Here is a 115,343-nt window from a genome sequence, read left to right as displayed (position 1 = left end):
GGCTTGTTGCCGACGCGCACCCGGCCAGTGACTATGCAGCCCGGGCGCTGTTTGAGATGGCCACCCTCGACTTTTTTGGCCAGAAGGTAGCGTCGGCCAGGGAGCAATATCAGCGCATCGTCACCTCGTTTCCTGGCTCTCCTGTGGCGGCGGACGCATGGTACATGGTGGGCGAGTGCTATCTTGGCGAGGGCCAATCAGCTCGGGCGCTTCAGGCCTACCAGGAGGCCGTTGCCTTTTCCGCCAGCCCCATGCTCAAGGCGCGAGCGCGCCTGAAAATCGGATGGGTGCAACATCATCTGGGCCGCCATCTGGAAGCTGCGGCCTCTTTGGATTCAGTTCTCGCCGCCCCTGGGGATTCCGAACTGGCCCAGGAGGCGCTGTTTTGGAAGGCCGAGGCGGTGTACGCAGCCGGGGACTATGTGCAGGCGGGGTCCCTGTATCGCAGGCTGCTTGCCGAGTATCCCAACGGAAAGCACACAGCCGAAGCGTTGTACGGTAGCGCTTGGGCGACCCTCAAGTTGGGACAGTACGCCGAAGCGGCCCGGCAGTTCGAACGTGCCTTTGCGGCTGCGCCGCCAGGTGCGATGCGCTGCGATGCCAAACTGCGTCAGGGCGACGCTCATTTCAACCTCAAGGACTATGCTGCGGCAATCCGTACCTATTCCTGGGTGGCTGACCAATGTCCCCAGGCCCAGGTGGCGGCCGAGGCACAGCTGCAAGTGGGGCACTGCTACTATCGCAGCGAGGATTTGCCTGCAGCCGTGGCTGCCTTCGACCGCGTGGTGAGGCAGTGGCCAGAGAGCACAGCGGCCCCAGAGGCGCAGTTCATGATTGGCAAGGCCCAATTCCGTGCCGGCGACTACCAGCAGGCCATCGCCTCGTTTCAACTGCTGGCAACGCGCTTCCCGAAGAGCCAGTGGGTCGAGGAGGCGGCGTACGCCGTGGGCGACTGCTACTACAATGAGGGCCGTTACGACGAGGCGATAGGCCAGTACCAGAGCCTCATCGAGTGTTTCCCCCAGAGCCGCTTTGTGGACGATGCCGTGAGCGGCATCCAGTGGGCGCTGGTGCAGCAGGGCAAATCCGAGGAAGCAATAGCGGTGGCCGACACTTACCTGCGGAAGGTCAAAGACCCTGCTGCCGCAGCCGCCATCCAGTTTCGCAAAGCGGAGCTGTACTACAACATGAAGAACTATGCCGCAGCCGCAGCGGAGTTCGCCGCGCTGCGCGCGCGATTCCCGGCGTCGGAACAGGCACAAGAAAGCTGGTATTGGGTGGGGTTGAGCCACCACCAGCGTGGTGACGAAACGGCGGCTATGCAAGCAATGCAGCAGCAGTGGACGGAGTTCCCCCAGAGCGCTCGCGCGCCCGAGGCACTGTATCGCGTCGCCGAGTGGCAGCTGGCCAAGGGAAACTCCGCCGCGGCCATGGAGAACCTCGAGAAGTTGATCGAGGCCTTTCCCAACAGCCCTTTCGCGGCGCAGGCGGCGACCCAGATTGGGTACTGCCACCTTCAGGCTGGCGACTATCAGGCTGCGCAGACCCAGCTGGAGGAAGCGAAGAAACGGTTTGCAGGTGGTGACGGCGAGGCGCGCGCCACAGTGGGATTGGCCAACGTCTACATAGCGCTCAAGCGCTATCCTAATGCGTTGCGAGAACTGGAAAGGGTACCAGGCCTGGCCGCCACGGCCACCGTCGCCGCGGAGGCGCAGTACCTGACCGGGGAGTGCTACCTGCGCATGGGGAGCCCAACACAGGCGGCCACCGAATTCTTGAAGGTCAAGTACCTCTACCCAGGCGAGCGGGAATGGGTGGCAAAGGCGATTTTCGGCGCCGCCGAAGCATACGAACGCCTGGGCCGTTACCAGGATGCAAGAAAGCTCTACCAGGAGCTCATCACCGCCCATGCTGATCACCCCTTGGTCCCAAAGGCAAACGAGCGGCTGGAGGCACTGCTGAAGAGATGAGGCATAGGAGAACCCCCTCAAGGGTGACGGCCCCAGGCGGCGTGTTGACATGGATCATTGCCTGGGCGCTCCTGGGCACGGGTCCAGACACCGCCTTGCGGGCACAGAGCCAAAAAGAGGTGCCGCCCGTGCTTCCCTTTGTCCCGCCTGACTCCGCGCGCACAGCGGGAGAACGCCCCCAGTGGGAACTCCCGGAGGTGCTGGTCTACGGGAGGGACACAAGTCTGCGGCTGCCCGGCCAGAAGTTGGCGATAGGGGGAAAGCCTGCGATTGCCTATCGACCCCAGGAACAGCGCGAAACTATTCCGTCCACCATGGTTTCGGCGGCGCCCCAGGAGCTTCTCGCCGAAAGCGGGCCACAGGCCAGGTCGCTGCTCCTGCGGGCCGAGGGCGGGAGCTACTGGACGGCAAATGTTGCGGCCCTGTATCGCGGCGCGCGACGCCGGATGAACTATGGCGCCGATATCTCGTTCCGCCGCAGCGACGGCGCGGTAGAGAATGGCCAGTATGCCATCTTGGACCTGGGGGGAAGGGTCACCTACCCCTTCTCTCCGCGCGGAGCTGTGCACGCTCACGTGGACATCAATCAGGCCGGCTATGGGCTTGCAGGAGCCACCCCACCCGACACGGCCAGGGCACTGAAGGCAGAACGCCATGCCTCGGCTGTTAGCCTGGGCACCGGCCTTGAGCTTGGCCTTGGAGACCGCGGCCAGCTCACCGTGGCCTATGAATATGCGACGTTACGGAGCAGCGACGACACACTGGGCGTACGACTGAGCCGTGTCAGCGATGGTCTGCATCGCCTGGACACCCGGGTGGTCTTTCCGTTTGGGAGCATCGAGCTGCTGGCGAACATCAGTTACCTGAGCGAAGGGTATCGACCGCAGGGGGCAAGGGGCACGCAGCAGAGCTCGTTGGTTCAAGCCGAGTGGGGGGTGGCTGGCGAGGTGTTGGCGCGTGGGCACGCCTACTTGGGGCTTGGCTTTCACGGCGTCTCCTCTGCAGCAGGAGGACAGTCATCGGCGCTGAGCATCGCGGGGCGCTTTTGGATAGCGCCCTCTCCACGGCTGGGTCTCACAGTCGAGTTTCGCCGTGGCTATGACTGTTCTACCCTCATGGAGCGCCGCGCTGAGAACCCTTACCATGCCCCCCATCTGCTCTTGCAGCCGGTGCTCACCAAATTCGCGCTGGCCGTCGGGGCCGAATGGCGGGTGGCCTCCCAGCTGGTGCTGGAGGCACGCGTGGGTCGTTCCTGGATGAAGGACCAATGGTACTGGCAACGCGATCCTGCCAGCGGCTTGTTCACCGTGGGCGTTGTTCCAGATGTGAAGATGAACCACGCCGCCCTGGTCGTGCGGGGAGAACCAGCGGCCAATTTGAGCATCGAGGCTCGTTATGCGCTGTACAGCGATTCATTCCGCTTGGCGCAAGTGCCTGGAGCAGCGGATCTCCCCTACCTTGCTCATCGCCGCGTGCCCCTCAGCGCGGCTTACCGTTTGGGCGAGCGCACGCGCCTCCAGCTGCGCAGTGACCTGATGAGCAGCCGAACGGCGGATTTGGTGCGCCAGGCCAAACTCAAACCCTATGCTCTGCTGAGCTGCGCGGTGACTCACCAGCTCAACAGGCGCGTTTCCCTCTTTGTGCAGGGAGAAAACCTTACTAACCGCAGCTACGAGCGATGGCAAGGCTACCCCGAGATGGGGCTGACCATTCAGGCAGGGGGATTTGCGACATGGTAATGGGACAAGAGAAGTAGGGTAGACCGGCGGAGGTGACATGACGCTCTTCGACATCGTGCTCAAGGGTGGGGTGCTGATGATCCCCATCGTGCTCTGCTCCATCATCGCTGTGGCTATTCTCATCGAGCGGCTGGTGACGCTGCGCAAGATTCGCATCAAGAGCGGCACTTTTGTGCTGCAGATCAAATACCTGCTCCTGCGCAAGGACATCGACGGGGCCATGGCCTTGTGCAAGAAGACGCCTGGGCCCATTGCCGGCATCACCAAAGCTGGTCTGGAAAAGATCAGCCGGCCACGGCAGGAGATCAAGGAGGCAATCGAGAGTGCTGGCCGGCGGGAAATATACTTCCTGGAAAAGTATCTAGGCGTGTTGGGCACCATCGCTGCCATCGCGCCGCTGCTTGGGTTTTTGGGCACGGTGACCGGCATGATTCGCGCCTTTATGCAGGTGCAGGTGCACGGCGGCAATGTGGACGCCAGCGTCTTGGCGGGAGGCATCTGGGAGGCGCTCATCACCACCGCCGCAGGCCTGAGCGTGGGCATACCGGCGCTCATCTTCTACAATTGGCTGCAGGGCAAAGTAGAACGTTTCGTGTTCGAGATGTCCGAAACTTCTACAGAGCTGATGGACCTTCTGCTTGAGCCAAAGGAGGCAGCAGATGGACTTCCGGACAACGCGTAAGCCCATGGTGGTCTTTTCCGCCATCTCGTTCACGGACATCGTGCTGCTTCTGCTCATCTTCTTCCTGCTTTCCTCCTCCTACGTGGTGCAGCCGGGGATCAAGGTGCGCTTGCCCAAGGCCGTGAGCGGGCAGGTAGACCAATCCAATCGCATCTTTCTGACGGTGACGCGCGACGAGCGCATCTTCCTGAACACCCGCCAGGTATCGCTGGCGCAACTCGGCGGGGAGCTCAGGAAGTTGCTCGACCAAGGTGCCAGCAAAGTCGTGGTCATCCGTGCCGACAAGGACTTGAGCCTGGAGCGCGCCATCCAGATTGTGGACATTGCCAAGTTAGCAGGTGGCGAGCAGTTCTTGATCGCCACGCAACCGGGGATGTGAGATGAACCCGGCTGTACGCATCGGCCATTTTGCCCGTGCCGACATCGGCCGTGGGGCTATTGTTTCAGTGGCCGTGCACGCGCTGCTTTGCTTGCTCCTGGCGCTGTGCGCAGTAAGGCTGGAGCACTATCCCCCGGACTTTGCCGAGGTCACCTTCCTTTCTGGGGAAAGGGCCAGCGGCCAGGTTGGGGAAAAGGTGGCTATCCAGCAGGTGCCACCGGAGTCGGTCCCCAAGGGGGAAAAGGTCGTGCAGCCCTCTGCGGCGGCTGAGGAGGTGGTGAGCCTGCCAAAGAGGCGCATGCTGGAGCAAGAGCCCCCAGAACTGAGCGCCAGGGCCGCAGAAAAGATGCCCGTGGCACAGCCGGCGCCAGAGGTGCCGGCGCCAGCGGCCGGCGCTACTGCCTCGAAGGAAGCTCCGCCGCGTGAGCCCGAAGCTATCGGGGGGAAACCTACCGCCCCTACGGCCGTAACGGGCGATGTGGGGCAAAGCACGCCTCAGACCGCAGGGCCGGCTGGTGGCGGCCAAGAAAGCTTCGGGATCGAAGGGGAGGCTGCCAACCGGCAGATTTTGTACAAAGTCATCCCGGAGTACCCGCATGGGCTGCAGCGGGAGGCAGTGGTGAAGGTCCGTTTCGTCGTCTTGCCGGACGGCAGTGTGGGCGAGATGGTACCCGTGCTCAAGGGCGACGCCACTTTGGAGAGCATCACCCTCCAGGCACTGCGCCAATGGCGATTCAACCCGCTGCCGCCGGGCGCAGCACAGAAGGAAGTCACCGGCATCATCACCTTCAGATATCTGCTCCGTTGAGCCAAGCGGCTCTTCTCGCAAGACATATTGCTCAAAAAGGAGAACCCCCGGCGCATGGTCGGGGGTTCTTTGGAGGGAGGAAAAGCACGGTTACTGCATGAAGCGGTAGCCAGTGCCGTGAACGGTCTGTATGTAGCGCGAGGGGTACTTGCGCTCGCCCAGTTTCTCCCGCAGGCGCTTCACATGCACATCCACCGTACGCGAGGTGACGCAGACATTCCCCCCCCAGACGCGATCAAGAATCTCCTCGCGGGAGAAGGTCTTGTCCCGACGTGACGCTAACAGGTACAGGAGCTTGAACTGGATGTAGGTCAGGTCTAGTGGTTTTCCCGACTTGCGCACCTGTTGTTGGCCCAGGTCGATCTCGATGTCCTTGACCTTTATCTTGGCCGGGTCACACTCGGAAATGCGGCGGATCACCGCCCCTGCGCGGGCCACGAGCTCCCGTGGACCCTTGAGGCTGCTCACATAGTCATCGGCGCCGGCCTCGTAGCCCCGGATGATGTCCTCTTCGCTGCACTGCGATGAAACTATGATGAGCGCCATGCGCCGCAAGTTGAGCTGCTGCTTGACCAAACGGCAGAAGGAGTAGCCATCCTCGCCGCACCGATCGATAAAGACCACCACGGCATCGGGTCTCTGACTCTCGACAATCTGCAGCGCCTCAGTGCGTGTGGTCGCATGGCGGCAATGGTACCCTGCTGCGTGGAACTCGCTGCTAATGGCGTTCGGCTTTCCGTTCGCGGGGTCATAGAACAGCACACTCCGCGTTCTCATGACAGCCTTCCTCCTTATCGCTTGCTTCACATTCCTTCGTGGCCCCGGTTGAAAAGCGCCCGCTGCGCGCTTTCGCATGGCATTTTGCAACTCCTGTGCCAGTGGAAGCCTCTCCCGGCTGGGCGTAGGCGGGAAAGGGGGGTGCCTTCCCAGGGAGGGCGAGATATCCGCCTTTTTTCTGACATGTTAGGGGGGGAGTGACGCGCGGGGACGGGGCTCAACAAAGGAAGATGCGCGGCGCAGGCCACAATTGTGACAATGTTGCCAGATTTTGTGTCCAGAAAGCGACCACTGTGCGCAGAATTCCGCCATTGGCATTGCCACCGGGGCAGGTGCCGCCGGGCGTGTGCCCGCTTGGCGGAGGGCGAGTGGTGCAAGGAATCACCGTTCGTCGCCGAAGGATGTAGCCGCCAAAGGCGAACTCGCAAACAGCACCGTGCTACTGGTGAAGGCTGGCGGAGGTGGGCATGAACGTCATGGCAGATGATAAGGCGGAAGCCGACAGACACCGACCGCCGCGTCGCCAAGTCGGCGGCCGGCAAGTACCAGCGTTCCTTGCGGCACCGGCAGGGGTGGCAAGCAATTTGGTGCCTCTAAGGCGGGAACTACGTGGTGTGGACACAGGAGGTCCTCCTGGGACGTGCAGCCGGGGTTCGGGATGGGGCAAAGGTTGCTCCCTCAAGCCTGCATTTTCTCGCCAGAGCATGAATTTTGTTGTTGACAAATAGGGGAAATTTGCTTAATATCTTGACCGAGTCAATCTACAACGAGTCCGAATCAAGCGACCTGAAGGAGGTGATGTTAGCCGCAAGAGAACTACCGAAGCCCCCGGGATGCTGTTCTAAACCATGTAGCGAGGAGGTGACACCATGAACAAAGCGATTGGCATCTTGGCAACGGTGGGGTGCTTTGCGCTGCTGGTAGCGGGCGGGGCAAGCGCGCAGCAGTATGTGGCGCAGGGTTTCCACAAGGAGTTTGGGGTGCATCAGTTTGACCCCGACCACCTCACCTGCCTCGACGAGGTGCACGCCGCCTACGACTTTGACCACGACGGCAAGCTCGAGTTCTTCGTCCTCACGGACGAGTCGCAGCCCAATGGGCCCTATGATGAGTTGGACGACGGGGCCTGCGTCTACCTCTACGAGTGCACGGGCAAGGACACGTACGAGCTCATCTGGGCCTTCAGGGATACCTCCCTTGCCACTGGAGGAGCCAGCTTCCCCACCTGTTGTGTGACCGACATGGACGGCGACGGCTGGCACGAGCTGCTCATTGGCATTCCCTACGGAGGAGGCTATCCGACTCCGGATGGCAACCCTGTCCGCTTGTACGTGTTTGAAGGATCTCCTTCCGGTCTGCCGTCCTGGGATTCGCCAACCGCCACCTGGAACTTTGAGGCCAAGCCTGGCACGAACACCCGTCCCGCAGGCATGGCTGCCGCTGACATCGACGGCGACGGGGTGGCGGAAGTGGCCTGCGCTTTTCGCAACTTCAGCAGCGCCACCAAGAACGACGCCCTGATGATCTTCTCCCTTCTGGGCGAATTTGCCGGCCCCTTCACCCAGTTCAAGATCGAGGTGATGGATACCACCACCGATGTCAACTCCATCTACGACGCTGCCATCACCGACATCGACAACGACGGCAAGTTGGAGGCGCTCTTCCCGTCCTACTCCAAGGACCTGTTTGTGTTCTATGAAGGCGTCGGGCCCGATACCTACAGTTACCACACAGTGGCCGGGGGGGACATGCTGTGGGCGGCGATCCACGGCACGGTCAACGTCGACCTGGACGGCGACGGGAAGAACGAGGTGGTGAGCGGCGACAACCGCGGCTACTTTGGCTTCATCGGCGACGTCACCGACTTGGCCACCATCGGTGTGGACAACCTTTACCAGGTGGGTATGGCTTCGCCCAATGGCACCCGAGGCCTGACCGCTGGTGACTATGACGGCGACGGCAAGGCCGACATCTTTGTCGGCGGCAACTGGTCGGGCAAGGTCTTCCGCATCGAGTATGTGGGCGGCGACAAGGCCGACTCCACCAGCTACACCTGGGAGATGATCTATCAGTACCCGCCCGACACCGCCGAGGCGCGCGTGTACGACGTCTGCTTCCCGGGCGACAACAAGAACTACTGGCAGACCGGCAACAACCTCGTCCACGACATGGACGGTGACGGCGAGCCGGAGCTGCTGATCGCCCACGAGACCGGCGATGCCAACACGCAGGACTGGCTGATGATCATCGAGGGTAGGGGCGTGACGGCAGTGGAGATTATTCCGGGCGCCCCGGTGCTGAAGAGCTTCAAGCTCCACCAGAACTATCCGAACCCGTTCAACCCGACAACGGCCATTGTGTACGAGATGCCGCGGGCGGAGTACGTCACGGTGAGAATCTACGACAGCACCGGAAGGCTGGTGCGCACCCTGCAGGAGAACAAACTGCAGCCTGCCGGCTCCCATGAGCTCATCTGGGATGCCACCGATGACATGGGGCGTAGCCTGCCCAGTGGCGTGTACCTGTGCCACGTGAAGATGGGGTCCTTGAGCCTGACCCGCAACATGATTCTGGCAAGGTAATCGGGACGCTCCTAACAAAGGCGGAGCCCTCGGCGTATAGGGGGCTCCGCTTTTTCTTTAGGCCGGCACGAACAGCCGCGTCGGCAAAACTGAGCGACGTGTTGCCCCGGGCGGCTGGTACCGGGACTTGCGCACGTGGCACATTCGGCAAACCTCAGCCAAGACGCGTGGGCAGCAGCCTCTGCGCGCGGATATGCCTCTCCTGGGCCTGATTCTCGCTGGAAGGTGGCAGTCATGGCCAGTGTTTTCCGCAATGTGCGACCGGTCGGCAGAGGGAGTTGGCTGCGGACCGGGCGAGAGTTGCGGTGGGGGCCCGTACTTTTGTCTTGACAAAGACGATGCTATTCCTTATATTGCCAGCGTACGATCACCGTGGTCAGGGGTGCCTCCCTTGTAGTCAGGAGGCAGCACGGACAGGTGATCTCTGCCAATGATTGAGAGAGGTGGCGCACTGCCATCTCGAGCCATTAGCGAGAGGAGATCTGGTCATGAGAACGGTCCGAGCTCTCGTGGTAGCCTTCCTGCTTCTCGCTATCCTCCCCGGCGCCTGGAGTGGGACCACGGGCAAGATCGCCGGTCTGGTGCGCGACAGCCAGACAGGGGACCCCCTGCCTGGTGCGAACGTGGTCGTGCCAGGGACGATGATGGGGGCAGCAACCGACGCCGAAGGGCGCTACTTCATCCTCAATGTGCCACCGGGAACCTACCAGCTTCGTGCCACCATGATGGGCTATACCACCTCGGTGGTGGAGAATGTGCGCGTCAAGACCGACCTCACCACTGAGGTGAACTTCCAGCTATCGCCGACGGTGTTGGACCTGGGGCAGACCGTGACGGTGGTGGCCGAGCGGCCGCTGATCCAGCGAGACGCCACGGCCAGCGCCGCAGTCGTCACCTCCGACGAAATCGCCGCGGCGCCCATCGAGACCTTCCAGCAGATGGTGGAGACCAAGGCGGGCGTGTCGGTCGGCCGCGACGGCGCCATCCACATCCGTGGCGGGCGTGCCGATGAGATCGCCTATCTTGTTGACGGAGTGGCCAACGTCAATCCCTTTAGCAACACCCTCGGTCTGCAGGTGGCCACCAACGCCATCGAGGAGCTGTCCATCATCAGCGGCTCTTTCAACGCCGAGTACGGACAGGCGCTCTCTGGCGTCATCAACATCCAGACCAAGGAAGGGCGGCAGTCGTACACCGGGGCTCTCTCCCTGCAGACAGGGGATATTCTCACCGACTATGCCATCGAGTACAACAAGCAGATTGGCGACCACTATGCCTTCCGCCCCCTGAACACCAAGGAGCTGGAGCTCAGCGTCGGCGGTCCTGTTCCCGGTCTGGGCAAGAAGTTGGCGCTCTTCCTGTCCGGCCGCTATCTTGACGACAGTGGCTACCTCTACGGCATACGGCTGCACAGTCCCACGGACTTTGCCGATTCGACTCGCACCGGTGACGGGAAGATCGTGGCCATGAATCCGGCGCTGCGCAGGAACATGCAGGCGAAGCTCTCTTTCTTCCTCTCCCCCGGGATGAAACTGGAATACACCGGCCTCTACCAGAATGACCGCTGGCGCAACTACGACCATGCTCGCAAGTTTATCGTCGAGGGACAGTTGCAGCACTTTGAGCGCGGCGAACGGCACAGCCTCAAGCTCACCCACCAGCTCTCCAGCAGGGCCTTCTATACCGTGGTCGGATCTTACTACTGGGATCAGTACCGCTACTACGCCTATGAGGACCCCAGGGACCCCCGCTATGTGTGGAGCGGCTACTACAAAGAGGACTCCAACTATGAGTTCTACACCGGCGGTACGGTGAATAGCCGCTTGGTGCAGAATGCCATCACCTGGTCGGGCAAGTTCGATATCACGGCGCAGGTGGGCAGCGCCCACGAGATGAAGGCGGGTGTGGAAGTGAAACGCCACGACCTGTACCGGCACGACTACGACGTGCTGGTGGACCAGCGGGCGGAGCCGTTTGTCGACGAAAATGGCGACGGTGCCTATTCCCCTGGCGAGCCCTTCACCGACATCAATCTGGATGGGGCGTGGACAGATGCCGGGGATGACAACGGCAACGGCATCCGAGGCGACATTATCGATGCAGCCGGCCGATTCAACAACAAGTACCACCATTTTCCGGTGGAGCTTGCCGCCTACGTGCAGGACAAAATCGAACTGGCCGACGTGGTGGTCAACATCGGGCTGCGCTTCGACTACTTCGACCCTGCCGCCGACTACCTGACTGGCTGGGTGGTCCAGGGGCAGCCCATCTTGAAGCCGGCCGCGGTGAAGACGCAACTGAGCCCCCGTTTCTCCTTGGCCCATCCGATTACCGACAAGGGGAAGCTCTTCTTCTCTTATGGCCACTTCTTCCAGATCCCGCCCTATTCGCGTCTCTACCACAACCCGGACTTTGAGGTCAAGCCTGGGGTCATCGAAACGGACATTGGCAACGCAGACCTGAAGCCCCAGAAGACCATCAGCTACGAGCTGGGCTTCGAGCAGCAGCTCGCGGAAGATGTGGCGGTGTACGTCAAAGCCTATTTCCGCGACATTCGCAACCTTTTGGGGCAGCGCATCTACCGCTTTGCCAGCGGCGACGCCTATGCTTTCTACATCAATCGCGACTTTGGTCATGTAAAGGGCGTCACCCTCACGCTGGACAAGCGCTTCTCCAATTTCTTCTCGGCCTCGGTGGACTACACCTACCAGGTAGCCGAGGGCAACGAGTCCGATCCGACGCGTACCCGCCGCGACTACCGGCTGTCCATCGAGCCGCTGAAACAGGTCGTATACCTGGATTGGGACCAGCCCCACACCTTCCGCATCAACGCCAACGTGGCGCGGCCACGGAATTGGGGCGTGAACGTCATCGGGCGATTTGAGAGTGGCTACCCGTACACGCCGATGGGGGCGAACGAGATCGTGCGCGTCGCCACCGAGAATAGTGGCCGCAAGATCCCCATCGTCAAGTTCGATCTCCATGCCTACAAGACATTCCCCTGGCGCATGGGTGCGGACAAGCTGTACCTGACCCTTTACTTGAAATGCTACAACCTGCTGGACCGCAAGAATGAGAACATCGTGTGGGACAGCACCGGACGTACCGGTTATGGGTTAGCCCGCTATGGCGGCGTGATGACCGACGCGTGGGAGAACCGTCCGCACTGGTATTCCAAGCCGCGCGAGCTGTTCATGGGTCTCTCCCTGGAGTTTTGATCGAGGCCCGTGGCAAAGGCGGCCATTCTGAAACACGGCAAACCGTGGGAGCAATTATGAGCAAAGAATGGATGAAAGCGGCGGGGGTCATTGTCGTGCTGGTGATGCTTGTGGCGGGGGCTGCTGCCCAGCAGGGCGCTGTAGGGCAGCGGGGCAAGCCCATGAAATACTGGAGCAAGGAGGAGTTCCGCCGGTGGCAGGAGGAGCGGGCGCGGGCCGCCGCATTGGCAAAGCCCACCTCTCACCACGAGCGAATGTTCGGTTTGCATGATGGGAACAAGGTGCGCACCCTGTTCTACAACTACGGCTCGGTAGGCGCGCCCAACACCGAGCCTTCCGTGGAGTGGCCCATCTACAGCGGCCGTGGCTACGGCTACGAGTTCGGGTTGCTGGTGGGGGCCGAGGTGGTGGACGCCAAGGGGGCGACGGTGCAAATCTTTAGCGACGGCATGCTGGACGGCGGCGACGAGGACATCACCGGCGGCATCAATGCCTGGGGGTGGGAGCCGCTGCCCGGCTATGGCGTTTCCCCGGAGGTGTACGCCACCTGGCCCAAGGCCCAGCGCGACAAGGGCGGTATTGCCATGAGCAACCGGCCCGAAACCTGGGGCGAGCTCTTTCCGCGCGACGCCAATGGCAAACTCCTGTGGCCCGGTCAATACGGCAACAACATCATCATTGCCGACTTGGAGAGCTACTATGTGATGGATGACCGGTGGAACGCCGAGTTTGAGTACTATCCGTTTGTCAACGACCCGAGCCGCCGCGGGCTCGGCATTCAGGTCACTGCGCGAGGCTATCAGTACGCCGCCTCGGTAGCGGAAGACATCATCTTCTTCCAGTTTGAAATCACCAACGTCAGCGACAAGACGCTGGACAAGGTGGTGGTGGGGATGATTGGCGACCCGCACATCGGCGGGGCAGGCGACTTTTCCGATGACTGGGCCGGCTTTATCGACACGCAGGGCAAGGACAGCTTCACCGGCGAGACGCACCGCGTGCGCAACATGGTCTACTCATGGGACAACCCGGGATCGAGCAACGACTTTGGTATTCCCTGGTCGGAGCTGGGCATGCTCGGGTTCAAGTTCTTAGAGAGTCCCGGAGTGGCAAATGACGGCATCGACAACGACGGTGACGGCCTGGTGGATGAGTCGCAGCGCAACGGCATTGACGACGACGGGGACTGGCAGGCTACCGATGAGCTCGCCAAAGCGGACACACCGGAGCAGAACTGGTGGAACGGCATCGACGATGACGGCGATGGCCGCATCGATGACCTTGGCGACTTGGACGGCAGGTCCGACGACGTGGGCTCCGATGGCTTGGGGTGGTGGCACCCGGCTTACCCTGGGCCCGACCCTGATGGCACCGAGGGCAACGGCCGGCCCGACCCCGGCGAACCCGATTTTGAGCATCTGGATCCTGACGAGAGTGACCAACTGGGCTTGACCAGCTTCGCCGCCCCGGTCTATGCTACCGAGGTGGCGGCGATGGACGACAAGATGTGGCAGCGCATGACCCCAGGCACCTTCAACCCCACCGGCATCCAGCAGAATCAGGACAACATCTTCATTTTCGGCTCTGGCTACTTCTCCCTCAAGCCGGGCGAGACGGAGCGCATGTCCATTGCCATCCTCTTGGGGCAGAACAAAGAAGACCTGCTGGCCAACGCGGCTGTGGCCGATTGGATCTACAAGCTCAATTTCCAGTTCACCAAGCCGCCCGATCCACCGAATGTTTGGGTGGTTCCCGGCGACCGGCGCGTGACCATCTACTGGGACGATGCGGCGGAAAAGTCGGTTGACCCGGTGTTCGGCGCTGACTTTGAAGGCTACAAGATTTACCGGAGCAACGACAAGATCAAATGGGGAGATCCCATTACCAACAACCGCGGGGTGCAGGTGGCCTACGTACCGCTGGCGCAATTTGATGCCATCAATGACATAGAAGGCACGCATCCGGTAGAGTTCGAGAGCGGATTGCACTTCTATTTGGGCAAGAACACAGGCCTGGTGCACTCTTACACAGATACTGGCCTTGTCAATGGGCTGACCTACTACTACGCGGTGACCGCCTATGACCGGGGCAGCGTGGAGGGGAACGTGCCGCCTCTGGAGTGCCCGCGCATCGTCGACGGCCCGAACGTCAAGGCAGCAGTACCTTCTGCCCCTGCCGCTGGCCTGGTGGACGCCACTTGCGCCACGACGCACGCGGCAGGCTACAGTACCGGCACCTTGAACGTGCGCGTGCTTGACCGCACGCTCCTAGACACGACGACCTACGTAATCGGGTTTACCACGGCTACTAATCAGCCCACCAGGGTGAGCGTGACCACAGCGGCAGGACGGCAGGTGGTGGGGCCCCTCAAGGTGGGCGACATCGAAACGCTCTGGAATGGCACCTTCCGCTTTGGGCCGTATGAGGCACAGATCAAAGACGTAGGCTCTATCGCGGTGGACTCGGCGAAGTGGACCGCAGGCCCGGCGGTCTTTGCGCTACGAGCTTTGGCATTCGCCGGCGGCAAGAAGCTGCCCAGAGACATCGAGATACGCTTCTTCGACCAGATTCGGGATACCTCGATGTTCGTCAATCCGCAGCCGGTGACCTTTGAGGTGTGGAACGCCAGCGAGGGGAAGAAGCTGGATATGGTGTTCTACGATACCGACAACAGCCACAGTCCCACGGTGGGCGACAGGGTGGTCGCCTTGGTGGGAGAGGGCACCACGCTCAAGGGCACGTGGGAAGTGACCTTCCTGCCGCCGACTGAGCCGACGGAATATGACACCCCCAGGCCCAACTCGGTGATTCGCGTCTTCATTGCCAAGCCCTTTGAGAGCATCGATCGCTACGTGGTCCAGGGGCAGCCGGCCCGTATCGAGGTCCCCAAGGAGGGGGACGCCAAGAAGCGGTTGCTGGACATGATTGCGGTGGTGCCTAATCCGTACGTGTCCGCCTCCGGTTTGGAGACGCCGCCGCCTGAGGTCTTTTCGGTGGGGCGCGGCGAGCGGCGCGTGGACTTTATCCACCTGCCGCAAGATTGCACCATTCGCATCTACACCATCGTTGGCGAGCACGTGGCGACCATCGAGCATCACAGCACGGTGTTCGATGGCTCCCAGAGCTGGAACCTGCTGTCCAAGGATGGCTTGGAGATTGCTTCCGGTGTCTACATCTATCACGTGGACGCCCCTGGATTCGGACAGAAGATTGGCCGCCTGGCCGTGATCAAGTAACTGGGCGGGCAATTGAGCGAACACCGGTCCTTGCCATGTGGAGGGCTGAGATGAAGAAGGCGGGTTATGCAGTGCTGATCGCCATGTTCGTGGGTGCCTGGTACGGGGTGGCCACTGCCCAGGTGACCAAATCCGGCACCACGTGCGCCCAGTTTCTCAAAATAGGCGTGGGTGCCCGGGCCACGGCCATGGGCGAGGCCTTTGTGGCTACGGCTAACGACGTCAACGCCATCTATTGGAACCCCGCCGGCCTCACGCAGCTGGCGGGCAACCAGGCCACCTTCATGCACGTGGAGTGGCTTGCCGACATCAGCTACGATTTTGCCGCCCTGGCGGTTCCCTTGGGCAACGCCGGCACCGTGGGGATGTTCGTGACCTCCCTTGCCGTACCGGACGACAAGGTGCGCACCGTCTTCGAGCCGGAAGGCACCGGGGAACTCTTTGGTGCCAACGACCTGGCGCTGGGTCTCTCTTATGCCCGCTCCCTCACTGACCGTTTCTCCCTCGGCTTCAACGGCAAGTTCATCCGACAGAACATCTGGAGCATGTCCTCCAGCGCCCTGGCTTTGGACATCGGCACCTTTTTCCGCAGCAAGTACCGGGATCTCAAGATTGGGGTGTGCATGTCCAATTTCGGCACCAAATCGCGCATGGAAGGGCGAGCTAATTTGCTCTACGTGGACCCGGATCGCACCATCGAAGGGAATAACGACCAGATCAGGGCGGCGCTGGAGGTCAACCGCTGGGACCTGCCGCTGAGCCTGAAGATCGGCATCAGCTTCGATGTTCTTCGCACCGGCTTCAATCGACTTACCATCGCCGCAGACGCAGTGCACCCTAGCGACAACTACGAGTACCTGAATGCTGGCTTCGAATACGCAGTGAGGGACTTGGTGTTCCTGCGCGGCGGCTATCGGGGTATGGGGATGGATGAGCTGGAAGGGGGGCTCACCGTGGGCGGCGGCGTGCGCTGGTCCTTGGGCGGGGCTGCCAGCCTTGCCCTGGACTACTCGTATGCCGATTTTGGTCGCCTGACCGGTGTGCACCGCTACTCCCTTGTGGTCGGTTTTTGAGCTGAGAAATGGCCGTGCGCTCTTGCTCATGAGAGCGCTTCTCAGTTGGTGAACGAGGAGGAAGAGGAAAGCGATGAAGAGGCTACTCTTGGTGCTCGCTGTGTGCGCCATCGCGGTGGGCACGGCGCTGGGCGGCACGACCGGCAAAATCGCCGGACGCGTGACGGACGCCCAGACGAACGAACCACTTCCGAGCGTGAACGTGCTGTTGGAAGGGACCAACATGGGCGCGGCCACCGACGCCCAGGGGCGGTATGTGATCCTCAACGTGCCGCCAGGCACGTACGTGCTGCGCATGACGATGATCGGCTACAAGAGCGTGCGCACGGTGGATGTCCGGGTCAGCGTCGACCACACTACCGAGGTCAACGCCCAGCTTGAGGCCGCCGTGCTGCTGGGCGAAACGGTGACCGTCACCGCGGAGCGCCCCCTCATTCAGGTCGACGCCACCTCCAGCAGGGCAGTGGTGGCGGCCGAGCAGATCCAGCAGATGCCGGTGGACAACTTTTTCCAGGTGCTGGAGCTGCAGGCCGGTGTGGTGCGTGGCACCGGGGGGGAGATCCACGTGCGAGGCGGTCGCGCCGGAGAGATCGCATATCTGGTAGACGGTATCTCGGTGACCGACGGCTTTAACGCGAGCATGGCCGTCTCGGTGGAGAACAACGCCATCCAGGAGCTGGAGCTGGTAAGCGGCACGTTCAATGCAGAGTACGGCCAGGCCATGTCCGGTGTGGTGAACATCGTCACTAAGGAGGGCGCCGCCCACTACAGCGGCGAGGCTGCGGTTTATGTGGGGGACTATGTGAGCCGCGACACCTCCCTTTTCTACAACATCGACGACGTCAATCCGCTGGCCACCGTCGATGCGCGAGCGAGCCTCAGCGGCCCCATTCCGGGCCTGAAGGGCAAGGCCACTTTCTTCCTCAGTGGCCGCTATTACGACAGCGATGGCTATCTGTACGGCATTCGCCGCTACATGCCTGCCGACTCCAATGACTTTAGCAATCCTGACCCGAGCAAGTGGCACATCGAGCAGACGGGCGATAACAAGCCCGTGCCGATGAATCCCTACGAGAAGCTTTCCGGGCAGATCAAGCTGGCCTACACCCTCCGGCCGTCGATGAAGTTGACCTACAACCTCATCGCCGACGACATTACTTACCAGACGTACAGCCATGCCTACAAGCTGAATCCCGATGGCAGGCCGATGAACTACACCTGGAGCTACAGCCAGATCCTGACCTGGACGCACACGGTATCGCCCAAGACTTTCTACAGCCTGAAGTACTCGAACTTTTTCAACGACTACAAGAGCTACGTGTACAAGAACCCCTTGCAGAAGTACCAGGACCCTGAGCACCCTGGCTATGTGCATCCGAACCGGTTCCGGGCGTCCAGCGGGTACATGTTCTACTCCGGCGGCACGAACATGAACCACTACTACCGCAACACTACCACGCACGTGTACAAAGGCGAAATCGTCAGCCAGGTGCACCGGGCGCACCAGCTGAAGGGTGGTTTCGAGTACCGCTGGAACAAGATTTTCCTGGACACCTTTACCATCCTCCTGGACCAAAGCACGGACTATGTGCCGCAGATACCGGACATCACCTCTCCGGCGCATGACCGCTACCAGAACTATCCCAAGGAGTTTTCGGCTTACCTGCAAGACAAGATCGAACTCAAAGAGATGATTGTCAACGTTGGGGTGCGTTTTGAGCTCTTTGAGCCGGATGGGCGCGTGCTGACTGACCCGCAGGACCCCAACCTGTGGCTGCCCAACAAGTACGCCCTGTTGGATGCGGTCACCGAATCGGGGACCCTCCGCGTGAAAGTGCCGGTGCGCATCGATCCGACCACCCGCGCGGTCACCTACATCAACCCGAACACGGGCGAGCCACTGGAGCCCACCGCGCGTGACATTCGTCTGGTGGACGAGGTTACCAAGAACCCGCGCCTCATCTCCGGGCCGGTGACCTTTGTGGATCCGGCCACAGGGGCTCCCATTCGGAAGGGGAACCTCGCCTGGTTCAAGAAGGCCAGCAAGAAGTACCAGATCAGCCCGCGCGTCGGCATTGCTTATCCCATTACCGATCGCGGTGTTATCCACTTCTCCTATGGGCACTTTTTGCAGATTCCTGCCTATTCGTACCTCTACACCAACCCAGAGTTCGAGGTTACCAGCGGGTTCAGCACCTACATTGGCAATGCCAACTTGGAGCCGCAGCGTACCACCAGCTACGAGATGGGCCTGCAGCAGCAGCTCTCTGACGATATCGCCATCAGCGTGACCGGCTTCTACAAGGACGTGCGCAACTTGCTCGGCACCAAGATCATCGAGACCTACAGCAGCGGCGACATGTACGGACTGTACATCAACCGCGACTATGGCAACGTACGTGGCATTACCTTTTCGCTGACCAAGCGGCCGAGCAACTATGTGGCCGCGACCTTGGACTACACCTATTCCGTGGCGGAGGGGAATGCTTCTGACCCCGAGGCGGCCTTCCTTGACGCTGCCAGCAACCGCGAGCCGGAAAAGCAGATGGTCTACCTCGATTGGGACCAGCCGCACACGCTCAACGCGAGCGTGACCGTTGGCGATGGCAGGCGCTGGGCGGTCAGCCTCATCGGCCAGTATGGCAGTGGCTTGCCGTACACGCCCATGTTCCGCGGTATTCGCACGGCCATCGAGAATAGCGAGCGGAAGCCGGCCCAGTACAACGTGGACCTGCGGGCCAACTATGACTTTTATCTGCGCGGTCTGCGCTTCTCGGTGTTCTGCAATGTCTACAATCTGCTCGATCGGCGCAATGAGGACTATGTCTACAGCGACACTGGCCGCGCCACCTATACCCTTATTCCCACCTACACCGGCGAGGTGCATGGGCCGAATACGCTGGAAGAGTACCTGGTACGTCCCGATTTCTATTCGGCGCCGCGCGAAGTGAAGGTTGGCGTTGGCATCGGCTTCTGAGCGGGGAGCATAGCCATGATCACCAGGTCAACTGTGAGGAGGTCGAAAAACGTGCGAGCCATCACGCCTGTTGTAGCCGTTTTTCTCCTGGGGGGCATGCTGCCGTTGAGCACCGATGCGGCAATCGCCGCCTCTGGGGGGCCGCTGCAGTCGGCTCCTCAGCGGTTGCCGAAGCCGTTGGGCCATGAGGACCGCAAGAGCGGCATCCACGACGGCAACAAAATCATGACTATTTTCTACAATTACGGCTCCATTGGCAACTGGTATGGCGGCTATCGCTACCTGTCCGGGGTGTATCCAAAGGGCTCCGGGCACTCGTACATTGCCGAATTCACCCCGATCATTGGTGCCGAGGTGGTCGATGCGGAGGGCAACATCCGCCACATCTTCAGCGATGGGTATGCCGATGCCAGTCGCAACGATAGGTCGCCTCTTGGTTACCAATGGGGATTTGAGCCGCTGCCCGGCTATGCCGATCCGAACCAGAGCAACGTGGCGATGAGTGATGCCTTGGACAACGACGGCGATGGCAAACCAGACAGCTGGCCCTGGGTGTGGCCGGATCGGCCGGAGTGGGTGAACCCTGTGACCCGCGTGCCTCTGTGGAACGGCCAATATGGTGCCTATGCCCGCGCCGACCAGGAGTCGTATTTCGTGATGAACGACTATGTGAACGACGAGTTCAAGTTCTATCCTGACCCCTTCGACTCCACCAAGCGCGGTTTGGCCATCGAGGTCCAGGTGCGCGGTTACCAGTGGGCCCACCCTGCGGCAGAGGACATTCTCATTTGGACCTACTGGGTGAAAAACACCGGATTGACCGAGTACCGGAAGATGGTCTTTGGCATGTACGGCGACGCGGACGTGGGCGACGATGGTGACCAGCGCGATGATGATAGCTGGTTCGATCGCCAGGACGATATCGTCTACCAGTATGACCACGACAACGTGGGCGCCTGGGGCGGGCCGGTGGCCTATTTCGGCTTCAAGTACTTAGAGTCGCCCGGCGACCCCTTTGACGGGATCGACAACGACGGCGACGGGATGGTGGACGAAAGCCAGGACGACGGCATCGACAACGACGGCGATTGGGACCCGGAGACCGACGATATTGGCAGCGATGGCGTGGGACCGTTGATGCCGGAGTACATGGGACCCGATGCCGATGGCACGGAAGGCAATGGCAAGCCTGACCCTGGAGAGCCAAACTTTGAGTACACGGACAAGGACGAGACTGACCAGATCGGCTTGACCAGCTTCGATGCCAAGGACTGGCGCAAGGGCCTCAACCTGGCCAACGACGAGGAGATGTGGCAGCTCACCACTCCTGGCCACTTCATCGATAACCCGGAGCAGACCACCGACATCACCTTCCTCTACGGCTCCGGCTACTTCCCCCTCAAGCCGGGTCGCATGCGCAAGTTCGCCATTGCCATGCTCTTCGGCGAGGATCAGGAAGACATTTTCCGCAATGCGCGCATCATGCAGATTATTTACGACCGCGATTACAACTTCACAAAGCCGCCGCTCAAACCAAAGGTGACGGCAGTGCCTGGCGACCGCAAGGTGACACTCTACTGGGACAGGTCTGCAGAGAAGTCCTGGGACCCGATCTACGGCTTTGACTTCGAGGGCTACCGCATCTATCGCAGCACCGACCCGGGCTTCTTGGAGTCCTACACAATCACCGACGCTTACGGCAACCCGACCTTCAACAAGCCGGTGGCCATCTTCGACCTCAAGGATGGGCTGAAAGGGCCACACCCTGTGGCCTTCAACGGCGTGCAGATGAACATGGGCAATGACAGTGGGCTCTTGCACTTCTGGACGGACACGAACGTGGAGAACGGCCAGACCTACTACTATGCCGTTTGCTCGTTCGACAAGGGCTACTATTCGGACTTTTACGAGCGCGGCATAAGCCCCATTCCCCATCTGCCGGATATGGCTCCGGCCGAGTGCTCCAAGCGCATCCGCACCGACGCAGCCGGGAGAGTGCTGAGCACCGACCTCAACACCGTGGTGGTGAGGCCGAATGCCCCGGCGGCCGGCTACAAGGAGGCGCCGCGGCTCTCCACCACTGCCGGCTCGCTGCAGCACGTCAACGGTTTTGCCACAGGTACTATCGAGATCGTGCCGGTGGACCCCATGCGCGTTCCGGACGGGCGACGCTACGCGGTGAGCTTCAAGGACGACTATCCCAAGGGTTCCGACACAACTAAGACCTTCTCCGTGATGGACCTGACGCGACGCAGCGCCCGCTTCGTGGCAGACACCGGCTGGGTGGCCTTGGCCGCAGCACCCCTGGTGGCCGACTCCTTTGTGGTCACGGCAGCAGGCGGCGGCCGCCTCTTGGTGCCCGGCGTGGACTACCTGCTGGACGCCAGGAATGGAATGATCGCCATGATCACCGGCGGCGGGATGGCCAAGGGGCAGGAGTACGAGTACTCCTACCTCTACTACCCGGTGTTCAGGAGTCCCTACGTGCAGGGGCAGCTGGACAATCCCATCTTTGACGGGCTGCGAATGGTGGTGCAAGACCAAGCGCTGGCCATTGACCATGAGAATAGCGGCTGGATCAAAGGAGACTGCAACTATACCCACACCATTCGCCTTTACACCGGCGGGAAGCTGTATGAGGGCGACTTTGAATTCCGGTTCGAGGGCCGCATCGGTGAGCGCGTACGCGATGGCCAAATCTTTCCTGGCACACATGCGCCGTTTGTCATTTGGAACGTCTGCGAGCAGCGTGAGTGCCGCTTTGTGCTGATGGATAAGGACGGTAACAAGTATTGGAACCCAGGCGAATCCGTCGTCCTGATGCCCGCGCCCACTGGCAGTGCCGTGACCTATGAGGTCATCCTCAGCAAACCGGACTCGATGCTCGTGGACTCGACGCTGTTGCGGGTTGACGTGCGGTACATTCACACCACCATCGGGGGTATCGATACGGTGATTGCCCTCAGGGATAGCGTCTGGGCTTACGACACGACCTTTGTGCAAATTAACCACCCGGAGCCCGGCGATGTGTGGCTCTTGCATACCACCAAGCCCTTCCGCTCGCGGGACACCTACCAGTTCACCGCCGAGGGGAGCAAGCTGCAACTTCCTAAGGCGAAGGCAAAGGTCGACAGTCTTCTTAGCCGCATCGCGGTGGTGCCGAACCCATACGTGGTGACTGCCTCGTGGGAGCCGCAGCATTTCTACCAGTCAGGGCGAGGCGAGCGAAAGATCGACTTCATCCATCTTCCTCCCAAGTGTACCATAAAGATCTTCACCACGCGGGGTCACCTGGTGAAAGAGATCCATCACGACACCACCGTCGACAATGGCGCCGAGTCGTGGAACATGCTCTCCAAAGACGGCATGGAAATCGCCTATGGGATCTACGTCTACCACATCGAGGCACCTGGCTTGGGGAGCACCATTGGCAAGTTCGCGGTTATCAAGTAAGTAGGGAGACTATGCAGCTATGCGACGGGTAAACGTTCTTTGGGTAGTGCTCGCGCTGGCAGCGTGCGGCACTGCTGAAGGCCAGTTTGTGGAAAACGTTTCCAAAGTCGGCACGACCAGTGCCTGCTTCTTGGACATAGAGGTGGGAGCGCGAGCGCTGGCCATGGGCGGGGCGTTTGTGGCCACGGCCAACGATGCCAGTGCCCTCTACTGGAACCCCGCGGGCCTGGCGCGCCTGTCGCGCAACGAGGTGCACTTAGGCCACACGGAATGGCTGGCAGACATGAACTATGACTTTGCCGGCATTGCCTTGCCCTTGGGCGCCTTCGGCACTCTGGGCGCGAGCTTCTGCGCCTTAGGCATGGACGAGATGGAAGTACGAACCGTGTTCTACCCTGAAGGCACTGGCGAGCGCTTTGGCGCGAGTGACGCGGCATTGGGGGTGTCCTACGCACGAGCGCTCACCGACCGCTTTTCCATCGGCTTTACCGGCAAATACATCCAGCAAAAGATATGGCACATGAGCGCCTCCAGCTTTGCCATCGACGTGGGCACGCTGTTCGTCACGCAGCTGAAAGGGATGCGCATCGGTGCCAGCATCTCCAACTTTGGCGGCAAAATGCGCCTGGAAGGGAAGGACACGCAGGTGAACCACGACATCGATCCGTCCAAATATGGCAACAACGACAAGATCATCGCCCATTTGGCTACCGACAAGTGGTCGTTGCCGCTGATCTTCCGGGCGGGGGTGGCCATGGAGCTCCTCAACACCGCCCACAATCGCCTGACCGTGGCCATCGATGCGGTTCACCCCAACAACAACACCGAGTACTTGAATGTGGGCACCGAGTATGCGTTCAATGAGAACGTCTTCTTGCGGGCCGGTTACAAGTCCCTCTTCCTGCGGGATGGCGAGGAAGGGCTGTCCCTGGGGGGTGGTCTTGCTTATGAGCTGCTGGGGCGCGTGCGCCTGAAGTTGGACTATGCCTATTTGGACTTTGGTGTTCTGGACAACGTGCAGCGGTTCAGCATAGGCCTGGAATTTTAGCTTGTCTGTGTCGAGCTCCCCGTTAGGGGGGTAAGTAGCCCGGCAGCAACTGTGCCTTGAGCATTAGTCGACGGCGAGCCGGTTGTGCGCAGAAAACAAAAGCCCTGCCTGTACAGGCAGGGCTTGCCTTTTCGTAGCTTGCAATAATCAGGGTTCGGGCGGCGGCTCGGTCTTCTTCGTCTCAGGCAGCTCCTCGCGGAGTTTCTGAAGCTCCTCCCGCCGCTTGGCTTGATCTTCCAGGATCTTCCGCAAACGCTCCAGTTCCCGTTCTGCCTTGCGTCGCTCCTCTTTGATGCGCTCCAGCTCTTGCTCGGCGGTCTCTGTCTGCCGTCGCTCGCGAATGATCTGCTCAAAGAGCTCGCGGCGGGTGTCTGCCTTCTGCAACAGGAGGTCCCGCTCGGTCATGCGGTACACCGAGGTGGGCAGCAACACCAACTTCACGCCCACGTTGACGCGCCAGGTGGGATAGTTGGGGATCTTCTCATCCCTGAACGGGCCGATGGGGGCGTAACCGACCCCGTAGGTGGTCTCGTCTCTATCGGCGGTGAGGCGATAGTCGAGGGCGAACAGGAACGACACCCAGCGCGCCGGCTTGTAAGCGACGGACGGGCAGATGTAAAGGTAATTCTCTCGCGCATAGGCGCTGGCTGGCGGCTTCTGGATGAAGGAGTTGCCGTAGAACTCGAGACCATAGTCGAACTCTCTGGTCGGAAGCTTGAGCCCCAGGCCGTACAAGAATTCCTGCGTCGGGCTTTTCACCTTGAGGTTGCCGATTCTCTTCGGCCACTCGGTCAACTCCTCGCCAACGTCATTGTAGTTAAGGTAGCCCAGATTGAGGTGCAAGCTGACGTCGTCCTCTGGGTAAAGCGGGTCCAACGCATAGCTCATCATGCCGGTGAAGCCCCAAGTGAATTTCCCCGCCGAATAGGGCTCGAAGGCGAGGTTGTGGTACTTTGCCGTTGGAAAACGGCCATTTGCGGCCAGGCCAAAGGAGAGCGCGCTGGTCTTGGAGCCCAATCCACCAAGTTTGACTGTGGCAAAGAGGTCGTCGAGCAGGTTGTAGCCAGGGCTGACCTTATGGTTGTCCTGATAGACGACCTGAGTGATGCCCAGCTCAAAGCGGCGGTTCAATCCATAGGAGAGATTCACCAGACCGACGGCGTCCCAGTAGGCCACCGAGGTCAGTTGGTCAACCTCACCCACCTTGCCGAAAAAGTCAGAGTGGGCGTAGAGCGTCAAGTGGCGCGGTTCCATAGACCAGGCGGGCCGCACGTGCAGCAGGCCTCTGCCCCCGTTCAACCAGCCGTGCGCCCAGCTCGTCGAGGTAGCGGCCACCATTGCCACCGTCAGAACCAGCAACATGAGCTTTTTCATGATCTGGCCTCCGAAGTGTGCGTCTATAGACCATGTGGTGAAGTTAATATACACCTTTTTCGCTAATTGTCAAGCAGAATTCTTGCAGCAGACGACATTTTGCCGCTCATGGCCCGGCGGTGAAGCGGCTCCAGGCCGACTCGGACCCCGAATTGCGCTCCACGCCCACCACATCCACCCGCCAGCGATACTGCCGCCCGGAAACCAGCGCAGAAGCTGCCGCCGTGCCGTCCCAGTTGTAGGGCACTACCTCCTCTTGGCCTGTATAGCTGGACTGCACCAGGCTAAACCACACCTTGCTGCCGTCGCTTAGATCGAAGAGCTTGAGCACGTATTGCCCAGGATAGTCCTGCACGTGCCACCGGAAGACCGGGGTGAGCGAGGCAGTGCAGTGGAGATTGAAGGCCTTGGGCACGAGCTGGTAGTCGACCGTGTCGGAAGGCGCACTTTCGCGACCGAAGTGGTCAACTGCCGTCATGAGGTAGAAGTAGCGCGTGCCGACCTCGATCCCGGCCGCGTCCACATGGGTGCTGTCCTGCGCCTTGAACGATTTGAGCAAAAGGAAGGCGCCGGAGCGTCCGGTGCGACGATACAGGCGGAAGCCGGCGAGGTCCTCGCCATCCGGCGCGAGCCAGTCCAGCTGGATGGCGTCCGCTTCGGGTACGGCGTCGATGCCTTTCTCAACGACGGCCAAGTCGTCTGGCGGTTTCAAAAGGATCGGCGCCGGCGGCCCATGTTCCTCTGGGATATCCTTGCTGCAGAGAAGGAAGAGGCTGGCGATGGCCAGAATAGCAGTCCTGGTCTTCATCGTTGCCCCCTTCTGCCGATGACCAGCGAGCCACTGACGCGATGCACATTGCCAAGGTCGCCGCTGACGAAACCATAGTCGACGGTGAGCCGCCAGAAGTCAAATCCGGCTCCGGCGGTGAGCTTGCCGTTGTCTATGCCCAGGCGCAGGGCGAGCCACGGCAGCCGATACTCGAGGCCCCAATGGTGGCTGGCTGCGGGGCGCTCCTTCTTGCTCCAGCACACCAGCAGGGTGCTCTTCCGCCATGGCATTGGCTGGGAGTAGGCTAAACCCAGGCGCAGGTCCTGAGCAATGCGGTCCTGATGGCGGGTGTTCCAGGTCATCGCCGTGCCTGCGACGTCGACCAGGGCGAGTCCGCTGGAAAAGGTGCCCACCCACGGGGTGTCGAACAGGGCGCCCACATCGAGACGTATCATGCTGCCCAGGTCGACGCCGAAGCCGGTGGCGCGAAAGCCATAGAGCCGCTGGCGCACCATTCTGAACGAGATGCCGATTGGTATCTCCAGGGAGAGGTCTGTGTACAGCCACCCTAAGCTCGTTGTCAGGGTGTTCATTTTCGCAAAGGAGAGCACAAAGGCCTCTTCGCGGTCGCTGAAATAGCCTAGGGGTTGCCCGTCTGGGCGCAGGGTAGGGTCGAGAAGCCGTTGGCCAAAGCTCTCCCCACGCAATTCGGGGAAGATGGGGATATCGTCCACCGCCAGGCGGACGTAGTTGGCCGCTATCGTGGCACCGCCGTGCAGCGGCACAGAGACCCCCAGATGGTTGTAGGTCGCCAGAGGGTTGACGATGCTGCCGAAGGCAGAGGCGTACATGAAAGCCAGTTGTGGGGCCGATACTCCCGTCAGGCCAGAAGGATTCCAATAGAAGGCGGAGCCATCATCGGCCGGGGCCACAAAGGCCCCGCCCATGGCCAAAGCGCGCGCGCCAACGCCAAAGTCCAGGAAGGCCGCCCCGTACTTGCCGGACTGAGCCTCCAGCCCCTTGGGCAGCAAGCAGAGCCCGAGAAGAGCGCAGAGTGCGGTTTTCAGGACTGCCCTGCTCATCACTCAGCGCACCCGCGCAATGGTGCCGGTCTGTTCCAACACTTCCTCGCCATCCACGCACCGCAGCTTGTAGAAGTACACTCCATTAGCCACCTGCTCGCCGTGCTCATCGGTGCCATCCCACGGGATCTCATGGTAGCCGGGTGCCAGGGGATTCTGGGCTTCGCTTGCGTCTGCCACGGTGAAGCGGCGCAGGAGGTGCCCAGAGGTTGTGTAGATCGACAGCGACAGGTCGTTTGCCCACCGGGTGAGTTCGTAGACAAAGACCGTTCGACGGGCGAAGGGGTTGGGATACGTGCCGAGCACCCGCAGGCGGAACGCGGCAGCAACGGTGAGCACTATGTCCACAGGGCCGGCGATGTTGCCACTGCAGTCACAGACCTGCACCTGGCAAGTGTGGGTCCCCGGCCCAAGCTGCGGGCGGAAGGAGATGGGTACATAGTTGCCGTTGGGGACGGAATCCGGTAGTAGCAGACTACTGCTTGCCAGCGGCTGTCCATCGAGCACAATGCGCAGGCTGTGGGAACTCAGCGCCACGCCGTTGGCGTCCTGCACGAGGAACGTGATGAGCGGCTGTTGCGCAGCATAAGCCCCGTGCACGTGAGCCTGGCCGTCCACGAGGGTCTCAATGGTGGGTGGGAGCACGTCGTTTGACTCCATCAGGGCAAGGCGCGCAGGGAGGCTCACCAGGGCCCAAAGCCAGTTGCCCTTCCGGGAGGGGGGCATACGCTCCCACTTGCGAGTCAGGCCCCGGTAGGCGAAAACAGCTGCCGAGGGAGAGAGCGAGTCGGCGGCAAAGCGAATCCCGGCTGCCGCCGGTATCGTCGCGCCGTCGGTCATGGTGAGGAGCTCATAAGCCACCGCCTTGCCCGCGATGCGCAGCGGGCGAAGGTCGGGCTGGTCGAACACCTGCAGGGAGTCGATGCGCCGTCCCTGCACCACCGTGGAGACGGATGAGCTGCCAGGCGCGACCACAAGGGCAAGGTCGGCGCCAAAGCAAAGGGTGTCGGTTGCGGTGCCCCAGACCGTGCTTCCCAACTGCGGGCTGATGGTAAAACGATCGGCCTGGAGAGTGAGGTCCACGGCGTTGTTCAGCTCGTTGGCCTCCTCGAAACGCTGGTCCGCGTCCACCAGCACTCGCACGTGCACCGCACCGTTGCCGAAAAAACCGGGGATGGCAGCCAGAGCCTTCTGCTGCGGAGCCACGTCCACAACGGTGCTGCCAATGTGGCGCCACTGGCCGCTCGGCGAGTCGAGCAGAAAGGCCTCCACAAGGACGCCTTTGCACTCTACGTCACCGGAATTCCAAATGGTTGCTTCCAGTTGTGTCGTACCGCTGCCGCCCAGGCGCGTCGCGCTTGGGTCGACAAAAAGCTCCGGCCCCCAGCACACGGTGTAAGAGTAGGGACAGCGCTGCTCGTTCTGCGCCTGGTCGCGGGCCACAACGCTGAGGCGCACCAGGGTACCACGCGCAAAGGGCGGGATTTGCCGTTGCGCGACGTACTCACTGCCGCCCGGCGCCAGGAGGATCATGCCGATGGTGTCGGCCCGGGGTGATTCCAGCAGACAGGTCACGGAGGCAAGTTCGCCCGAGGCGAAGACCCTGGCGCACACCAACACGCTGTCGGTGGCACGGGGCCTGTGCGGCGCAGTCCACACCGAGTCGATGTACACCTCCGCGACTGCAAAGGAGATGGCGCCATGCGCAGTCTGCCGCTGCGCCTCGTCGTAAAGAAAGGCCCGCACATGGCCTGCGCCGGTGAAGGCGCTGGGCACAACAAAGTTGCAGCCAAAGGTGCCGTTGCGGACGAAGCTCAGGCGGGTGTCCACGGTCTTCCGCCGCGCATCGACAAGATTCAGCACCGCCACGCCGGAACTTTGCCATGCACCCTGCACCCGCAAAGAGTCCCCTCCCCTTGCCACTCGGGTTGCAAGCTGCAAAGAGCAAGTCCGGCGGGGCAAGACGGTGCGTAGTGCTGGGTCACCGAGCAAGTTGTACTGGCTGACCATGGAGTAGTTCAAGTATCCGGGATATGCGCTCAGATACCGCACCTTGGCCTGGGCAACTACCTCGCCCAAGGTGGTGGCCTCATCGGCCTGCACCAGGGCGTCGATGAATTCCCGCACCAGGTAGTAGTCATTGTAGAGCCATCCGAGGCCAGCTGAACCGAAGAAGGCCACAGCGCCTGCGCCCGGCGCTACCAGAAGCTCCTCGCCTAAGGAGCGGCGCGTCGGCTCCTCAAATGCCCCGGTGAAGCAGGTCATGCTGGAGACGATGGGGTAGCGTCCGTTGCGGGGAAGGAGCGCGACGTCCTCCAGGCGAAACAGAGAGTTGTCGGACCACACGGCACCGCCGCCGTGGCCAAGAAAGTTCGCATAGGCCACGCCTTGGGCCAGGTGCTCGATGAGTTGGGCGGTGCCACCGGCGAAGGGATCATTTGCGGCGCTGGCGCCAGTGTACAGACGTTCCACCGCAAAAAACGGCGGGATGACTTCCGCCAACAGAGTTTCGCTCTGCTGGCGAAAGACGCTGCCGTTGCCGCCAATGAGGAGGAGGCGATTCCGCCAAGCATCCATTGGGCTGGTGCGCTCATAGCTGAGGATTTTGTCCACCAGCGCCGCGAGCTCCTGGCTGTGGCGAACGGGCAGTCGGCCGACAAACAGGTCCGGCACCTCGTCCCCGCCGTCCACCAGGGCGTACCAGTGGTCGCTGGCCGCCGCCCCCCACTTGATGGTCTGCCGAAGGAACACGGGCAACAGATTTCCCCCGCGGCGGGGCCTGTCCTTGTAGTCCCATGATCCGTCCCCCACAAGCAGCACATAGCTGAGCGCAGGTGGTTGCCAATAGTGCCAAGCGTAGCTGAGGAATTCCTTCAGGGCATACGGGGAGGGTATGCCGTAGTTGAATTCGTCGTACACGGCCTGCAAGGGCACGATCATTGTGCGCAACCCCTGGGACTGGCGATGCGCGATGAGCTGCTGCAACGCCGGGTCCAGGGCAAGGCTATCCGGGGCAATGGCGACATAGTCCGCACCATTGGCAACAGAGCGCAGCCAGGTGGGCTCGGCGGGCTCGAGCCGCAGAGGTGGCTTCTTCGCCCGGCCTGCTACGGCCACGTAGCGGGTGCCGGAGGAGAAAACCTGGTCCTGAAAGCGCACTTGGTACGACCAACCTTCCTGTTCGTCCTGCACGCGCTCCACCGCCGCGCCGATAATCTTGCTGACGCCGAGCTTGTAGATTTCCACATTCGGCACGGTGAAGCCGTCCACGCGGAATTCGTACACTCCTGGTGGAGCGTCCTTGGGGAGGGCGAACTCGATCATGTCCTCCTCGGCCCGGTAGCGCCGCGCGTAGGAGAGCTCGAACCAGTTCAGAGCGACCAGGTCAACAACCTCCGGTGCCAAGTTGTTGATGAGGGTGAGCACGTTATCCCCGTGCTGCAAGCGTTCGGGCGGCACCCCGGCACCAGGCGCGCTCCCCACGGCCATGCGCTCCTGACCGATCCACTGGGCCTCGGCGGCGCGGAAGCCGTTTAAGAACAGAGAGACGTTGTGTGCGACCCCAGGGACCGAACTGAGCCCGTGCAGCAGGGCGCGCAGCTCCGCCTGGTCGGCAGCCTCCTGGTCAGGCCAGGGCAGATGGAAACGATACTCCCGCAAGGTACCCGCTTGCAGGCCGCTGTCGAAGAACCAGTGATCGCGGAGGGAATCGGCTGGCAGCTGGCTGAGGCGATTGTAACTGTCGTCCCTTTCCACGTGCACGGTGTACCAGTAGGAACGCGGCACGGTGACCGCCCATGGGTCGGTGGTGTGCGAGACTGCTTGCTCTTCGGTCATGCGCATCCCCGGTGGACCTTCCCATGAGAGCCAGTAGGTGTTCTCGTCCGAAAAAGGGTCCAGATACATGTCCGGGGCGACCGCCTGGAAGGTCTGGCGGTTGGACTCCCCCCAGAATTCCACATAGTCGGTAGGGTCGAAGCGACCATCGCGCTCGCCGAAGACATATACCGCCACCTGTCTGCCTCGACGCGTGAGGCGGAAGTTCCTGGGGTCAATGGTGGCCGGATCGATGCCCGCCTTGGCCATCTGCGCGGCGGTGACGCGATAGATGCCATCCTCCTTGACGACCAGGCGCAGGCCGGGGTGAGGTACCGTAGAACCTGAGGCAGCCTGCAGCGGACGGGCCAACTGCTGCGGTAGCTTTGCCCCACCGGGGAGGAAGCGACTGGGCCCCATGGCCTCCACACCGGTCAGGCGCGCTACCATCTTGCGATGGATAATCAGCTTGCCTTGTGCGTCGCAGCGGAATGGAAACAGACGCAGCGCGATAAGCTCTCTGCCGCGCAAGCTGCCCACAGGCAACAGCTCAAGAGGTTCAGGCGGGTAGAGCCCGGTAGGCGGCGCCATTTGCTCTTCGACATGCGTTCCCTCCTCAGAGAACGAAACCTCAATGGGCTCGGTGCCGGAGTCAAGAGTGATGGCCACGGTGTCTGTGGCCAATTGCACAAGCTGCGCTGAGGGCAAAGTCCCCACGCGCATGAGGGTGAGGCAGACAAAGGGCAAGCGCGGCAGACCAGGCCTTTCCAGCACCGGAAAGCCGGAGGCCGCGATTCCGACGGCGCGGCGCGCCCCGTCTACGCTCTGTTCCTCCTGGGCATCGGCGGTGGCTTCAACCAGCAGTGTTCCAGGTGCGGGCGCGCTCACCTGCAGCCTTACGCCCGGCCCCGGCTCTCCAGGGGCGCCTATACCCGGCGAGACGCCAAGCGAGAGAAGGAGGAGCTGGCAGAACATACGCCGCAGGGTCATGTCACTGCCTTCCTCGTTCCACGCGGCTCACCAGCCTCTGAGGCCCATTCCGCCTTGCCGAGCGCGAGGGCGCAAGGCAATGCGGATTCTGCTCCGCCGCGCGATGAGATTGTTCTGGCGCCGCTTCTCATTCCCAGCGAAAGGTCTTGGCCGAGACTGCCACACCGGTAAGGAAAATGATAGCAAGGATGCCTACCTCATTGAAATGCCTTGCCCAGGGCTCGCCAATCCACAAACCGCGCAACAGCGAAACCACGTGCGTGAGTGGCAACACCTGAGCTACCCGGCGAACGCTCTCCGGCAGAATCTCGCGCGGTAGCGTCGCTCCTGACAGAAAAATCATCGGGTAGAAGAGGACCATGGCTACCACTTGCGCGGTGCGGGTGGTCGGCAGAAGGCCAGCCACCACAAAGCCGAGGGCAAAAAAGCTGGCGCAGCTGAGCAGGTACGCTCCGGCCACGCTCACGGCATTGCCGGCAAAACGGAGCCCGTACACACTCTTTGCCGCGACCAGCAAGAGAATCATGCCCAAGGTTGTCATGAGGAAAACGACTACCACCTCGGCGCCCAGAATGGCCTGTGGTCGCAGGGGCGTGGCCTGAAGGGGACGCAGGATGCCGTACTCACAGTAGGCCGCCAGAAAGATGGTGAGGCTGAGCAAGCCGCTGGTGGCGATAATCATCGCCGCATAGCCGGGAACTGAGACGTCGACCGAGCCATACCCGCCAAAGAAGGGAGTGGATTTGTTTCCATAGATGCTGCCGAAGAGGAAGAGCATCAACACCGGAAAGGCAAGGGTGAAGAAAGCAGCCGTGGGCTCGCGCAGAAAGAGCTTCAACTCTGTCCAGGTCAGTTTCCAGAAGCCGCGCATTTGTCCTTCCTCAGTCGCGCATCTCCCGGCCGGTGAGCGCCAAGAAGACATCCTCAAGGTTCGGCTGCTCGGTGTGGAAATCGCGAAAGACAGAGCCACTGGAAGCAAGAAAGTTCACCAGCTGGCCGACGAACTGCTCTCCTGTCCCATAAACGACGACGCGTTCGTCGCTCCTGTCTACGCGCGTCACGCCAGGAATAGGGCGGAGCGGTTCGAGCGCAAACTCACCCCGGATGGTGAAGACTACCCGGCGCTCGGCACCGAGCTTTTCCACCAGTTTGTGAGGGGAATCCAGGGTTACAATGCGGCCGTGGTCGATGATTGCCACCCGGTCGCACAACCTCTCCGCTTCTTCCATGAAATGAGTGGTGAGAAAAATGGTTTTCCCCCTGCCGCGGACATCCCTCACTTAGGTCCCACATGGCCCGCCGAGCCTGGGGATCGAGCCCGGTGGTGAGCTCGTCCAGGAACACGATCTCCGGATCGTTGACCAAGGCCAGGGCGATGAACAGGCGGTGCTTCTGACCGCCGGAAAGCTTAGCCACAGGTGCGTTCGCCTTCTCGGCGAGTCCGAGCTGATCCAAGAGCGCCCGCCAGTCCAGAGAGCGCGGATACAGGCTGGCAAAGAGGTCCATGGCTTCCCACACCTTGAGCCGGTGCGGCAGCGCCGCGTGTTGGAGTTGGATGCCAATCCGCTCGCGGAGTGCATAGCCATCTTGCTGCGGATCGAGCCCCAGCACCCGCACCGTGCCACCATCCGGGCGGCGCAAGCCTTCCAGACACTCGATAGTAGTGGTCTTGCCGGCGCCATTGGGGCCGACCATGCCGAAAATTTCGCCCACATGCACCGCGAAGGAGACGTCTTCCACGGCGACGGTCGCGCCGTAGACTTTGCGCAGGTGCTCCACTTGCACCGCCGCTTTGTCCATCACCGCTCCGTTGTCTTGGCGCTGTCCCCTGCGCCCACCTGGTCCCGGATAACCTTATGGCGAGCCTGGCAGGCGAGGCTGGCGAACTCACCGCTGAATTTTACGCATATTTCGCCAACTTGTCAAGAAAAATCTCCTGGCACGGGTGGCTCACCATCGCTCTGGACGCGATGCGTCGGCAGGGCAGCCTCTTTGCCAAGGGGGAGGTGGCTGACTTGAGGGGCGGGCGACCTTTGTTGCCCCAGGCGGCGCTGCGCGAACCTATTGCAGGAGAGTAGCGCGCGCTGCGGTCTTTCACCTTGACGACCCGCCAGCCAGCAAGGGTCTATGCGTTGCCCGTGGCAGCGAAGCTTATCCACTCCTCAATTTGCAGCCTGCGCGCAACGCGAAGGCCGGACTGCTGCAGGGCTTGCACCAAGCTACTCTCCTCGCGGTCTATGATGCCCGAAAGGAGGAGGACGCCGGCGGGCGCTAACACGCGGCGCAGGGCAGGGAGAAGCGGCGTAAGGGCCTGGGCCGTGATGTTCGCCATGAGGAGGTCGCAATCCTGTCCGCGGCAGGCGTCGATGCTGCCGGCCCAGAGGCGCACGCGCCCTGCCACCCCGTTGGCGCGCAGGTTGTCCCGAGCCACGAGCACGGCCTGGGGGTCGATGTCGCAGGCCCAGACCTGCGACGCCCCGAGCTTGGCGGCAGCGATGGCCAGAATGCCGCTGCCGGTGCCAAGGTCCAGCACGCGCCGCCGCTCGGGAATAAATTCCTCGAGAAGCAGGAGCACACCGCGCGTAGTGGCATGGTGGCCGCTGCCGAATGCCATGCCTGGGTCCAGCACGAGCACAATGCCCTCCGCAGGCGCGGGAACCGCCTGCCACGAGGGGCAGATCAGAATGCGCGGCGACACTTGCACAGGGGAGAGCGACGCCTGCCAGGTCTTCACCCAATCCGTTGCGCGCACACGACGAATACGCAGCGCGCCGGGAGGCAGCAGGTGCCCGAGGCGCGCCAGCTCGCGGCGCAACAGGCGCGCCACTGCTCGCGGTGGCAAATCCGTGCGGAAATAGGCGACAATCTCCTCGTCAAGCTCCTGGCAGCCTGAGGTGCCGGCCGTCGCCAAATGGGCGAGTACAATATCTCGCAGCGGCTCCGGCACCGGCACGTGCAGCTCGTACCAAGGGGGTTCTTGAACCTGGCGGGCCATGCGTTTAGCGGTAGAGCACACTCAGAACGACGCGCCCCACCTTGCCCAGGCTCTCGGCGCTGCACTTGTCCGGGGTGTCCGCCAGAGTGTGCCAATACGGATAGTCGTAGTCGATGATGTCGATGCAGCGGATGCCGGCACGCAGGAGGGGAACATGATCATCGACGAGCGCGTACTTCGGCCGACGGATGAATTCCGTGACCCCGAGCTCGGCAGCACGCGCCCAGACAAGGCTAACGACGTCCGGTGCGCTCTCTTGGGAGTGCTGCTCAATGTAAATCTCCAGGTCAGCATCGCCCACCATGTCCAGGAGGATACCAAACAGTGGACGGTAACGCGGGTCCTTGCTCTCCGCAAAGTGTCGTGAGCCGATCGCCCAGGTACGGTCGTCTCCTTCCTGGCCGCAGTCCTCGCCGTCAAAAAGCACGATATCCACCCCAAAGCGCGGCTCATGCGCCTTGAGCAGTCGCGCGATCTCCAGCAAAACTGCGACGCCGGAGGCACCGTCGTTTGCCCCCGGAATCGAGGTGGCGCGATTGGCAGGATCGGGGTCGTGGTCTGCCCAGGGCCTGGTGTCCCAGTGGGCGCACAGCAGCACGCGCTTGGTCTTTTCGCTCCAAAAGTTGGCGATTATGTTGCTCATCACCACCGTACGCCGCTCTGGGCCGAAGGTGTGTTGGAACTTCTGTTGGGTGACCTTGTCCGCGTACTTTTCCAACTCCATGGTCAGGTACTCGAGGCAGGCGCGGTGACCAGGTGTGCCGGGCGCGCGCGGCCCGAACGCCACCTGGCGCAAGAGGTGTTCGTATGCCTTCCTCTCGTCAAATTGCGGGAGCTGCGCACTGCACGAAATGGGCATGAGGAGGGGAGTTGCTACGAGCGCCAACAGGAGGATGAATGCGGCAGGCCTAAGTCTTGCACCGCGCATTGCTCTTCTGCCCACCATGGTTCAGTTGCCGCGGATGGAGATGTTCACATCCAGAGCCAGCTCCTGGATGGAGCTGTCGCCAATGAGCTTGTTCTTGGTCTTGCCCACCTCGAAGGAGACGCCGCCCCGCACGCGATTGCTGAACGCGTAGGTGAGCTTGGGCATGAAGCTCCACTTCTCGGTGCGGGCCGTCTCCTCGAAAATGCCCGCAGCCTTGCTCTTCTCGGTGACGTTGCGGTTCATGTTGAACGTCACTGACAAGTCGACGTTGTTTTTGAGCACCGCATTCTTGAACGGCCAGACCGGCAGGGGGATGCGGAAGTTGCTGCGTTTGGAATAGTTGGTGGTAAAGGTGATGTCCATCGTCTGCGTGCGCGTTTGGCCTTTGCTCACCCCCATGCTCTCGCTCAGGTTCTGCCCCTTGTTGAAGCGGAGCGTGCTGGTCATGCCGTTCTTCCAGGTGATGTTCATGCCAATCAGCGGACGGAAGTTTGCGTCATAGTCCTTGCGCGTCTCTTCGCGGATGCCGCGCTCCAAACCCCAAGTGCTGCGCTTCTGACCGGTGAAGCCGTGGTCAAGGCTCACCGACTGCGCCATCTTCTTGAAGAAGAGGTACCGCTCGAAGCCCCTCCAACGCACCGTCCACTCCGGCAGAGGAAGATCGGTGTTCCCCGACCGAAACCAGTTCTGCGATTCGTTGCCGGTGACGGTCGTGGTGCGATTCACCGTGGAAGACTCCGAGTACTTGACCGTGATGGTTATTTGCCGGCTCGGCTTCAGCCCGCTGCTGAAGTTGAGGCTTTCGGTCTCGGAACGGGAGCCCCTGTTTGACCCGACATTCTGCGCGGCCACCGGCAGGCCACAACTATCCGAGAGGCCGAACTGGAACTGCCAACGCGGCGTGCCCGGCGCTAAGCCATAGAGATTGGTGCTGGTGCGCTTGCTGTAACTGACGCTTATCGGATCGACCATGCCAAATACCTTGTGCATGGTGTCGAAGAGGTTGAAGCTGCCGCCACTCTTCTTTGGCTGCTCTGGCTGCGGCTGTTTGGAGCCGGGGGGCTGCCGCGAGGGTGGCGTCCTTCCAGGGACCGGGCGGGTGGGCGGAGCCGACGGCCGGCGGATCGACGTCAGTAACTGGCTGAGATTCACCGAACCGGAGGCCGTCACCGAAGCGTTGGTCGAAGCGCTGCGACCCAGATCCCTCTGCTGCTGGTTGTAGTTGTAGCGATAGTCGGAGTTATAGTTGAGGCTGTTGCTGAGCCAGGTAAAGATCTTGGGGTTGTACTGCACCTTGAAGTTCTGGCTCACAGCAGTGAGAACACCCAACTTGCCGCGCGACCATTCCTCCCGCGGCACATTGCGCAGATCGCTGGTGTGGGAGCGGCCATAGTCCAAACTCAGGTTGTCGAAGATGCGCATGCTCGCGTTGGCATCGCGCGTGACGTTGAAGACGTTGTTGTAGGACTCGACACCACTCCGCGTGCGCGAGTACATGGTAGAGCGGGTGCCCGAGACCTTTAGACCGATGACTGCTGGGGTGTAGTACATCTTGGTCACGCTGAGCTTCTTGAGGACCGGCACGCCGGCAAGCCAGGAGAAGGGCTGGAAGAAGTTGTCGCGGCCAAAGGTCAAGTTGTACCTCATCCCGCCGGTCTGGTTACGATTGCGGGAGATGGCCGTCTGCGAATTGCTCCCTTCATCTGAGCTCTCGCTGTAGTTGGCCGTGATGTTGTCGATGGTATGCTTGACGAAAAAGTTCCGCGACTTTTCCACGCGCCGAAAGGACACGCCGAAGCCTCGTCTGGTGGACAGAGTCTTGATGGCCGAGAGGGTGGAGTCGGGCGTGCGGTCGGTGACCTCGATGTCGGTGCCCGGTACGTATTTGGGGATGGCAGCACTCTCCGAGTAGTTCACGTTCACAGGGATGCTGATCCCCAGCGACTGCGGCAGGAGTTTATCCAGCGCCAGGCTCCCGGTGAAGTTCATGCCTGTGCGGTTGTCACCGGAGCCGAAGCGGGTGTTCACATTGTGAAAGTCGGCGTCCTGCCGGTTCACTTGCGCCGTCACCCGTGCCAAGTCCGCCAAGGCGAAATCCACGCTGGCCCTATAGGCCACGCCGCGGTCCTTCTTGACGTTGGACAAGCGAAGCTCGTTGATCCAGATCTCGCCGGTGAACGGTGTGACGTTGGGTACTTTCGTCCCCTGTTGCTCTGCAAACGCGAGGTTCTCCACCCCTGCCACCAGGATGCGCACGTTGGTCAGCGAAGGGCGGCCTACAATGCGCAAGCGCTTGCCGTCTGGCAAGTACTTTTCGAACACCGGCGACCCTTGCGTGCTCAGCGAGTCAACTCGGTTCGACGGGTCGAGCTTGATGGCGCTGAGCTCAAGCAGGTCCACCTCAATCTCATTGCGCCGGTCCCAGCCCGGGTAGACCGGCTCTCTGATCTCGTAGTAGTTCTTGGCGTCGGAGCCGAAGCGCAGGAAAAAGTGGATGAGGCTCTGGTCAGAGCGGATGTGAATGCCGTAGGGGTCCTTGCCGTAGACGAACATCTTCATCGTCTTGTAGTGGATATAGTCCTCGGGCTGGTAGAGGCTCTTCTGGATGATGCCATTGTACCCCGGCTGCAGCTCGGTCACCTTCAGCACCAGCGACTGCTCGCGGGCAATGGCCTGGGTGATGCGGTCGCGCACTCCTTCCACACCAGGGGGCAAGTTCTCCTTGTACTCCGGATTGTCGTGGGTGTTGACCACCGTCACCACCACGGTGCTGTCGTTGCGGGCGTCGTATTGCCCGGGAGCAGAAGGTCCGGCCACGCCCTGCTCTTTCCAGTCGCTACCCACCAGCTTGAGCTCCGCGATGCTGATGTACACCGGCTGGTGATTGGGCACGCCGTCCACCCACACCCGCATGTATTCCACAAGGGAAATGTCGGGGTTGCCCACCACGCGGCTGGGCTGATCGAGAGGGATGCGGTACTGGCGCCAGCCATGATCCTCGTCAGGGGGAAGCCCTTTGCCGCCCACCATGTACACGGTGTCCGGGCTGGACTTGTCTAAGGAGAAGGAATACTCGAAGTAGTCGTTCCTGAGGTCGACGTCGCCGTTGCGGTTGATGTCCTCGGTGTCCGGGTAGCGACCGCCGGTGTCGTTTTCGTTCCCCTCGTAGCCGTTGATTTGATCATAGTCGGGAATACCCGGCTGGTAGTGAAAGTCGTCGTTGCTCCATGGTTCCCCGTAGTCTCGCACCCCGTTGCCGTTGATGTCCCAAAAGTCGCCCCCTGCAGCGCGCGCACGAGGGTCGTTGTTGGCCATGCCGTCCAGGCCAACGTCCTCCCCAGGATCGAGCACGCCGTTGCGAATGCCACCCACGGCGCGGTCTTCGGTGTCCAGGCGACCGTTAGGGATAACGTCCTCCGACACCTGGCCAAGGTCGACGTGCAGCACCCCGACGTCGCCCTGCACCCAGATTTCCAGAAACTTGCTCTCGGTCTGGTCGGCGTAGCCGGAGGAGAGGGCGCGCTGAATGCCGGCCCACGACTCGGCACTGGGCACGCTATCTGCCGGCGAGAAGCGCAGGGTGAGCACATTGACGCGCTGTGGCACGTTGGGATTGACGTCCTTAGTCGGCCAGATGTACTTGATAGGCACCTGATTGTAGGGATTGTACCAGATCAGGCTGCCCATCTTCGCCAGACTCACCTCGCCATGCGGCGCGTACTCCTTCTTCTGCAACGGCACCGAAGCAGGTGTCCACCCACGCCGATCGATGCCGATGATCGTCTCCCGCTTCGACCCCTCGAAGTCGTCGATGTAGGCAACCCCGTCGTTGTCCCCAGTTTTTTCGTTGTTGACCGTATTGGGGTTGGGGAAAACCTGCGCCATTTCGGCTTCGATGTTCAGGGTCGACGGAGCCTGGGTGTTGACGAAGGGCAAGGCATTGGCCAGGGTCGTCAGGAAGTTAGGCTTGAAGCGCAACTGCGTGTTCAGGTCCCAGACGAAATTCTGCATGGGGCCACGGCCCACGCGAATCTTCTGCTCCAAGGTGCGCTCGCCGAGATAGAGGGCCGTGCCGCCGATGAAGCTATCCTGCCAGAGGTCGTATTGCGCGCGCGCGCCCAGGATGGTCTTGCGCTCGATTTGGAACATCTGGTTGCTCTCGTAGGTGATCTCCACGTCCGCCGAGGGCTGCGTCGCCGCCTCGTTGAGAATCAGCAACTTGCCTGACCAGTAATCGATGGTGTAATCGCGGTCCTTGACCAACTTGACCCCGTTCAGGCGCACCTCCTCGGAGCCCTCGATGACGTTCATGCCCAGGTCATAGTCCGGCCTGCGGATCTTTGAGGAGACCTCGATGTAGAACTTGCTCTCCTGCGCGATGTAGGACTGCACCGTGGTGTCGTAGATGGCACGCGTGCGCTTGTCATTGGGCAGCTCGGTGGGACCAAGGGGATCGAATGGACGCAGGTCCGGGAAGATGAGCTCGCCGCGCGCCAAGTTGATGATGTTGGCGTTCATGTCGATGCGGTTGTCGGGATTGGGCGAGCCGGTTTGGTCCACCCTGTCCAGGCCGAAAATCTGCAGGTACGACTTGACCTGGCCGCTCTTGGTGGGCCCGGCCTCTTGCGGATCGCCGGAGGGCGGCTTGTAGTAAATCTTCAGCTCAAAGCCATCTTCTGCAATGTTGCGCGAGCCGAGGTAGTAGACATTCCTCCATTCCAGAATCCACGTGGGGTGCGCAGGCCGAGAAACGCGCGGCTTGAGCAGGCGCAGAATGATCGGCTTTCCCGCCTCCGGCTGGTAGTTGATGTCGCCCACGATGCGCCCGGAGGAGTCCTCGTAAGCCACCGCCAGCACCTCGCCCTGGCCCAGGGGCACCATCATCTGGACGTAGCCAAGGTCGCGCTCCAAGAAGTAGTCGGTGTTCTTCTCCAGGCGTCGGAAGTAGCCGGTCTCGATGAGCTGTGTGTTGGTGGTGTCGATCTCGAAGGTGAAATTGGTGGTGTCGATATCCATGCCGGCAAAGCCGCGGATGGAGTCGGAGTAGCGGGTCTCATACCCGGGCTCGGATTTGTACAGCTCCAGCCGTTTAATGGAGCGCGGCGGGTAGAAGCGGTGCCGCCCCTGCTCGTCCACGTCGGGGAACTGGCGATAGTAGTATTCGTCCAGGAAGAAGTAGGTGCCGCGGCGGTACTGATAGTCCTCGATGCGCTGCTTCTCGCCCTTGGCACCGCCGCTCAGCGAGATTTTGTTGCCCTGCCCCTTTTCCTGGCTGGCGATGGTGGTCAACTTCAGGCGTCCGACCTCCATGTCCGCCCGCACGCCAAAGAGGCCGGTGTTCTTGCCGCTGAAAGTGACAAACTGCGTGGCAGGCAGAGACAGGCTGATATTCCCGGCATCAATGCTCTTGACGATCTCGTCATCGACGCCCTGGTAGCGGAGAGAGATGGCGTTGTCGAAATCAAAGGCGCGCTCGCTGTCCTGGTCCACCAGGACCTTTACCTTTTCGCCGATGTGGCCGCTCACATTGAAGCGCTGCGTCTGTTCCATTTTGAAGTTATAGTCGGAGCCGCGGTTGAGGGCGGTCTTCACCTCGCTGCGCTTCTCATGGCGAAAGCCACCCTTGATGGAGATATCGCCGGTGACGTCCAGGCCGACCCGCCCACCGCCGAAGATGCGCTGGAATGCCTGGCTCTTGATTTCCACCGGGATGTCGATAACGATTGCCCCGGCCCCGGTGCGGCCTCCTGGCCCTTGGATGGCGGGCCCCTGCACCACCCGCTCCTGCCAGAGCCTGTCCCGCTCATTGCGCGCGCGGACTTGCACGTACTCGCTCAGGGTGAGGTAGGCGGGCAGGGCAAACGGGTAACCCGACAGCTCTTCGGAAATGGCGATGTTCGTACCGGTGGAGTCGATGCGCACTTGGCGCTTCAAGGAGGGCAGGTTGACCTTGAGCAGACCGGAGGGGACGGTGTCCAAGGAAAGGCCTACCGGCTTGTTGCTCTCCCTGAGTAGGGCGACGCGCGGGTCAATTTGCGAATAGAAGTGGAGCCCAATGGTGGAGGGGTCGTTACCGGCGCGGGCGGTGCTGCGTAGGCAGACCACGGCGCTGCACGCTACAAGGAGCGCACTCCACACCCCCATGCGGCCGTTTTGCTGTTGGGAGCAGAGGCTCATGTGCAACGAACCAAGAACCGGAAACCTGGCAAGCCACTCGTGGCAGCGGTTCAGAGAAGCCTGCATGCCTGCGTTTTAGAACCACGTAACAAATGGCTCGGCGACGCCTCCCAACTCTTGGTCCATTGCGGAGAATGGTGCCTTAAGCTTCTTTGCGGTTGTAAAGTTAGCGAAAATGAGGGAAAGAATCAAGGGGAAAGTGGGGAGAGATCAGGGGTCTGGCCCGCAGGTTGCTCATGGCGAGTCGCCCTTCACCGACGGTGGAATGTGGCTATTGTGAGTTGGCATGTGCACCTTTTCCTCGGGTGAGGTGGTACGACAACTCCTCCACAGGGTCACAGTCCTCGCTTGTCCCAACCTCCCAATTGAGTGGCTGCTGCGCTGTCAAAAAAGCGACGACGCAAAAAAAAACCTTGATGTTGCGCTGGAGTTTGTGTATATTTGCACCCAACTGACCGGTCAGTCGGTAACCGGATAGTCAGTCAATATGACCGCCCTTTCGAGCCGGTTCAGCAAGCGGAGGAAAGCCAAGACGTGGGTACAGAAGACCGAAAGGAGCGCGAACGGCAGGCGCGCCGCGCAGAGATCCTGCGCGCCGCCGAAGCGCTCTTCTCAGAACGAGGCTTCCACGAAGTGAGCATGGACGCCATAGCCGAACGCGCCGAGCTGTCCAAGGGTGCCGTCTACCTCTACTTCTGCAGCAAAGAGGAGCTCTTCTTCACCCTCATCCGCGAGACAGCCCAGAACTTTCTCGCCGCGCTCGAGAGCGCTATCGAGGAGGCCGGCTCCTTCGTGGACCGGCTGACCAACGTAGTGCGGCGCTACTTCGCATTCTTCGAAGAGCACCGCGCGTTCTTCAAGCTCATCCATTCGGAAAAGTCACGCATGGACGCGCTGGTGGCCGATGAGTTCCGCCGCGAAATGGCCAACCTGTTTGGCAGCTTCATCGCCTTCTACGAGCGCGTCATGGAAACGGGAAAGCGGGAAGGGGTGCTGCGCGATGTCCCGGCGCTCCACTTGGTGCACTGCCTGAACGGAATGTTGGACTCCTTTGTGTTTCACTGGGTCTACGCCGGCCCTGAGACGGGCCTGGTGGAAATGAGCGAGGCGGTGCTTGATCTATTTCTCCACGGGGGCGGGAAACAAAAGAGATGACCGGGCGTATGATAGACCTACACTCTTTGCGGAGGTCACGATGAACAAAAAGCTGTTCTGGTATGGAGTCTTGAGTGTTGCATTGCTCGCCGAGGCACAGTCCACGGTTGCTGGCGGGCTCGGGGTACGCGGCGGGATGTTGACGCCGGTGGCTGGGTCCTACAATGCCACCCTTAGCACCGCCGAGCTTCTCGACCGCGGCAGTAGCTACGGCCTCTTCCTGCGGCAGCAGGTGGGGAAGCACTACGGGATAGAAGCCGCAGTCGACCTGGGCTGGGCGGCGTTTGCGCCGGAACACCGGCAGGAGCAGGGCATGACGCCCCACTTTGTGCTGCCCGCGGTGACGTTCAGCAACGTTTTGCGTCTTCCGCTGGGGCCCGTGGCCCCCTACGGCGTGGCTGGGGTGGGCATCTTCCCCTGGCGATTCACCCGCGACGGGCTAAACGGCGATCCGGTGAGCGTGGAAGGGGAGGCGTTGCAGAAAATGAGCGCCGGGATTACGGGCGGAGCGGGCATAGAGCTGAGGCTCACCAGGTGGCTTTCCCTCTTCGGCGAGGCGAGGGTTGCCTCCCTGCTCTCCCGGGACCGGTTCTTGTTCGGTGAGCACTTTAGCGAGCAGACTATGCTCACTGTGAATACCGGAGTCGTCTTCTCCCCCTGGGGGCAGCGAAGGTGACCAAGGCGAAGGCAACGAATAACCTAGCGAGTGTGAGGTGCTCATGAGGAACGGTTGGTGGCTTGTGGTTGCAAGCGTGGGGCTGGTGTTCTTGGCCGCCTCTGGCACGTTGGCGCAGGAGCGCATGGCCTTGGACATGCAGGAGAGCATCGAGCTGGCCTTGAGCCAGAACGAACGCTTGACCGTGGCGCGCGAGCGTGTGGGCGAAGCCGCAGCCAAACTGGGCGAGACCAGAACCGGCTTCTTCCCCCAGCTTCGTGGCTCTGCCAATTACAGTCGCCTCGACGTCGCCCCCTTCATGCCGGGAAGGATCTTTGAGGGCATCTCCAAGAGCTTCCCGCAGATACCGGGCATGCCGGCGCAGCAGTTCCCCAAGCGCATCCCGGTGGGGCGCGACGAGATCGTGGGGATCGGCGTCTCCCTGCAGCAACCCCTGTTCACCGGCGGCCGACTGTACAACGGCTACCAGATGGCAGAGGAGGGGCTGAAGATGGCCGAGGCGAGCCTCAAGAAGGAGCAAGGTGACCTGATTTTCGAGGTCAAGCAAGCCTACTGGGGAGCCGTCAAGGCGGGCAAGATGGTCGAAGTTGCCCACCAGGGCGTGCAGCGCATGGAAGCCTACGTGCAGGACCTGCAGAACATGTACGAGGTCGGCATGCTCACCAAGAACGACCTGCTGAAGGCGAAGGTGCAGCTATCCAACGTGCGCCTCATGGAGATTCAGGCGCAGCATGGGCGCCGCCTGGCCATGGGGGCGCTGTGCCTGCTGTTGGGCCTGCCGGTGGACACCGAGCTCGAGTTGACGGAGCAATTGGAACGCATGCCCCCGGCGGAGGTCGACCTCGAGCAGGCGCGCCAGTTAGCGCTCCGCCAGCGGCCGGAAGTGCAGCTCATGGAACACAATCGCCGCCTGAGCGAAAAGGCGGTGCAGGTGGCCTCTGCAGGATGGCTGCCATCGGTGGCGCTGGTGCTGGACTATGGGTACAAGCGCCCGGACCGCGAATACAACCCAGACTTTTATGCCACCTGGACCGCTACCGTGGCGGCACAGATCAATCTGTTTGACTGGGGCGCCACCCGGTACAAGAAAGAGCAGGCAGAACGCCAGCTGCGCCAGGTGCAGGCAAACACGAGCGCCCTCAAGGACGGCATCGCCTTGGAGGTGACGCAGGCCGCATTGGCCATCAACGAGGCCAAGCAGAGCCTGGCCTTGGCCGAGGAGAACGTGCTCCAGGCGGAGGAAAACTACAAGGTCACCTTGGACAAGTTCCACGAGGGGATGGTGACGAACACCGAGGTGCTGGATGCCAATTCGCTGCTGGTGAAGGCAAAGACTGACCATGTGTCTGCCTTGGCAGACTATCAGATTGCCTTAGCGCGTCTTGATCGCGGCTTGGGGCGCTTTGCTAATGAACAGAAGGAAGATTAGCTGCTGGAGAGCATGGAGGAACCTATGAGAGGAGTCTGTCTCACGGCAATGGCCGCGGCCCTCGCTTTGGTGGTGGCCGCAGGTTGTGCCTCGAAAGGAGATTCGCGAGCGACCGAAACCGCCATCGTCCGGGTGAGGGTGAGCCCGGTGACCAAGGGGTCGATCAGAGAAGTGCTCACCTACATTGGCAGCATCGAACCCTATCGCGAGATGCGCGTGGTGCCCAGCGTGGGGGGCAAGATTGCCAGGATCTATGTGGACATCGGCGACCGCGTGGCGGCGGGACAGACGCTCGCCGAACTCGACAACGAAACCTTCTCCCTGCAACTGCAGCAGGCGCAGGCAGGACTGGCCGTTGCCCAGGCCAACTTTGACGACGCCGAGCGCAACTGGAACCGCATGCAGGAGCTGAAGCAGAAGGGCTCGGTGAGCGAGCAGCAGTACGAGAAGGTGCAGCTCGCCTATCAGGCCGCGCAGGCGCAGTTGCAGCAGGCACAGGCCGCCTTAGCCCTGGCCCAATGGCAACTTCGCCACTCGGTGATGAAGGCTCCCTTTGCCGGAGTGGTTACCGCCAAGTACATGAACGAAGGCGACATGATCAACCCGCAGATGCCCGGCGCGCAGGGAGTGGTCACCCTGGTGGACCTGTCGCGTGTCAAGATCCGCATCAACGCCTCGGAAAGGGAGGTGACCAAGCTGCGCGAGGGGCTGCCGGTGGAGGTGCGGGTGGATGTTTTCCCCGACCAGGTCTTTGCCGGCGAGGTGTCGGCGGTGAATGCGGCGGCCAACACAGCGACGCGCACCTTTGAAGTGCAGGTGGTGGTGCCAAACCCACGCCTGGAGCTGAAGGCTGGCATGTTCGCCCGCGTTGCCGTGGTCGTAGCCTCCAGGGAGGAAGCGCTCGTGGTGCCGACCGACGCGTTGCTCGGCACAGAGGTCGAGCGTTACGTCTACGTGGTCGAGGATGGCATTGCCATGCGCAAGGGGGTACGCGTCGGCATCATGCAGAATGGGCTGGCCGAGGTGGTGAGCGGGCTCCAGGAGGGTGACCAGCTGGTGGTGGTTGGCCAACAGATGCTCCAGCAGGGCTCGCGCGTGACCGTGGAAGGAGGGGAGTAGCATGAACCTTCCAGAACTGGGTGTACGCAGGCCTGTTACGACTATTGTCGTCTTTGTGGTCATTCTCATCCTGGGACTGGTGAGCCTCTCCCAGTTGGGGATCGACCTGCTCCCGGACATTACGCTGCCGGCCGTCTCGATCACGACGACCTATCCGGGCGCCGGTCCGGAGGACGTGGAGACCCGCGTCACCCGGCTGATCGAAGACGCGGTGAGCACAGTGCCGAACGTGGACAAGGTCACTTCCACCAGCCAGGAGAACATCTCCGCCACGGTGGTCTACTTCAAGTGGGGCACGAACATCGATGCGGCAGCCATGGACGTGCGCGACAAGTTGGGCTTCTACGCGCCATTCTTGCCGGAAGATGCCTCTGACCCACTCATCTTCAAGTTCGATGCCTCGCTGATGCCCATCCTGTTCTTGGGCATAAGCGCCGACGAGAGTTTTCCGGAGTTGCAGAAGTTGGTGGACGACAAGCTCTGCGACCCCATCCGGCGCGTGGCAGGAGTCGGCTCGGCTACCGTGTTCGGAGGCCTGGAGCGCCAGATTAACGTAAGGGTGGATGCGGCCGCCTTGCAGGCCAGAGGCCTGTCCATCGACATGGTGACACGCATGCTGCAGGCGGCCAACATCAACCTGCCTGCGGGTTCTTTGAAGGCAGGCAGCAAAGAGTACATCGTCCGCCTGCCTGGTGAGTTCCGCACCGTGCAGGAAATTGGCGACGTAGCCATCGGCACCGTGCGCGGCGTGCCCATCTACCTGCGCGACGTAGCGACCATCGAGGATGGTTACGCGGAGGTCACGCGCGTGAGCCGCATGGACGGTAAGCCCAGCGTCATGGTCATGGTGCAGAAGCAGTCCGGCGTCAACACCGTTGCCGTCACCAGGGAGGTGTGGAAGACGATCGAAGAGATTCGCCCTTCCTTGCCCAAAGATGTGGAGGTGAAAAGCGTCTACGATGGCTCCACCTTCATCAAGCAGTCCATCGCCGGGCTGGCGACGACGCTCATCTGGGCGTCGATCCTGGTAGTGCTGGTCGTATTGCTCTTCCTCCGCAACTTGCGGGCGAGCTTGGTCATCGCTTTTGTTATCCCCTTCTCGCTGGTGACTGCCTTCATCTTGCTGCGGGTGGCCAACTACACCATCAACATCATGTCGTTGTCCAGTGTGGCCATCGCCATCGGCATGGTGGTGGACAACGCCATCGTGATTTTCGAGAACATCTACCGCCACCGCACCGAACTGGAAGAAACGCCAGAGGAAGGCGCGGTGTTTGGCGCACGCGAAGTAGCCATGGCGGTGAGCGCTTCGACTTTGACGACGGTGGTCATCTTCGTGCCGTTGCTGTTCGTGCAAGGCATCGCCGGCATTCTCTTCCGGCAGCTCGGCTACGTGCTCATGTTTGTGCTGGGGGCGTCGTTGTTCACTTCTTTGTACCTGGTACCCATGCTTTCGGCCAAGTTGCTGCGCGTGCGCACCAGCAATGGCGGCAACAGCGAGGGCTTTTCCGGCAAGCTCTATGCGCGCAGTGAGCAGGCGTTCCGGCGCGTGGAGGAAGGCTACCGGAGGCTGTTGGGCTGGGCATTGCGCCACAAGCTGGTGGTGATACTGGCCGGTCTGGGGATCTTCATCCTCAGCCTCGGCATGCTGCGCTTCGTCAACACCGAGTTCTTTCCCCAGACCGACGAATCTCAGTTGCGGGGATACATTGAGCTGCCGGTGGGGACCAACTTGGAGACCACCGATGCGGTGATGCGGCAGGTGGAGGAGATCATTGCCAAGGAGGTGCCCGAACGCCAGGTCATCATCGCCCGCTGCGGCACCAGCCGCTCCGGCATGGGTGCCAGCATGGCACAGAAGGAGGGGAACAATGTCCTTTCTGTGCAGGGCACTTTGGTACCGCGAGCACAGCGGTCGGCCAGAGATCGCGAAATCGGCCAACGCCTGAGCAAGGCCTTGCAAAGGATCCCGGGCATCAAGACCGTGGACTTTAGCCCCACTGACCCTTTCACGGCGATGCTCGGGGGCGGCAAGCCCATCGAAGTCGAAGTGTACGGCTATGACCTGGCGACGACCGAGAGCGTCGCCAGACAGATCCAGCGGATAATGAGCGAAATCAAGGGTACCACGGACGTGGTGATTTCGCGCGAGGAAGGAAAGCCGGAGTACTGGGTGGTGGTGGACCGCGCCAAGGCTGCAGCCCTCGGGCTTTCCGTAGCCCAAGTGGGCATGGCCTTGCGCACCAGCTTCTACGGCAGCGACGTGGTGAAATATCGCGAGGCAGGAGAGGAGTACTCCGTCTTTGTCCAGTTGCGGGAGGAGGACCGCAGGGCCGTGGAGGACATTGGCGACGTGTCCATCATGGGGCCCACTGGCACGCTCATCCCCCTGAAGAGCCTGGCCACCGTCGAGAAGCATGTGGCGCCGGTGAAGATCGACCGCAAGAACCAGCAGCGGCTGGTGACCGTCAGCTGTGGCATAGTCGGCCGCTCGAGTGGCGCAGTCGGCAGGGATCTGACGAAGGCTCTGGCGAAGTTGCCCCTGCCGCCCGAGGTGGAGGTCAAAGTGACCGGCGCCGTGGAACAGCAAGCCAGCTCGTTCAAGCAATTGCTCTTTGCCATGGCGTTGGGCATTCTGCTGGTCTACTTGGTGATGGCCGCCCAGTTCGAATCCCTCATCGACCCGTTTGTCATCATGTTCTCGGTGCCATTTGCGGTGGTGGGGGTAATTTGGGCACTGCTCATCACCGGTACCACGCTCAGCGTCAATGCCTTCATCGGCATGATTATGCTGGTGGGCATCGTGGTGAACAACGCCATCGTGTTGGTGGATTACACAAACCTGTTGCGCGCCCGCGGGATGGCCGTGGCCGAGGCGGTGCAGACTGCTGGCCAGCGGCGGCTGCGGCCGGTGTTGATGACTGCCACCACCACCATCTTCGGCCTGCTGCCCATGGCGCTCAGTCGTGCCGAGGGCTCGGAGACCTGGGTGCCGCTGGCCGTCGCCGTGATCGGCGGCTTGGTTGTGTCGACGGTCATTACCCTGGTGTTTGTGCCCACGTTGTATTCCATAGCCGAGGCACGTCTGAAGCGGGCGCAGGCCCTGCACCGTTAAGGGAGAGCCGAAATGGACAAGATGCTGATTGTGATCTACAACGACGCCTTGGAACGGGCGGTTTTGGATTGCATTGAAGAGTGCGAAGTCTGTTGCTTCACGTTGATCCCGAAGGTCTTCGGCCGGGGCCGCACTGGCGGGGCGCGGCTCGGTACCGCAGTGTGGCCCGGCGAGAACGCCATGTTGCTCGTGGTCGATCGGCAGGAGCGCATAGAGGCCCTTCTGGAGCGAGCCAAGCAGCTGAAGACACGTCACCACGGTAAGGGCGTGAAGGCATTCGTCTTAGGGGTGGAGGAGAAGGTGTGAGCCTTTGCCCGCCCCGCGCGGTGGGATTTTCCGCTTGCATTCGTATCATGCTTTTGCTATATTTACGCCGCGCAACAGAGCCGCGGAGAGGAGGTTGAGACGTTGAAGAAGGATATCCATCCGGAGTACAAGGTCAGCACGGTGAGGTGCGCCTGCGGCAACTCGTGGCAGGTGCGCTCCACCTTGGGCGACATGAAGCTGGAAATCTGCTCGAACTGTCATCCGTTCTTCACCGGCAAGCAGAAATTGGTGGACTCGGCCGGTCGCGTGGAAAAGTTCTTGAAGAAGTACGGGCGCGGCAAAGAGGCTGAGCAGCACGATTCTTAGCACGTTGGCGGAGAAAGAGACGGAATGCGCCGGGGGCGTATTCCGTTTTTTGCTTAAATGAAGATGAACTCTGAGCAGACGCAAGTCCCCTCCGTGGGGGGTCAGGCAGTCATCGAGGGGGTGATGATGCGGGCACCGGGTGCTGTGGCCGTGGCGGTGCGCCGCCCGGATGGCAGCATCGTCTATCGTCTGCGCCCCTTCCGCTCGTTGACCGAACGGAGTAAACTCTGGGGCGCTGCCCTGCTGCGCGGGGGAGTGGTGCTGGTGGAGTCGCTGCTGCTCGGGGTGGAAGCGCTTACCTTCTCCAGCCGCGTGGCAATGGGCGAGGATGGTCAGGCGGAGTTCGGGAAGCAAACCCTTTGGAATCGTTTGCTCACGGTGCTTACCTTCGGAGTGGCGGTAGCTATCGGCTTGGGGCTGTTCTTCTACCTGCCCCTGCTCGTTGCCCACTTGACCGGCGTGCGCTCAGGTCTGCTCTTCAACCTCATCGATGGGGTCGTGCGCCTGGGCCTCTTTGTGGCCTATTTGCTGGCCATCTCGCAGTGGAAGGAGATCCGCCGTGTGTTCGAATATCACGGCGCTGAGCACATGAGCATCCATGCCTACCAGCAGGGGGGAGAATTGTCGGTGGAGGAGGCCAGCCGCCACGGGCAGGCCCATGCACGATGTGGCACCAGCTTCCTGCTGGTGGTCGTCATGGTCAGTGTGCTGGTCTTTGTGATGTTGCCGCGACCACGCAGTCCCTTGGACCCGCTGGTAGTGGTGCGTCTGCTGTTGGTGCCGCTCATCGCCGGCTTGTCGTACGAATTGCTGCGGCTCGGTGCCAAGTGGCCGCGCAACTTTTTGCTGCGGCCGCTGGTGGCGGTGGGCATGTGGCTGCAGGGCTTGACCACCCGGGTGCCCGATCGGGGGCAGCTGGAGGTCGCGCTGGTGGCCCTGAGGAGCGCACTGGGACAGGACGTGTCGGCGGTGGCTACCGCGTATGCCGACGGAGGGGAAGAGCCGGCCCGGAGTGCTGCCTGAACATGGCTGGTTCATGAGGAGTGGCGCGTCATGCTCGATAGATTGCGGCGATTGGAAGAACGATATCAAAAGGTCATGGAGCTGCTGGCCGACCCGGCAACGCTCAACGACCGGGAGCGGTACCGGCAGTTGGCCAAGGAGGAGCGCTACCTTGGCCCGCTTGTGAAAAAGGCTGCTAAGTATCGTGCGGTGTTCCAGCGGCTGGAAGAAGACCGCCGCGTGCTTGCCGAGAGCGAAGATGAGGAGCTCCGTGCCGTGGCCAAGTCGGAGCTGGACGAGCTCAGCGAACTGGCGGAGCGCCTGGAGGAGCAAATCAAGATGCTGCTCATTCCTCCAGACGAGCAGGATTCGCGCAACGCCATCGTGGAGATCCGCGCCGGCACTGGCGGCGAAGAGGCCGGCCTCTTCGTAGGCGACCTGTACCGCATGTATAGCCGCTACATCGAAGACAAGGGGTGGAAGAAGGAGGTGCTGAGCTCGCACCCGCAGGGCATCGGTGGGTTCAAAGAGATAATCTTCCTGGTCACAGGGCCCGACGCCTATGGTACCCTCAAGTACGAGTCGGGCGTGCACCGCGTGCAGCGCGTGCCGGTGACCGAGGCCAGCGGTCGCATCCATACCTCGGCTGCGTCGGTTGCTGTGCTGCCGGAGGCGGAGGAGATCGACATCCAGATCGATGCCAATGACCTGCGCATCGATGTGTTTCGCTCCTCCGGACCCGGCGGGCAGAGCGTCAACACCACCGACTCGGCGGTGCGCGTCACCCACTTGCCCACGGGTTTGGTGGTCACCTGCCAGGACGAAAAGTCCCAGCACAAGAACAAGGCCAAGGCTTTGAAAGTGCTCCGCGCTCGCCTGTACGGGTGCAAGCTGGAGGAGGAGCGGGAGAAGATCGCCGCTAGCAGGCGTTCCATGGTGGGCTCCGGTGACCGCAGCGCTAAGATCCGCACGTTCAACTTTCCCCAGAACCGCGTCACCGACCACCGCATCGGCCTCACTTTGTACCGGCTGAACGAGATCCTGCAGGGCGACCTGGATGAGCTTATCGAGCAGCTGCGCATTGCCGACCGAACCGAGAAGCTCAAGGCCGAGTTCCCGGTCGGGAAGTGACGGGACCAGCGTTGCTGCCCTCCTCCGCCAGGCGCGCGACTTGCTCCGCAGAGCCGGCCTGGACAGCCCGGAGGGTGACGCCGAGCGCCTGTTGCTGCACGTGCTCCGTTGCCAGAGAGCCGACCTTTATGCCACACCTGAGCGCTGCCTGGATCGGCGACAGCGCCAACAGTTTGCCCGTGTGCTGGCGCGGCGACTGGCGCGCGAGCCGCTGCAGCACATCCTCGGCGAAGTGGACTTTATGGGGCTGACTTTGTCTGTCTCGCCGGCAGTGCTTGTTCCCAGGCCGGAGACCGAGACGCTGGTGGAGAGAGCGGTGGAGTTCTGCCGCCAGACCTTCCCAGCAGGCAGTCTGCTGCGTTGCTTAGACGTTGGCACGGGGTGTGGGAATATCGCCGCGGCCCTGGCTACCTTCCTGCCGGACAGCGAGGTTGTGGCAGTCGACTGCAGCAGGGCAGCGCTGGCGGTGGCGCAGGCCAACCTCCGCCGGTTGCGCCTCGGCCAGCGAGTGCGCCTTGTTCACGCCGATCTCCGCCAGCCTGATTTTATCCGGAAAGCGGGACGTGCCTTTTCCCTGGTAATTGCCAATTTGCCCTACGTGCCTACGGCCTCCCTTCAGGCCTTGGCTCCGGAGGTCAAGGACCATGAGCCGCTCCTGGCCTTGGACGGCGGCCCAGACGGCCTCGACCTCTACCGCCGCCTCATTCCTCTTTTGGCGCACCTCCTGAGCGCGGGCGGGGCCTTCTTTGCCGAGATCGGCGAGGGCCAGGGACGAGAGATGATGAGACTGCTGGCACAGGCAGGCCTGGTGGACATCGCCCTCTTGCCGGACCTGGCGGGAAAGGAACGAGTGGTCATTGCACGAAAAGGAAGAGAGGAAGCCCAATGATCAATCCGGCCATCTTTCGCGAGTACGACATCCGTGGTGTGGTGGAGAAGGACTTTGACGATGCGACGGTGGAAGCGGTTGGCAGGGCCATTGGCACGGCCATGCGGCGAAAGGGGGTGGCACGGGCCTCGGTGGGAAGGGACGTGCGCCTCAGCTCCCCTCACCTGCAGGAGGTGTTAGTTGCGGGCCTGGCCGCGACAGGCTTGGAGGTGGTCGACATCGGCATGGTGCCCACACCCGTGCAATACTTCAGCATCCTGCACCTGGAGCTGGGCGGTGGCGTCATGGTCACCGGGAGCCACAACCCCATCGAGTACAACGGCTTCAAAATTTCCTTGCACGACCCCAAGCTGGGTCTGGTCTCCATGTACGGCGCCGACATTGCGGCCTTGGCTAGGCTCATCGCCGACGAGGATTTCGAGAAAGGAAAGGGAAGAGTTGTCTCCGAAGATGTGCTGCCCGCCTACATCGCCACGCTCAAGGAGAAGCTCCACTTCGCGCGGCGGCTGAAGGTAGTGGTGGACGCCGGCAACGGTACCGCTGGGCCCCTCGCCCCTCAGCTGTGGCAAGATCTGGGCATGGAGGTTATCCCCCTGTACTGCGAGCCGGATGGACGCTTTCCCAATCACCTGCCTGACCCCACGGTGCCGAAGTACGTGGTGGACCTGCAGAAGACGGTGGTGGCCCACAAGGCCGATCTGGGAATTGGCTATGACGGCGACGCTGACCGCATCGGCGCCATTGACGACAAGGGCCAAATAGTCTTCGCCGACCGGCTCCTGGCGCTCTTCAGCAAACAGGTGTTGGCCAAGAACCCTGGCGCACCCATCGTGTTCGACGTCAAGTGCTCCCAGGCCCTAGTGGAGTTTATCACGCGCTACGGTGGCAAACCGGAGATGTGGAAGACTGGCCACTCGCTGCTCAAGGCCCGTATGAAAGAGTTGCACGCGCCCTTGGCAGGCGAGATGTCTGGCCACATGTTCTTTGCCGACGACTACTTCGGCTACGATGACGCACTCTATGCCTCCGGGCGCTTGCTGCAGATTGTGGCGGAAGAGGGGCGACCGCTGTCAGAGGTTGCTGCGGAGATTCCTCATTTCTTCGCCACGCCGGAGATCCGCGTCGCCTGCGCCGACGAGGCCAAGTTCCGGGTGGTCGGGCAGTTGGTGCAGCGCTTCAAGGCCAGCTACCAGGTGATCGACATTGACGGGGCACGCGTGTTTTTCGGCGACGGCTGGGGGCTGGTGCGCGCCTCCAACACACAGCCCGTTCTGGTGTTGCGCTTCGAGGCGCGGAGCCAGCAGCGCCTCGAGCAGATCATCGAGCTGTTCAAGAAGGAGTTGCGCGCATACCGACAAGTGGAGTTTCGCGACGAGGATTTTGCGTTCTGAACTGGGCACTTTTTGACTTGACTTTCAGGATTATTTGTCTATCTTAGCGTATAGCCAGCCGCGCAGAGGTGCCTAAGCTGACGCGCGAGCCGTACTACTGTTGGAGGAGCGATGCTCAAGTATGTGAAACAGCGAGACCCCTTCACCGGAGAGGAGTACATCGAGGTACCGTTCAAGGGGCACCGCCTCGTGGAGCACCCCATGTACAACAAAGGCACGGCCTTTACCCAGGAGGAGCGTGAGGCGCTCGATCTGGTAGGGCTCTTCCCGGAGTTAGTTGCAACCTTGGAACTGCAGTGCACCAGGGCGTACGAGAGCTTTTGTGCCAAACCGAACAACCTCGAGAAGTACATCTACCTCATTTCTCTGCAGGATCGCAACGAGACCTTGTTCTACCGCCTGCTCCTGGACCACTTGGAGGAGATGCTCCCCATCGTCTACACTCCCACCGTGGGCGAAGCCTGCCTGGTGTTCAGCCACATCTTTCGCCGGCCACGGGGACTGTACGTGTCGGCGAACAACGTGCACAAGATCGACAAGGTGCTGGCCAATGTCCCTTTCTCGAACGTGTCGCTCATCGTCGTCACCGACGGCGAGCGCATCCTGGGCCTTGGTGACCAGGGCGCAGGAGGGATGGGTATCCCCATCGGCAAGAGTAGCTTGTACGTGGCAGCCGCAGGCCTGCACCCCGCCTTCTGCTTGCCGGTGCTCATCGACGTGGGCACTAACAACGAAGATGCACTGCGCGATCCGCTGTACATTGGCCTCAAGCAACGCCGCTTGACCGGCGACAAGTACGACCATGTGATCGAGCAATTCGTGATGGGGGTGCGCCGCACCTTTCCCAACGCGTTGCTGCAGTGGGAGGACTTTGGCAAGCACAACGCCTTCCGGCTCCTCGAACGCTACCGCGAGCGGATCTGCTCCTTCGATGACGACATCCAGGGCACGGGCGCGGTGACGGTGGCAGCCCTGCTGGCGGCCATGCGGATCAAGGGCGAAAGGCTGCGCGACCAGCGGTTCGTCATCCTCGGCCAGGGGCAGGCGGGGATCGGCATTGCTCGCCAGATTCACACCGGCCTGATGGAGGAGGGGCTGAGCGATGCCGAGGCCAAGGCCCTGATCTTCGGCCTGGACAAGGACGGCCTGCTGGTGGAAGGAATGCAGGTATCAGAAGAACAACGCCCCTGGCTGAAGCCTCGGGCGGCCATTGCCGATTGGCAATTGAGCGACCCCAACCACATCGGCCTGTTGGACACGGTGCGCAACGCGAAGGCAACGGTGCTGATCGGCGTCACCGGCCAGGGCGGCGCATTCGACGAGGCTGTGCTGCGGCAGATGGCGGAAAACTCTCCGCTGCCGGTGATTATGCCCCTTTCTAATCCCACATCAAAGTCGGAATGTACCCCTCAGGTTGCCTTCGAAGTGACCGGCGGTAGATGCCTGTGCGCCACTGGAAGCCCCTTCCCGCCGCTTCAAGTGGATGGGAAGAGGCGCGTGGTTTCCCAGTGCAACAATCTGTATGTGTTCCCAGGGATGGGACTGGGGGCCCTGGTCTCTGGGACGCCGAAGGTGACGGACCAGATGTTCATGGCCGCCTCGCGCGCCTTGGCCGACATGCTCACCCCGGAAGAGCTGGCCAACGGACAAACCCTGCCCCGGATTTCCGACATCAGGCGGGTATCTGCCTTAGTGGCCCTGGCGGTGGCTAAGGTGGCGCGTGACTCCGGGCTAGGCATGCGCCTGGACGACGAAGGGCTGCTGCGGGTCATCACCAACGCCATGTGGGAGCCGAAGTATTTGCCTTACCGCTACGTGCGGCCTGAGCCCGTGGTCTACTGAGAAAGAGGTCTGCCTCCGGGAGCCACGGACTTGGGGCTAACGAAATAAGCCAAGAGGAGGTGACAATGCGCGTCCGCACTCCGCTGCTGATGGGGTTGGTCATGGGTGGCGCCATCGTGCTGTCCTGTGCGACCACCTACCAGGGCCTGGTTGAGCCGACCTCGGAGAACTCGGTGCTGGTGGTTGGTGCTGCCTTCGTGGTGAACAACTATTACAACGAGCGCTTCGAGATCTACCGTCCAAGCATCGAAGTGGCAATCATGGGCAAGGTGACCCAGAATGGCAAGGAGCAGATCAAGGGCTACTGGACGCAGACCGACGAGAACGGCTACTTCGCCTTGGCCAATGTACCGCCCGGACAGTATGCCCTCAAAGGAATAAGGTTCACCCTTTCCACCGGCGACCTGCTGACGATCAGCAACCCGTTGCGCTTCTCCGGCAGCACGTACATGCTGCAACCTTCGTCCAAGACCATCATCCTGTTCGACGGCGACTACTTTGCCTTTGAGCCGAAGGGGCGCGTGGTGAACATGCTCACCAACCGCTTCATCATCGACCGGGCCACTGACCGCACCCGGCACGTGGAACATGAGGCGGCCTCGGAGGTGCGGGAACTGAAGAGCCCCACGGGTCAAGTGTGGACCTTCCCCAAACCGCCGGAGTACTTTATCCAGAAGTATCCGCAGAGCGCCTGGGTTCCGGCCCTCAAGGCGCTGCTCTAAGGTGTCGGCTCGGCAAGCACGCCGTGCTCCCGGCTGAACACAGAGCTGTCCATCGCCAAGAGCGCCCATGCGACGCCTGAACGCCATACTCTTGTGCATCGCGCTTGGGCTCAGTTGCCACAAGTCGTCGCCACAGAGAGTCGTAAAACTTGCCCACATCTACGACCCGGTAGGGGGAGGTTCGGCCAAGGCCAACTGGGAGTGGCTCAGCAAAGCCATCGCCGACTTTGAGCGGGACCATCCGGGGGTGAAGGTCGAACACGAGCAGATGAAGTGGGATCAGATCGACAGCAAGTGCATGGCCGACTTTCGCGCAAGGATCCCCCACGACGTGGTGTGGAGCTCGCCCCAGCTTCTGGCCAAACACGCGGCAGTGGGCGACCTGCTTGACCTTTCTCCCTACTTGCACTGGTCAGCGGAGGAGATCGCCGACTTTGCCTGGAATCCGGTGTGGAATGTGGGTGAGCGGGATGGCAAGCGCAGTGCGGTGTCGCTGGGTGCGCACACGCGCGTGGTGGCCTACCGCCGTGACCTGTTCCAGCAGGCGGGGCTGGACCCCGACAGGCCGCCGGAGAACTTGGACGAATTGGTTGAGTACGCGCGCCGCCTGACCAGGGATACCGATGGGGACGGCAGGATCGACCAATGGGGTTTGGGCATGTACGTGGGTCCGTCCAGGGCCACCATCGAAATCTATTTCGCCCCCCTGGTCTGGCATTTCGGCGGCACCCTTTGGGATGAGCAGACCAAGAAGGCCGTCTTTGCCGATAGCGCCGGCGTGCGTGCAGCCCAGTTCTTGTTCGACTTGGTGCACCGCTACAAGGTCACCCCGACTTTTGTCACCAGCGGCACGTACGACGACGTCATTCTCAAAGGCTTCTTTGACGGCAAGTTTGCCATGGCCTGGGGATGGGGCAGCTACTGGATTCAAGTCTTGGAGGAGAAGGGGTGGATTGTCGGCACCTTTCCACCAACGGCTGAGGTAAAGACGCCGGTCGCTGGCGTGTTTGAGACACCCACGCGCACCAGGGCCATGTTTACCAACGCGTGGACTGTGTCCCTGCACGCGCTGTGCAAGGAACCCGCGTTGGGTGTGGCTTTGATCGAAACGTTGCTCCGACCAGAAACCTTGCTCTCGTTCCCCGATGCGGGCCTGCCCACGCGCCTCTCGGCCTGGCAGCGACCGGAGTTCCAGACGCCGTTCTACCAGGTGTGGTTCCGCGCGGCGGTGCATGGGGAATCGATGCCGTACACGGCCTACTACGACGAGCTGGCGAACACCGTTGCTGCTGCGTTGCAAGAGGTTTTGGTGAAGAAGGCCCCAGTGCAACAGACGCTACAGCGTTTCCAGAATGAGTACAATGCCCGATACGCCGGTGAGTGACAAGTCGCGCCCAGGGCGTCGGGAGCCGCGGCGGAGGGAGTGGCTACCGTATGCCCTCCTGGCGCCGAGCGTGCTCCTGCTTCTGTTTTTCATGATCTCCCCCGTCTTTTCTGGGGCAGTCTTGAGCCTATTCAAGACGGCGCTCAATGGGACGACGAGCTTTGTCGGCGGCGCGAACTATCGGCTGCTCCTGAGCGAGACGCGTTGTCGCACCAACCTCACCCTTTCCTTGCTCTACGTGCTTGGGAACCTCTCGTTGTCGCTTCCCTTTTCTTATGCGGCGGCGCTCTTGATTACCAAACCGTTCAGAGCAGCGCGCGCCCTGCGCGGCATCTACCTCTTGCCCTGGATTGTGGCGCCGGTGGTGAGCGCCCTGCTCTTCCGCTCCTTGGTGGATCCCACCTTTGGGCCACTCAGTTGGGTGGTCGAGAAGGTCACCGGCCAGCAGCACGTGATTCTCACGGAGCCAACCTTAGCCATGGGGACCATCATCCTGCACAGCTTCTGGCGCTCGTTCCCGTTCATGATGCTCTTTCTGGCCGCCGGCATCGCCAGTATCCCGCCGGAGGTGTACGAGGCGGCAAGAGTGGACGGCGGCAGCAGGTGGACGCAATTCCGCTACTTGACTCTGCCGCTGACCAAGGTGCATCTCGGCGTGGTGCTCGTGGTGATCACCATGTGGACCCTCCAGGACGCAGAGACCGTCTACGCCATGACCGAGGGTGGGCCGGGCTACAGCACGGAGGTGGCGGCGGTCCGTCTTTTCAAGATGTCCTTCATCAACTTCGACCTGAACGGCGGGGCGACCATCGGGATTGTTTTGGTCATCGTCGGGGTCCTGTTCATGCTCGCCTATCTGCGTTTGACCGGAGGACTGCGGGAGCCACAATGAGAGCGCGGCGCGACCTTCTGTTTTGGTGTGGCGCAGTCATCGTGCTGGCGGTGACGCTTTTCCCCTTCTTGTGGGGACTGCGCACCTCCTTTGTGGGGCAGTTCGAGTACCGTCTCCTGCCGCGCACCTGGACGCTCGAGCATTACCGGATGTTGCTCGGCCGCCCGGCTTTCCTGCTCTACTTGCGCAATAGCCTGGTGGTCTCGGTGGGAGCGATTGCCATCACTTTGATTACCTCGCTCCTGGGCGGTTATGCCCTGGCCCGCTTCCGCTTTCGGGGACAGAGCCTTGGGGTAGTGCTCATGGTGCTACCCTTGCTGCCGCCCGTGGCAGTGTTGGTGCCGCTCAGTGCCTATTTCAACAAACTTGGACTGTACAACACCCTTTGGGCGGTCATCATTGCCAATGTGGTCTTTAACCTGCCGTTCACGGTGTGGATGCTGCGCAACTTCATCGCGGCGACTCCGGTGGAGACGGAGGAGGCGGCGATGCTTGACGGCTGCTCGCGCTTAGGAGTGCTCTTCCGCGTGGCCGTTCCCATGGCCGCGCCCGGCATGGTGGCTGTGGCCGTGTTCGTGTTTATCAACTCGTGGAACAACTACCTGTACTCGTTCGCCTTGACTTCGTCGCAACACCTGCGCGTGTTGCCGCAGGGGATTCTTTCGTTTCTCGGCAGTTGGGGAACCTACTGGGGAGGACTGACCGCAGCGGGGATGGTGGCGTTGCTGCCGCCCATCACGCTCTTTTTCCTTTTCCAGAAGTGGTTCGTGGCCGGCGTTGTCGGCCAACAGTTGAAGTAAGCTTTGCCAACTGCGGCTGTGTACAGGAGGGAGGGCCATGAAATACGGAACGGTGAAAAAGTGGGACCCAGTGCGGGGCTTTGGCTTCATCCTGTCCGATGACGATGAGGACCTGTTTGTGCACGTCAATGACCTGGACCCGCGCGTGCGCTCCGGTGGGCTGGAGGAAGGGCAGCGCGTGGCATTCGATGTGCGGCGCGAGGCGAAGGGCGATCGCGCCATCAATGTCCGGGTCATCGGCAAGGGACGGGAAGAGTGACCAGGCAGGAGCTCCTCAGCATTGTGCCGGAGGCGGGTGCCGCTCCCACGCTTCCGCGGCCGGCGCATGCCGCGCTTCTGGTGATCGACATGCAGGAGGAGTTTCGTGCGGTGGCCATGCCGATTCTTGCGCCCTTGCGCGGCGTGATTGATGCATGTCGCGCGACCTCGGTGCCGGTGGTGTTCACGCAGCATGGCCACACCGATCCTGCCCGCGACGGGGGGATGCTCAGCCAGTGGTGGGGGGAGCTCATCATGAGAGGAAGCCCCGGCTGGCAATTCCTCCCCGAGGTGGCGCCGCTTCCCGAGGAGTTGGTCGTAGCCAAGACCCGCTACAGCGCCTTCTTTCGCACGTCCCTGGGCCGGGCTTTGCGCTCCTTGCGGGTCAAGGACCCCATCATCGGCGGAGTGATGAGTAACCTCTGCTGCGAGACGACCGCCCGCGACGCCTTTGTGCGCGACTTTCGGGTCTTCTTTCTGGTCGATGGCACTGCCACGGCAGACGCTGCGTATCATCACGCCACTCTGCGCAACTTGGCCTACGGCTTCGCCTACCTTGTCACCTGCGAGGAGATTGTGCGGGCCTTGCGCCAGGCGACTGGCCCGGTACACACGTCGACACCTGAGTCGAGCTGAGGTGGGATAGACCTATGCGCATCCGCAGGTTCGTTGCCGAGTTGTGTGCATTTGCTCACCGGGGTAGCTGCAGCGCCTACGAGCGCCGTGCTGCTGAGCACCTCCTGGCCACGATGCGTGCGTTGGGCCTGGCGCCATGGCTGGAGTCGTTCCGCTCCCAGAGGCGCATGACGTGGGAGCTCGTCGTGATTGTTGGCGCCATTGCCGTGGCCATGGTGGCTGCCCATTATTGGCCCCTGGGCGGGCTGTTGGTCTGCACTTTGGGCTTGCTTCTGTTTTGGGGGCACTTTTCAGTTCGCTTTAAGCCGCTGGCCCGACTTTTTAGCCGGGCGCCCTCTCAGAATGTGGTCGCCAAGCTGGGGAGTACGCAGGCGAAATGTCGCGTCGTGGTCAGTGCCCACTATGACACGGCTCGCTCCGGACTGATGTGGCACCCCAAGCAGGTGAGAAACTTTCGAGCGAACTTTCTGCTTGGCGCAGGAGTGCTGGTGGCCATCGAGTTCTCCCTCTTGCTGCGCGCGCTGGGAGTGCGCGGATGGTTGCTCGAGGTGCTGCTCGTGGCCGGGTTGGTGTACGTTTTCGCCTACCTCATTATCCTGCTGCATGCGGGGCTGGCCGCTCCGTTGGTGCAAGGTGCAGCCGACAACGCCAGCGGCGTAGCGGTGCTGTTGGACGTGGCAGCAGCGCTCAAAGAGGAGCCTCTCCGCAACTGCCAGGTATGGTTTGTGGCCACCGGCAGCGAAGAGACCGGGGCCCTGGGCATGGCCGACTTCGTGCGCCGCCACGCTGCCGAGTTACCGAGGGCCCAGACGCATTTCTTAGTCTTCGACTCTCTGGGCAGCGGTCAGCTTCACTTTTGCGTGGGCGAAGGGATGCTCGACTTGTGCCGCTTCCGCGGGCCGCTGGTGGAGATGGCGCGTGAAGTTGCCTCGCGGGGGGCATTTCGCGAAGTCACCCCCTGGGTGTACCGACTTGCCTGCACCGATGCCATTGTGCCAGCGCGGAAGGGCTATTCTACGCTGCTTCTGCTCGCCACCGACGCTGCGGGTGGTTTGCCTCACTGGCACTGGCCCACCGATACGCAGGAGAACGTGGACTTTCGCGTGTCGGAGCTGGCCTCGCGCTTCGCCTTGGCGCTGCTGCGTCGGCTGGATGTTGCCTCAGGGGGCGCATCCGCCAGTTGAAGCGCCGAGCCTGACCAGGCATGCGCAGTCCCCAGGCCTATCCCCCCGGAATTTCCTCGGTTAAGTCCGTGTGCGGGCAACCAAGACGATGCCCACGGCAAGGAACACTATGTTCCCCAGCCATGCGGCCAAGAGCGGGGGCAAGGTGCCAGTGTGGCCCAAGGATTGTCCGGTCTTGAGCAGGCCAAAGTAGAGGAAGCAGATCACCAAACTGAAGCCGAAGCTCACCGCCACGCCGCTGCGGCGCTTGCTGGAGGCAAGCGAGGCCCCGATGAGGAGAATGATGAGGTTGCTGAACGGGAAGGAAATCTTCAGGTAGAGGTCCACCAGCCAACGGTGTGATTTGCCCCCATTGCGGCGCACCTCCTCGATGAACTCGCGCAGCTCGCCATAGGACATCTCTTCTGGCTCCAATTGCACCCGCGCCAACTCCCGATGCGTGACGCCGAGGTCCGGAACATCAAGGCCGGCAAAGGCTGCTGCCTGCTCTTGCCCGTCGGAGAAGAGCCGCTCGTAGCCATTTTCCATGCGCCAGTTGCTTCCGGTCCAGCGCATGACGGGTGCATCCAGGCGCCGCCTCATCCTGGAGCCCTCGTACTCCTGGATGCTGACCCGGTAGGCTGTCTGCTGCTTGGAGTCGTAGTAGCGGATGAGCACACGTCGGTCGGCACGATCGCGCACGATGAGGTTAGTCATGCGGCGCCGAATGTTAAAGTCGTGCTTCTCGATGTAGTCCAGCTTGATCTCCCGCTTGCGGCGGTTGGCCGCTGGCGAGACCACCTCGCCCACGAAAATGTCGGCCACACTGACCAGCACTCCCAGGATGATCATCGGCGAGAGAATGCGATAGAGCGATGTGCCGGTAGCCTTCATCGCCACCAGCTCGTTGTGCTTAGCCAACGTTCCCATGCAGAACAAGCTGGCAAGCAGCACAGCCACCGGCAAACTCATGACCACGATGTGGGGCAGGTAGAACAGATAGTACTTGGCCACGATGGTCCACGACACGTGGCGATCGAGAAAGGCGTCGAGGTTCTCCACCATGTCGACCACGATGAAGATGAGGGCGAATGCCACCAGGGCAAAGGTGAGGTTGCTCAGGAAACGGCGGGCAATGTAGCGGTCAAGGATGCGCATGGGTGTCAACCTCTTCGGTGGCTCCGGCTCACCTCACTTGAGAAGAGTCGCGGCGGAGAAGCCATTGCGCTGCAACAGGTCAAGATTGGCCCGCAAGAAATTGCGCACCGTGTTGCTGCTGACCACAAAAGTGATGCCGTAGTTGATCAGCTTCAGCTCCTCCACATAGATGTCGCCCGTGTAAGGAATGTCGGGCTCTGGAGTGGGTGGTGTAGTATCCGCAGGCGGGGCCAGCAGGTAGTGCGAGTCGTAGGCAGCCGAGGTGGCCATCCCCACGTATTCCATGCGTCCCTCGCGCTCGTTGGGATGCACGACTACCCCGCCAGAGTAGCCGCGGTTGAAGGCGATGTCCAGCATGAACCTTCCGCGCCCTCGCGAGGGGCTCACCAGTCCCCTGGTGACCGCGAAGAACCCCTTGGGGAAGCCGAGCACGTAGACCTCCTGGCCAAGCTTCAGGTCTCCGGCGTCGCCGAAGCGGAAAGGCAAGGGGCTCTCTGCCATCTGCTGGCCAGCGCGAGACGTTTTGAGCAGGGCGATGTCATTTTCTCGGTCAGCGGCGACCAGTTCGCCGGCCGTCCACTCGCCGCTGCGGTGGAACACGAAGATGTCCTGTCGGTATTTGATGGACAGTTGCCGCAAGTGATTTGTGGGGCGCTTGGCATCGTCAAGAAAGTAGTGGCGGATGGTATCGGCGAAATCGACCACGTGGTTGCAGGTGAGCACGAGCATTTCGCGGCTGTTTTGCAGCAGCACCAGGCCACTGCCCGCTACCGAGCTGCTGGTGAGCTTCTGCTCGACCGGAAGGTCCACAACTCCCGGGCGCGCGTACGTGTAGTTGCGGTAGTAGGCTGAACAGGTAATTTTCACCAGCGAAGGTTCGAGAAGCGCCAGCTGGCGCACGCGCTCCTCCTGGGGCTGCGGTGCCAGTCCAGCGCGAGAGTTCATGCGGGCGCACGAGCAAACGAGGGTCACCCCCACCAGGATGGCGAGGCAAAAAGCCAACGGCAGCTTCATGGAGAACTCCCCTTTCGTAACAGCATGCGCAATCTGCCCAAATCGATTGGGGCGGTTTCGCGAGCAGTGCGGATGAGAAGGTAGACGCCGGCGGCTCCCACCAGAATGTCTGCCGACCACATGGCCCAAAACGGGCTGATGATGCGCCGGTCGGCCAGCTCCTCACCGCCGATAAGGAGCGTCCAATACAGAAGAAAGAAAAAGAGGCTGATGCCACCTCCAACTGCCCACCCGCCGCGATGCGCCATGATCCCCAGCGGCGTGCCGATGAGCACAAAGACCAGACAGGCCACTGGGATGGAGTACTTCTTGTGCACCTCTACCATGAGCTTGCTGATGCTCCTTTTCAGCGACTCGATGTTCAGCAAGGCATCGCGCACGCTGCTCCAGGTGCGGATCTGCATCTGGGTGAGCTCCAGCTTCTCGGCCCCCTGCGTCTTGGCCGAATCCCACTGGCGGAGGAGCCTGTCCACATCTTGGAGGCGCAGCTTGGACAAGGCCTTGCGTGGCAACAACGCCTGGAGGTCCCGGGCTTGAGGCTGCGTGAGCAGCTGCTTGGTTCTTGCCTCCTGGGTAGCCAGCAGCTCGCGCTTCTGGCGCACCTCGCGCAGCATGGTGCGAGCGCTCTTCTCCCGGTCGCCGCGGTATTCCGATTCGCTGCGGCTGAGGACCAGCCCGGGAACCTCAGGGGTAATGCGCATGTGCGGGAACCAGATGTGCACGTATTCGCCCAACTTACGGTAGTCGATCTTCTCAATGGCCCCGTGGTAAAGGTCCAAAGTCAGGATGCCGTGGGTCTTGTCCACGCGGATCTCGCCGCTATCGGCGAAGACCGTCTGGGTCACATCTGGCTCGCTGTAGTCGTCCACGATGACGCCCCAGAGCTTGGAATAGCCTTCTGCCTCTTTGATGATCCGCGCCGTCAGGTGGAGCGAAGGGCTCACCTCGAACACGACGCCCGGCTCGAGGGTGAGCGTAGGACGCTTGCGGGCGATATCGGCGGTGAGCAGGCGGGCGCGATGGTTCATGTCGGGCAGGATGCTGTTGCCGAACCAGATGCAGAAGGCGCAGAGGCCAGCGGCCGCCACCAGCACCGGCGCGATGATGCGGTACAAGCTGATGCCACTGGCCTTGATGGCGACAATCTCGTTGTCGGAGGAGAGGCGGCCAAATGCCATCAACACCGCCGGCAGAACGGCCATCGGCAAGGTGAGCGCCACGATCCACCCCATGTGGAGCGACAGGTACTCCACGATGAGCGCAAACTCCAGACCGCGACTCAGCAGCCGGCCCAGTTCCCGAAACAGGATGTTGAGAAGGAAAAAGAGCGTGATGACAAAAAAGGCAAAGAGAAAAGGACCGACATGTTCGCGGATAATGTACCGGGGCAATATCAGCATGAGCCACCTTGCTCCTTCCGTATGCGCTGGGAATATACCAAATTGCCTCTGGCTTTGCAAACGATTTTTCGACAGCTTGCCGCACGTCCCTGGGCAAAGTTTTCGCTTGACAAAGTGCTGGCATTTTGGCAAATTGCCCTGGTGCAAAGGGGTTCTTGCACCGTTGGCAGAATCGTGGAACTTGGCATGGATACCTTGCGCGGAACTCTACCACCGGCAAGCGCGGACAGCGGGGCGGTGGTGACCTACGACTTGGCGCTCGCGCTCGACTGGGAGTACGATTGGGACTTTGTCCGGGTCGTGGCGCAACGAGCGGAGGCCTTGGGGCTGCGTACGCTCATCGTCGGGAAGAACAATCTCGCCGGCACGCTTGAACTGCTCAACGTGGGAAGGGTGCGCATCCGCTTCCTGTTCGACCGCGCCACCGATGCTGCCCACGAGTTCTACGCCCTGCAGCGCCTCGTGGCCGAGCAGGGTGGGGAAGTGCTGGAACCTCTGGAGAAGCTGCGTTGGGCGTCGGACAAGGCGACCATGCACTTAGAGTTCATCGCCAATGGGCTGCATACCCCCTTCACTATCATCCTGCCGCCCTTTCATTCAACGGAAGAGGTGCGGTTGTCCGTGGCCGACCTGGCTCATCTGGGGCGGCCGTTCGTCATCAAGCCGGCCAATACCACGGGCGGCGGCATCGGCGTCGTCGAGGGGGCCGAAACATTGCAGGACGTCTTGGAGGCCCGCCAGGAGCACCGGCACGACAAGTACCTCCTTCAGCAAAAGGTCGTCCCCCTGGAGCGTGACGGCAAGCAATTCTGGTTCCGCGGCTACTACGTCTGCGGGCTCACGCAATGCGCCTGGTGGAACGACCGCACGCACGTGTACCAGCTGCTCAGCGCCGAAGAGATCGCACGCTACGAGCTGAGCCCGCTCTTCTCCATCGTGGAAAAGATTGCCACTATTTGCCGGCTGCGCTTCTTTTCCACAGAGATCGCCCTGAACCAGCAAGGGACATTCGTGGTCATCGACTATGTGAACGAACTCTGTGACATGCGCATGCAGTCGTGCTACGCCGATGGCGTACCAGATGAGCTCGTTGACCTCATCGCCACGCGGCTGGCTTCCTACGTGCGCGAGTTTCTCGACCGGGGCGGTGCTCCGCCCGAGGCGGGGTAGCCCTGACTGGGCTTGAACCGGGGATGTGAGGGGGTCGAACGGCGACCTGCCGCGCCTGCCGTCGGCAGGCAGGGACGCCGAATGAGAGGGGAGCTTAGAAGCGAAATGCCAATAGGGCGTGACGGGGGAGCGCGCGATAGACGGCTTTGGCATCCGCGCGCGATAGCTCTATGCGCGCTATGAGCGGCGGTACAGGTTGGCGAAGCCGGCGGAAATCCGCAAAGCCCTCCACCAGACTTGCCAGGCGATGCTGGGCCAGCACCGCGAACTTCTGAAGGCGGCCTTTTCCGGAAAACCCCTCCGCCTGGCTGACTTTGATGGTCAAATGGCGGGTGAATTCGAGGACGAACGCTACATCGCCGCTGTCAGGCGGGGGAGTCATATTGGCCAGCCTTTCCGCTTCCACGGTGTCTTTGGGCGCGTCCACCTTCTTGATGGGTGCCTTGGCGATGGTCCCCCACTCTTTGCGCAAGACAAATGGCCTGTTCAACCACTCGCCGAGCCGAGGCGAGCGCCGGGCGCGGTGCAGCGCGCCACTGGCTGAATAGCGCTGGATCTTGCACTCGCGCACCGGAACCCCTCTGATGTCCAAAGTTACCAGGCTGTCGACCAAGTCGATGCTCAGGGCAATGGAATCGGTCTTGGCGATGGTCAGGCGATTCTTGAAAAACGCCCCCTCCACCAGAAGCGGTACCAACGAAGGGTCGGGCCTTGGCTGGTTCTTGCCGCCAGATGCTTGCGCGGCGGACTCCGGCGGCAGGGGATCGAGAAGGAACGGCCAGAGGACGGCACCGACAAGAACCAGAAGGCTTGGCAACAAGAACACCAGCAGGCGGCCCCAGAAGCGAGGGCTCGGCCCTTCCGGCACAGCGTCGTCGTGCCTGGGAGTTGCTGCGAGCGATTTCCGAACGTGGCGGCGCATATCAATACACGAAAATCCTTGAGCCTTCCTGCAGCTTGTGGTAGACGATGCGCAGATCTTCGTCGCCGAGGCGGACGCAGCCGTGGGTGACCGGCATTCCCAGTAGACGCTTGTACAAGGTGCCGTGCACAAGGTAGCCGTCCCCGAACGCGAGGGCATATTCACCGAGCACGCCGAACTCGAATCTGTCCGGATGGGTGGGCGGCGGTGGTTCTCTGCCTTCTTCGATGAACGCCCAGTCGGGCTTGCGCCACACCGGTGCTTCCAGCTTGGCGTGCACCCTGAACATCCCTCTGGGCGTCTTGAATACCCAGGTGCGCTTGTCCCCGGCGCGGAGCATCACATAGCTGCCGGTGGAGCAGATCCCCTCATGCACCAGGTGGTCGCCGGACTTGACAAAGATGCGATTGTTGGCCGTGTCCACGATGAGGTAGTGCCCTGCCGGCGTAAGCCGCTTGAAGCGGCGGCGCAGTTCCGCCACGCGGCGCCGAAGCTGCCGTTCCTGCGCCGTGCGCACGCCAGAGGTTGTTGAGGGCGGCGCAGTTGCCCGCGCCGACTCGACCACCTTTTCGATGCTGCTCTCCAGTGCCGGCGCCGCGAGGAGTAACAGTAAGCCGGCTGCAATGCCCGCCGCAGCAGTGGCGAACCAATGCGGCTTGGACGCGGGCGGCAAGGCATCCGTTGCGGTTGCCTGATCCGGGGCTGAGCTGCTCATGTCAAGGTCGCTGCACATTGTAGGGCTCAGATGCTGTGGACAGCCCATTTGGCTGGCTCATTGTGTGCCGAGGGTTGCATAGTTGGTGCCGCGAAAGCATGACTCCCAGCTGCGCAGGGAGCCGACGATAGTCACCCTGGTGCCTACGTCCACCATGTCGTACAGCCGGTCCATGTCGGCGTTGCTCAGAGCCACGCAGCCATTGGTCCAGTCAAAGCCCTTTCCCCCTTCGCCGTGAATTTCGATGAGCCCGCCGATCTGTGCTCCCGGCGGCAATTGGCCGCTTCGTTTGTTAACCTCAAATTGACGGCGGTCTGCTTCGTTGGGGTAATTGATGACCAGGGCCTTGTAGTAAGTGGTGGAGCGCTTTGCCTTTTTCTGGGTGACCACGTACTGCCCCTCGGGGGTGGCGTTGTCCCCTCTGTGCCGCTTGTGCCCCATCCAATTTGGGCCGAGCTCAACCGAGAATTCTGCCACGGGCTTGCCTGCCCGGTAGACGCGGCACGTGTGCGCGAACTTGTCGACGATGACCACCGTGCAGTCGTGTTCCTTAGAATAGGCAATTGTTTCCTCCGCCCACTCTTGCCACGTGGGAACCTTGGCGAAGTAGGCGCGCACTGTGTTCGCGGAGCCATTGCCCGCCAAGCCGATGGCTTCCTTAGCCTCGCGGAGGCGCTCCGCCGCGCGCAGCACGTCTCCCCGCCGCGCGGCCGCTTGCGCCTCTAACAGAAGGAGCTCACTGCGCGTTGCCCGCTCCCGATAGGTGCTGCTTCCGGGCAAGTCTCGGAAATGCGCGCGATAGTCGTCGATCTCGCGCTGCGCTGCACTGGCTGCGGTACGAGCGTGTTCCGCAAGCGAATCCCTGGCGGCAACTGCCCGGACCTGCGCCTGAACCGCAAGGGTATAGGTGCGCTGGGCTAACTGGGCCGCGCCGCTAAAGTCCCGCTTTACGAACCAGCGCCGCCGCTGCTCCTGAAAAGCGCGCAAGGTGTGCTCCCACGAATCCTCTGCTTGCTGCCAGAGCTTGGGGGCATAGGTCGGTGCCTCTGCGTGGCGAGCAGCGCTTAACGCCATACGCGCCTGGTTAAGGAGCAGCAAAGGTGGCTTGGGCCTGGCGAACCACAAGCCAAAGTACACTGCCGCAGTACAGGCACAGGAGATGAGGGCTGCTGCCACCCAGCGCCTGTTCGGGTGGGGCGCGGCCCGCCTCGCCGTGCGAAAACGGTCCTGATTAGGGTGCATCATGCGTCGACGACATTCTGAGTTGAGTGGGCGCAAAAAGGCCTCGTTCCGCAAAGCGAGGGTCCCCTGGGTTAACGGAACGAGGCCTGAGACTACAGAGCCAAAAGCTACCTCTTCTTGGTGAGCGCAGCCTTCTTGCTGATGACTTCCTGCAGCTCATTGATCAGGGCGTTTGCCTTGTCTAGCGCGGCCTTGGCCTTGTCGCGCGCCGTCAGGTAGTCACCCTTCTCCATCGCTGCATTCGCCTCGGCAACCGTGTTGTCGACCACGCCGATATCGCTCTTAATCAGTTCCAGCGCCTGGCGACCTTCTTTGCCACGGGGGGCCTTCGCAAACAGCTTCTTGACCTGCGCGGTGGCGTCAGTCACCTGCTGAATCAGGGCGGTCGCCTCGTTCTTCACCTCTTCCCTTTTCACTGCGGCTGCCTGCGCGGCCTCCTTGGCCTTCTCCTCGGCCACCTGCAGCAAGTGCTCGGCAACGCCATACTTGCGGAAGGGGGCAAACTTGCCATTCTGCTTCTCGATCTCGGCCAGAGCGGCGTTCAAAGAGTCATTGGCGGCAGCGTACTGCTGCGGTACATAGCGATCCGCCTCTGCTGCCTTGGCGGCCTGCAACGCAGCCTTCACCGCGTCGATGCGCTCGGGATCAGGAGCCTTCGCGCAGCCGGCGACGAGCGCCAGCACGGCAACAACCGCAACCAGGGGCAAAACCATTCTGCTTCTCATGTCTCAACACTCCTTTCGTCTGATTCCACATCACAGCACTGATGACCACTCACTCCCCCATCCTCCGTGTATGCCGGAAAAAGGCCCTCGCTTTCCCTCCCAGGATGCATTTTCCCCTTTACATTGAGCTGATTTTTTCGTACCTTTGCCACCGCTGCAAGAGGTACACAAGCTGGCAAAACAGTCTCAAAGAGCGTGCCAGCTGTTCAGGCCTCTGGCTTAACCATTTTGCGGTACAAGTGGTTAACCAGGGGCATCGCATGCCGTCGCGGCTGCCTTTTTCTGAGTATCCTTATCAGAATGAAAACGACCGCCGCGAGAACGCCAAAAGAGACTTTCAAACTGATAAACGCGGATAGGCCCCCTTGGTTCCCGCGTGGCGGCACAAAATGTTCTGCAGGGTGACGCGGGCACCGATTGGGGCGGCAATGCGGAGCGCAATAGGCAGGAGGATGAGATTTCCGCTCGAGCCGGGCGGCAGAGCGGAAGGCTATGGCTACATTGAGTGAGATCATCCACGGGCACGTGGAAACACTGGTGGAGAGTGCCACCGAAACGCTGCTGACTTCCCGCTGGGGCGTCGACCTGGACTTGCCCAGCGACTTGTACACCAAGATCTTGGGGGGTATCTTCGCCCACCTCGAGCGGGACCTTCGCGGAGAGAACCGACAGGTAGCTGGTTACCAGCTCACCAGATACTACCTGCGCGAGTTTCAGTGCAACCCGCGCCTCAAACACAACTTTCACGCTCAACTTGCCATCCTCGGGGCGGCGCGCATCGTGCTCAATCACTTCCTGGTCAACACCACTTTGGAAATGAGCGACGATTTTGAGGAGCAATTTGCGCTCCTGCAGCGTGCATTCGACACGACGCTCATCTTCCTGAGCGAGTGGTGGGGCAAGGTCTACCAGGAACTGCGCGCTAAGGACCACCAGCTGATCAATGAGCTCAAGATTGTTAAAAACGACTTGCAGCGGCAGCTGGATGTCATCTATCAGATCATCAAGGAGTACCCGCTGGGAGTGGCTGACTGCGATGCGGACCTGCACGTGTTGCACTGGAATCCTATGGCAGCTCGGCTCACGGGCTTTGCCCCTGGTGACATCTTGAAGAAGAACATCCTCGAGCTCTTTCATGGGCAGTCGCGGGAGGTCTTCTTGCGGGAGATCCGCTGCGAGCGGCGCCGCCGCCACAACCTGCAGCTGCGCATCTACCGCAAGGGCGGCGACTACTTTCCGGCGATGGTCTCCATCGCCCGCCTCCGACAACCGTCCATTGGCAACGTCTACTACATCATCAGCTTCCAAGAGCTGGGCGAGCAGGTGCGTTTTGCCTCGCGGATCAGGCAGATCGACCGGCTGATGGCCATCTCCCGGCTGACCAGCGCCATGATGCATGACATCCGCAACCCGCTGAACAACATCGGCCTGCACGTCGAGCTCTTGGAGCGCCTCCTGGAAAGTGGGTCCAATGGCGTGAATCCCGAGGTGAGCGAACTCACGCGCAAGATCCAAGGACAGATCCAGCAGCTCAGCGATAGCCTCAACCACTACCTTGCCTATACCCATCTGGCCGATCTCAACATGGTGCCGGTGGAGCTGGTCGGGCTAGTCGACGGTTGGGTGCAGGATGCGGCCTACGAGGCAGCCTTGCGCAAAGTGCGGGTCCACTTCCGACGCCCGTCTTGGTCGTGCTGGGTGATGGCCGATTGGGTGCAACTGCGTCGGGTCTTTGCCAACATTTTCACCAACGCCCTGCAAGTGCTGAACGGCAGCGGGGATGTCTGGGTCGCCATGCGCCGCCGGGGGAAAAGAGTGTTGGTGGCAATCCGCGATAACGGCCCCGGCATCGAGTCGGAGCACTTGAAGAGAATCTTTGAGCCTTTCTTCACGACCAAGGAGAGCGGTGTAGGTCTGGGCCTTTTTGTGTCAAGAGAGATCGTTGCCGCCCACGAGGGGCGCATTACCTGCAGCTCGAAAGTGGGTCAAGGGGCACTTTTTTCGGTGAGCTTGCCGCAGGTGGAACAGGGAGAGGTCACCAGTGAGTGAGCTCAGCATTCTCATCATCGATGATGATGTCGAGGCCCTTCAGGCTCTGCAGAAGGGATTGACCTCGCCACGCTATCTCCTCAAGACCGCCACATCCTTGCGCAGCGGCCTCAAGACCCTGGAGAGCGAGGATGTGGACATTGTGGTCACCGACCTGAAGCTGAGGGACGGATCAGGGCTTGAGGTGGTCAACTACGTCCAGGAACACCGCCTGCAGGTCGCGGTCATTGTGATCACCGCCTACGGCTCGGTTGAGACCGCGGTGGCCTCTATCCGGAGCGGCGCCTATGACTACCTGGTCAAGCCGTTCCGCATGGCTGACCTCCAGCGGCTGCTTGACCGCCTTGGAGAGACGATACTGCTGCGACGCGAGAACGAACGTCTCCGAGAAAAGCTCGAACTTTCTCAGGCCGTGCCCAAACTTGTCGCCGTCAGCCCGCCCTTTAAGCGTGTCGTGGAGTTAGCAAAGCAAGTTGCCCCCTCGCGCAGCACCATCCTCATTACCGGCGAAACCGGCACAGGCAAGGAGCTGATCGCGGCTACCATTCGCTACCACAGCCCAAGGGCCAGCAAGCCTTTCGTCAAAATCAACTGTGGCGCCATCCCTGAGAATCTCCTCGAGGCTGAGCTGTTCGGGTACGAGCGGGGCGCCTTTACCGGTGCAGTGCGACAGAAGAAAGGGAAGATCGAGATGGCTGACGGTGGCTCGCTCTTCTTAGATGAAATTGGCGAGATCACCCCGGCCATGCAGGTCAAGTTGCTTCGCTTCTTGCAGGACGGTGAGTTCGAGAGGCTGGGGGGCACGGTTACCCTCAAAGTGGACGTGCGCATCATCGCCGCTACCAACGCCGACCTGGAAAAGAAGGTCGAGGAGGGTACGTTCCGAGAGGACCTCTACTATCGCCTCAACGTCATCGGCATTCATGTGCCACCGCTGCGCGAGCGGCAGGAGGACATCCCCTTCTTGGTGCAGCACTTTATCGAAAAGTACAACCATCTCAATGGGAAGAACATCCAGGGCGTGGAGCCGGAGGTGATGAAGCAGCTGTTGCGTCACCCGTGGCGAGGAAATGTCCGCGAGCTGGAGAACATGGTGGAAAGAGCGGTGGTGCTGTCGCAGGACAATCTGCTCCGCTCGTACCACTTTCCGGCGCTCGCCACTGGGGCAGAGGGCTCGGCGCGCAACATGGGACTGGAGGTGGGAATGTCCTTCGCCGAAATCGAACGCGTGGCGCTGCAAAAGACTTTGGAGTTCCACAACTATGACAAACAGAAGGCTGCCCGCGTGCTGCAAATAGGCCTTGCCACCCTGTACCGGAAGATCAAAGAGTACAACCTCGAGAAGCAGTAGCGGGAAGAGGCACAGAGCTCACCCCGCTTCTGGCAAGATAGCCAGCCCCAAGCCCTAAGGGAAGCTTTAAACCCGCACGTCGACCACCTCTTCTCTCATTTTGATAGCCTGCCTGAGACGCAAGCGCCCGCGATTTTCAATCTGGGAAATAGGCCCCCCAGGCGTGGCCGCCGCGACAATCTCACAGTTGTCTAACCGGCTTATACAACAGGTGGTTACATTGCCGTCCTCATCTTGGCACAGTCATTGTAAGACCTGTGTGAGCTAAGAGGAGGGGGTGTGTCTTGCATGGGCACGTGTGCCCTGTAGCTCAGAAGAGAAGCATGAATATTGTCGTCACCTTTAGCAGCAAGGATGGGCTTCTGGCTCAGTACCGAAGGAATGGCCGCCATAAGGCGGGGGCCGACATCCCTCCGGACTTTTTTGCCGAAGGGGACTCGGAAGAAACCATCCAGGCGGTAATCGATGCCCTGCGCAGTGGTGGTCACAAGGTGCAGGGTGTGGAAGGCGACGACCGAGCTGCGGCCGCGTTACGGCGCCACCGGCCAGACCTTGTCTTCAACATCGCCGAGGGGCTGTTCGGCGATTTCCGCGAGTCCTATGTGCCCATGGTGTGCGAACAGTTGGGCATCCCTTACACGGGCTCAGGCCCTCTGACTCTCGCCATCTGTCTGAACAAAGCGCGGGCGAAGGAGATTCTCAGCTACTACGGCATCCCTACGCCGCGCTTTAGAGTTGCGCAGGTGGGCGAGCAAGTAGACCTGCGCGGGCTGCGGTTCCCGGTGATTGTGAAGCCGGTGTCGGAGGGCAGCAGCAAAGGCGTTTTCAACGACTCAGTGGCCGACACGCCCGCGCAGGCGAGGCAGCAGGTGGCAAAGTGCTGGGCCACGTACCAGCAACCGGTGTTGGTGGAGGAATTCCTCGCTGGCCGTGAATTCACCGTCGCAGTCTGGGGCAACGGCGATGACTTGGAAGTGCTCCCCATCGTCGAGATCGTCTATGACGAGCTTCCTGCCGGGGCGCGCCCCTTGTACTCTTACGAGGCGAAGTGGGTGTGGGATAGGCCCGAGCAGCCACTGCGCATCTTCGAGTGCCCGGCTCCTTTGGCGGATGAAGCGCGGGCCGAGCTCCAACTGCTGGTGAAGCGGGCCTACCGTGTGCTGCACATTCGGGACTGGTGTCGCATCGACGTGCGGGCAGATGCCGCAGGTCGTCCGCACATCCTGGAGCTGAATCCGTTGCCGGGGATCTTGCCGAACCCAGAGGATAACTCATGTTTCCCCAAGGCGGCGCGCACCGCAGGATACAGCTACCAGCGGATGGTGAACCACGTAGTGGAGATTGCCGCAGCGCGATACGGGATGACCGCCGCATGAGGACGAGCCGACAAGGGCTGAAGGTGCTGGTGGCCTACGACAAGCTGGTGCCGCCAGTGGACGACGATCCGGACTGGGTTTCAGAAGCGGCTGTCAGATATGAGGTGGAGGCTGTCTACCAGGCGCTGTTGCGTCTCGGTCACCAGCCGGCCCACTTAGCCGTGGATGACATCGGATCGGCCATCGAGGAGGTACGCAGGGCCAAGCCCGACGTCATCTTCAACTTGTGTGAGGCCTACAAGGGGAAGGCGCAGCATGAGATGGCGGTGGCAGGCGTGTGGGAACTGCTGGGTGTGCCGTACACGGGTAATCCGCCTCTCGCCTTGGGCATGGCGCAGAACAAAGTAGTGGCCAAGCGACTCTTCGCCGCTGCGGGGATCCGCACTCCGGCATATCATGTCTACACCGCCGTGCCGAGACCCACGGACCTCTGCCTCCCTCTTCCGGCGATCGCTAAGCCTTCGCAAGAGGATGCCAGCCTCGGCATTACCGCGCAGTCGGTGGTGAAAGAGGCAACGCAGCTGCCGGAGGTGGTGGAGGCACTGCTGACCAAGTATCGCCAACCGGTGCTCGTGGAGGAGTATGTCGACGGCCGGGAGTTCAACGTGAGCGTGCTCGATGGCGAGCCGCCGCAGGTACTGCCGCTGTCGGAGATTGACTTTTCGGTACTGGACGCCGACACCCCGCGGATTACCAGCTACGAAGCGAAGTGGTTGCCCGACCATCCGCTCTTCCAGAGCACGCCTGCTGTGTGCCCGGCACGAGTGGAGGAGGGCCTTCGGCGGCGACTGGAGCGGACGGCACTGCGTGTGTTCCACCTGCTTCATGGCCGCGACTACGGCCGGGTGGACATGCGGCTAGACGCCAAAGGGGCGATCTTCGTGCTGGAGTTCAATCCCAACCCGGACATCTCCCCGGCGGCCGGGTACGCCCGCGCCCTCAGGGCGGCGGGGATTACCTTCGAGGAGTTTGTGGATCACCTGCTTGCGCACGCATTGAGTAGGGGTTGCAATGATCACAATTAGAAAACTGGGGCCGGAGGATCGTGCCGCGGTCTATGAGATCCTCCAGCAGACAGATATGTTTACCATGGCCGAGGTGAACGTGGCCATGGAACTGATCGACACCTATCTCTTCAACAAGGATCAGAAGGACTACCTGGTCTATGCGGCAGTTGCCGAGGGTGGACAGGTCGTAGGCTATGTATGTTTCGGCCCCACGCCGGCGACGGAGGGCACCTTCGACCTCTATTGGATCGCGGTCGCCCCGGCCATGCAGAACAAGGGAGTCGGCAAGCAACTCTTGCAGTTCGTGGAGGAGTATGTGAAGAGCCAGAGCGGTCGCCTCATCATCATTGACACGTCCTCGCAGAAGAAGTATCTGCCAACGCAGCAATTCTATTTGCGGAATAACTACACGGTGGAGGCGCGCATCAAGGATTTCTACCGTCCAGGTGACGATAGACTGATCTTTGCCAAGCGCCTCAACGCAACGCCTGAAGGAGGGCAAACACCACATGGAAGGCTGGCGGCGACAACTACAGCGGAGCATCACCAGCGCTGAGCAACTGGCCAAGAAGTTCAACATTTCATTGGAGGACCTGGAGAGAGTAGAACGCCAATTCAAGATCCGCATTACCCCGTACTACCTTTCGTTGATAAAGAGCAAGGGCGACCCGCTCTATAAGCAAGTGGTGCCCGACGTCCGCGAGCTGGAAGACAGTGAGCTTTTTCAGGACCCACTGGCCGAGGACAAAGATTCGCCGGTCAACAACATCGTGCTCCGCTACCCTGACCGGTGCCTGTTTTTGATCTCGCATGTGTGCGCTTCCTACTGCCGGTTCTGCACGCGCAAGCGCAAGGTGGGCGACCCGAGCAAAATCAGCATGAAGTACATCGACGAGGGGATCGAGTACATCGCGCAGCACCCTGAGATCCGGGACGTGATTCTCTCGGGCGGGGATCCGCTGCTGCTCAGCGACGAAATGCTCGGCTTTGTCTTGCAGAAGCTTAGGCGCATCCCCCATGTGCAGATCATCCGCATTGGTACGCGCGTCCCGTGCTTCCTGCCCCAGCGCGTGACCGCCAAGCTCGCCAAGCTGCTCAAGAAGTTCCACCCCTTGTACGTCAACGTCCACTTCAATCACCCCGACGAGCTGACGCCTCTTGCCGTGCGTGCGCTCGCTCGTCTGGCAGACGCGGGCATCCCCCTGGGCAACCAGACGGTGCTGCTGAAGGGCGTCAATGACGACCCGGAAGTGATGAAGCGGCTCGTACAAAAACTCTTGCAGGCCCGGGTGCGGCCTTACTATATTTACCAGGCCGACATGGTTTTCGGTACGGAGCACTTCCGCACACGGGTAGAGAAAGGGCTGGAGATTATCAAGGCGCTGCGGGGCTGGACCTCCGGCTTGGCGGTGCCACACTTTGTCATCGATGCCCCTGGCGGTGGTGGCAAGATTCCGCTCCTGCCCCATTACGTCGTGGCCATGGATGAACGCGAGGTGGTGCTCCGCAACTACGAAGGGTGCATATTCCGCTATCGGCAGCCGGGATCGCGCACGGTTCCGGTCAGCGCAGCCTCAGAGCTTGAGCTGGTTGGCGCGTTGCCAGAGGAGGCAGACCTGCTGGCGTAGGCCGAGGTCTGGCCTCAGGGCCCTGTCGACCGAGTACTGGGCTCGCTTTGGCCTTCCCTGAAATGTGTCGGGTGGAGGGATGGAAAAATACGTACAGCAAGCCCTGCAGGGCGGAGCGACGGCGTGTCTCGAGATTCCCGTCTCGGCGGTGAGCGTGGCCGAATGGGTGCGCCTGAAGTGCCAGTACGGGTGCGGGGGCTACGGCGCCTGCCTTACCTGCCCGCCTCATAGCCCCACGCCGGAGGTGACTCGTCGCTGGCTGGCGGAATACCAGCGGGGGCTGTTGCTGCGCTTCGACCGCAACCCGGCAGAGGGCGAAGAGAAGGTGCGACTGCTCGGGCGCAGGCTTGTGGCGGAGTTGGAACGGCGCTTGTTCTTGGACGGCTACTACAAGGCCTTCGCGTTGGGCGCGGGCCCATGTCCGCTGTGCGACGAATGCGACGTCACCAAGCCATGCTCGCATCCGCGGCTGGCGCGGCCGGCCATGGAAGCCTGCGGCATCGACGTCTATGCGACAGTGCGCAACGTAGGGCTCTCGTTGGAGGTGGTCACCTCCGCAGATGCGTGCTATGATCTGGTTTCCCTGGTGCTGGTGGAGTAGGCGGGCGGTCCTTCCTCGGCCCGTGAGGCAGGGACGCATGCGACCAGGAGCTGGGGCGCACCAGGTGTGATTGTGCGGTGTGCAACGGGCAGGGACCGCAATGGCGTCCGCATGGGGACGCCATTGCCGTATGCAGACGCAAGAACGAGCGGCTTGGCTACCTGTTGCTGGGAGCAATGGAGAGACACAAGGCGAAACTACTTCTTGAAGACGGCACCGTGATGTCGGGATGGGGCTTCGGCTCCGCCGGTTCCACCGCCGGCGAGGTGGTTTTCACCACAGGCATGGTGGGCTACCCGGAGTCGCTCACCGACCCTTCCTACAGCGGGCAGATCCTTGTGTTCACCTACCCCCCGATGGGGAACTACGGTGTGCCAGGTGATGAGCCCCGCGGCCCTGTCTCCGCAAAGTTCGAGTCCCAGCGCATTCACGTGTCGGGCGTGGTCGTCTCCGAACTCTGTGACCAGCCGAGCCATTGGGACAGTGCTCTTTCTTTGGACGAGTGGCTTCGCGCTGAAGGGGTGCCGGGGATCTTCGGGGTGGATACGCGCATGTTGACCAAACGCCTGCGGGAAAAGGGGACGATGCCGGGCAAGCTGGTGGTGGGAGCTGGGCGAGAGCCGGCCCTTTGGGACCCAAACAAGGAGAACTTGGTCGCCAGGGTCAGCGTGCAGGAGCCGCAGCTTCTCGGCGACGGAACCAAGCGGGTGGTGCTCATTGATTGCGGCTGCAAGCACGGCATCCTGCGGAGCTTATTGGCCCGCAAGGTGAGCGTGCTCCGCGTGCCCTGGGACTATGACCTCTCCCGCGAAGACTACCACGGGGTGGTGGTGTCGAATGGCCCTGGTGACCCCAAGATGGCCCGTGCCGCTATCCACACCCTCCGCAAGGTGCTGGAAGGGGAAAAGCCCGTGCTCGGCATTTGTCTCGGGAACCAGCTCATTGCGCTCGCGGCCGGGGCGAACACCTACAAACTGAAATTTGGGCATCGCAGCCAGAACCAGCCGTGTATCGAGGTTGGGTCCAAGCGGTGCTTCATCACTTCGCAGAACCATGGGTATGCGGTGGACACGCGCACCCTGCCCGAGGGGTGGGAGCCGTGGTTCGTGAATGCCAACGACGGTACCAACGAGGGTGTGCGTCATCGAGCGAAGCCATTCATGGGAGTGCAGTTCCATCCCGAGGCCTGCCCTGGGCCGGTGGACACAGGCTTTCTCTTTGACGAATTCGTGGGGCTGTTGTGAACGCTCTTCCCAAAAAGGTACTCGTGCTGGGCAGCTCGGCCCTGAAGATTGGCGAGGCTGGCGAGTTCGACTATTCTGGCAGCCAGGCCATCAAGGCCCTCAAGCAGGAGGGGGTCACCGTCGTTCTGGTGAACCCAAACATCGCCACCATCCAGACTTCGGACTATCTTGCCGACGAGGTTTACTTCCTGCCGGTGACTCCGGAGTTCGTCACGCAGGTGATCGAGAAAGAGCGCCCTGATGGTATTTTGCTTGGCTTCGGGGGGCAGACGGCCCTCAACTGCGGCTTACGCCTGCACGATGAAGGGGTGCTCGACCGGCTCGGGGTCGCAGTGCTGGGTACCTCGGTGGAAGGGATCCGCCGCACCGAGGACCGCGGCCTTTTTGTGGAGTGCCTGACCGGCATTGGCGTCAAGACCCCGTGCAACCAGGCGGTCACCTCTACCGAGGAAGCGGTGAGCGTGGCCAGGAGCATTGGCTATCCGGTGATGGTACGGGTGGCCTATGCCCTGGGTGGACTTGGCTCCGGCGTGTGCGTGGATGAAGAGGCCCTGCGCGAGCGGACCAGCAAGGCCTTTGCGTTCACCCCGCAGGTGCTTATCGAGGAATTTCTGGACGGGTGGAAAGAGGTCGAGTACGAGGTGGTGCGCGACCACTTCGACAATTGCATTACCGTGTGCAACATGGAAAACTTTGACCCCATGGGCATCCACACCGGTGAGAGCATTGTGGTCGCGCCGAGCCAAACCCTCAACAACCGTGAGTACCACCTCTTGCGCGAAGTGGCCATCAAAGTGGTTCGGCACCTCAAGATTGTGGGGGAGTGCAACATCCAATTTGCGCTCCATCCGCGCGATGAAGACTACCGCGTCATCGAGGTCAATGCCCGCCTGTCGCGCAGTTCTGCTCTTGCCTCCAAGGCGACTGGCTATCCCTTGGCGTTCGTGGCCGCGAAGTTGGCGCTGGGGCACAGCCTCACCGACTTGGAGAATTCCATCACCAAGGTGACGAAGGCGTGCTTCGAACCGGCTCTGGACTATGTGGTGGTCAAGGTGCCGCGCTGGGACCTGAGCAAATTCCGCATGGTCTCCCGCAGAATTGGCTCTGGCATGAAGTCGGTGGGTGAGGTGATGGCCATCGGCCGCAAGTTCGAGGAGGCGCTGCAAAAGGCCCTGCGCATGTTGGAAATCGGCGCGGTGGGACTGGTCGCCAACTGCTGGCACCCCATTGCGGACTTGAAGAGAGAGCTGTGCGAGCCCACCGATCGCAGGGTGTTTGCCATCGCCGAGGCGCTGAGGGCCGGTCTCTCTGTGGAGCGTGTGTACGAGCTCACCCACATCGACCCCTGGTTCTTGCACAAGATTGCCAATATCGTTGCAATCGAAGGTGAGCTCAGCCGGACCAAGAGCGCAGTTTCTGCGGCGCTGCTGCGTCGGGCAAAGCAGCACGGATTCAGCGACCTCCAGATAGCCCGCCTCACCGGATTGAGCGAAGCCCAGGTTCGTGGGTTGCGGAAACGGCGCGGCATCGTTCCGGTGGTGAAGCAGATCGACACCTTGGCGGCCGAGTATCCCGCGCAGACCAACTACCTCTATCTCACCTACAACGGCAGCGAAGATGACGTCCCCGCAGGCCACGAGCAGGCGGTGATGGTGTTGGGTTCCGGCGCGTATCGGGTGGGGAGTTCAGTGGAATTCGACTGGTGCTGTGTGAGCACCGTCCACACCCTGCGCCAGTTGGGCTACCGCACTATCATGGTGAACTACAATCCCGAGACCGTCAGCACCGACTATGACGAGTGTGACCGCCTGTACTTCGACGAGCTGAGCTTCGAGACCGTGCTGGATATCTACGAGAAGGAGAACCCGCTCGGGGTCATCATCTCCGCAGGGGGACAGATCCCGAACAATCTGGCAATGAAATGCCATCGCGCGGGCGTGCGCGTGTTGGGCACCTCACCGGTGGACATTGATCAGGCCGAGGACCGGCGCAAGTTTTCCGCCCTCTTGGACAGTCTGGACATCGACCAGCCTGCATGGGAGGAACTGGAGAGCTTGGCCTCGGCCCAGGAGTTTGCGCGAACGGTGGGTTACCCCGTCTTGGTGCGACCGTCCTACGTGCTGAGTGGCGCGGCCATGAGCGTGGCCTCCAACGACGCCGAACTTGCCCGCTACTTAGAGCGCGCCGCTGAGGTGTCCGTCGACCACCCGGTGGTCATCAGCAAGTTCTTCGAGAACGCCAAAGAGATCGAAATCGACGCGGTGGCCAAGGATGGGCAGCTGGTTGTGTACGCGGTGACCGAGCACGTGGAGAACGCCGGTGTACACTCGGGGGATGCCACCATCGTGTTGCCGCCGCAGCGCACCTATCTGGAGACCATGCGCCGGGTGCTGCACATCACGCGCCGCATTGCCGAGGCCCTGCGTATCAACGGACCTTTCAACATTCAGTTTCTGGCCAAGGATAACGAGGTCAAGGTCATCGAATGCAACCTGCGCGCCTCACGGAGCTTTCCATTTGTGTCCAAGATCGCCAAGGTGAACTTTATCGATCTGGCTACCAGAGTGGTCATGGGTCTGGAAGTGCCGAAGAACTCTCGCTCCCTGCTCGACTTGGAGTACGTGGGCGTTAAGGCCCCCCAGTTCTCCTTCACCCGCCTGGAAGGTGCGGACCCCACGCTCGGGGTGGAGATGGCCTCGACAGGAGAGGTTGCCTGTCTTGGCGATGATTTTGAGGAGGCATTTCTCAAGGCTCTCCTTGCGGTAGGGTATCGGCTGCCCATCAGGTCGGTTCTTCTGTCAACTGGCCCTATCGAGAGCAAGGCGGAGTTCTTAGGCAGCGCCAGGGTATTGGCCAGCATGGGCATTACTCTGTACGCCACCGGCGGCACTTGTCGCTTCTTGGAGGCGAACGGCGTGCACTCCATCCATCTCCACTGGCCGCTGAGCGGCAAGTCGCCCAGCACCGTGCAGTACATCAGCCAGGGGAAGATCGACCTGGTCATCAACATCCCCAAGAACTATCAGGAAGAAGAGCTTACCAACGACTACATCATCCGCCGCACCGCCGTGGACTATAACGTGCCGGTGATTACGAACATGCAACTGGCGCGGCGTTTTGTCGAGGCCATGGCGCGAAAATCGCCCGCCCAGTTGCAGATCAAGAGCTGGCGCGAGCACGGCCTTTGACTGCTCCATTGCCCGCCAGCGTTGGGCAATGACCTTGCCCCTTGCACCCAACCGGCAGAGCGTGAGCGGAAGGTCCCGGTGGCACGCTTGATGCTTTGCCCCTTTTCTGGCTTGACTTTCTCGTGTACAAAACTTAAATTAGCGTTGCAAACACTGAGAGGGTTCGAATCGCGCCTTGGCGGAGGGAGGACAGATGAGCGAGAATCCGGAGTCCGTGCAAAAGACCAGTGCCAGTGGGCAAGCTGTGGCCGCCTTTGTCTGCGGCCTGTGCGCAGTCCTTTTTGGCAGCTGGTGTTGCTGTCTCTGGTTGCCCTTGGGGGTGATTGCCATGGTGCTTGGCAAGCAGGAGGAGCGCGCCATCGCCGAGGGCAGGTCTCCTGTGCAAGGGCGCGCCTTGGCGCAATGGGGATTTTGGCTTGGGCTGGTGGGCCTCATCATGGGCGTGCTGCTGGTGGTGGTTATCTCGTACTTCCTCAGGTATTGGCTTACCTTCCCGGGACGACTGTCGCATATTCGTTCCTTCTGAGGAAGCGCGAAAACAGGAGGTAGGCCGGAGGTACACCACTGCCCCTTTGGCAGCCGCGGCAGGAGGCGCATCGCGCCCCAGGGAGAGACTGCAGCGAACGGATTAGGCAAAGCTGACGCGGGCAAGGGTCGGGTCCTTGGCGGTGCGCAGGCACGGCAAGGGTGGTGCCGGGAGTCGAGGTGAGAAACAGAGCGATTTTTCGAGCATGGGCGGCTTCACTGGCCAGCTTGCTGCTGGCCAGTGGGCTCAGGGGCCAACCCCGCCAGGTGCCTGAGAGGGGCCTCGGTGCGATCACGGAGCAGAGCGTACGCTCATGCGTTGCCTTCTTAGCCTCGGACGGCATGCGGGGGCGGGACACGCCCAGTCCTGAGCTGGATAGCTGCGCAGCGTTCCTGGCCACGCGCATGCGGGCAGCGGGCCTGCTGGCGTTTTTCCAGCCGTTCAATCTCTTAGGGGCGCGCCTCGGGGAGCCGAATAGTGTGGTGTTGACCGTGGACGAGAAACACTTTGTCTACCGGCTCCGCCAGGATTTTGTCCCGCTCTCCCTGAGCAGCAGCGGGGAGGTGGACGCCCCAGTGGCCTTTGCCGGCTATGGCATCACTGCCCCTGAGTACGGCTACGACGACTATGAGGCAGTGGACGTGCGGGGCAAAGTGGTGCTGGTCCTCACCCACGAGCCGCAAGAGCAGGATTCGAGCAGTGTGTTTGACGGGACGCGAGAAACGGAGCATTCGGCCCTGCAGCAGAAGGTGTGGAACGCGCACGCTCGTGGCGCCGTGGGCGTGCTGGTGGTGACCGACCCGAACAACCACCGCTTCGAGCGTCCGGCAAGCGAGTGGACATCCTCCGGAAAGTTAGGGCGTGGATGGTCAGCGTTCACTTTGGAGGAACGCCAGGGGGCGTCTCTGATCGTGATGCGCGTGGGCAAACGCCTGGCCGAAGATGTGCTTGCGCCGAGCCGGCGCTCCCTGAGCAGGCTGCAGGCGGAAATCGACAGTCTACTTGTGCCCCAGAGCTTTGTCGTCCCTGGGGTGACGGTGCACATGTGCGCGAACCTGGAGCAGAAACGCCTGCCCACCCAGAACGTCGTGGCCGTGCTCAGAGGCGGAGACCCGAAGCTCAGGGACGAGGCGGTCGTCATTGGCGCGCACTATGATCACATCGGGACGCGCAACGACACGCTGGTTTTCAACGGGGCGGACGACAATGCCTCAGGCACGGCAGGCTTGGTTGCGATTGCTGAGGCGTTTGCTGCGCTCGGGAGTCCCCCAAGGCGCACGGTGGTGTTTGTTGCCTTTGCCGGGGAGGAGAAGGGCCTGTACGGTTCGCGCTACTACGCCGCCAACCCCGTCTTCCCCTTGCGCACCACGGTGGCGATGTTAAACGTGGACACGATCGGCCGCAACGACACCGCCGCCGTGGAGGTCGACGGCACAGGGCATTTTCCCTGGTTGCGTGACGTGGTGGAAAGGGCCAATGCAAGCATTGGGCTGCGACTCCGCTACAGCGCGCGCAAGACGGCGCCTGCATCCGATGCGACACCATTCTACTGGCGGAGGGTTGCGGCGCTCAACTTCACCACCGGGCTGCACCAGGACTATCATCAGCCCACTGACGACGTGGACAAGCTGATGCTCCCACACCTTGTCGAAGTGGCTCGCTTAGTGTTTGGCACGGCGTGGCTGCTGGCCAATGAGGACTTGTTGCCCTATGTCGGGCAGGAGCCTCACGGCTCTGCTGTTCGGCAGAGCCAGCGGCAGTAGAGGGCTGACCGCGCATGTCCGAGATCGAATGCGTCATGGCCGACACGACAAGGCTCGTGCTCCCTGCGGATTACCTCCCGCGCCTGGGGTTGCGCGAGACAGAGCACGCCATCAAGTTCATCAAAGACCGCTTTGAGGCAGCCTTAGCGCGGGAGCTCAATCTGACCCGCGTTACGGCGCCGCTTTTTGTGCTCGCCAATAGCGGCGTGAACGATACTCTGACAGGCAGGGAAGCACCGATTTCGTTCTGTGTGGCCGACCTGGCCACGGAGGCAGAGGTCGTGCAGTCGCTGGCCAAATGGAAACGCCTGGCCCTGGCAGACTATGGCTTTGGCCCCGGGGAAGGGCTGTACACGGACATGAACGCCATAAGGCCCAACGAGACGCTGGACAATCTCCATTCGCTGTACGTCGACCAGTGGGATTGGGAGTTGGTGATGACCGCTGAGGAGCGGCGGCCGGCGTTCCTGAAGCGCATTGTCCGCAAGATCTACAAGGTCATCCGCGCCATGGAAAGGGCGGTGTGCACGCGGTTTCCGCAAGTTGGCCCGCCGTTTTTGCCGGCGCGCATTGCGTTTGTTACCGCCGAAGAGCTTGCGCAGCGGTATAGCGGCCTCGCGCCACGCGCCCGCGAAGATGCCATTTGCCAGGAGCGCGGGGCGGTGTTCATCATGGGCATCGGTGCGCCGCTGAGCGATGGTCAGCCTCACGACCTGCGCGCCCCCGACTACGACGACTGGACGACCACGATGGATGGTCAGACCGGACTCAACGGCGACATCTTGGTCTGGTACCCAGTGCTGGGATGCGCGATGGAGCTTTCGTCGATGGGGATCCGAGTGGACCAGGACGCCTTGCGTAGGCAGCTCGCGGCCTGTGGAGAACAACGCCGAGAGATGCTCTACTACCACCGGCGCCTGCTGCGCGGAGAGTTGCCTCTCTCCATCGGCGGCGGCATCGGACAGTCGCGACTGTGTATGCTCTATCTGCGCAAAGCGCACATTGGCGAGGTGCAGGCGGCAATTTGGCCGAAAGACGTCAGAGAGGCGTGCCGCAAACATGGCATCCCGTTGCTGTGAGCCGATCATGGGGCTCAGCAGAGACCGTCGGGAGGAACACGAGCAATGGCTGGACGCAAGATCGACAACCGACAGAAGAAGGTGGTTACCCCTAAGCGGGAGTATGGTAAGGACCGCGGGCACTTCCAGCGGCAGAAACAGGCGCAGCGTCGTCAGCAGGGCGGCGCGCCAAAGCGTTAATCACACAGGAAGGAGGCAAGCGCTGTGAAACGCCTGCTCATCAATCCGAAAAACCCGCAGGGGAGGCTCATCCGCCGCGCGGCGGCGGTGCTGGCCGACGGCGGGGTGGTCTGCTACCCCACCGACACCGTGTATGGGATCGGGTGCGGCATATTCCACAAGAAGGCCAGCGAGCGGATCTACAGGCTAAAAGGCAAAGGGCACAGGGATCCGCTGAGCTTCATCTGCCCGAGCCTGCAAGGCATCGCCCAGTATGCGCACGTCTCTGACCATGCTTACCGGATTATGCGCAGGCTCTTGCCCGGCCCCTACACGGTCGTTCTCCCGGCCACGCGCTTGGTGCCCAAAATGATGCTGTCCAATCGCAAGACCGTGGGCATCCGCGTACCGGACAACCGCATCTGCATGATGCTGTTGGAAGAGTTCGGGAAGCCCATTGTCAGCACCAGCGCCTCTTTGCCCGGCCGTGAGATTCTTCATGACCCCGATGAAATTGCCGAAGCGCTTGCCCCCCACATTGACCTTTTCTTGGACTGCGGCCCGCTGGGGCTGGAGCCGTCGACCGTAGTTGATTTGACCGGGGAGGAGCCGGTGATAGTGCGCCAGGGCAAGGGGCCCATTGACCTGCTGGTCTGAAAAATGAGGAGAGAGAAGGTGAGAAGGGACCGCTTTTTCGCCAGCGCAGCCATCGTTGCTGCCGTCGCTTTGCTTGCGGGTTGCGTGCGCATTCCGACGGTCACCCCGGAGATGCAGGCGACCGTTGAGCAGGTGGGAAAGGAGTTTTGCCCAGACGAGCGCCTGGCGTTGTACGCGGTTCAGGCACACCCAGGGGTCAACGGGATTGTGCTCACCGGGCAGACCACTTCGGCGGAAGCCAAGCAGGCCCTGCTTTCGCGGCTGCAAGGGGTTGGCCAGATCCCCCTGGTGGATAGCATCGTGGTGCTGCCCGACCCGCAACTGGGCGAGGAACGATTCGGCCTCGTGCGGGTCAGCGTCGCCGACCTGCGCAAGGAGCCTTCCTTCAAGGCCGAACTCTTAGATCAAGTTCTGCTCGGACACAAAGTGGACTTGCTCAAGCGCAATCGGGGGTGGTACTTCTGTCGTGCGGAAGACGGCTACTTGGGCTGGATCGCCGACGAGAGCATAACTCCGGTGCACGCAGCTGGGTTGCGGGAGTGGGAGAGCAAAAAGCTGCTGGTGGTCAAGGAGCATTGGGCGCGCGCGTATGCCTCGCCAGGAGAAGGCGCAGGGCCGATCAGCGATCTGGTGCGCGGCAATTTGTTGGCGGCAGTCGGCGCGCGGGGTGCCTGGTACGAAGTGCTCTACCCGGACGGACGCGTGGGCTTTGTGCACAGCAGCATTGTGGCCGATTATGACTCGTTGCGTGCCCACATCGTCGCCACGCCCGAGGCCATCGTGGCCGACGCGCGGAGCTTCATAGGCTACCCCTACGTGTGGGGCGGCACCTCAGCCAAAGGCATGGACTGCTCGGGGTTGACCTTCATCGTGTTCGGCTGGCACGGGATTGCACTGCCGCGCGATGCCAACATGCAGGTGACCGTCGGGGAGCCGGTGCCCATCGATTCCACCTTCAGCCAGGCGCGCCCCGGGGATCTGTGTTTTTTCGGTCCCAGCCCGGAACGGATTACCCACGTAGGCATCTACGCAGGCAACTACCAGTTCATCCATAGCAGCGGGATGGTCAGTCAGGACAGCTTCAATCCCAAGGATCCTAACTTCAATGCCTACCGCACGCGCACGCTGCGGCAGATCAGGCGAGTGCGCAGATGAGTACTGCGACAAGAGTGGGCGTCAACATCCGCCCGTTGCTCAGGCAGGATCTGGTGCCCATAAGCCGCCTCATCGCTGAGGCTTTTACCACGGGGCGCGAGGAGGACGGGTATGCGGATATCCACGTGCCGCCGTGTCGGATCGAGATGCTGGAGATGTACCTTTCCACGACGCCCCCTGGGTGCATCGTTGCCCAACGGGGTGATACGGCAGTGGGTGTTGCCTTCTCGCACCTCTACGGCACCACGGGATGGATAGGCCCAATCGCCGTTGCGCCGCAATGGCAGGGACGGGGCGTGGGTACGCAGATCACGCGGCACAGCGTCGATTTCCTGATGAACTCCGGGTGTGCCACGATTGGCTTAGAGACCATGCCGCGCAGCTCTCGCAATCTCGGCTTCTACCTGAAGCTGGGCTTCGTGCCGCAACAGCTCACGTGCGAGCTGATACGCCCGGTGGCCAGAGCCGGGGCGACGGAGTTGAGGGCGGGTATCCAGGTGCGGCGGTTCAGCCAGGAAGATGAGCATGGTTCTTGGTCTTTCTTGGGCAGAGCGGCCGAACTGGCGAACGGCGTGGCCGAGGGGACTGACTACGCGCCGCTGATCCGGCAGACGCGAACATTTCGCTTTGGGGAGACCTTCCTTTTGGAGCGGAACGGGAGCGCCCTGGCGCTGGCCGTGGTGCACACCGAAGCGTACTTCATGGGACAGCAGCGCAACCTCGCTCGCTTAGTCGTCGGGGTGGTGCCGGAGCAGTGGCGCGAGGAACTTTTCCCTGCGCTCGTCAATTTGCTCGAAGTGCACGCGCGCCGGGAGGAGCTGGAACTGCTCTGCCTGCGGGTGCCGGCAAACAGCCATTGGGCCCTGCGCTGGGCGCTGAACCACGGTTTCAAGATCATCCATTCCGACCTGCGCATGACCTTGGAGGGCTATCCAGAGCGCGTGAAGGGTGGGGCAGTGCATCTGAACAGGTGGGAGTGAAAAAGCACGGGGCACCTCCCGGCTTACGGTGCACAATTCGTGGGATGCGATGCGGTGGGCGATGGGCTGGCGACAAGCATGACCAAAGCGCAGCGCGCAAAGCGCGGCGGGCCTCCAACCACGAAAGTCATCTCCGCAAGTCGCCGCGTAGACATGGTGGCGGGCTATCCGGATGAGCTGGCCGCCATCCTGCAGAGCAGATTCTCCCCGGACGAAGTGCACACCGTCGTCATCTGGACCAAGAATGGCGCTAACCTGCTGCTGCATGCCACGCTGCGCAAGGCCCTCTTGCGCTTTGAGCAGTTGTACGTGCACTACAGCATCACCGGCATGGGCGGGACGTTTCTGGAGCCAGGCATCCCTCCGGCCCAAGAGGCGCTGGCCCACTTGCCGGGGGTGATCGAGCTGACCAGAAGCCCAGAGCGGGTGCGGCTGCGCTTCGACCCCATTGTGCATTTGCGCCTCCCGGACGGACAGCGCTACACGAATCTGCCCCACTTTGCCGAAATCGCCGCAGCCTGCGCCGCGCTTGGGGTGCGCGACGTGTCCACGAGCTGGTTGCAGGTCTACCGGAAAGTGGCAAACCGGCTAGGGCGCGCCGGCATAGAGCCGGAGGAGCCGAGCGCAGAGGCCTGGGCAGAGGAGGCGCGCCAGGTGTTGGAGGTGGCCGCGCGCTTCGGATTGCGGGTGCACGGATGCTGTGTGCCGGGCTGGCCGCCTTCACGGTGCATCGACGGCTTTCTTCTGACGAGGCTGCACCCGCGAGGGTTGGCCTGTTCCACCCGGCGCGCCACAGGACAAAGGCCGCTTTGCGGTTGCACGGAAAGCATAGACATCGGGTGGTACAAGAGCTGCGTGGGCGGCTGCCTGTACTGCTACGCCAACCCCAAGCCCATTGGGACTGAGAAAGCAGCCCTACCCCTTATCCTGCCGTAGTGCAGGCTTGTTTCCTACTGCTCCTGCCGTCCGAGGGAGGTTCCCGGCGCTCGCACCCACCTGCTCAGCCTGCTCGGCCCGGCAGCGCCGGTTTCCAAGACGTAGAGGATATCACCGGCAGCGCAGAGGGCAACGTTTTTGGGGGCACGCAGGGGCGGCGACCCACCGTGGAGAAAGCCGACCACGTTCCCTTCCCCGTCCAGAACGGTGATGCGGCCGGCAGGCATGTGGGAAACAAAGACCGTCCCTCGCCGGTCGGTATGGACACTGCCCTTGCCGATCCCGCGCACGGGCAAGCTGCCTTCTCGCTGGTACTGGGAGCTCGTGCCGCTAACCTCGCCGCGCCATACCTGCACCGTTCCTTCCGACTCGCTGGCCACGTAGACTCTGCTTCCATCCGGGGAAGCGGCTAAGCCATTTCCCACTGAGCCATCCCCGAAAGGGCCGTTTTCCATCTCCTGCCAGGTGGCATCGTAGACGTGCCAAAGCGCCCGGCCACTCTCTGAGACGAAGGCATGGCCGAAGCGGTCGAAATCTATGCATCCCACAGGATAGGGCAGCTCGAGGCCAGGGAGGCCTCGCCCGTCAGGGCCAAAGCGGAAGATGAGCCCCGGGGACGTGGCACAGCCGATGTGGATGACGCCCCGACCGTCCACAGCCAGGGTAGTCGGACTGCGCAGAGCCACAAGTTGATTGCTGGCGGTGAGGCCCACGCGCACCGGCGAGGAGTCTTTTTCGCTTCCATCTGGGGCAAGCACATGGGCGCAGCGGTCTTCAAGGGAGCTGACCCACACTTGGCCAGTGGAATCCACTGCCACCGCCGCGGCGTTCCACACCAGCGGGCCATACTCGCCTTGACAAGAGAAGAGAGGCTGGCTGAAGTCGACCACGATGGCCGTGACCGGACTGTAGCCGAGGTTGCGCCTCTTGGGGTCGGCGTTGTCTCTGGCAAAGACGCGGAGCAGCAGCTCGGTTCCTGCCCTTTGAGCTGGAACCTCCTGGTCGGTGATGTACCAACCCTCCTGCGAGGACAGGGCAGACATCCGGAGTTCGCGCATCTCCTCTCCCTTGCCCGCCATGCTCCACACCAGGTGTACACCCTGGCCTTCCGAGCCGGTACTGTCGTCGTACACACCACTCGGGTCGCTGATGTGGCAGAGCACCTTGAACGGCTCCCCTTCGCGGACCACCGGCGGGGCGGTGAACAACGCCGGGATGAGTGGCCCCTGTACGTCTTTGGGCGAAGTCTTCCAGGCCAGCTCAGGCAGCGGCGTGGGTTCGGGCTGCACCGCCATCAGATTCTGGACAGCCCCAGGGGTGGCCGCGTGCTTCGGGAAAAGGGCCTGGTAGGAGAACAGGGCAAAACCCTGGGCGCCAAGGCGGCGTGCTATCGCCACCTGGGTGCGCCAATCTGCGGTGGCATCGATGCCAGGACAGACCAAGCGGCCTTTGTCGTCCTGGAGGTGGTCGGCGGCCAGGCGGCGAAAGAGGGTAGTGTCGCTGGTGTAAATCATGGGGAAGAGGACATCGATGATCCCCATGGCCAGCCAGCGGTGGCTATCCTGCAGGAAAAGCTGTTTGCCGGTCTGCGGGTCACCGATCACCGCGCTGGAGACCACCGCATCAGGCCTACGAGCCTTGACGGTGCTATAGAGCACGGTGAGCAGGCGGGTCAGGGCGCTGCGGCGCCATTCGTCCCAGGCGGCCGGCGCTTCTGCAGGCGAGCGACCATCGTTGTACAGGCGAAACTGCATGAGCGAAGGCAAGTCAAATGAAAAGCCCGGTCCTGGAAAGCGGAAGTAGTCCAAGTGGATGCCGTCTACGTCGTATCGCTCGAGGAGCTCAACGAACAACCTGTGTAGGTAGGCTTGTACCTCCGGATTGGTGGGGGAGAGCCAGGTGTAGTGGCTGTTAAGGTGTTGCACGGCGCCCTCGGGATCCACCATGAACCAGTCACGGTGGGAATTCCAGAGCTGCTGCGGGTTGGCCGGGGGAGCCGTCCCGCGCCAGCCCGGGTAGACGTTGACCCAGGCATCGAGCGCAATGCCCCGCGCGTGCGCCTCGTCGATGGCCATCTGCAAGGGATCCCAGCCCGGGTCCTGGCTTCCAAACTCCTCTGCCCAGGGTTCGATGCTCGAGCGATAGCAGACCGTGCCGTTTCCTCTGACCTGAAAAAGGAGAGTGTTGAAATGGTACTGGGCGGCGTTTTGCACGATGGCGCGCACGTCTTCGGCTGTGCGATAGTCCCAGCGCGTGACCCAGAGGGCACGGAGTTCGCCGCCGCGCACGGCGAGCGGTGCCAGCAAAGATACAAATGCAAACTTAAGGGTAATGCCTCGAAGAATGCGGTGGCCCATCCTCACTTCCTCCACACGAACTACCATTTGAGTAACCGAGCTTCCCTTGCGTGGAGCTGTTTTCTTGCAGGGCAATATAGCAAAAATGCGCACAATTGCAAGAGCTTTGTGCAAGGCCTGGCGGAGGTGGCAGGCCGCAGCGCCCTTGTCAGCTCCAGCGCATGCCACGGGGACACCGGGTACGCCCAGCGCTGCTATGGTTGGCAAAAGGATGAGCAAAACGAAGCCGCCCGTGGGGCACATCACGGTTCATAGTGGCGGAATCGGCTGGTTGCACAAGGCGGAGAAGAAGGTGAAGTGGGCAGGACATGGCCCAGTCGGAGGTAGAGTTCAGGCAAGAAACAAGACAGCCCGCCCTGGCAGGTTTCTCCTGCCTGGCCCTTGGTGACTTGCCCTTGGCGAGGGACTGGACGGCGTGCCTGGAAGCGTGCCGCCCAGCAAGCGTTGTGTCAGCGCATGAGCAGGAGTCTACGCGTCTCCACAACCGTTCCCGCTTTCATGCGCAGGAGATACACCCCCGAGGCTACTGCCAGACCCCCCTCGTTCTTTCCGTCCCAGTGAATGGTGTGATAGCCGGCCGCCCGTTCCTCCTCCAGTAGCTTGCGAATCTGCTGACCCTGCACGTTCCACACGGTCAGCACCACCTGGCACGCCTGCGCCAGCTGGAAGCGCACCTCCGTCTGGGCGTTGAACGGGTTGGGGTGGTTCTGGAGCAGGCGGGACTCCCTGGGGGGCGAGACCATGACTTCCAGCCAACCTGAGCAGGTCGACGAACCGTCGGCATCTTTCTGCACCAGGCGGTAGTAGTAGACGCCGCTGATGGCCGGCGTGTCCGTGAAGCGATAGACTTGTGCGGGCGCGGCGGACCGGTGGGCAGGCACGAACCCTACGCTGGCAAAGTGGGCCCGGTCCAGGCTGCGGTGCACCTCAAAGCCGAGCAGATTGGCCTCGGGCTCCGCAACCCAGCACAGGTGGACCATGCCCCTGTCCACTTCCGCTGAAAAGGAGAGGAGCTCGACCGGGAGGCTGATCTGACCGTTCACGAACTCTAAATCGCTCCCGCACAGGTCTGCTAACCCCGGAGTCGTCAGGAACGTGCGTTCGGGTCGCGGATCAAAGGCCAGCGGCGTGACGCTCGCGAATGCGCCAACGCCCAGAAAACGCAGAACCGCAATCTGGCGGTTTGTGCCAGTGATTCCCCAGGCGGGATCCGATGACCTGAGTTGTAGCAGGACGTTCTTGTTCGTGCCCGGACACGAAGGAGGAAATGGCAGTTTGCGGTTCACCAACAAGGAGAAGCCTGCTGCATCGGCACCGACCACAACCGTGTCGCACGTGACCACCGTTGAGTCGTATTCCAAGACAAACTGCGCCAGGGCCACGAGCGAGTCGGTGCTCAAGGTCACCGGCACGGTGACCAACTCTCCAGGGGTGCTTCCTACGGCGGGCGCAGCAAGGATAGCCTTGGGCTGCGAGGCAGCGCCCTCCCCTGCGCTCACGAGGGCAAGAGGAAGGCCCTGGCTTGGGGTCCAGTTGCCATTCACGTCTCCCAGGAGAGTCGCAACGAAATCAAGCAAGGCATCGGCGAGCAGGGTGAAGGTCGTCTCGGCAGGGGCAAAAGTCCAACTGCCCGTGTGACCGACGTTCGTGGGGAAAAAGGCCAGATAGCGAAGAAGTGCCAAGGCATCGGCACCGGTGACCGCTTTGTCCAGGGTCACATCGGCTGCGCGCAACTTGCAGGCGCCAAGTGCAGGCGGCAGGAAGGCCAAGTGCCTTAGCACAGCTATGGCGTCCGCGCCTGAGATGGCACCGGCTGTGTGGCCACTCTTCTGCAGGGCCAACGTATGAGTCCCGGTAAGCACCGACGGGAGATGATACCGGCCGTCTTGCCCGGTGACGCCGAGCGATTGATTGTCCAACACCACTTCTGCCTGCGGTACCGGCCCACCTGTGGGGCAATACCCGGCATATCCGGAGATCGAAAAGTGGACAGGCACCGCAAACGCACCTTGGATGAAACGAATCCGTTCCGACTGAATGTCTGTCAAGTTGCGCGTGGTCAAGAAGCAGTGGGACGGTCTGGTGTCGAAACGGAGGCTGCACCCCCACCCGGGAGGACCGGTCACCACAAAGTGAAGCAGAACCACCTTTTTCCCGGAGGCCGTGAACGATGCGCCTCCACCACCAGAGATTTGTACCAGGACGTTGTTCCTGCTCGGGCTCATTCCGTGCTCAGGGGGGAACGGTAGGTTTCGGTTGACCAGGCTGACGGAGAACCCAGGGGCGCCCGGCCCCACCTGCGCGTTCTGAAAGGCGATGACGGCCGAGTCGAATTCGACAACGAACTGGGCCAATGCAATGGCAGAGTCGGTGGAGACGGTGATTGGGAGGACGACGGTGGTACCTGGGGCTGCGCTGGTGTCCGGCAGTGCCAAGATGGCCCCCAGGCTTTTGGAGGTCGCCTCCGGTGTGTTTCCGTACGCCCCCATGTCGATGCGTCCGCCGTTAGGCTCCGGCTCCAAGGAGTAGTCGTCAGCGGGGTCCCCTGCATCGATGCACGGGCTGGTTGGCAGAAGATGATAATCATAGTCTGGGTAATGAGGAGCGACGAACATGGGGTCGGTGCCACAAGGGAGATTGGTACCTCCTTGCGAGGTGTCCCGGTACCAGGGGCCTACAGGAAACTGGCTGAAGCACGAGTACTCCACCTGGCACTCCCCTACGTTCCCTTCGATGGCTTTTCCACAGTACCAGATGATTGTGTTGCGGATGGTGACCAGGCCGCTGACAATCTTGACCGCCGGGACTATGTTATCCTCGCCGTAGTGCTCTGCAAAGGTGCAGTTGACAATTTCCACTGTGCCGTCGGCTATGACTCCCGCCTCCTCGGCGTGGTCGCCTCCGATGCGTTCGAAGAGTATGTTGGTGAGGCGCAGCGGCAGGTGGTTCCACAGGTCGATGCCGATCGCGCAGTCCGAGATTCTCCCCCGCCGCGCGGTTACTCCTGCGCCCTCGTCCGAAGTGGAGAGGCCACGCTCACAGTATTCGATCAGGAAATCTTCGAGGACCAAGTGCGCATGTTCCGCCAGGTCGATCCCGTTTGTACTTCTTCGAATAGTCATTCCTCGAACCTGAGCCGTCGCATCCCCGCGGATGAGTAACGCGGCCCCCTCGTAGGTTGGAGGCCGCACCACGGTAACGCCAGGCCCGGCACCGATGAGCGTGAGGTGTATGTCCTCCGGAAACCCTATTCTCTCCCTGTACGTGCCTGCGGCCACTCTGACTGTGTCCCCATCGCTGGCAGCATCGACCCCTTCCTGGATGGTGTTGAAGGGATGGGCCTGGGTACCATCCTCAACGCCGGAGGTGTTGGCGCTGTCCACGTAGACCGTCCGATAGGTCCGAAGGACGATGTCCACTTCTCGCCAGAGGACGTTGTTGGCCGGGTCGGAGATTCCTAACAGGAGAGAGGCTGGCTTGGAGCCATCCACAGGGGTGGCCTCCACGGAGAAAAGCCCAGAGTCGTCAGGGCCTGTGACCACAATGGGTTCGGCAACGTTTTCCTGGGTTCCTGGCCGGGCGCGGACGGCAATGCGGTATGGAGGGGCGCAATTGTCCTGCACCCGTCCGGAAATGCTCACGACGCCACCGGGCAAGGTGACGTCGGTGAGAGACACGACGTGCGGCGCCACAGTGTCCAAAGGAATGTCCTGGTATGGCGGGAAGGAATAGTTCGAGCTATCGCAGTCGACCCACATGGGTCCGGAAATATGCCCCTCGGCATCCACTACAGCCTGTTGGCAGAGCGCGTCACCTCGTGCCCAAAGGGTAGCGAGGAGCTCGCTGCTTGTGGCGCTCCGCAATGCAACGGTGTCGTCGAATACCGTCACGGTCGTCTCGTGCGTCAGTTCGTCAACGAAGAGACTGAATGCGGTGCCTCTAACTGCAATTACGGTTGTTGGCATTCTGATTTCGAACTTGCTTGGTGGATGCAACACATCGTGCAGGCGTTTGAAAAAGCCGCCACCTTTCTCAATTTTCGCATTGTACCCCAGTAGGCAACCAGGGGATGTGCCGCTCTGAAGGGAAAGCTCTGTACCTGGCAGGCTGCGGAATTGGTATCCGCTAAGTAGATCCATGAGAAAAGAACTCCCTTGGCTCGTGGCCAAGTTGTCGCCGGCAAAAGCCGGAGGCGTAGCGGAGAGGACGGCTCTCCCGTTAATCGAGACTTGCCCCGCACTTTGGCGGAGCATTGCCATGGGTGCCTGGCGGAGGGCCGCAGCCGACAGGGTGGTCTCCACCTGGAAGGATCCACCGTTGTCACAGTATCCGTCATCGTTTATGGCGAAGAGCAGCCGAGTGGCGCCCTCAGGAATGGGAAGCTCACAGAACGCCCCCGCCTGGAAAGGCCCTCCGATGGGGTGCAGCTTTTCGTCCACAAACAAAGCGATCAGGCTGCCAAAGCATCCTGAGGGCACGGGGAGCCCGGCGGCGGCGCTGCTTCCTGGGGCACAACTTCCAGGACCGTAGGTGCGTCCTCCTGGGGCCCGGAAAGTGCCACTGACTATTGTCCCATCCGGGTTGTGCAAGGCCTCACCCGCAGCGAGCACGACTCCGGTGGCTACCACCTGCACCGTGCACGAATCCAGGCCACTAAGATTCACACCGGCATCCACTGGGGCGCCGCCGGGCCCGCAGAAAAGGCCGCCGTAGCCGTAAGAGCGAAACGAGGCAGTACTTAGAACGGTGACCGTGCTTGTCAATCCACCTCCCGACTGACCAGTTGCCCGGAGTCCGGAACCATCACCCGGCGCCGTTCGCGCGGAGTTTGCACCACTCTTGGTGGCTGCTTGCATTCCTATGTGCGGCGCCGAGAGCAGCGCCGCTGCGACCACGACTGATATCACGATCTGTGCACGCGTGCGCATCGCTTGTCTCCTTGCATAGACATGCGGCTTCCTCCCGCGCGCATCGACGCGGGCTTACATGCTCTTCCGGTGGCTGAGCGCGTCCCGCAGGCGGTGCCCAAGGCCACCGCTTCGTTCCAATTGTAATGAACGGACAAGCGGCGCGATTTTCGCAAACAAAAAAAGCAGGGCAAGTCCCTGCTTTTTCCGCTCATGATGCGGGCTGCCGGCCAGGATCTCGCGGAGCTTTCTTCTCTCCGCGCTACAGAGGAGCAAACCCTCGTCGCAGTAACTGGCAGTGTTGGCGAGGCCGAGCCATCGGCGATCCGTGTGGGGCGTCAAAAAAGGCGAAAGAACCTATTTCTTCTGGCTAAGCGACTGCACAGCGGCCTCGAGTCTTTGGATCTCCTGCTGCTGTTCCTTTATCGCCTCAATCAATACTGCCACCAGCCGGCCGTAGTCAATAGACCTGGCATCTTTGCCGTTTTCCTCGTAGGTCACCACCTCTGGGATGACCTCACCCACTTCCTCGGCCACCAGCCCGATGTCGTGCTTGCCATCTGCCTTCCAATCGAAGGAAACGCCGCGCAAGCTCTGGACCTTAGACAAAGCCCCCTGGATTGGATTGACATTTGTCTTCCATCTCTTCGAGCTGTAAGTCGTCCATGTATCGGCGATCGGGTCGGTGGCGGAGGATTGCTGGACTGGCAAGATGTTGGCGGGGAATGTCGTCCCTATTCCCAGGTTGCCACCCTCTTTGACAGTGAGTCTCGTGTATCCCATACCACCAGGAGTCGCTTCAGTCAAAGCAAAGTAGTTTCCTCCATAAGCTCCAATAACCCAATAATTGCCTCCGTCGCTATCCTGAAATTCAATCCAGGGACCGGCAGAGCGCAACGTCAATAGGTTATTGGGTGTTGTCGTCCCGATACCGATTTTTCCACCGGTTTCGTACATTATTGAATTGCCAAGAGTGGTTCCTGCTGTGAATTTGGGGATGTAATTAGCCGTGCCACTACCACCAATTCCCCCGGCGACGGGTTGCCAGGTACCCATTCCGGAGGCGTCCGAGGTCAGCACGCGTCCTGCTGCCGCGCCGGTCGGCATTTTGAAGCCGGTCATCTTTACCGTCCCATCGACTAAGTCTCTCAGTGGGGTTGTTGATAAGTCCGATTCCCACGTTGTATCCAGGCCCAGCATAGTTGATGATTGTTGGATTTCCCCTTAGCCAGAGTGTCTTGTACATACTTGTACCACGGTCATAACCGGCGACACTTCCTATGTCGGTGGCGTCAGAGTAATTGAGCTCCAGGCCTTTGCCAGTTGTTGGATAGTAGGTTCCTGTACCAGGGAGCACACGGACACTTCCTACAGCATCCAACTTAGCTGAAGGTGTACTTGTACCGACGCCCACTTTGCCAGCATTATCCACATAGACCGCATCTGTCGGACTGCCATCCGCCGCATCAAGAGAGTGCCCGTCTGGCACGGGAAAGGCGAGGTCAGTGGTTTGAATAGTGCCATCCGCAATCTTACCTGTAGTCACTGCGTTGTCCGCGATCTTCGCCGTACTCACACCTCCATCAGCAAGCGAAAGCGTGGCGTCCCCTGAGGCACCGCCTCCAGCCAGTCCTGCCCCGGCATTGACCGCAGTTATGTCTCCGGTCGCAGGAGCCGCCTGCCACGTCCCCACGCCTGAGGCATCAGAGGTCAGCACGCGTCCTGCTGCCGCGCCGGTGGGCATCTTGAAGCCGGCCATCTGCACCGTGCCGGCGACGTCCAGCTTCTGCGCTGGGACGGTTGTGCCGATCCCGACGTAACCGGTGCTCTTCTCCAGGTGCATGAGGGTGTTTGCACCGCTCACGAACTTGATGTCATCGCCACTCTGTATCTGCAACCCGCCAGTGGCGGCGCTGCTCCCCACGAACACGCCGTCGGAAGCGTTCAGTTCGAGTATTCTCGGGTATGACGTGCCAGCCGCATTCCTCCAGCAGAGGTTCAGGTCGTTCTCGAGGTAGACGTTTCCGCCGGCGACGTGCAACTTGGCGGCCGGGCCGGTGAGTCCGATTCCGACGTTGCCGTTCACCGTCAACCCGTCTGGCCCTGCAATATTCACGGCTCCAGCATCGGCGGTAATGGTTCGCCCTGCCCCTGGTCCGCCCTGGTTGTAGGCCTGTTCCAATGTGTTGCCAGCGGCGGCGGCCGCCGAGATGGTGATAGTGTTGGCCGCATCATCGGAGGCAATGGCGATGTTCGCTCCCGGAACGAGGTTGATGTTGCCGCCCGGATTGCTCACGCCGCCAACGCTGACCAATCCACCCGTCTGCGCCGCCGCCGCTGGCGCGATGTTTCACTGCAAGACTTGATGGCCGAGCACGAAGAGTCCGACTTCACGCCGGATGCGCTGACCGACAAGTCTCCGGACCCCGGACAGATCGCAGTCCGGACGATGATGATGGAGAAAATCCAGCGCATGATTGCCGAGGAACTGACCGACAAACAACGGCAGGCGATGATGGCGGTGATGCAGGGCGGCATGCCCCTGCAAGAGGTCGCGGAGCGCATGGGCACGAATCGCAATGCCATGTACAAGCTGTTACACGACGCGCGCCAACGGTTGCAGGGTCGGATGATGCGTGAGGGACTGTCGCCAGACGAACTGCTGGCGATGTTTGCTGAGAGCTGAGCGAAGTACATATGATGCGACGACTTTGGGCCAGAATTACGGGGGGCAAGCAAAAGGCCCACATGACCCCACTGCAACCGGACCAGCTTGCCCAGATGGTGAGCATGGTCGCCGCCACGCGTCCGGATGAGATCGGGTGCGATGCATGCTACGAGCAGCTCGACCGCTTCGCCGACCTGCACCTGGCAGGCAAGAACGCCTCCGATGCCATGCCGCTGGTCCAGGACCACCTGGACCGCTGTGCCGAATGTCGAGAGGAGTTTGAGGCGCTTCTGGCTGCCCTGAAAGCCGAAGTGGAGAGCGCGTAGTCGCGGGGTAAGATCCGCCGCACACCTGACGTCAGAAGGGGTGAGGCCAGCGGGTATCCTCTGGCTATACAATCGAAGCAGCAGACGCGAGGAGAAATACAATGACTTGGCAACTCGATCTTTCCCACAGTTCCGTTCAGTTTGTGGCGCGCCACATGATGTTATCGAAAGCGCGAGGCGAATTTCAGAAGTTCACAGTTGAGTTCAATCTGGACCAGGACCAGCCGGAGAACACCACCGTTGAAGCACGAATAGACGCCAGCAGCATCGACACGCGTGACGCCCAGCGCGACGCCCATCTGAAGTCCCCCGACTTCCTTAACGCGGCCGAGTTCCCTGAACTGGTCTTCAAGAGCACCCGTGTCGAACGCACCGGTGAAGCGACGGCCAAGCTTCATGGTGAACTGACCATCCGCGGCGTGACCAAGCCGGTGGTGCTTGACGTGGAATACCTGGGCACATCCAAGTCCCCGTGGGGCGCCACGGCGCTGGGTTTTGAAGCTAACGCCAAGATTAATCGCGAAGATTGGGGCCTGACCTGGAATGTGGCCTTGGAGACCGGCGGCTGGCTGGTGAGCAAAGAGATCAACGTCCACATCGAGGCCGAATTCGTCCAGCAAGCGTAAGGGCGGCGCGGCAACGAGGAGTGAAGCTGCGGGCGCGCTGGCTGCTCAACCGAGCGCCGTGCGTGCCCGTTTTTCGTCAAATGCAAGGTGCTCGTCATAGAGAGAGGGAGTCACAGCATGAAAGCCACCTGGAACGGGGTCATCCTGGCCGAGAGCGATCAGACCATTGTGATCGAAGGCAATCACTACTTCCCACCGGATGCTATCCGGCGCGAACACTTCGCCGATAACGCCACACACACTACCTGCCCCTGGAAGGGCATAGCCAGTTATTACGATGTGGTCGTTGACGGCAAAATCAATGCCGGTGCAGCCTGGTACTATCTCCAACCGAAGGACGCCGCCCGGCAGATCGAGAACTACGTCGCGTTCTGGCGCGGTGTGAAGGTGGAGCAATGATTCAACCCGGCATCACCATCTACGGCGCGTACTGGTGTCCCGACTGCCGCCGCAGCAAGCAGTTCCTGGGCGAGCATCAAATCCCCTACCGCTGGGTGGATATCGAGCAGGACAAAGCGGGCGAGGCCTACGTGCTGGCGAAACACGCCGGCAAACGCATCATCCCGACCATCGAGTTCGCCGATGGCACGCTCCTGGTAGAACCCTCCAATGCCGCGTTGGCTGCCAAACTGGGCTTGAAGCTGACCGCCGAGCGCAGCCACTACGATCTGATCGTGGTCGGCGGTGGGCCGGCCGGGCTGACCGCGGCGCTTTACGCGGCCCGCGAGGGCATCGCCGCGTTGGTGATCGAACGCGCTGCGCTGGGCGGCCAGGCCGCCGCCACCGAGCGCCTGGACAACATGCCCGGTGTCGTCGAGGGCATCGAAGGCGCGAAGTTCGCCGATCAGTTGCGCCAGCAGGCCGCTCGCTTCGGCGTCGAGATGCTGCAGGCGCAGGACGTGGTTGATGTGCACAGCCACGACAACTATCACTGTGTGGCCACAGCCGACGGCAGCGAGTACAGCGCTCGCGCGCTCTTGTTGGCCACCGGCAGCCGCTATCGCCGCCTGGGCGCACCGGGCGAAAACGACTTCATCGGCGCCGGCATCCACTTCTGCGCCACGTGCGACGGCCCGTTCTACAAGGGTCTGCCGGTCGCGGTTCTCGGCGGCGGCAACAGCGCCGCCGAAGAGAGCCTCTTCCTGGCCAGCCTGAGCGAGAAAGTGACGCTGCTTGTCCGCGGCGACCGCTTGAAGGCCAGCCAAGTCATCCAGGAAAAAGTGTTGCGTCATCCCAAGATCGAGGTGCGCTTCAACACCGAGGTCGTGCGCTTCGACGGTGCGGGCGGCAAGCTCAAGGCGGTCACGATCCGAGACAGCCAGGCCGCCAGCACCGAGGTCATCCACCCCGCAGGCGTCTTCGTCTTCATCGGCTTGACCCCCAACACCGGGTTCCTGAACCCCGAGCAGCTCCGGCGCGACCGCTCGGGCTTCCTCGTTACCGGGCACGACCTGGTGCACGACGGCGCTCGTCCGCGCGGCTTCGAGAAACGCGAGCCTGGCTTGCTGGAGACCAGTCTCCCGGGCATCTTCGCCGCGGGTGACGTGCGCGCGGGCAGCACCAAGCAGGTCGCTGCCGCCACAGGCGAGGGCGCGACGGCCGCGCTGTTAATCCGCGAGTACCTCAAGGCCGCATAGGCGTCGGGCAGCATGCGTTCCATGCGGAAGTCGGCGCCATCTGCATCCATGATCTGCTCGTAGCGTATCCCCATGAATGCCGCGGCGCGGCGCCAGATGAGCGTGGACCGGCTGCCGGTGCGACTGCTGCTTGGCGTGTCGCGTTGGGCTGACTTGGTGCGGGCATTCGATTGGCGCTCACAAGGCAGGCAGCTATTTGTGAGAGCGGCATGCACCTCACCTGGGGTATGTGCTCTGTGGCAGCTAGGCGAACTCACTGCAGGTGTTGAGCCGAGCGGAGTTGCCGTCCGGCGTTTCACGAATGGGATTCGGGCCAACCTTCATGTATCCAGGGGCGCGCCTTTGGTGCGGCCCATCCAGGCCAGGTCCTCCAACTCACCGAAATGCTCGCGGAAAATGCGATAGTACAGCAACTCCTCTTTTGTATTCAGCGTCCACCCGTTGGCCAGGGCGCGCTGGGCACGAAAGTCAGCGTCACTGACCCGTCCCTCGGCGTACTCGGCCAGCAGCTCACCTACGCCGGCGCCCTCCCAGAACTTGGTGCGGTTTAGCACCCGTTCGGGTAGAGCACCGTCCAACGCTCGGCGGAGGATCCATTTTTCCACACCATCCCGCAGCTTGAACTCGGCCGGAATCTGCAACGCGTACGCCACCACGTCGGGGTTGAGGAAGGCGACATGCGCGACCGTACCGTGCGCCGACGCGGAGCGGTCCACCCGCTGCAGCGCCGTGTTGTGCAGGCGCCCGATGATGTCGATCAGCTCGGCGGGGAGCTTGGCGGGATCGAGTGCCTTGAGATACGCATAACCTGCAAACAGCTCATCACCCCCCTCGCCGGAGAAGACGGCGGGCACGTAGTCGGAGGCGGCTTTCGCTACGAGGTAGTTCGTGATGCTCGAACGCACCAGCAGCGCGTCAAAAGACTCCAGATGGTAGATGACCGCAGGCAAGGCGGCCAGCATCTGGTCCAACGTGATCACGACCTCATGGTGATCCGCGTCGATGAATGCAGCCACCTCGGCCGCGTACGCTAGATCGGGTGCGCCAGCCAATCCAGCGGCGAAGGTGTGCAGTCGATCCACATGCGGGCGGGCCAGGGCGGCCATGGCGCTGGAATCCAGACCTCCCGAAAGCCAGGCGCCGACCTCACCGTTGCCGATGTGGCGTTCCACGGCCGCGGCCAGGTGGCCGCGTAGATCCTGGGCCATGCGCGAGGGCGATATCAGGAGAGGTGGCTGCTGCGTCAACCGAAAGTACGTCTGAGTCTGCACGCCATCGTAAAAGCTGCCCGGCAGGAACTCCTGGATATGGCCGGTGAGCGGCAGAAGCGCCTTAACTTCTGAGGCGAAGCACAACGCACCATCGGCCTTCCGACCGTAGTAAAGTGGCGCGACGCCTAGTGCATCGCGTGTCAACGTCAACCGGTCGCCGGCGCTGCGCGCCTCAGCCAGCCGGCTGTAGCCCTCACCATCCCGCAGGATGTTCCGCTTGCGCAGGTCTTCGCCTACCTCGGTCTCGCCTTCAGAAAACACCAGGCCCAGGGTCGCCGTTCCCGTTTCAATGATCTCTCGGCCAGCCGGCCCGCGATGACCGATCCGGCTCAACATTTCCTCTACTTCTGCTCGCGCGCCCGTGCGCTCGATGCCCGCAATACCAGACATAATTTACTCCTCCCAACAGCGCAGGCCGTCCTCGACGAACTGCGTCAATTCAGTCACGCTGAGCCGGTTGATCCCCAGCTTTTCCAGCGTGCGGCCGCGGCGCCAGTAGTCGGTGCGGTGGATGATGCACGCCAGGCGGATGATCGCATCCATCCCACGCACCGAGACGCCATAGTGTTGGCCCAGCGCCGCGATCGGCACCAGGCTCATCGGAATGTCCTCGAAGATGTAACGATGGTTCAGCGTACTGGGCGCCTTAATGCCGTAGTAGCCCGGTTGGTTGTGGATCGCCTCGTTGAGGTCTTCACCTTCGGCGTCGTAGGCCATCTTGAGCCACTCTTGGGCGGTCTGTGCGCGGATGCCCAGCGACGCCGCTACAGTCACCCGTTCCCGGTCCAACGCCTCCAGCACCCGCGCCACCGACGGTGTCACCCCCTCGATATAGAACTCATAGTCGCCGTGTGTGGACTCGATGCGCCCGGCGTTGAGCAACGTCAGGGCCGGGTGGAAGATGGCCCCCATATTGTCGAGCCCGGTGCGCAGCACATTGATCCCGTCAATGAACTGCGGGTAAACCGGCGCCAGGGCTGCCAGGACTTGCGCCGTGCGCGTGGCCGGCAGCGCAGCCAACGGCACCGCATCCTTGATGCGGAAGACGCGCGCCTGGGCCGGGCCGTCGGAGCGGCTGGCGTAGATGAATGTGCCGGCTTCCGCGACAGTGACCTCCGCCTTGCAGCCCTGGTCGCAGAGCACCTTATTGAACTCGATGGCGCCCAGGGTGCGACCGGGGTGCAGCACCACGATCTGCCCATCACGCAAGTCATTCTGGATGCTATCTGTGGGCAACGGCTCGGGGTAAGAGAGCTGCGCGTAACGCGCGTTCTCCTGCATGATCTCAGTGCGCAGCTTTCCGAGCGCGGTGATGGCAGACGAGAGGTCCCGCGCCAGCTGTCTCTTGTCTGCCTCCGTGACGGTGGAGCGGGCCAGCCGCGCCTCTACCGAGGCCACCTGCTCCATCAGCTCCTGCTCGCGCGCCAGGAGCACGGGTGAAGATCCCTCGCGCACGCGCACGTGCCCTTCGGCAAGGAGCAGGAGAAAGGCGCGGGCCTTTGCCCTCGCGGCGTAGCGAAAGGCCTCTCGCTGGTACCCATGTCCAGGCTGGCGTTGGTGCAACTCGAAAAGGGTGGAAACCACCTCCTCGTAGACCCACACCCTGCTGGTTACAAAGCTTGCCTTGAACTCCTCCTCCAGCAGGTGGCGGGTCACCTGCTCGGTTTCCTGCACCAGGCGCGCCAAGCGCGCAAGCCGCGCGTGACCGGATGCCGGGACAGACTGGCCGGTCTTGATAGCTGCCTCGGCACAGGCGTGCTCGAGCAAGGAATTGACCGATTCTGCTGCTCCACCCGGGGGCGCAAGGATGATGTAGTCGGCGAACGAGTCGGAGGGCGTGAACCATGGGGTGCCGCGGATGGCCAGCCACTGCTCGCTCCTGCTCATCTGCAGCCCCATGTTGAAAACGAGGGCGGTCGTGTACGCATGGCCGTCCGCGCTCCATTGCACGGTGAGTGTCTGGCCTTCTCGTACGATGCGGTAGTAGTAGGTGAAGAGCGCGCTGCCCCATTGGTCATCCGGGTGGAGCATGGAGGCCTGGGCGGCACGGTCGCCACTTCTCACTGTCGCGATGTGCCGGTCGAAACGCGGTTCAATGTCCCTGCACCGGGCTAAGCGCAAAAGGCCGGCCGGCTCCTCTGGGTTGCCAAAGCAGATGTCAGTGTAGAACTCGCGCATGTTGGCCAGCGGCAGGAAGTAGGTGACCTTGAGAAGGCACACCCAGCGGCTGCCCGTGATTCTTCGCCTGAGCTCAAGTGAGGGATAGTGCCAATAGCCACTGAAGGAAGGCTGGGGACGGTCCAACACCATGGCGCCGAGCAAGAACCTGAGATGTCCGGGATGTGCGGAAAGGGAAAAGCGCGAGGGGACGTGGTACGACCACGGCGTGCCCGACCAGGTGGATATTGGCCACGCGGTACTTAGCGTTGGGGCGGAAAAGTCCTCCGAGAACCATTCTTGCGCAGTGGCCACTGTCCACGCAGACACGGCCTGCAAAACCACCAACAGGAGGATGAGGACGAGGCTTCGCACGGTAGTTGTCGCCTTCTACGGCCAGGCCACCTGGAAGTAACCCAGTTCGTAAGAAACGGTGTTCCCGTCCGGCATGAGCGCTTTCACCGTCCAGAAATAGGTCTCCCCCTGCTTCAGGGGAGTGGCGCCGCGAGCGAGCGTGGTTTGCACTGCGGAGGTCTGCCCTGTCCATGCCGTGTCGCCGATGGCGTTCAGCACCACTACGCGATAGCGAAGGGCCCTGGGTACCGTCTGCCAACGAAGCTGGATGCTTTCTGACTCAACCAAACTGCCCCGCGCTGGCGACAGGAGAGTCGGACGACCCTGCTGCAATGCGGCAACCCTGGTTGCCTCCCCTGGCCGGAGGCGGCTTCGCAGCTCAGGATTGCCCACGAGCACGGCGGCAAGCACGAGGATTGCTGCTCCTCCAGCGACAGCCCATCGCCAGCCCAGAGAAGTCCTCCCCAATGCCTCCCATGCTCGCGTGAGGAACTTTGCTAATGCATCCCCTGGTCTCGGACGTACCAATGACCTCGCCTTGCGCAGAGCCCAGGCCGGCACCTCCACTGGCTCCTGTTCGCTTGCCGTGCCGAGCATCCGGTAGGTGTCCACCACGGCCTGGAGGCAACGGGTGCACCTCAGCAGGTGCAGTTCAACCTGCTCCCGCTCTGAACCGCTTTCGAGATAGGCGGCGATTTCTTCTTCGGAGAGGCAGGCTGTCTCGGGGGCACCACGGCTGAGCTGCTGACGTCGAACTTCTGTGGCGGCAGCTGCTACCAGGGTGTACGTCTCCCTGCAACGCGAGCACTGCGCCAAATGCTGCCTCGCCGCAGGTGAAAGTGGTTCGCTGCCGCCAAGCTCCGGAGTGGCCAGGAGCCGGCCAATGGTCAAGTGTTGCATGCTGAACTCCCTGGCTTAGCACGAGGGAATTTTTCCGGCTTGCGAAATAATTAAACGGACAAGCTCTGCAAATTAGGGCCTCTCACCCTCTAACAAGACCGAGAAATCCTCCGCTTGCCAGCCGCTTTCGTGGAGCCGTTTGCGCAGGTGCCCTATGGCCTGGCGGATGCCCTGGTAAGCCGCGCGGCTGTCGCGCAGATGAAGGAGGTCTGCGATCTCCGAGGCCGAAAGGGTTTCCTCGAACCGCAGCCGCAGCAGCAACTGCTCGTGCGCAGGCAGGCTTTCGATGGCTTCCTGCAGGGTGCGGCGAAGCTGCACCATCTGTGTTTCCATGTCCGGCGGTGCCTCGGGAGCCGAGAGCTCGATTTCAGGACGATCCTCTGACGCACGCTCGCCTTCCACGGGATAGGCTGGTGCGTTGCGCAGCATGGCTCTCGCCACTGCCCACATCTTGGCCCCGGCCAAGGCATCGTGAATCTGATCGAGGGCTCTGCTCACCTCCTCAAAGCGCAGGCGCGGGTCGTGCCTGGTTCTGATGAGCTCGAACGCTTCTCCCGGCGTGTACCCCTGCTGATAGCAGTACTTGAAAACCATCTGCGTCAGCTCTGGCAGGGCGGCAATGCACCTGCTCGGCCGCTTGCGCCCCTCCTTGTGGCGAAACCAATCTATGACCAGGTTGCGGATGACCGGGACGAGCCAGGTGGTCAACTTGCATGGTGCATACGGGTCACAAACGAAGCGCTTGAGCCTCCGCAGGCGGTTAGCAGCTAACCTCTGGCAGACGAAGAGGTAGAGCTCCATCCTATCGTCATAGTCGGTGACGAAATGGCCGATGAGCCGGAGGATGAACGCGGAGTAGTCACTCACAAAGAGCTGCCACGCCCGATGTTCATCCACAGGAAGAAGGCGGAGGAACTCTTCCTCGTGTATGGCGAGGATACCCTGCTCGTGTAGGCGCTCGCTGCCAGCAGGAAGAAGGGAGAAGTCCATTGCGGCGAGTCAGAAGTGGTGCGCGATGCGTGGCTCCTTCGGCATTCCAGCACGTACGCGCTCAGGGGAGAGATGCTTTGGCTCGCTTCTTGGAGGCGGTCTCCATTCTGGCATTTGTGCTGCTGCCTAAATATGCGAATTTGTGGTGGCCTTTTCAAGAGGAATGTGCACCAGGTGCGCAAAAAGAGCGGCAGGCGCCACGAGGACGCCTGCCGGGATTTGCCGCATTGGTCTGCGCCTACTTCAGCAGCGTGGCCTTGCGCAGCGCGACGAACGGGCCTGCTTCTATCCTGTAGAAGTACACGCCGCTGGGCAGGGCGCTACCATCCAGGATGACTGTGTGGCGGCCTGGCTCAAGATTCCCCTGCACCAGAGTGGCCACCTCCCTTCCCAAGCCGTCAAACAGACGCAAGGTGACGAAGCACCTGGTCTTGAGGCTAAAGGGAATGGTCGTGCTCGGGTTGAACGGGTTGGGGAAGTTCGGTCCCAACCCAAACTCCGCAGGCACTTGGCCTTCGGCAGCAGGTACGCCAGTTGCCGGGGTTAGCTCCGCCAGGATGAACAAGAAGCCGTTGCGGATGGTGTAGGCCGTGCCACCGCCTTGGGCAATGCCTGGTTGCCCAAGGACTACTTTGGCGCAGTAGGTGGTGCCGCTGCTTACACCTCCGCCGTTGGACAGCGTGCCCCATGGGATGCGGTGTTGCGCTACGGCCTCAACTGCCAGCGCCGCCGGCAGCAGCATGGTGACGATGAGCGATCTCATGACTGCCTCCTTCATGCCATGCCTGGCATGCAATTCCGCCTCGCCCGTGTGGCTACCACACGCTCAATGCGGCGCGCTTCCACCCGGCGCTGGTCTTAACGTAGATGTAGTCATTGTCCCAGGCGATGTCGCCCACATTGCCATTCGGGTCTTCGGTGCCAGTGGGTGTGTAAGAGGTGCGCAGGCGGAGCTGGTTGTAGCCGGTGGCGGCGTTCACATCTACGCGCGCGGTGGGCGCCTCAGTGCCAAAGCCAAAAAGTCCTGTCTTGGTCACCACGAGGTGCGCGGTGTTATGCCAGTGGCTGGGGTCGGTGCCGTAGCGCAGGCGCATGTTGCCGTCGCCCAGGGCGTTGGATTGCCTGTCCAGCGACCAGGTGTCGATGAACGTGCCTTCGTGCACCTCGCCTAAGGTCAAGCCGGAGCCGCCGGTGCTCTGGCGGTTGCTGATGATGTAGAGGGCAGTGGTCTCGCCCTCCAGCACTAGGCCGCGGCGCGGCACGTGCGAGCCGGTGACGCCGATGCTTTCGCTACGCACATGGAGCTTGCCCTTGGGGGTCTCGGTGCCGATGCCCACGCGGTTGCGCACGTCGTCATAGTAGATATCCGCGCCGCCGGCGACCCCTCCGTTATTGTACACCACCTGGCCATCGTTGCCACCGATTGGCCCGGGAGGCCCCTGTGGACCTGCCGGGCCTTGCGGTCCAGGAGGCCCCTGCGGTCCAGCAGGTCCTTGGGGGCCAGCGGGACCTTGCGGCCCCTGCGGGCCGGGATCGCCCTTGTCCCCCTTGTCCCCTTTGTCCCCCTTCGGCCCCTGAGGTCCCGCAGGTCCCTGTGGTCCCGGGGGGCCCTGCGGCCCTACATCGCCAGGGTCGCCCTTTGGCCCCTGCGGTCCTGGAGGCCCTTGGATGCCTTGCGGACCAGGTTCGCCTCGCTCGCCCTTCTCACCCTGCGGCCCGGGAGGGCCTTGCGGACCCTCCGGCCCCTGCGGCCCTGGAGGCCCCTGCAATGTCACCTCGCGCACCGTCTTGGTCAGCAGGTGACCATCGGCTCCGTGGATGAGCAGCTTGGTCCCGGGCTCCACGGTACCGGCGTCGTGGGCTACGCGCACAATCATGTCGCCGGCGACTTCCAAAGAGGCACCAGGAGAGGTGACGCCGACACCCACTGACCCCGCTGCCGGAAACACGTTTCCGGTGCCGTACACGCCGCGCGCCGCGAACGCGTAGGGGGAAGAGGTCAACTGTATCCTGGGCATCAGCTCGGGCTCCGTACCGACGGCGATCCCCAGCCAGTACTGGCGGTCAAAAGGCAGCGACAGAGGAATGAGGGCTCCCAGGGTGACGCTCATCACGCCGCCGCTGACCACTACTGGCTGCGTCTCAGTCCACAGCGCCGTCCCCCCTGTGGCCACGTCGTAGAGCCTGAAGGTGAGCGCGTACGTGCCATCAGGAACCGGGTGGCCGCTGGCGTCGGTGAGTAACCCCTGGTAGCTCATGGTCTGGGGTATCTGCCCGCGGCCGACGGTCGCTGCGAGCATGACGAGCACGGCGACGAAAATCGTGACCTTTCTCATGGCATGTGCCCTCCTCCAGTTAAGGTGCAATGGGCGAGCGGCGAGAAACTGCGCGGCGGACCTACCGAGGAATGGGGGGCTTTACGCTGCGCCTGTGCAGCGCCAGTCTCACTGCAGTTGGCAGAGGTTCGCCGCAAAGGCACTTTCATCCGGGGGGCCGGCTCGCTTGGCCTGCCTTTCCTCCTTGCTTGTTCCCACGGCTGCCCCGCGAAGCATCGCCCATCCTGGACACTCACGCTGTAAATATACCCACTCTTCGCGCCATTGTCAATAGCGAATTTCTCAAATTCTTGGCTGTTTGTTCTGTCATTTGTTGCAAAAGTACACAGCCGGACGGCAACCGGCGAAGTTCAGGAACTGATCTGCCCGCAGCCCAATCCTCCGGTGGTGGCGTCCGACCCGCACCCACAGATCACCCCTAAGGCCTGGCCTCTGACCTGCCCTCAGACAGCGCCGACAGAAGCTTGCCAACGGCCAAGGTGGTCACGACACCAATGAAGGTGAACCAAGTCCAAGCCACCAGCTTGAGGGAAATGACCGTAATCATCACCAGGATGCCGGCCACAAAGGCGGCCAGGGCGTCCTCTTGACTCGCCTTCCGTGAGAAGATGCCCAGGAGGAAGGTGCCCAAGAGTCCTCCGTAGGTGAAGGAGGCAATGCTCAGCGCCGTTTCCACCACCGCGCGCGTGGAGCTCATGAAGAGCAACGCCGACAAGACCAGCGCTGCTGCAGCGCCAGCCGTGGCCAGGCGAGCCAAGCGCAGCCCTGAGCCGGCACGCTCGTCTGCGCGGCCCATTCGCCCCAGGTCGAAGACCACCGACGACGCCATGGAGCTCATGGAACCGGCCAAGGTGGAAAGGGCCGCAGCCAACAGGCCGGCAATGACCGGCCCCGCCACACCGCTGGGCAGAGCGTGCACGATGAAGTAGGGAAAGACCTCATCTGACCGCAGCAGACCAAGGCTCGCAAGCGGCGCCCCTGCAAAATGTGCGTAGAGCAGCGCGCCCGCTATCAGGAAAATCGCAAATTGCCCGATGATGATTATCCCGGTGCCGATCAGCGCCTTGCGGGCATTGGCAATGTTCCTGGTGGTCAAGATGCGCTGCACGATGAGCTGGTCGGTGCCATGGGAGGCCATGGAGAGCAGAGCCCCTCCCAGCAGACCCGCAGGCAATGAATAGGGCTTTTGGAGGAAGGCCTTGCCAAAGCCAAGATCGAACACCTGCAGCTTCCCCTCTGCGAGCAGCCGACTGAAGGTGGCAGTCACTCCCCCTTCGCTGTGTGTCAAAATGATGGCCGCAGTTGCCAAGGCCCCGCCGAGGTAGATGAACATCTGCACGGCATCGATCCAGATCACGCTGCGCACGCCGCCGGCAAAGGTGTAGGCAAATGCCACCACCGCCAGGATGCCGATCGCCACCGGGTAGTCCACATTCAGGATGAACTTGAGGGGGATGGCAGTGGCAAAGAGGCGGACCCCATCGGCAGCCAGGCGGGTGAAGAGGAAGACCAGCGAGGCAAAGCGCCGCGTCTTTTGGCCGAAACGCCGCTCCAAGAAGGCATAGGCGGTGCTCACCTCTCCACGGGCGTAGGCTGGAAGAAGAAGCACACTGACCACGATGCGCCCAAGCAGGTAGCCGAAGGTCACCTGTAAGAACGACAGGTTGGTCAAGTATGCCAAACCCGGAATGCTGATGAAGGTGAGCGTACTGGTCTCGGCTGCCACCACCGAGAAACAGACCGCCGGCCAGGGGAGGGTGCGGCTGCCGAGAAAATAGTCTCGCGCGTCTCTTTGCCTGCGCCCCATCCAGATGCCAAAGCAAGCAATGGACACCAAATAGAGCAGAAGCAGCACGTAGTCAATGGCAGAAAAGCCCATGCGCCGTCCTTTTCCGTTTTTGCAAGAGCCGGTTCCTGGTGCTCTGCAAAGTTAGCAAAATAGTCGTCAATTGCAAGGGGAAAAACGCCGAGGTGAAACCCGCCTGTCCGGTGGACAAGCGCCGCAGACCGGGGAGAGGGCCGTGCGCCGCGCAAGGAAAGCCCTCGGGGGCGCAAGCAATTGTGGCGTCTTGCGGGAGCTGAGCGAAAGCGGATCCCCCCAAGAGCCCAGAAGGAAAAAGGGGAGAGTACCGGGTCGGCACCCTCCCAACAGGGCCACTACTCGTTCTTTAGGCGAAAAACGACCGGCACCGAGGTACTCGCCTCCACTGGCTTGCCGTCCTTGAGGGCGGGCGACCAGCTGGTTGCCCTCACCGCGGGGACGGCCGCTTCGTCGCAGCTTGGCTCTAACGACTGCTGTACGGTTGCCGAGACAACGCGTCCCTCCTTGTCGACCAAGACCCGGACTAGGACTTTGCCTTCCACACCTGCACGGCGAGCCTCATCAGGGTGGACCAAGTTGCGCTGCAGCTCCTCGAATCCTCCCCGGGGCGTCGGTCGGTGGAGTGTCGTAGGCGACCCTTGCATCGAGCTTGAAGATGACTGGTATCCCAATCTGCACTGACACCGGTTTTCCGTTGTATTTTGCGGGGGTGAAAGGTGTGCTACGGACCGCCTCAATGGCCGCCGCTTCCAAGCCGTACCCCGCCATGAATCCACCGTCTTGTACCCATGCGCGCTCGACGCGTGCATTGCTGTCGATCACTGCAATCACCAGGACCCTTCCTTCGATTCCGGCTTGTTTGGCCTGCTCGGGATAAACCAGGTTTTGCTGAATTGCCGCCAATCCGCCGATTGGTTCTGGCGGCTCATTGTAAGGCGAGAAGCAGCCTGCAGCGCCGGGCTGCACGGGAAGTTCTGCGGGATGCCCCCCTTTACCTTAAACATGACGGGGACGCCAATCTGCACTGCCACAGGTCGTCCCTCTTTCCTGGCAGGCTTCCAGGCTACGTTGCTCACAGCCTCCAGGGCCGCCTTCTCGAGCAGCAGGTGGGCGGGTGTCGTGTCCGGCTGCGCGTAGGCCTGTCGCACCGTCCCGTTGCTGTCGATGACGGCAATCACGTAGACCTTGCCCTCAATCCCAGCCTTTCTCACCTCCTCCGGGTAGCGCAGGTTGGCTTGAATCGCTTGAAAGCCGCCAATAGGCTCAGGAGGTTCGTCCCAGGCGACGAACACGACGGGAGGTGTGCCCAATTGCTTGGCAGGCTCTCCGCTCTTGGGCAGATTGAGGGCAAGCATGTGGACCGTGTTGCCCTGCACCGCAAAGGCCTCGATGCGGTGGACATGATAACCTGCGGCCTGGGCTTCAACTATGTAGGTCCCTGGTGGCACGTCTGGGATGGCAAATTCCCCGTTCTCGTCCGTGCGCGCGCTGAGGCGCGTCCCAACCAGGGCAATGCGTGCCCCTGCTATCCGTGTGCCGGTGGCCGCCTCTGTCACAAAGCCCTTGATCGTCCCCGTGTCGGCTTGAGGGGCTTTCTTCCCACAGTAGAACGACAGCGAGAACACCAACAGGGCAAGGGCCACCACCACTGCCAGCGCGCGTCTTTGTGCGGCCTTTCTCATGGCTTTGTCCTCCATTTGGTACTGCACCCGGCGCAGCAGCCTGTTCCTCTGCCTGAGCAGGGCCGTGACGCCGGCGCTACCGTGCTCGGCACCAAGCACAGCCCCTGCAAGCTGCTGTAGCTGACGGGTGTACTCCACGGCTGACACTTGCGCTGCCTGGCGGGCCCTGTCGTCGCACGCCATCTCGCGGTAGTCCTCCGCCAGGCGGTAGAGCACCCAAACGAACGGGTGGAAGAAATAGATTGCGCGGGTGATCACTTGTGCCAGTTGCGCCCAGCTGTCGCCCCGCGCGGCGTGCGCTAACTCGTGGTACATCGTCACATCCTTGGTCCGGGCGGGCCAGCCCTGCCACTCAGGCGGCACGAAAACCGTGCGGCAGCGCAGGCCCACGCTCAGTGGCAAGCTCACTAATGGGCTGGCAAAAACCCGCAGCGGGCGCCATTCTGGCTTGTGCTCCCAGGGTGACAGCGTTGTCCTAAGGCGTAGTCGGTGCAAAAGACGCGCGGTGTGCAGCACGGGAAGCAACAGGGAGACCAAGGCGCCGCATGCCCAGAGAATAAAGAGTGCTCCCGCCAGGCTCAGTTGCGGTGCAGAAGGGGTGGCCTGGGGAGGCAGCGCCGCTGGCTCCACTACAACCGCGTCCACGCTGACATCGCCCGGAGGAGGCGCAGTGGAAAAGAGATCAGGCCCAGGCACAAAGAGAGGGAGCAGAAGCTTGACAAACCCGATCATCGCCACGACGTAGCGGATCCTTGCCTCGGTGCGGCGGAGCAAGTACAGCGCCCCAAGCACCACCACAAGGAACAGCGTATGCTGGGCGACGGCAAGGCCAAAGGAGCGCGCCCATGTAGGGACCAGGCAAAACCTTCCCACCTTGGTGAGGTGATCCGTGAGGTGATCAGGGAGAGCTTCGCGTCATTCTGTCCCCGGGCGGTGGCATGGTTGTCATTGCGCC

83 protein-coding genes and 2 pseudogenes (1 of these 85 cut by a window edge) are annotated in these 115,343 nt (G+C 61.7%); 55 read left to right on the top strand and 30 right to left on the bottom strand.

Features of this window, described 5'->3' with window-relative positions:
- The 5 genes in view from NUW13_08325 to NUW13_08305 are tightly spaced (at most 37 nt apart) and all read left to right on the top strand, a layout consistent with a single transcriptional unit that may run on beyond the window.
- Positions 1-1,970: the 3' portion of a tetratricopeptide repeat protein gene (locus NUW13_08325; GenBank protein ID MCR4439031.1), read on the top strand. Its footprint begins 1,066 nt before the window's first position; 1,970 of the gene's 3,036 nt are visible here — the last part of the coding sequence; its start codon lies off the left edge, out of view; its stop codon occupies positions 1,968-1,970.
- Complete coding sequence (locus tag NUW13_08320; protein MCR4439030.1) at positions 1,967-3,709, top strand: TonB-dependent receptor; 1,743 nt, start codon at positions 1,967-1,969, stop codon at positions 3,707-3,709. The genes NUW13_08325 and NUW13_08320 overlap by 4 nt, the downstream gene beginning before the upstream one ends.
- A 37-nt stretch (positions 3,710-3,746) precedes the next feature.
- Positions 3,747-4,391, top strand: a complete 645-nt coding sequence (locus NUW13_08315; GenBank protein ID MCR4439029.1) for a MotA/TolQ/ExbB proton channel family protein — start codon at positions 3,747-3,749, stop codon at positions 4,389-4,391.
- Positions 4,369-4,770, top strand: coding sequence for a biopolymer transporter ExbD (locus tag NUW13_08310; protein MCR4439028.1), 402 nt, complete (start codon positions 4,369-4,371; stop codon positions 4,768-4,770). Before NUW13_08315 ends, NUW13_08310 begins: the two co-directional genes overlap by 23 nt.
- 1 nt (position 4,771) lies before the next feature.
- Positions 4,772-5,578 carry a TonB family protein gene (locus NUW13_08305; protein MCR4439027.1) on the top strand — a complete coding sequence of 269 codons (807 nt, stop codon included), beginning with the start codon at positions 4,772-4,774 and terminating at the stop codon, positions 5,576-5,578.
- Between the two features lie 90 nt (positions 5,579-5,668).
- Here NUW13_08305 and NUW13_08300 read toward each other — a convergent pair whose 3' ends face one another.
- Positions 5,669-6,355, bottom strand: a complete 687-nt coding sequence (locus NUW13_08300; GenBank protein MCR4439026.1) for a response regulator transcription factor — start codon at positions 6,353-6,355, stop codon at positions 5,669-5,671.
- Positions 6,356-7,224: 869 nt separating this feature from the next.
- Here NUW13_08300 and NUW13_08295 point away from each other — a divergent pair.
- From NUW13_08295 to NUW13_08265, 7 genes are all read left to right on the top strand, one after another.
- Positions 7,225-8,937: an FG-GAP-like repeat-containing protein gene (locus NUW13_08295; protein MCR4439025.1), complete on the top strand. Its 1,713-nt coding sequence runs from the start codon at positions 7,225-7,227 to the stop codon at positions 8,935-8,937.
- A 488-nt stretch (positions 8,938-9,425) separates the two neighbouring features.
- Positions 9,426-12,155, top strand: coding sequence for a TonB-dependent receptor (locus NUW13_08290; protein ID MCR4439024.1), 2,730 nt, complete (start codon positions 9,426-9,428; stop codon positions 12,153-12,155).
- 56 nt (positions 12,156-12,211) lie between these two features.
- Positions 12,212-15,391 (top strand): hypothetical protein, encoded by a 3,180-nt coding sequence (locus NUW13_08285; protein ID MCR4439023.1) that lies wholly within the window; start codon positions 12,212-12,214, stop codon positions 15,389-15,391.
- A gap of 50 nt (positions 15,392-15,441) precedes the next feature.
- Complete coding sequence (locus NUW13_08280) at positions 15,442-16,464, top strand: PorV/PorQ family protein (GenBank protein MCR4439022.1); 1,023 nt, start codon at positions 15,442-15,444, stop codon at positions 16,462-16,464.
- Between the two features lie 73 nt (positions 16,465-16,537).
- Entirely contained in the window at positions 16,538-19,441 is a 2,904-nt protein-coding gene (locus NUW13_08275) for a TonB-dependent receptor (GenBank protein MCR4439021.1), read from the top strand.
- 51 nt (positions 19,442-19,492) lie between these two features.
- Entirely contained in the window at positions 19,493-22,894 is a 3,402-nt protein-coding gene (locus tag NUW13_08270; protein ID MCR4439020.1) for a hypothetical protein, read from the top strand.
- Between the two features lie 19 nt (positions 22,895-22,913).
- Complete coding sequence (locus NUW13_08265; protein ID MCR4439019.1) at positions 22,914-23,942, top strand: PorV/PorQ family protein; 1,029 nt, start codon at positions 22,914-22,916, stop codon at positions 23,940-23,942.
- 147 nt (positions 23,943-24,089) lie between these two features.
- Here NUW13_08265 and NUW13_08260 read toward each other — a convergent pair whose 3' ends face one another.
- The 9 genes and pseudogenes from NUW13_08260 to sprA all read right to left on the bottom strand — a co-directional run bounded on the left by NUW13_08260 (position 24,090) and on the right by sprA (position 42,040).
- Positions 24,090-25,316 carry a hypothetical protein gene (locus tag NUW13_08260; GenBank protein ID MCR4439018.1) on the bottom strand — a complete coding sequence of 409 codons (1,227 nt, stop codon included), beginning with the start codon at positions 25,314-25,316 and terminating at the stop codon, positions 24,090-24,092.
- A 106-nt stretch (positions 25,317-25,422) separates the two neighbouring features.
- Positions 25,423-26,124 carry a hypothetical protein gene (locus NUW13_08255; protein MCR4439017.1) on the bottom strand — a complete coding sequence of 234 codons (702 nt, stop codon included), beginning with the start codon at positions 26,122-26,124 and terminating at the stop codon, positions 25,423-25,425.
- Complete coding sequence (locus tag NUW13_08250) at positions 26,121-27,167, bottom strand: hypothetical protein (GenBank protein ID MCR4439016.1); 1,047 nt, start codon at positions 27,165-27,167, stop codon at positions 26,121-26,123. Before NUW13_08250 ends, NUW13_08255 begins: the two co-directional genes overlap by 4 nt.
- A gap of 3 nt (positions 27,168-27,170) precedes the next feature.
- Positions 27,171-31,973: a C25 family cysteine peptidase gene (locus NUW13_08245; GenBank protein ID MCR4439015.1), complete on the bottom strand. Its 4,803-nt coding sequence runs from the start codon at positions 31,971-31,973 to the stop codon at positions 27,171-27,173.
- 127 nt (positions 31,974-32,100) lie between these two features.
- Entirely contained in the window at positions 32,101-32,844 is a 744-nt protein-coding gene (locus NUW13_08240; protein MCR4439014.1) for an ABC transporter permease, read from the bottom strand.
- 10 nt (positions 32,845-32,854) lie between these two features.
- Positions 32,855-33,773 (bottom strand): annotated as a pseudogene (locus NUW13_08235) (ABC transporter ATP-binding protein).
- A 325-nt stretch (positions 33,774-34,098) separates the two neighbouring features.
- A complete protein-coding gene (gene prmA / locus NUW13_08230) occupies positions 34,099-34,968 on the bottom strand; it encodes a 50S ribosomal protein L11 methyltransferase (GenBank protein MCR4439013.1) in 870 nt (289 codons plus the stop codon).
- A 4-nt stretch (positions 34,969-34,972) separates the two neighbouring features.
- On the bottom strand, positions 34,973-35,896 hold the full coding sequence (locus NUW13_08225; GenBank protein ID MCR4439012.1) for a M28 family peptidase: 924 nt from the start codon (positions 35,894-35,896) through the stop codon (positions 34,973-34,975).
- Positions 35,897-35,917: 21 nt separating this feature from the next.
- Positions 35,918-42,040, bottom strand: a complete 6,123-nt coding sequence (sprA, locus tag NUW13_08220; GenBank protein ID MCR4439011.1) for a cell surface protein SprA — start codon at positions 42,038-42,040, stop codon at positions 35,918-35,920.
- 567 nt (positions 42,041-42,607) lie between these two features.
- Between sprA and NUW13_08215 the strand changes: the two genes are divergently transcribed.
- The 19 genes from NUW13_08215 to NUW13_08125 all read left to right on the top strand — a co-directional run bounded on the left by NUW13_08215 (position 42,608) and on the right by NUW13_08125 (position 62,331).
- Complete coding sequence (locus NUW13_08215) at positions 42,608-43,228, top strand: TetR/AcrR family transcriptional regulator (protein MCR4439010.1); 621 nt, start codon at positions 42,608-42,610, stop codon at positions 43,226-43,228.
- 40 nt (positions 43,229-43,268) lie between these two features.
- On the top strand, positions 43,269-43,904 hold the full coding sequence (locus tag NUW13_08210; GenBank protein ID MCR4439009.1) for a hypothetical protein: 636 nt from the start codon (positions 43,269-43,271) through the stop codon (positions 43,902-43,904).
- Positions 43,905-43,947: 43 nt separating this feature from the next.
- Positions 43,948-45,333, top strand: a complete 1,386-nt coding sequence (locus tag NUW13_08205) for a TolC family protein (protein MCR4439008.1) — start codon at positions 43,948-43,950, stop codon at positions 45,331-45,333.
- Between the two features lie 24 nt (positions 45,334-45,357).
- The gene (locus NUW13_08200) at positions 45,358-46,452 is read left to right on the top strand and encodes an efflux RND transporter periplasmic adaptor subunit (GenBank protein ID MCR4439007.1); all 1,095 of its coding nucleotides are present in this window, start codon (positions 45,358-45,360) and stop codon (positions 46,450-46,452) included.
- 1 nt (position 46,453) lies between these two features.
- Positions 46,454-49,567 carry an efflux RND transporter permease subunit gene (locus tag NUW13_08195; protein ID MCR4439006.1) on the top strand — a complete coding sequence of 1,038 codons (3,114 nt, stop codon included), beginning with the start codon at positions 46,454-46,456 and terminating at the stop codon, positions 49,565-49,567.
- 12 nt (positions 49,568-49,579) lie between these two features.
- Positions 49,580-49,873, top strand: a complete 294-nt coding sequence (locus NUW13_08190; GenBank protein ID MCR4439005.1) for a hypothetical protein — start codon at positions 49,580-49,582, stop codon at positions 49,871-49,873.
- 102 nt (positions 49,874-49,975) lie between these two features.
- Complete coding sequence (rpmE, locus tag NUW13_08185; GenBank protein MCR4439004.1) at positions 49,976-50,200, top strand: 50S ribosomal protein L31; 225 nt, start codon at positions 49,976-49,978, stop codon at positions 50,198-50,200.
- Positions 50,201-50,263: 63 nt separating this feature from the next.
- Positions 50,264-51,223, top strand: coding sequence for a DUF1385 domain-containing protein (locus tag NUW13_08180; GenBank protein MCR4439003.1), 960 nt, complete (start codon positions 50,264-50,266; stop codon positions 51,221-51,223).
- A 30-nt stretch (positions 51,224-51,253) separates the two neighbouring features.
- Complete coding sequence (prfA, locus tag NUW13_08175; GenBank protein MCR4439002.1) at positions 51,254-52,333, top strand: peptide chain release factor 1; 1,080 nt, start codon at positions 51,254-51,256, stop codon at positions 52,331-52,333.
- Positions 52,260-53,222 carry a peptide chain release factor N(5)-glutamine methyltransferase gene (gene prmC / locus NUW13_08170; GenBank protein MCR4439001.1) on the top strand — a complete coding sequence of 321 codons (963 nt, stop codon included), beginning with the start codon at positions 52,260-52,262 and terminating at the stop codon, positions 53,220-53,222. The genes prfA and prmC overlap by 74 nt, the downstream gene beginning before the upstream one ends.
- A complete protein-coding gene (locus NUW13_08165) occupies positions 53,219-54,613 on the top strand; it encodes a phosphomannomutase/phosphoglucomutase (GenBank protein ID MCR4439000.1) in 1,395 nt (464 codons plus the stop codon). Before prmC ends, NUW13_08165 begins: the two co-directional genes overlap by 4 nt.
- 111 nt (positions 54,614-54,724) lie before the next feature.
- Positions 54,725-56,455, top strand: a complete 1,731-nt coding sequence (locus NUW13_08160; protein ID MCR4438999.1) for an NAD-dependent malic enzyme — start codon at positions 54,725-54,727, stop codon at positions 56,453-56,455.
- A 65-nt stretch (positions 56,456-56,520) separates the two neighbouring features.
- The gene (locus tag NUW13_08155; protein ID MCR4438998.1) at positions 56,521-57,177 is read left to right on the top strand and encodes a hypothetical protein; all 657 of its coding nucleotides are present in this window, start codon (positions 56,521-56,523) and stop codon (positions 57,175-57,177) included.
- 67 nt (positions 57,178-57,244) lie between these two features.
- On the top strand, positions 57,245-58,561 hold the full coding sequence (locus tag NUW13_08150) for an extracellular solute-binding protein (GenBank protein ID MCR4438997.1): 1,317 nt from the start codon (positions 57,245-57,247) through the stop codon (positions 58,559-58,561).
- Positions 58,539-59,453, top strand: coding sequence for a sugar ABC transporter permease (locus tag NUW13_08145; protein ID MCR4438996.1), 915 nt, complete (start codon positions 58,539-58,541; stop codon positions 59,451-59,453). The genes NUW13_08150 and NUW13_08145 overlap by 23 nt, the downstream gene beginning before the upstream one ends.
- Positions 59,450-60,253: a carbohydrate ABC transporter permease gene (locus NUW13_08140; GenBank protein ID MCR4438995.1), complete on the top strand. Its 804-nt coding sequence runs from the start codon at positions 59,450-59,452 to the stop codon at positions 60,251-60,253. The genes NUW13_08145 and NUW13_08140 overlap by 4 nt, the downstream gene beginning before the upstream one ends.
- A gap of 37 nt (positions 60,254-60,290) precedes the next feature.
- A complete protein-coding gene (locus NUW13_08135; protein ID MCR4438994.1) occupies positions 60,291-60,512 on the top strand; it encodes a cold shock domain-containing protein in 222 nt (73 codons plus the stop codon).
- Complete coding sequence (locus NUW13_08130) at positions 60,509-61,147, top strand: isochorismatase family protein (protein MCR4438993.1); 639 nt, start codon at positions 60,509-60,511, stop codon at positions 61,145-61,147. The genes NUW13_08135 and NUW13_08130 overlap by 4 nt, the downstream gene beginning before the upstream one ends.
- A gap of 14 nt (positions 61,148-61,161) precedes the next feature.
- Positions 61,162-62,331 carry a M28 family peptidase gene (locus NUW13_08125; GenBank protein ID MCR4438992.1) on the top strand — a complete coding sequence of 390 codons (1,170 nt, stop codon included), beginning with the start codon at positions 61,162-61,164 and terminating at the stop codon, positions 62,329-62,331.
- A gap of 60 nt (positions 62,332-62,391) precedes the next feature.
- Here the strand turns inward: NUW13_08125 and lptG are convergent, their stop codons facing one another.
- The 3 genes from lptG to NUW13_08110 are packed head-to-tail and all read right to left on the bottom strand — an operon-like array spanning position 62,392 to position 65,882.
- Positions 62,392-63,468, bottom strand: a complete 1,077-nt coding sequence (lptG, locus tag NUW13_08120) for an LPS export ABC transporter permease LptG (protein ID MCR4438991.1) — start codon at positions 63,466-63,468, stop codon at positions 62,392-62,394.
- Between the two features lie 33 nt (positions 63,469-63,501).
- Positions 63,502-64,482 carry a serine protease gene (locus tag NUW13_08115; protein ID MCR4438990.1) on the bottom strand — a complete coding sequence of 327 codons (981 nt, stop codon included), beginning with the start codon at positions 64,480-64,482 and terminating at the stop codon, positions 63,502-63,504.
- A complete protein-coding gene (locus NUW13_08110; GenBank protein ID MCR4438989.1) occupies positions 64,479-65,882 on the bottom strand; it encodes an LptF/LptG family permease in 1,404 nt (467 codons plus the stop codon). Before NUW13_08110 ends, NUW13_08115 begins: the two co-directional genes overlap by 4 nt.
- 186 nt (positions 65,883-66,068) lie before the next feature.
- On the opposite strand from NUW13_08110, the gene NUW13_08105 reads away from it, so the two are divergent.
- Positions 66,069-67,052, top strand: a complete 984-nt coding sequence (locus tag NUW13_08105; GenBank protein ID MCR4438988.1) for a hypothetical protein — start codon at positions 66,069-66,071, stop codon at positions 67,050-67,052.
- 94 nt (positions 67,053-67,146) lie between these two features.
- Here the strand turns inward: NUW13_08105 and NUW13_08100 are convergent, their stop codons facing one another.
- From NUW13_08100 to NUW13_08085, 4 genes are all read right to left on the bottom strand, one after another.
- Positions 67,147-67,869 carry a hypothetical protein gene (locus NUW13_08100; GenBank protein MCR4438987.1) on the bottom strand — a complete coding sequence of 241 codons (723 nt, stop codon included), beginning with the start codon at positions 67,867-67,869 and terminating at the stop codon, positions 67,147-67,149.
- A gap of 106 nt (positions 67,870-67,975) precedes the next feature.
- Entirely contained in the window at positions 67,976-68,707 is a 732-nt protein-coding gene (locus NUW13_08095; protein MCR4438986.1) for a L,D-transpeptidase, read from the bottom strand.
- 39 nt (positions 68,708-68,746) lie between these two features.
- Positions 68,747-69,934: a L,D-transpeptidase gene (locus NUW13_08090; GenBank protein ID MCR4438985.1), complete on the bottom strand. Its 1,188-nt coding sequence runs from the start codon at positions 69,932-69,934 to the stop codon at positions 68,747-68,749.
- Between the two features lie 104 nt (positions 69,935-70,038).
- Positions 70,039-70,656, bottom strand: a complete 618-nt coding sequence (locus NUW13_08085; protein MCR4438984.1) for a DUF4398 domain-containing protein — start codon at positions 70,654-70,656, stop codon at positions 70,039-70,041.
- Between the two features lie 492 nt (positions 70,657-71,148).
- Here NUW13_08085 and NUW13_08080 point away from each other — a divergent pair, with 492 nt between their 5' ends.
- The 17 genes from NUW13_08080 to NUW13_08000 all read left to right on the top strand — a co-directional run bounded on the left by NUW13_08080 (position 71,149) and on the right by NUW13_08000 (position 90,355).
- Positions 71,149-72,705 (top strand): ATP-binding protein, encoded by a 1,557-nt coding sequence (locus NUW13_08080; GenBank protein ID MCR4438983.1) that lies wholly within the window; start codon positions 71,149-71,151, stop codon positions 72,703-72,705.
- Positions 72,698-74,056 carry a sigma-54 dependent transcriptional regulator gene (locus tag NUW13_08075; GenBank protein ID MCR4438982.1) on the top strand — a complete coding sequence of 453 codons (1,359 nt, stop codon included), beginning with the start codon at positions 72,698-72,700 and terminating at the stop codon, positions 74,054-74,056. The genes NUW13_08080 and NUW13_08075 overlap by 8 nt, the downstream gene beginning before the upstream one ends.
- 323 nt (positions 74,057-74,379) lie before the next feature.
- Positions 74,380-75,432: an ATP-grasp domain-containing protein gene (locus NUW13_08070; GenBank protein ID MCR4438981.1), complete on the top strand. Its 1,053-nt coding sequence runs from the start codon at positions 74,380-74,382 to the stop codon at positions 75,430-75,432.
- Positions 75,429-76,457, top strand: a complete 1,029-nt coding sequence (locus NUW13_08065; protein MCR4438980.1) for a D-alanine--D-alanine ligase — start codon at positions 75,429-75,431, stop codon at positions 76,455-76,457. The genes NUW13_08070 and NUW13_08065 overlap by 4 nt, the downstream gene beginning before the upstream one ends.
- Positions 76,444-76,995 carry a GNAT family N-acetyltransferase gene (locus NUW13_08060; GenBank protein ID MCR4438979.1) on the top strand — a complete coding sequence of 184 codons (552 nt, stop codon included), beginning with the start codon at positions 76,444-76,446 and terminating at the stop codon, positions 76,993-76,995. Before NUW13_08065 ends, NUW13_08060 begins: the two co-directional genes overlap by 14 nt.
- On the top strand, positions 76,949-78,067 hold the full coding sequence (locus NUW13_08055) for a KamA family radical SAM protein (GenBank protein ID MCR4438978.1): 1,119 nt from the start codon (positions 76,949-76,951) through the stop codon (positions 78,065-78,067). Before NUW13_08060 ends, NUW13_08055 begins: the two co-directional genes overlap by 47 nt.
- Before the next feature lie 79 nt (positions 78,068-78,146).
- A complete protein-coding gene (locus tag NUW13_08050; GenBank protein ID MCR4438977.1) occupies positions 78,147-78,668 on the top strand; it encodes a DUF2284 domain-containing protein in 522 nt (173 codons plus the stop codon).
- 176 nt (positions 78,669-78,844) lie between these two features.
- Entirely contained in the window at positions 78,845-79,912 is a 1,068-nt protein-coding gene (gene carA, locus NUW13_08045; GenBank protein MCR4438976.1) for a glutamine-hydrolyzing carbamoyl-phosphate synthase small subunit, read from the top strand.
- Positions 79,909-83,100 carry a carbamoyl-phosphate synthase (glutamine-hydrolyzing) large subunit gene (gene carB, locus NUW13_08040; GenBank protein MCR4438975.1) on the top strand — a complete coding sequence of 1,064 codons (3,192 nt, stop codon included), beginning with the start codon at positions 79,909-79,911 and terminating at the stop codon, positions 83,098-83,100. Before carA ends, carB begins: the two co-directional genes overlap by 4 nt.
- 193 nt (positions 83,101-83,293) lie before the next feature.
- A complete protein-coding gene (locus tag NUW13_08035; GenBank protein ID MCR4438974.1) occupies positions 83,294-83,626 on the top strand; it encodes a DUF4190 domain-containing protein in 333 nt (110 codons plus the stop codon).
- Between the two features lie 179 nt (positions 83,627-83,805).
- Positions 83,806-85,389 carry a M20/M25/M40 family metallo-hydrolase gene (locus NUW13_08030; protein MCR4438973.1) on the top strand — a complete coding sequence of 528 codons (1,584 nt, stop codon included), beginning with the start codon at positions 83,806-83,808 and terminating at the stop codon, positions 85,387-85,389.
- Positions 85,390-85,424: 35 nt separating this feature from the next.
- The gene (asnA, locus tag NUW13_08025; protein MCR4438972.1) at positions 85,425-86,468 is read left to right on the top strand and encodes an aspartate--ammonia ligase; all 1,044 of its coding nucleotides are present in this window, start codon (positions 85,425-85,427) and stop codon (positions 86,466-86,468) included.
- A gap of 45 nt (positions 86,469-86,513) precedes the next feature.
- The gene (locus NUW13_08020) at positions 86,514-86,648 is read left to right on the top strand and encodes a hypothetical protein (protein ID MCR4438971.1); all 135 of its coding nucleotides are present in this window, start codon (positions 86,514-86,516) and stop codon (positions 86,646-86,648) included.
- Between the two features lie 24 nt (positions 86,649-86,672).
- Positions 86,673-87,284 carry an L-threonylcarbamoyladenylate synthase gene (locus NUW13_08015; protein MCR4438970.1) on the top strand — a complete coding sequence of 204 codons (612 nt, stop codon included), beginning with the start codon at positions 86,673-86,675 and terminating at the stop codon, positions 87,282-87,284.
- Between the two features lie 18 nt (positions 87,285-87,302).
- A complete protein-coding gene (locus tag NUW13_08010) occupies positions 87,303-88,439 on the top strand; it encodes a C40 family peptidase (protein ID MCR4438969.1) in 1,137 nt (378 codons plus the stop codon).
- Positions 88,436-89,419, top strand: coding sequence for a GNAT family N-acetyltransferase (locus NUW13_08005; GenBank protein MCR4438968.1), 984 nt, complete (start codon positions 88,436-88,438; stop codon positions 89,417-89,419). The genes NUW13_08010 and NUW13_08005 overlap by 4 nt, the downstream gene beginning before the upstream one ends.
- A 78-nt stretch (positions 89,420-89,497) precedes the next feature.
- Positions 89,498-90,355 carry a DUF1848 domain-containing protein gene (locus NUW13_08000; protein MCR4438967.1) on the top strand — a complete coding sequence of 286 codons (858 nt, stop codon included), beginning with the start codon at positions 89,498-89,500 and terminating at the stop codon, positions 90,353-90,355.
- A 14-nt stretch (positions 90,356-90,369) separates the two neighbouring features.
- Here NUW13_08000 and NUW13_07995 read toward each other — a convergent pair whose 3' ends face one another.
- The 4 genes from NUW13_07995 to NUW13_07980 form a co-directional block, all read right to left on the bottom strand.
- A complete protein-coding gene (locus tag NUW13_07995; GenBank protein ID MCR4438966.1) occupies positions 90,370-92,712 on the bottom strand; it encodes a family 10 glycosylhydrolase in 2,343 nt (780 codons plus the stop codon).
- Positions 92,713-93,161: 449 nt separating this feature from the next.
- Positions 93,162-97,475, bottom strand: coding sequence for a T9SS type A sorting domain-containing protein (locus NUW13_07990; protein ID MCR4438965.1), 4,314 nt, complete (start codon positions 97,473-97,475; stop codon positions 93,162-93,164).
- Positions 97,476-97,976: 501 nt separating this feature from the next.
- Positions 97,977-98,675, bottom strand: a complete 699-nt coding sequence (locus NUW13_07985) for a tail fiber domain-containing protein (GenBank protein ID MCR4438964.1) — start codon at positions 98,673-98,675, stop codon at positions 97,977-97,979.
- Entirely contained in the window at positions 98,635-99,933 is a 1,299-nt protein-coding gene (locus tag NUW13_07980) for a hypothetical protein (protein MCR4438963.1), read from the bottom strand. Before NUW13_07980 ends, NUW13_07985 begins: the two co-directional genes overlap by 41 nt.
- Before the next feature lie 51 nt (positions 99,934-99,984).
- Here NUW13_07980 and NUW13_07975 point away from each other — a divergent pair, with 51 nt between their 5' ends.
- The 5 genes from NUW13_07975 (at position 99,985) to NUW13_07955 (ending at position 102,876) form a co-directional block, all read left to right on the top strand.
- Positions 99,985-100,305 carry a sigma-70 family RNA polymerase sigma factor gene (locus NUW13_07975; GenBank protein MCR4438962.1) on the top strand — a complete coding sequence of 107 codons (321 nt, stop codon included), beginning with the start codon at positions 99,985-99,987 and terminating at the stop codon, positions 100,303-100,305.
- An 11-nt stretch (positions 100,306-100,316) separates the two neighbouring features.
- Complete coding sequence (locus NUW13_07970) at positions 100,317-100,613, top strand: hypothetical protein (protein MCR4438961.1); 297 nt, start codon at positions 100,317-100,319, stop codon at positions 100,611-100,613.
- 101 nt (positions 100,614-100,714) lie between these two features.
- Positions 100,715-101,239, top strand: coding sequence for a YceI family protein (locus NUW13_07965; GenBank protein ID MCR4438960.1), 525 nt, complete (start codon positions 100,715-100,717; stop codon positions 101,237-101,239).
- Positions 101,240-101,356: 117 nt separating this feature from the next.
- Positions 101,357-101,638: a DUF427 domain-containing protein gene (locus NUW13_07960; protein ID MCR4438959.1), complete on the top strand. Its 282-nt coding sequence runs from the start codon at positions 101,357-101,359 to the stop codon at positions 101,636-101,638.
- Positions 101,635-102,876, top strand: coding sequence for an FAD-dependent oxidoreductase (locus NUW13_07955; GenBank protein MCR4438958.1), 1,242 nt, complete (start codon positions 101,635-101,637; stop codon positions 102,874-102,876). The genes NUW13_07960 and NUW13_07955 overlap by 4 nt, the downstream gene beginning before the upstream one ends.
- A gap of 320 nt (positions 102,877-103,196) precedes the next feature.
- Here the strand turns inward: NUW13_07955 and NUW13_07950 are convergent, their stop codons facing one another.
- The 5 genes from NUW13_07950 to NUW13_07930 all read right to left on the bottom strand — a co-directional run bounded on the left by NUW13_07950 (position 103,197) and on the right by NUW13_07930 (position 109,311).
- On the bottom strand, positions 103,197-104,537 hold the full coding sequence (locus NUW13_07950) for an asparagine synthase-related protein (protein ID MCR4438957.1): 1,341 nt from the start codon (positions 104,535-104,537) through the stop codon (positions 103,197-103,199).
- A gap of 3 nt (positions 104,538-104,540) precedes the next feature.
- Entirely contained in the window at positions 104,541-106,679 is a 2,139-nt protein-coding gene (locus tag NUW13_07945; GenBank protein MCR4438956.1) for an NAD/NADP octopine/nopaline dehydrogenase family protein, read from the bottom strand.
- A gap of 15 nt (positions 106,680-106,694) precedes the next feature.
- Positions 106,695-107,558: a hypothetical protein gene (locus tag NUW13_07940; protein MCR4438955.1), complete on the bottom strand. Its 864-nt coding sequence runs from the start codon at positions 107,556-107,558 to the stop codon at positions 106,695-106,697.
- 72 nt (positions 107,559-107,630) lie between these two features.
- Complete coding sequence (locus tag NUW13_07935) at positions 107,631-108,548, bottom strand: sigma-70 family RNA polymerase sigma factor (protein ID MCR4438954.1); 918 nt, start codon at positions 108,546-108,548, stop codon at positions 107,631-107,633.
- Between the two features lie 238 nt (positions 108,549-108,786).
- Positions 108,787-109,311 (bottom strand): T9SS type A sorting domain-containing protein, encoded by a 525-nt coding sequence (locus NUW13_07930; protein ID MCR4438953.1) that lies wholly within the window; start codon positions 109,309-109,311, stop codon positions 108,787-108,789.
- A gap of 659 nt (positions 109,312-109,970) precedes the next feature.
- On the opposite strand from NUW13_07930, the pseudogene NUW13_07925 reads away from it, so the two are divergent.
- Positions 109,971-110,351, top strand: a pseudogene (locus NUW13_07925) (hypothetical protein).
- 951 nt (positions 110,352-111,302) lie between these two features.
- Here NUW13_07925 and NUW13_07920 read toward each other — a convergent pair.
- The 4 genes from NUW13_07920 to NUW13_07905 form a co-directional block, all read right to left on the bottom strand.
- Positions 111,303-112,763, bottom strand: a complete 1,461-nt coding sequence (locus NUW13_07920; GenBank protein ID MCR4438952.1) for a sodium:solute symporter — start codon at positions 112,761-112,763, stop codon at positions 111,303-111,305.
- A gap of 278 nt (positions 112,764-113,041) precedes the next feature.
- A complete protein-coding gene (locus NUW13_07915) occupies positions 113,042-113,248 on the bottom strand; it encodes an energy transducer TonB (GenBank protein ID MCR4438951.1) in 207 nt (68 codons plus the stop codon).
- Between the two features lie 19 nt (positions 113,249-113,267).
- The gene (locus tag NUW13_07910; protein MCR4438950.1) at positions 113,268-113,537 is read right to left on the bottom strand and encodes an energy transducer TonB; all 270 of its coding nucleotides are present in this window, start codon (positions 113,535-113,537) and stop codon (positions 113,268-113,270) included.
- Positions 113,534-115,261: a M56 family metallopeptidase gene (locus NUW13_07905; GenBank protein ID MCR4438949.1), complete on the bottom strand. Its 1,728-nt coding sequence runs from the start codon at positions 115,259-115,261 to the stop codon at positions 113,534-113,536. The genes NUW13_07910 and NUW13_07905 overlap by 4 nt, the downstream gene beginning before the upstream one ends.
- Positions 115,262-115,343: the final 82 nt, after the last annotated feature.

Source organism: candidate division KSB1 bacterium (genome assembly GCA_024655945.1).
Taxonomy (GTDB): domain Bacteria; phylum Zhuqueibacterota; class Zhuqueibacteria; order JANLFK01; family Oleimicrobiaceae; genus Oleimicrobium.
The sequence above is the reverse complement of the archived record's forward strand: the minus strand, read 5'-3'. Positions and strand labels throughout refer to the sequence as shown.

Excerpts from the sequence above, each read along its gene's own strand:
- NUW13_08320 (MCR4439030.1), top strand. The coding sequence starts at position 1,967 with ATGAGGCATAGGAGAACCCCCTCAAGGGTGACGGCCCCAGGCGGCGTG.
- NUW13_08315 (MCR4439029.1), top strand. The coding sequence starts at position 3,747 with ATGACGCTCTTCGACATCGTGCTCAAGGGTGGGGTGCTGATGATCCCC.
- NUW13_08310 (MCR4439028.1), top strand. The coding sequence starts at position 4,369 with ATGGACTTCCGGACAACGCGTAAGCCCATGGTGGTCTTTTCCGCCATC.
- NUW13_08305 (MCR4439027.1), top strand. The coding sequence starts at position 4,772 with ATGAACCCGGCTGTACGCATCGGCCATTTTGCCCGTGCCGACATCGGC.
- NUW13_08300 (MCR4439026.1), bottom strand. The coding sequence starts at position 6,355 with ATGAGAACGCGGAGTGTGCTGTTCTATGACCCCGCGAACGGAAAGCCG.
- NUW13_08295 (MCR4439025.1), top strand. The coding sequence starts at position 7,225 with ATGAACAAAGCGATTGGCATCTTGGCAACGGTGGGGTGCTTTGCGCTG.
- NUW13_08290 (MCR4439024.1), top strand. The coding sequence starts at position 9,426 with ATGAGAACGGTCCGAGCTCTCGTGGTAGCCTTCCTGCTTCTCGCTATC.
- NUW13_08285 (MCR4439023.1), top strand. The coding sequence starts at position 12,212 with ATGAGCAAAGAATGGATGAAAGCGGCGGGGGTCATTGTCGTGCTGGTG.
- NUW13_08280 (MCR4439022.1), top strand. The coding sequence starts at position 15,442 with ATGAAGAAGGCGGGTTATGCAGTGCTGATCGCCATGTTCGTGGGTGCC.
- NUW13_08275 (MCR4439021.1), top strand. The coding sequence starts at position 16,538 with ATGAAGAGGCTACTCTTGGTGCTCGCTGTGTGCGCCATCGCGGTGGGC.
- NUW13_08265 (MCR4439019.1), top strand. The coding sequence starts at position 22,914 with ATGCGACGGGTAAACGTTCTTTGGGTAGTGCTCGCGCTGGCAGCGTGC.
- NUW13_08260 (MCR4439018.1), bottom strand. The coding sequence starts at position 25,316 with ATGAAAAAGCTCATGTTGCTGGTTCTGACGGTGGCAATGGTGGCCGCT.
- NUW13_08255 (MCR4439017.1), bottom strand. The coding sequence starts at position 26,124 with ATGAAGACCAGGACTGCTATTCTGGCCATCGCCAGCCTCTTCCTTCTC.
- NUW13_08250 (MCR4439016.1), bottom strand. The coding sequence starts at position 27,167 with ATGAGCAGGGCAGTCCTGAAAACCGCACTCTGCGCTCTTCTCGGGCTC.
- NUW13_08245 (MCR4439015.1), bottom strand. The coding sequence starts at position 31,973 with ATGACCCTGCGGCGTATGTTCTGCCAGCTCCTCCTTCTCTCGCTTGGC.
- NUW13_08240 (MCR4439014.1), bottom strand. The coding sequence starts at position 32,844 with ATGCGCGGCTTCTGGAAACTGACCTGGACAGAGTTGAAGCTCTTTCTG.
- prmA (MCR4439013.1), bottom strand. The coding sequence starts at position 34,968 with ATGGCCCGCCAGGTTCAAGAACCCCCTTGGTACGAGCTGCACGTGCCG.
- NUW13_08225 (MCR4439012.1), bottom strand. The coding sequence starts at position 35,896 with ATGCGCGGTGCAAGACTTAGGCCTGCCGCATTCATCCTCCTGTTGGCG.
- sprA (MCR4439011.1), bottom strand. The coding sequence starts at position 42,040 with ATGGGGGTGTGGAGTGCGCTCCTTGTAGCGTGCAGCGCCGTGGTCTGC.
- NUW13_08210 (MCR4439009.1), top strand. The coding sequence starts at position 43,269 with ATGAACAAAAAGCTGTTCTGGTATGGAGTCTTGAGTGTTGCATTGCTC.
- NUW13_08205 (MCR4439008.1), top strand. The coding sequence starts at position 43,948 with ATGAGGAACGGTTGGTGGCTTGTGGTTGCAAGCGTGGGGCTGGTGTTC.
- NUW13_08200 (MCR4439007.1), top strand. The coding sequence starts at position 45,358 with ATGAGAGGAGTCTGTCTCACGGCAATGGCCGCGGCCCTCGCTTTGGTG.
- NUW13_08195 (MCR4439006.1), top strand. The coding sequence starts at position 46,454 with ATGAACCTTCCAGAACTGGGTGTACGCAGGCCTGTTACGACTATTGTC.
- NUW13_08190 (MCR4439005.1), top strand. The coding sequence starts at position 49,580 with ATGGACAAGATGCTGATTGTGATCTACAACGACGCCTTGGAACGGGCG.
- NUW13_08180 (MCR4439003.1), top strand. The coding sequence starts at position 50,264 with ATGAACTCTGAGCAGACGCAAGTCCCCTCCGTGGGGGGTCAGGCAGTC.
- prfA (MCR4439002.1), top strand. The coding sequence starts at position 51,254 with ATGCTCGATAGATTGCGGCGATTGGAAGAACGATATCAAAAGGTCATG.
- prmC (MCR4439001.1), top strand. The coding sequence starts at position 52,260 with ATGAGCTTATCGAGCAGCTGCGCATTGCCGACCGAACCGAGAAGCTCA.
- NUW13_08165 (MCR4439000.1), top strand. The coding sequence starts at position 53,219 with ATGATCAATCCGGCCATCTTTCGCGAGTACGACATCCGTGGTGTGGTG.
- NUW13_08160 (MCR4438999.1), top strand. The coding sequence starts at position 54,725 with ATGCTCAAGTATGTGAAACAGCGAGACCCCTTCACCGGAGAGGAGTAC.
- NUW13_08155 (MCR4438998.1), top strand. The coding sequence starts at position 56,521 with ATGCGCGTCCGCACTCCGCTGCTGATGGGGTTGGTCATGGGTGGCGCC.
- NUW13_08150 (MCR4438997.1), top strand. The coding sequence starts at position 57,245 with ATGCGACGCCTGAACGCCATACTCTTGTGCATCGCGCTTGGGCTCAGT.
- NUW13_08145 (MCR4438996.1), top strand. The coding sequence starts at position 58,539 with ATGCCCGATACGCCGGTGAGTGACAAGTCGCGCCCAGGGCGTCGGGAG.
- NUW13_08140 (MCR4438995.1), top strand. The coding sequence starts at position 59,450 with ATGAGAGCGCGGCGCGACCTTCTGTTTTGGTGTGGCGCAGTCATCGTG.
- NUW13_08135 (MCR4438994.1), top strand. The coding sequence starts at position 60,291 with ATGAAATACGGAACGGTGAAAAAGTGGGACCCAGTGCGGGGCTTTGGC.
- NUW13_08125 (MCR4438992.1), top strand. The coding sequence starts at position 61,162 with ATGCGCATCCGCAGGTTCGTTGCCGAGTTGTGTGCATTTGCTCACCGG.
- lptG (MCR4438991.1), bottom strand. The coding sequence starts at position 63,468 with ATGCGCATCCTTGACCGCTACATTGCCCGCCGTTTCCTGAGCAACCTC.
- NUW13_08115 (MCR4438990.1), bottom strand. The coding sequence starts at position 64,482 with ATGAAGCTGCCGTTGGCTTTTTGCCTCGCCATCCTGGTGGGGGTGACC.
- NUW13_08110 (MCR4438989.1), bottom strand. The coding sequence starts at position 65,882 with ATGCTGATATTGCCCCGGTACATTATCCGCGAACATGTCGGTCCTTTT.
- NUW13_08105 (MCR4438988.1), top strand. The coding sequence starts at position 66,069 with ATGGATACCTTGCGCGGAACTCTACCACCGGCAAGCGCGGACAGCGGG.
- NUW13_08095 (MCR4438986.1), bottom strand. The coding sequence starts at position 68,707 with ATGTGCAGCGACCTTGACATGAGCAGCTCAGCCCCGGATCAGGCAACC.
- NUW13_08090 (MCR4438985.1), bottom strand. The coding sequence starts at position 69,934 with ATGATGCACCCTAATCAGGACCGTTTTCGCACGGCGAGGCGGGCCGCG.
- NUW13_08085 (MCR4438984.1), bottom strand. The coding sequence starts at position 70,656 with ATGAGAAGCAGAATGGTTTTGCCCCTGGTTGCGGTTGTTGCCGTGCTG.
- NUW13_08080 (MCR4438983.1), top strand. The coding sequence starts at position 71,149 with ATGGCTACATTGAGTGAGATCATCCACGGGCACGTGGAAACACTGGTG.
- NUW13_08070 (MCR4438981.1), top strand. The coding sequence starts at position 74,380 with ATGAATATTGTCGTCACCTTTAGCAGCAAGGATGGGCTTCTGGCTCAG.
- NUW13_08065 (MCR4438980.1), top strand. The coding sequence starts at position 75,429 with ATGAGGACGAGCCGACAAGGGCTGAAGGTGCTGGTGGCCTACGACAAG.
- NUW13_08060 (MCR4438979.1), top strand. The coding sequence starts at position 76,444 with ATGATCACAATTAGAAAACTGGGGCCGGAGGATCGTGCCGCGGTCTAT.
- NUW13_08055 (MCR4438978.1), top strand. The coding sequence starts at position 76,949 with ATGGAAGGCTGGCGGCGACAACTACAGCGGAGCATCACCAGCGCTGAG.
- NUW13_08050 (MCR4438977.1), top strand. The coding sequence starts at position 78,147 with ATGGAAAAATACGTACAGCAAGCCCTGCAGGGCGGAGCGACGGCGTGT.
- carA (MCR4438976.1), top strand. The coding sequence starts at position 78,845 with ATGGAGAGACACAAGGCGAAACTACTTCTTGAAGACGGCACCGTGATG.
- NUW13_08035 (MCR4438974.1), top strand. The coding sequence starts at position 83,294 with ATGAGCGAGAATCCGGAGTCCGTGCAAAAGACCAGTGCCAGTGGGCAA.
- asnA (MCR4438972.1), top strand. The coding sequence starts at position 85,425 with ATGGCCGACACGACAAGGCTCGTGCTCCCTGCGGATTACCTCCCGCGC.
- NUW13_08020 (MCR4438971.1), top strand. The coding sequence starts at position 86,514 with ATGGCTGGACGCAAGATCGACAACCGACAGAAGAAGGTGGTTACCCCT.
- NUW13_08005 (MCR4438968.1), top strand. The coding sequence starts at position 88,436 with ATGAGTACTGCGACAAGAGTGGGCGTCAACATCCGCCCGTTGCTCAGG.
- NUW13_08000 (MCR4438967.1), top strand. The coding sequence starts at position 89,498 with ATGACCAAAGCGCAGCGCGCAAAGCGCGGCGGGCCTCCAACCACGAAA.
- NUW13_07995 (MCR4438966.1), bottom strand. The coding sequence starts at position 92,712 with ATGGGCCACCGCATTCTTCGAGGCATTACCCTTAAGTTTGCATTTGTA.
- NUW13_07985 (MCR4438964.1), bottom strand. The coding sequence starts at position 98,675 with ATGGGTACCTGGCAACCCGTCGCCGGGGGAATTGGTGGTAGTGGCACG.
- NUW13_07975 (MCR4438962.1), top strand. The coding sequence starts at position 99,985 with ATGGCCGAGCACGAAGAGTCCGACTTCACGCCGGATGCGCTGACCGAC.
- NUW13_07970 (MCR4438961.1), top strand. The coding sequence starts at position 100,317 with ATGATGCGACGACTTTGGGCCAGAATTACGGGGGGCAAGCAAAAGGCC.
- NUW13_07965 (MCR4438960.1), top strand. The coding sequence starts at position 100,715 with ATGACTTGGCAACTCGATCTTTCCCACAGTTCCGTTCAGTTTGTGGCG.
- NUW13_07960 (MCR4438959.1), top strand. The coding sequence starts at position 101,357 with ATGAAAGCCACCTGGAACGGGGTCATCCTGGCCGAGAGCGATCAGACC.
- NUW13_07955 (MCR4438958.1), top strand. The coding sequence starts at position 101,635 with ATGATTCAACCCGGCATCACCATCTACGGCGCGTACTGGTGTCCCGAC.
- NUW13_07950 (MCR4438957.1), bottom strand. The coding sequence starts at position 104,537 with ATGTCTGGTATTGCGGGCATCGAGCGCACGGGCGCGCGAGCAGAAGTA.
- NUW13_07940 (MCR4438955.1), bottom strand. The coding sequence starts at position 107,558 with ATGCAACACTTGACCATTGGCCGGCTCCTGGCCACTCCGGAGCTTGGC.
- NUW13_07935 (MCR4438954.1), bottom strand. The coding sequence starts at position 108,548 with ATGGACTTCTCCCTTCTTCCTGCTGGCAGCGAGCGCCTACACGAGCAG.
- NUW13_07930 (MCR4438953.1), bottom strand. The coding sequence starts at position 109,311 with ATGAGATCGCTCATCGTCACCATGCTGCTGCCGGCGGCGCTGGCAGTT.
- NUW13_07920 (MCR4438952.1), bottom strand. The coding sequence starts at position 112,763 with ATGGGCTTTTCTGCCATTGACTACGTGCTGCTTCTGCTCTATTTGGTG.